This window comes from Pseudomonas sp. GL_091, from assembly GCF_057837725.1.
In genome coordinates this window covers 7,049,785-7,138,821 of sequence record NZ_CM174451.1, presented here as the reverse complement: position 1 = coordinate 7,138,821, position 89,037 = coordinate 7,049,785, and the positions used below count along the sequence as shown (strand labels likewise).

General features: G+C 59.4%; 76 protein-coding genes and 2 pseudogenes (1 of these 78 only partly in view). 44 read left to right on the top strand and 34 right to left on the bottom strand.

Annotated features, from left to right (window positions below; genetic code table 11):
* Positions 1 to 566 precede the first annotated feature (566 nt).
* From rpmH to glmS, 21 genes are all read left to right on the top strand, one after another.
* On the top strand, positions 567 to 701 hold the full coding sequence (rpmH, locus tag AC3ITY_RS32615) for a 50S ribosomal protein L34 (RefSeq protein WP_003213577.1): 135 nt from the start codon (positions 567 to 569) through the stop codon (positions 699 to 701).
* 16 nt (positions 702 to 717) lie between these two features.
* Positions 718 to 1,119, top strand: a complete 402-nt coding sequence (gene rnpA / locus AC3ITY_RS32610; protein WP_489311055.1) for a ribonuclease P protein component — start codon at positions 718 to 720, stop codon at positions 1,117 to 1,119.
* Entirely contained in the window at positions 1,112 to 1,357 is a 246-nt protein-coding gene (gene yidD / locus AC3ITY_RS32605) for a membrane protein insertion efficiency factor YidD (RefSeq protein ID WP_010207715.1), read from the top strand. Before rnpA ends, yidD begins: the two co-directional genes overlap by 8 nt.
* A gap of 2 nt (positions 1,358 to 1,359) precedes the next feature.
* A complete protein-coding gene (gene yidC, locus AC3ITY_RS32600; protein ID WP_489306965.1) occupies positions 1,360 to 3,039 on the top strand; it encodes a membrane protein insertase YidC in 1,680 nt (559 codons plus the stop codon).
* Between the two features lie 79 nt (positions 3,040 to 3,118).
* Positions 3,119 to 4,489 carry a tRNA uridine-5-carboxymethylaminomethyl(34) synthesis GTPase MnmE gene (gene mnmE / locus AC3ITY_RS32595; RefSeq protein WP_223455166.1) on the top strand — a complete coding sequence of 457 codons (1,371 nt, stop codon included), beginning with the start codon at positions 3,119 to 3,121 and terminating at the stop codon, positions 4,487 to 4,489.
* Between the two features lie 550 nt (positions 4,490 to 5,039).
* Positions 5,040 to 6,938, top strand: coding sequence for a tRNA uridine-5-carboxymethylaminomethyl(34) synthesis enzyme MnmG (gene mnmG, locus AC3ITY_RS32590; protein ID WP_150753777.1), 1,899 nt, complete (start codon positions 5,040 to 5,042; stop codon positions 6,936 to 6,938).
* Positions 6,935 to 7,579: a 16S rRNA (guanine(527)-N(7))-methyltransferase RsmG gene (gene rsmG / locus AC3ITY_RS32585; protein ID WP_007969895.1), complete on the top strand. Its 645-nt coding sequence runs from the start codon at positions 6,935 to 6,937 to the stop codon at positions 7,577 to 7,579. The genes mnmG and rsmG overlap by 4 nt, the downstream gene beginning before the upstream one ends.
* Before the next feature lie 18 nt (positions 7,580 to 7,597).
* On the top strand, positions 7,598 to 8,395 hold the full coding sequence (locus AC3ITY_RS32580; protein ID WP_489306964.1) for a ParA family protein: 798 nt from the start codon (positions 7,598 to 7,600) through the stop codon (positions 8,393 to 8,395).
* A 9-nt stretch (positions 8,396 to 8,404) separates the two neighbouring features.
* The gene (locus AC3ITY_RS32575) at positions 8,405 to 9,277 is read left to right on the top strand and encodes a ParB/RepB/Spo0J family partition protein (RefSeq protein ID WP_347909843.1); all 873 of its coding nucleotides are present in this window, start codon (positions 8,405 to 8,407) and stop codon (positions 9,275 to 9,277) included.
* 148 nt (positions 9,278 to 9,425) lie between these two features.
* Complete coding sequence (locus AC3ITY_RS32570; protein WP_008045685.1) at positions 9,426 to 9,833, top strand: F0F1 ATP synthase subunit I; 408 nt, start codon at positions 9,426 to 9,428, stop codon at positions 9,831 to 9,833.
* 16 nt (positions 9,834 to 9,849) lie between these two features.
* A complete protein-coding gene (gene atpB / locus AC3ITY_RS32565) occupies positions 9,850 to 10,719 on the top strand; it encodes a F0F1 ATP synthase subunit A (RefSeq protein ID WP_046038787.1) in 870 nt (289 codons plus the stop codon).
* A gap of 134 nt (positions 10,720 to 10,853) precedes the next feature.
* Positions 10,854 to 11,111 carry a F0F1 ATP synthase subunit C gene (gene atpE / locus AC3ITY_RS32560; RefSeq protein ID WP_003097235.1) on the top strand — a complete coding sequence of 86 codons (258 nt, stop codon included), beginning with the start codon at positions 10,854 to 10,856 and terminating at the stop codon, positions 11,109 to 11,111.
* Positions 11,112 to 11,169: 58 nt separating this feature from the next.
* Positions 11,170 to 11,640: a F0F1 ATP synthase subunit B gene (locus tag AC3ITY_RS32555; protein ID WP_007934339.1), complete on the top strand. Its 471-nt coding sequence runs from the start codon at positions 11,170 to 11,172 to the stop codon at positions 11,638 to 11,640.
* A 12-nt stretch (positions 11,641 to 11,652) separates the two neighbouring features.
* On the top strand, positions 11,653 to 12,189 hold the full coding sequence (locus tag AC3ITY_RS32550) for a F0F1 ATP synthase subunit delta (RefSeq protein ID WP_008045680.1): 537 nt from the start codon (positions 11,653 to 11,655) through the stop codon (positions 12,187 to 12,189).
* Positions 12,190 to 12,210: 21 nt separating this feature from the next.
* A complete protein-coding gene (gene atpA, locus AC3ITY_RS32545; RefSeq protein WP_008045678.1) occupies positions 12,211 to 13,755 on the top strand; it encodes a F0F1 ATP synthase subunit alpha in 1,545 nt (514 codons plus the stop codon).
* A gap of 50 nt (positions 13,756 to 13,805) precedes the next feature.
* Positions 13,806 to 14,666, top strand: coding sequence for a F0F1 ATP synthase subunit gamma (gene atpG / locus AC3ITY_RS32540; RefSeq protein ID WP_008045673.1), 861 nt, complete (start codon positions 13,806 to 13,808; stop codon positions 14,664 to 14,666).
* Between the two features lie 27 nt (positions 14,667 to 14,693).
* Positions 14,694 to 16,073 carry a F0F1 ATP synthase subunit beta gene (atpD, locus tag AC3ITY_RS32535; RefSeq protein WP_095057928.1) on the top strand — a complete coding sequence of 460 codons (1,380 nt, stop codon included), beginning with the start codon at positions 14,694 to 14,696 and terminating at the stop codon, positions 16,071 to 16,073.
* 45 nt (positions 16,074 to 16,118) lie between these two features.
* Positions 16,119 to 16,544, top strand: a complete 426-nt coding sequence (locus tag AC3ITY_RS32530; RefSeq protein ID WP_007969909.1) for a F0F1 ATP synthase subunit epsilon — start codon at positions 16,119 to 16,121, stop codon at positions 16,542 to 16,544.
* A 113-nt stretch (positions 16,545 to 16,657) separates the two neighbouring features.
* A complete protein-coding gene (gene glmU, locus AC3ITY_RS32525; protein WP_223455174.1) occupies positions 16,658 to 18,025 on the top strand; it encodes a bifunctional UDP-N-acetylglucosamine diphosphorylase/glucosamine-1-phosphate N-acetyltransferase GlmU in 1,368 nt (455 codons plus the stop codon).
* Between the two features lie 215 nt (positions 18,026 to 18,240).
* Positions 18,241 to 19,017 carry a DeoR family transcriptional regulator gene (locus AC3ITY_RS32520; RefSeq protein ID WP_150728262.1) on the top strand — a complete coding sequence of 259 codons (777 nt, stop codon included), beginning with the start codon at positions 18,241 to 18,243 and terminating at the stop codon, positions 19,015 to 19,017.
* A 1-nt stretch (position 19,018) separates the two neighbouring features.
* Positions 19,019 to 20,851 (top strand): glutamine--fructose-6-phosphate transaminase (isomerizing), encoded by a 1,833-nt coding sequence (gene glmS, locus AC3ITY_RS32515; RefSeq protein WP_489306962.1) that lies wholly within the window; start codon positions 19,019 to 19,021, stop codon positions 20,849 to 20,851.
* Between the two features lie 46 nt (positions 20,852 to 20,897).
* Here the strand turns inward: glmS and AC3ITY_RS32510 are convergent, their stop codons facing one another.
* Genes AC3ITY_RS32510 through AC3ITY_RS32495 form a run of 4 tightly spaced genes read right to left on the bottom strand, consistent with a single transcriptional unit; the run spans position 20,898 to position 25,707 of the window.
* Positions 20,898 to 21,923: a DUF2955 domain-containing protein gene (locus tag AC3ITY_RS32510; protein ID WP_489306961.1), complete on the bottom strand. Its 1,026-nt coding sequence runs from the start codon at positions 21,921 to 21,923 to the stop codon at positions 20,898 to 20,900.
* Positions 21,913 to 23,031, bottom strand: a complete 1,119-nt coding sequence (locus tag AC3ITY_RS32505) for an HlyD family secretion protein (RefSeq protein ID WP_489306960.1) — start codon at positions 23,029 to 23,031, stop codon at positions 21,913 to 21,915. Before AC3ITY_RS32505 ends, AC3ITY_RS32510 begins: the two co-directional genes overlap by 11 nt.
* Entirely contained in the window at positions 23,024 to 24,535 is a 1,512-nt protein-coding gene (locus AC3ITY_RS32500) for an efflux transporter outer membrane subunit (protein WP_489306959.1), read from the bottom strand. The genes AC3ITY_RS32505 and AC3ITY_RS32500 overlap by 8 nt, the downstream gene beginning before the upstream one ends.
* Positions 24,536 to 24,549: 14 nt before the next feature.
* A complete protein-coding gene (locus AC3ITY_RS32495) occupies positions 24,550 to 25,707 on the bottom strand; it encodes an AI-2E family transporter (RefSeq protein ID WP_489306958.1) in 1,158 nt (385 codons plus the stop codon).
* Between the two features lie 585 nt (positions 25,708 to 26,292).
* Between AC3ITY_RS32495 and AC3ITY_RS32490 the strand changes: the two genes are divergently transcribed.
* From AC3ITY_RS32490 to AC3ITY_RS32470, 5 genes are all read left to right on the top strand, one after another.
* Positions 26,293 to 27,195, top strand: a complete 903-nt coding sequence (locus AC3ITY_RS32490) for a LysR family transcriptional regulator (protein WP_223455190.1) — start codon at positions 26,293 to 26,295, stop codon at positions 27,193 to 27,195.
* A gap of 119 nt (positions 27,196 to 27,314) precedes the next feature.
* On the top strand, positions 27,315 to 27,941 hold the full coding sequence (locus AC3ITY_RS32485) for a glutathione S-transferase family protein (RefSeq protein ID WP_489306957.1): 627 nt from the start codon (positions 27,315 to 27,317) through the stop codon (positions 27,939 to 27,941).
* 63 nt (positions 27,942 to 28,004) lie between these two features.
* Complete coding sequence (locus tag AC3ITY_RS32480; protein ID WP_489306956.1) at positions 28,005 to 30,035, top strand: pyridoxamine 5'-phosphate oxidase family protein; 2,031 nt, start codon at positions 28,005 to 28,007, stop codon at positions 30,033 to 30,035.
* A 110-nt stretch (positions 30,036 to 30,145) separates the two neighbouring features.
* Positions 30,146 to 31,342, top strand: a complete 1,197-nt coding sequence (locus tag AC3ITY_RS32475) for a DUF3142 domain-containing protein (RefSeq protein WP_489306955.1) — start codon at positions 30,146 to 30,148, stop codon at positions 31,340 to 31,342.
* Entirely contained in the window at positions 31,329 to 33,446 is a 2,118-nt protein-coding gene (locus AC3ITY_RS32470; protein ID WP_489306954.1) for a hypothetical protein, read from the top strand. Before AC3ITY_RS32475 ends, AC3ITY_RS32470 begins: the two co-directional genes overlap by 14 nt.
* Before the next feature lie 3 nt (positions 33,447 to 33,449).
* Here AC3ITY_RS32470 and AC3ITY_RS32465 read toward each other — a convergent pair whose 3' ends face one another.
* On the bottom strand, positions 33,450 to 34,079 hold the full coding sequence (locus AC3ITY_RS32465; protein ID WP_489306952.1) for a LysE family translocator: 630 nt from the start codon (positions 34,077 to 34,079) through the stop codon (positions 33,450 to 33,452).
* Between the two features lie 145 nt (positions 34,080 to 34,224).
* Between AC3ITY_RS32465 and AC3ITY_RS32460 the strand changes: the two genes are divergently transcribed.
* The gene (locus AC3ITY_RS32460) at positions 34,225 to 34,698 is read left to right on the top strand and encodes an Lrp/AsnC family transcriptional regulator (RefSeq protein ID WP_489306950.1); all 474 of its coding nucleotides are present in this window, start codon (positions 34,225 to 34,227) and stop codon (positions 34,696 to 34,698) included.
* A 136-nt stretch (positions 34,699 to 34,834) separates the two neighbouring features.
* Here the strand turns inward: AC3ITY_RS32460 and lpdA are convergent, their stop codons facing one another.
* Positions 34,835 to 36,235, bottom strand: a complete 1,401-nt coding sequence (gene lpdA / locus AC3ITY_RS32455; protein WP_489306948.1) for a dihydrolipoyl dehydrogenase — start codon at positions 36,233 to 36,235, stop codon at positions 34,835 to 34,837.
* Positions 36,236 to 36,450: 215 nt separating this feature from the next.
* Here lpdA and hflK (AC3ITY_RS32450) point away from each other — a divergent pair, with 215 nt between their 5' ends.
* The 5 genes from hflK (AC3ITY_RS32450) to cfaB all read left to right on the top strand — a co-directional run bounded on the left by hflK (AC3ITY_RS32450) (position 36,451) and on the right by cfaB (position 43,811).
* Entirely contained in the window at positions 36,451 to 38,409 is a 1,959-nt protein-coding gene (gene hflK / locus AC3ITY_RS32450) for a protease modulator HflK (protein WP_489306946.1), read from the top strand.
* Complete coding sequence (hflC, locus tag AC3ITY_RS32445) at positions 38,406 to 39,446, top strand: protease modulator HflC (protein WP_489306944.1); 1,041 nt, start codon at positions 38,406 to 38,408, stop codon at positions 39,444 to 39,446. The genes hflK (AC3ITY_RS32450) and hflC overlap by 4 nt, the downstream gene beginning before the upstream one ends.
* Complete coding sequence (gene hflK, locus AC3ITY_RS32440) at positions 39,443 to 40,501, top strand: protease modulator HflK (protein WP_489306942.1); 1,059 nt, start codon at positions 39,443 to 39,445, stop codon at positions 40,499 to 40,501. The genes hflC and hflK (AC3ITY_RS32440) overlap by 4 nt, the downstream gene beginning before the upstream one ends.
* Entirely contained in the window at positions 40,498 to 42,408 is a 1,911-nt protein-coding gene (locus tag AC3ITY_RS32435; protein ID WP_489306941.1) for a cation-translocating P-type ATPase, read from the top strand. Before hflK (AC3ITY_RS32440) ends, AC3ITY_RS32435 begins: the two co-directional genes overlap by 4 nt.
* Before the next feature lie 218 nt (positions 42,409 to 42,626).
* On the top strand, positions 42,627 to 43,811 hold the full coding sequence (gene cfaB, locus AC3ITY_RS32430; RefSeq protein WP_223455211.1) for a C17 cyclopropane fatty acid synthase CfaB: 1,185 nt from the start codon (positions 42,627 to 42,629) through the stop codon (positions 43,809 to 43,811).
* Here the strand turns inward: cfaB and cls are convergent.
* Positions 43,808 to 45,247: a cardiolipin synthase gene (gene cls, locus AC3ITY_RS32425; protein ID WP_489306940.1), complete on the bottom strand. Its 1,440-nt coding sequence runs from the start codon at positions 45,245 to 45,247 to the stop codon at positions 43,808 to 43,810. The two genes, cfaB and cls, sit on opposite strands and share 4 nt — an antisense overlap.
* Before the next feature lie 132 nt (positions 45,248 to 45,379).
* On the opposite strand from cls, the gene AC3ITY_RS32420 reads away from it, so the two are divergent.
* Complete coding sequence (locus AC3ITY_RS32420) at positions 45,380 to 45,901, top strand: DUF3617 domain-containing protein (RefSeq protein ID WP_007989673.1); 522 nt, start codon at positions 45,380 to 45,382, stop codon at positions 45,899 to 45,901.
* A 100-nt stretch (positions 45,902 to 46,001) separates the two neighbouring features.
* Here AC3ITY_RS32420 and AC3ITY_RS32415 read toward each other — a convergent pair whose 3' ends face one another.
* The 8 genes and pseudogenes from AC3ITY_RS32415 to AC3ITY_RS32380 form a co-directional block, all read right to left on the bottom strand.
* Complete coding sequence (locus AC3ITY_RS32415) at positions 46,002 to 46,880, bottom strand: His/Gly/Thr/Pro-type tRNA ligase C-terminal domain-containing protein (RefSeq protein ID WP_489306938.1); 879 nt, start codon at positions 46,878 to 46,880, stop codon at positions 46,002 to 46,004.
* A 31-nt stretch (positions 46,881 to 46,911) separates the two neighbouring features.
* Positions 46,912 to 47,225, bottom strand: a pseudogene (locus AC3ITY_RS32410) (amidohydrolase family protein); the annotation flags it as partial.
* 50 nt (positions 47,226 to 47,275) lie between these two features.
* Positions 47,276 to 47,836: a gamma carbonic anhydrase family protein gene (locus tag AC3ITY_RS32405; RefSeq protein WP_489306936.1), complete on the bottom strand. Its 561-nt coding sequence runs from the start codon at positions 47,834 to 47,836 to the stop codon at positions 47,276 to 47,278.
* Positions 47,833 to 48,708: a metal ABC transporter substrate-binding protein gene (locus AC3ITY_RS32400; protein ID WP_489306934.1), complete on the bottom strand. Its 876-nt coding sequence runs from the start codon at positions 48,706 to 48,708 to the stop codon at positions 47,833 to 47,835. The genes AC3ITY_RS32405 and AC3ITY_RS32400 overlap by 4 nt, the downstream gene beginning before the upstream one ends.
* An 11-nt stretch (positions 48,709 to 48,719) precedes the next feature.
* Positions 48,720 to 49,586, bottom strand: coding sequence for a metal ABC transporter permease (locus AC3ITY_RS32395; protein ID WP_489306932.1), 867 nt, complete (start codon positions 49,584 to 49,586; stop codon positions 48,720 to 48,722).
* Positions 49,586 to 50,254, bottom strand: coding sequence for a metal ABC transporter ATP-binding protein (locus AC3ITY_RS32390; protein ID WP_489306930.1), 669 nt, complete (start codon positions 50,252 to 50,254; stop codon positions 49,586 to 49,588). The genes AC3ITY_RS32395 and AC3ITY_RS32390 overlap by 1 nt, the downstream gene beginning before the upstream one ends.
* A complete protein-coding gene (gene folE2, locus AC3ITY_RS32385) occupies positions 50,251 to 51,147 on the bottom strand; it encodes a GTP cyclohydrolase FolE2 (RefSeq protein WP_489306928.1) in 897 nt (298 codons plus the stop codon). The genes AC3ITY_RS32390 and folE2 overlap by 4 nt, the downstream gene beginning before the upstream one ends.
* A 145-nt stretch (positions 51,148 to 51,292) precedes the next feature.
* Positions 51,293 to 51,670, bottom strand: coding sequence for a glutamine synthetase (locus tag AC3ITY_RS32380; RefSeq protein WP_489306926.1), 378 nt, complete (start codon positions 51,668 to 51,670; stop codon positions 51,293 to 51,295).
* 142 nt (positions 51,671 to 51,812) lie between these two features.
* Here AC3ITY_RS32380 and zigA point away from each other — a divergent pair, with 142 nt between their 5' ends.
* Positions 51,813 to 53,018, top strand: a complete 1,206-nt coding sequence (gene zigA, locus AC3ITY_RS32375) for a zinc metallochaperone GTPase ZigA (protein ID WP_489306924.1) — start codon at positions 51,813 to 51,815, stop codon at positions 53,016 to 53,018.
* A gap of 15 nt (positions 53,019 to 53,033) precedes the next feature.
* Here zigA and AC3ITY_RS32370 read toward each other — a convergent pair whose 3' ends face one another.
* Positions 53,034 to 53,390 (bottom strand): NADH:ubiquinone oxidoreductase, encoded by a 357-nt coding sequence (locus tag AC3ITY_RS32370; RefSeq protein WP_489306922.1) that lies wholly within the window; start codon positions 53,388 to 53,390, stop codon positions 53,034 to 53,036.
* Between the two features lie 27 nt (positions 53,391 to 53,417).
* Between AC3ITY_RS32370 and AC3ITY_RS32365 the strand changes: the two genes are divergently transcribed.
* The gene (locus tag AC3ITY_RS32365; protein ID WP_489306920.1) at positions 53,418 to 54,389 is read left to right on the top strand and encodes a CobW family GTP-binding protein; all 972 of its coding nucleotides are present in this window, start codon (positions 53,418 to 53,420) and stop codon (positions 54,387 to 54,389) included.
* A gap of 4 nt (positions 54,390 to 54,393) precedes the next feature.
* Here the strand turns inward: AC3ITY_RS32365 and AC3ITY_RS32360 are convergent, their stop codons facing one another.
* Positions 54,394 to 54,807, bottom strand: a complete 414-nt coding sequence (locus AC3ITY_RS32360; RefSeq protein WP_489306918.1) for a DUF3301 domain-containing protein — start codon at positions 54,805 to 54,807, stop codon at positions 54,394 to 54,396.
* Positions 54,808 to 54,926: 119 nt separating this feature from the next.
* Between AC3ITY_RS32360 and pdxY the strand changes: the two genes are divergently transcribed.
* Entirely contained in the window at positions 54,927 to 55,799 is an 873-nt protein-coding gene (gene pdxY, locus AC3ITY_RS32355; protein ID WP_489306916.1) for a pyridoxal kinase PdxY, read from the top strand.
* 112 nt (positions 55,800 to 55,911) lie between these two features.
* Here the strand turns inward: pdxY and AC3ITY_RS32350 are convergent, their stop codons facing one another.
* The gene (locus tag AC3ITY_RS32350) at positions 55,912 to 56,394 is read right to left on the bottom strand and encodes an acyl-CoA thioesterase (protein ID WP_489306914.1); all 483 of its coding nucleotides are present in this window, start codon (positions 56,392 to 56,394) and stop codon (positions 55,912 to 55,914) included.
* Between the two features lie 286 nt (positions 56,395 to 56,680).
* Between AC3ITY_RS32350 and AC3ITY_RS32345 the strand changes: the two genes are divergently transcribed.
* On the top strand, positions 56,681 to 58,444 hold the full coding sequence (locus AC3ITY_RS32345; protein WP_489306912.1) for a cation:proton antiporter: 1,764 nt from the start codon (positions 56,681 to 56,683) through the stop codon (positions 58,442 to 58,444).
* Positions 58,445 to 58,466: 22 nt separating this feature from the next.
* On the opposite strand, the gene AC3ITY_RS32340 is transcribed toward AC3ITY_RS32345, so the two are convergent.
* From AC3ITY_RS32340 to uvrD, 4 genes are all read right to left on the bottom strand, one after another.
* The gene (locus tag AC3ITY_RS32340; RefSeq protein WP_223455238.1) at positions 58,467 to 58,874 is read right to left on the bottom strand and encodes an SMI1/KNR4 family protein; all 408 of its coding nucleotides are present in this window, start codon (positions 58,872 to 58,874) and stop codon (positions 58,467 to 58,469) included.
* Positions 58,875 to 59,012: 138 nt separating this feature from the next.
* The gene (locus AC3ITY_RS32335; protein ID WP_489306910.1) at positions 59,013 to 59,891 is read right to left on the bottom strand and encodes a Tim44 domain-containing protein; all 879 of its coding nucleotides are present in this window, start codon (positions 59,889 to 59,891) and stop codon (positions 59,013 to 59,015) included.
* Positions 59,892 to 60,070: 179 nt separating this feature from the next.
* Positions 60,071 to 60,511, bottom strand: coding sequence for an EamA family transporter (locus tag AC3ITY_RS32330; protein ID WP_223465191.1), 441 nt, complete (start codon positions 60,509 to 60,511; stop codon positions 60,071 to 60,073).
* 157 nt (positions 60,512 to 60,668) lie between these two features.
* Positions 60,669 to 62,852, bottom strand: coding sequence for a DNA helicase II (uvrD, locus tag AC3ITY_RS32325; protein WP_489306908.1), 2,184 nt, complete (start codon positions 62,850 to 62,852; stop codon positions 60,669 to 60,671).
* Between the two features lie 256 nt (positions 62,853 to 63,108).
* Between uvrD and AC3ITY_RS32320 the strand changes: the two genes are divergently transcribed.
* Positions 63,109 to 65,979, top strand: a complete 2,871-nt coding sequence (locus AC3ITY_RS32320) for an EAL domain-containing protein (protein WP_489306907.1) — start codon at positions 63,109 to 63,111, stop codon at positions 65,977 to 65,979.
* A 65-nt stretch (positions 65,980 to 66,044) separates the two neighbouring features.
* Here the strand turns inward: AC3ITY_RS32320 and AC3ITY_RS32315 are convergent, their stop codons facing one another.
* Entirely contained in the window at positions 66,045 to 66,359 is a 315-nt protein-coding gene (locus AC3ITY_RS32315; RefSeq protein ID WP_489306905.1) for a hypothetical protein, read from the bottom strand.
* Positions 66,360 to 66,710: 351 nt separating this feature from the next.
* Between AC3ITY_RS32315 and hexR the strand changes: the two genes are divergently transcribed.
* Both hexR and AC3ITY_RS32305 read left to right on the top strand, forming a co-directional pair.
* Positions 66,711 to 67,577 (top strand): transcriptional regulator HexR, encoded by an 867-nt coding sequence (gene hexR, locus AC3ITY_RS32310; protein ID WP_007954250.1) that lies wholly within the window; start codon positions 66,711 to 66,713, stop codon positions 67,575 to 67,577.
* Positions 67,578 to 67,731: 154 nt separating this feature from the next.
* A complete protein-coding gene (locus tag AC3ITY_RS32305; RefSeq protein ID WP_046038865.1) occupies positions 67,732 to 67,941 on the top strand; it encodes a PA3496 family putative envelope integrity protein in 210 nt (69 codons plus the stop codon).
* Here AC3ITY_RS32305 and AC3ITY_RS32300 read toward each other — a convergent pair.
* Positions 67,883 to 68,845, bottom strand: coding sequence for a LysR family transcriptional regulator (locus tag AC3ITY_RS32300; RefSeq protein ID WP_046038866.1), 963 nt, complete (start codon positions 68,843 to 68,845; stop codon positions 67,883 to 67,885). The two genes, AC3ITY_RS32305 and AC3ITY_RS32300, sit on opposite strands and share 59 nt — an antisense overlap.
* Positions 68,846 to 69,036: 191 nt before the next feature.
* Between AC3ITY_RS32300 and AC3ITY_RS32295 the strand changes: the two genes are divergently transcribed.
* Positions 69,037 to 70,452, top strand: coding sequence for an acetyl-CoA carboxylase biotin carboxylase subunit (locus AC3ITY_RS32295; RefSeq protein ID WP_008045577.1), 1,416 nt, complete (start codon positions 69,037 to 69,039; stop codon positions 70,450 to 70,452).
* A gap of 11 nt (positions 70,453 to 70,463) precedes the next feature.
* Positions 70,464 to 72,272, top strand: coding sequence for a sodium-extruding oxaloacetate decarboxylase subunit alpha (oadA, locus tag AC3ITY_RS32290; protein ID WP_489306903.1), 1,809 nt, complete (start codon positions 70,464 to 70,466; stop codon positions 72,270 to 72,272).
* Positions 72,273 to 72,347: 75 nt separating this feature from the next.
* On the opposite strand, the pseudogene AC3ITY_RS32285 reads toward oadA, so the two are convergent.
* From AC3ITY_RS32285 to AC3ITY_RS32270, 4 genes and pseudogenes are all read right to left on the bottom strand, one after another.
* A pseudogene (locus tag AC3ITY_RS32285) lies at positions 72,348 to 73,346 on the bottom strand (autotransporter outer membrane beta-barrel domain-containing protein); the annotation flags it as partial.
* Positions 73,347 to 73,665: 319 nt separating this feature from the next.
* A complete protein-coding gene (locus AC3ITY_RS32280) occupies positions 73,666 to 74,337 on the bottom strand; it encodes a GNAT family N-acetyltransferase (RefSeq protein WP_489306902.1) in 672 nt (223 codons plus the stop codon).
* A 267-nt stretch (positions 74,338 to 74,604) separates the two neighbouring features.
* Positions 74,605 to 75,066, bottom strand: a complete 462-nt coding sequence (locus AC3ITY_RS32275) for a GNAT family N-acetyltransferase (RefSeq protein ID WP_489306901.1) — start codon at positions 75,064 to 75,066, stop codon at positions 74,605 to 74,607.
* A 10-nt stretch (positions 75,067 to 75,076) separates the two neighbouring features.
* The gene (locus tag AC3ITY_RS32270) at positions 75,077 to 75,700 is read right to left on the bottom strand and encodes an FMN-binding negative transcriptional regulator (protein ID WP_489306899.1); all 624 of its coding nucleotides are present in this window, start codon (positions 75,698 to 75,700) and stop codon (positions 75,077 to 75,079) included.
* Positions 75,701 to 75,792: 92 nt separating this feature from the next.
* On the opposite strand from AC3ITY_RS32270, the gene pdxR reads away from it, so the two are divergent.
* Positions 75,793 to 77,346 carry a MocR-like pyridoxine biosynthesis transcription factor PdxR gene (pdxR, locus tag AC3ITY_RS32265; protein WP_489306897.1) on the top strand — a complete coding sequence of 518 codons (1,554 nt, stop codon included), beginning with the start codon at positions 75,793 to 75,795 and terminating at the stop codon, positions 77,344 to 77,346.
* A 74-nt stretch (positions 77,347 to 77,420) separates the two neighbouring features.
* On the opposite strand, the gene AC3ITY_RS32260 is transcribed toward pdxR, so the two are convergent.
* The gene (locus AC3ITY_RS32260) at positions 77,421 to 82,043 is read right to left on the bottom strand and encodes a hypothetical protein (protein ID WP_489306895.1); all 4,623 of its coding nucleotides are present in this window, start codon (positions 82,041 to 82,043) and stop codon (positions 77,421 to 77,423) included.
* 467 nt (positions 82,044 to 82,510) lie between these two features.
* Here AC3ITY_RS32260 and AC3ITY_RS32255 point away from each other — a divergent pair, with 467 nt between their 5' ends.
* Positions 82,511 to 82,969, top strand: a complete 459-nt coding sequence (locus tag AC3ITY_RS32255; RefSeq protein ID WP_489306893.1) for a hypothetical protein — start codon at positions 82,511 to 82,513, stop codon at positions 82,967 to 82,969.
* Positions 82,970 to 83,019: 50 nt separating this feature from the next.
* On the opposite strand, the gene AC3ITY_RS32250 is transcribed toward AC3ITY_RS32255, so the two are convergent.
* From AC3ITY_RS32250 to AC3ITY_RS32230, 5 genes are all read right to left on the bottom strand, one after another.
* Complete coding sequence (locus tag AC3ITY_RS32250) at positions 83,020 to 84,120, bottom strand: polyamine ABC transporter substrate-binding protein (RefSeq protein ID WP_489306891.1); 1,101 nt, start codon at positions 84,118 to 84,120, stop codon at positions 83,020 to 83,022.
* A gap of 15 nt (positions 84,121 to 84,135) precedes the next feature.
* A complete protein-coding gene (locus AC3ITY_RS32245; RefSeq protein WP_489306890.1) occupies positions 84,136 to 85,164 on the bottom strand; it encodes a histone deacetylase family protein in 1,029 nt (342 codons plus the stop codon).
* Positions 85,165 to 85,311: 147 nt separating this feature from the next.
* The gene (locus AC3ITY_RS32240) at positions 85,312 to 86,310 is read right to left on the bottom strand and encodes an AraC family transcriptional regulator (protein WP_489306889.1); all 999 of its coding nucleotides are present in this window, start codon (positions 86,308 to 86,310) and stop codon (positions 85,312 to 85,314) included.
* Positions 86,311 to 86,491: 181 nt separating this feature from the next.
* Positions 86,492 to 87,496 (bottom strand): asparaginase, encoded by a 1,005-nt coding sequence (locus tag AC3ITY_RS32235; protein WP_489306888.1) that lies wholly within the window; start codon positions 87,494 to 87,496, stop codon positions 86,492 to 86,494.
* 100 nt (positions 87,497 to 87,596) lie between these two features.
* Positions 87,597 to 89,037: the 3' portion of an alanine/glycine:cation symporter family protein gene (locus AC3ITY_RS32230; protein WP_489306886.1), read on the bottom strand. Its footprint extends 11 nt past the window's final position; only the last 1,441 of its 1,452 coding nucleotides appear in the window; its start codon lies off the right edge, out of view; it ends in the stop codon at positions 87,597 to 87,599.

The following is an 89,037-nucleotide window of genomic DNA, read 5'->3' as shown; positions in this document are numbered from 1 at the left end:
GGATATCCCCTAAGTTGAAAGCCGGTGAGGCAAAAACAAGCGGCCATTGTAGCGAGCAGACGCCGACTTATCCACACGAAGGTGGTTCATCGACCAAGAAGAATCACCTTTTCATACGCCAAAAAGGCGACCAGCGGTCTGTGCATAAGCTCTGTGGATAACCTGGGTTAAGGTCGTTGCACAAGTGGGGGCGAAACTCGGTGGATAACCGGCCTGTGGATAAGGCGTGCTTTCACACACAGGTTATCCGACAGCGCAGCACAGGCTGAACACTGTTTTCCACTGTAGTTGTCATTCTCTGTACATCAGGTAAAACAAGGGCTGAATCGAGTTATCCACAGAAGGATGCGGGCCTAGCTTTTATAAGCTTTACAGAAAAGCTTTAAATACTTTCCTTTCTTATTTTTATATTTACGTAAGGTGCAAACGCCGAAAACCCTCTGGAGATCTATTTATAAGGAAACGTTGGTTGGAAATTGACCTGAAGGCTTGCTTTCTCTAGAATCCCCGGTCTCTTAAAACGGGGGCCATTCCGGCCCGTTGTGGACGAACCAGGTAACACGACAATGAAACGTACTTTCCAACCAAGCACTATCAAACGCGCTCGTACCCACGGTTTCCGTGCTCGCATGGCTACCAAGAACGGTCGTGCCGTCCTGTCGCGTCGTCGCGCCAAAGGTCGTGCGCGTCTGGCAGTTTGATAATCCGGCACTGGAGGTGAGTCAGGACTTCAGTCGGGAAAAGCGTCTGCTTACCCCCCGGCAATTCAAGGCAGTCTTTGACTCCCCTACCGGCAAGGTTCCGGGGAAAAATCTCCTGCTCCTTGCGCGCAACAACGATCTTGATCACCCCCGTCTCGGGTTGGTTATCGGGAAAAAGAGCGTAAAGCTCTCCGTCGAGCGCAATCGCCTCAAACGTCTGATGCGCGAATCGTTTCGCCTGCACCAGGATTCTCTGGTCGGCTGGGACATTGTTATCGTCGCGCGCAAAGGTTTGGGCGACGTAGAAAACCCCGAATTGATTCAGCATTTCGGCAAACTCTGGAAACGTCTGGCTCGCAGTTCGCCAGTACCAGCAGTCAAAACCGAAACTGTAGGGGTAGACAGTCCAGATGCGTAAACTGGCACTCGTTCCGATCCAGTTTTATCGCTATGCCATTAGTCCCCTGATGGCCAGTCACTGTCGTTTCTACCCCAGTTGTTCCTGCTACGCGTTAGAAGCCATCGAAAATCATGGCCTTCTTCGCGGTGGCTGGCTGACCTTTCGTCGTTTAGGTCGCTGTCATCCGTGGAATCCCGGTGGTTATGACCCGGTTCCACCTATCCCTACCTCCCGTTCTTCTTCGATGGCCGAGTAATCATGGATATCAAACGCACGATCCTGATCGTCGCCCTGGCAATCGTGTCCTACGTTATGGTTCTTAAATGGAACCAGGACTATGGCCAGGCTGCCCTGCCGACTCAGAATGTTGCCACCAATACGACTGCATCGGGCCTGCCGGATACGGTATCTGGCTCCAACGCTTCTGCCAGTGACGACATTCCACGTGCTACAAGCGACACCAGCGCACCTGCCGAAACGCCGGTGGCTGTGAGCAAGGACCTCATCCAGATCAAAACGGATGTACTGGACCTGGCCGTCGACCCACAAGGTGGCGATGTTGCCCAGCTGACCCTGCCGCTGTATCCGCGTCGTCAGGATCACCCGGAAATTCCGTTCCAGCTGTTCGATAACGGCGGCGAACGTACTTATCTGGCGCAAAGCGGTCTGATCGGCACCAACGGTCCGGATGCAAATCCGGCCGGTCGTCCGGTTTATTCCTCGGAGAAGAAGGTTTATCAGCTGGCTGACGGTCAGGACCAATTGGTCGTGGACCTGAAGTTCAGCAAGGACGGCGTCAACTACATCAAGCGTTTCACCCTGAAACGCGGCCTGTATGACGTAACCGTTTCCTACCTGATCGACAACCAGAGCGCCCAGCCCTGGACTGGTGCGATGTTCGCCCAGTTGAAGCGTGACGCCAGCGCCGATCCTTCGTCGACCACGGCTACCGGCACCGCGACTTATCTGGGCGCCGCCCTGTGGACAAGTTCGGAGCCGTACAAGAAAGTGTCCATGAAGGACATGGACAAGGCGCCGCTGAAAGAAACCGTCACTGGCGGTTGGGTTGCCTGGTTGCAACACTACTTCGTGACCGCATGGATTCCGGCCAAGGGCGAAAACAACGTCGTCCAGACCCGTAAAGACAGCAAAGGCAACTACATCATTGGCTACACCGGCCCATCGATGAGTGTTGCACCGGGTGCCAAGGCTGAGACCAGTGCTGTTCTGTATGCAGGTCCGAAAAGCCAGGCTGTGCTCAAAGAGTTGTCCCCAGGTCTGGAATTGACGGTCGACTACGGCATTCTGTGGTTCATCGCCCAACCGATCTTCTGGTTGCTGCAACATATCCACGCCATTGTGGGTAACTGGGGCTGGTCGATCATCTTCCTGACCATGCTGATCAAAGGGATCTTCTTCCCGCTGTCGGCTGCCAGCTACAAATCCATGGCGCGCATGCGTGCAGTGGCACCGAAACTGGCTGCGCTGAAAGAGCAACATGGCGATGACCGGCAGAAAATGTCGCAATCCATGATGGAGCTGTACAAGAAAGAGAAGATCAATCCGCTGGGTGGTTGCTTGCCAATCCTCGTGCAGATGCCGGTTTTCCTCTCGCTGTACTGGGTTCTGCTGGAAAGCGTCGAGATGCGTCAGGCACCGTTCATGCTGTGGATTACTGACCTGTCGATCAAGGATCCGTTCTTCATTCTGCCGATCATCATGGGTGCAACCATGTTCATCCAGCAGCAGCTGAACCCGACTCCTCCGGATCCGATGCAGGCCAAGGTGATGAAGCTGATGCCAATCATCTTCACCTTCTTCTTCCTGTGGTTCCCGGCGGGTCTGGTGCTGTACTGGGTAGTGAACAACTGCCTGTCGATCGCCCAACAGTGGTACATCACACGTAAGATCGAAGCGGCCGCTAAAGCAGCTGCCTGATTTACACTGTGGATAACCACTCAAAACGCCCCCTAGTGGGGCGTTTTGCTATCTGTCACTTTTGTCTGGATACCGGTTTATGAGCGTTCCTCGCGAAACCATCGCAGCCGTCGCCACCGCTCAAGGTCGCGGCGGTGTAGGCATCGTGCGTATTTCCGGGCCGTTGGCCAGCGTTGCGGCCAAGGCCTTCAGCGGTCGCGAGCTCAAGCCGCGATTTGCTCACTACGGTCCGTTTTTCAGTGAAAACGACGAGGTGCTGGACCAGGGCATTGCCTTGTATTTCCCCGGGCCGAACTCGTTCACTGGCGAAGATGTGCTGGAGCTGCAAGGCCATGGCGGTCCGATCGTTCTGGATATGTTGCTAAAGCGCTGCCTGGAACTGGGTTGCCGTCTCGCCCGGCCGGGGGAATTCAGTGAGCGCGCCTTCCTCAATGACAAACTGGACCTCGCCCAGGCCGAAGCCATTGCCGACCTGATTGAAGCCAGTTCTGCCCAGGCTGCCCGAAACGCATTGCGCTCCCTGCAGGGGGCTTTCTCGTCACGTGTGCATAACCTCACCGAACAACTGATCGGCCTGCGAATCTATGTCGAAGCGGCCATCGATTTTCCGGAAGAGGAAATTGACTTCCTCGCCGATGGCCACGTCCTGAGCATGCTCGACAAAGTGCGCGACGAGTTATCCACCGTCATGCGCGAAGCCGGGCAGGGCGCCTTGCTGCGAGACGGCATGACCGTGGTCATTGCCGGTCGTCCGAATGCCGGTAAATCCAGCCTGCTCAACGCCCTGGCCGGGCGTGAAGCGGCGATCGTGACCGAAATTGCCGGCACCACCCGTGACGTCCTTCGTGAACATATCCACATCGATGGAATGCCGCTGCACGTGGTGGATACCGCCGGTCTGCGCGATACCGATGACCATGTGGAAAAAATTGGCGTCGAGCGTGCTTTGAAAGCCATCGGCGAAGCGGATCGGGTATTGCTGGTGGTCGATGCCACGGCGCCTGAAGCCCTCGATCCTTTCGCACTCTGGCCAGAGTTTCTCGAAATCCGTCCCGATCCTGCGAAAGTCACCCTGATTCGCAACAAGGCCGACCTTACGGGCGAAGCCATTGCCCTGGAGGTCAGCAAGGACGGCCATGTCACCATCAGCCTGAGCGCCAAGTCCGGTGGTGTCGGGCTGGAGCTGCTGCGTGAACACCTCAAGGCCTGCATGGGCTATGAACAAACGTCCGAAAGCAGCTTCAGCGCTCGCCGGCGACACCTTGAGGCGCTACGTCATGCCAGTGCTGCCCTCGAGCATGGCCGTGCCCAATTGACCCTGGCCGGTGCTGGCGAGTTATTGGCCGAGGATTTGCGCCAGGCTCAGCAGTCGCTGGGTGAAATCACCGGTGCTTTCAGTTCCGATGACTTGCTGGGGCGGATTTTTTCCAGCTTCTGTATCGGTAAGTAGCCCTCCTGTTATTCACAGACAGGCCATCCGTGCCTGTCTGCTCTCTCCTTTTCTGAAAAAAACCTCCAGTGCCGAGCGGACTTCGTCTGCTTGAGCGGAATTCCTGTACCCGAATTTCGAGCAAACGGCATTTTTCTGTGGATTAAGCCCTGTGAATAACCGCAGCTAAGGGCAGTTGATAACAGGGCCTGAAAACTGAAGATAACCGCCTCTGTGGATAACCACCCCTTTCATCCACAGGCTTACACCGGTTATCCAAGGGCCTCATTGGCACATGACCACAGGGTTTTGAATCTCTGTACATATTGAAAACAAAGGGCTGTATCAATCTGTCCACAGAAAGTCGTGTGCATAGAAATAAACATAAAAACAAAGATTTAATAAATTTCTTTCTTTTTAATTTCTATAACTCCGACTTTTCCACAGCTGGTTAAATTTTGTGCAAAGGGTTCTTTAGGAAGGGCGAAGTCCCTATACTTGTCGACCAGGTCCAAAAACCTGAGCTCAAACTATTCCTGAATTACCTACTTAAGCAGGCACGAGGTGCGTGGTGGATTTCCCTTCCCGTTTTGAAGTGATCGTCATCGGCGGCGGTCATGCCGGTACCGAGGCAGCACTGGCCTCAGCACGTATGGGGGTTAAAACCCTGTTGCTGACGCATAACGTGGAAACCCTCGGTGCCATGAGTTGCAACCCTGCCATCGGCGGGATCGGCAAAAGCCACCTGGTCAAGGAAATCGACGCCCTTGGCGGTGCGATGGCCATGGCTACCGATAAAGGCGGTATCCAGTTTCGCGTGTTGAACAGCCGCAAAGGCCCGGCCGTGCGAGCAACCCGCGCACAGGCAGACCGGGTTCTGTACAAGGCCGCTGTCCGCGAAATCCTGGAGAACCAGCCGAACCTGTGGATATTTCAACAGGCCGCTGACGACCTGATCGTCGAGCAGGAACAAGTCCGTGGTGTTGTCACCCAAATGGGCCTGCGTTTCCTCGCCGATTCTGTGGTGTTGACCACCGGCACGTTCCTCGGTGGACTTATCCACATTGGTTTGCAGAATTTTTCCGGCGGTCGCGCCGGTGATCCACCATCGATCGCGCTGGCTCACCGTCTGCGTGAACTGCCATTGCGTGTGGGTCGTTTGAAAACCGGTACTCCGCCGCGTATCGACGGCCGGTCTGTGGATTTCTCGGTGATGTCCGAGCAACCGGGTGATACGCCGATCCCGGTAATGTCGTTCATGGGCAACAAGGAACAGCATCCACAGCAGGTCAGCTGCTGGATTACCCACACGAATGCGCGCACCCACGAAATCATTGCCGCGAACCTCGACCGTTCGCCGATGTATTCCGCTGCCGGTGAGATCGAAGGGATCGGCCCGCGTTATTGCCCGTCGATCGAAGACAAGATCCATCGCTTTGCCGACAAGGAAAGCCATCAGGTGTTCATCGAACCGGAAGGTTTGACCACCCATGAGCTTTATCCGAACGGGATATCCACAAGCTTGCCATTCGACGTGCAATTGCAGATCGTGCAATCGATCCGCGGCATGGAAAACGCGCACATCGTGCGGCCGGGCTACGCGATCGAGTACGACTACTTCGATCCACGCGATTTGAAATACAGCCTGGAAACCAAAGTCATCGGCGGCCTGTTCTTCGCCGGGCAGATCAACGGCACCACCGGTTACGAAGAAGCCGGTGCCCAGGGTTTGCTCGCCGGGACCAACGCTGCACTGCGTGCGCAAGGCAAAGACGCCTGGTGCCCGCGTCGCGACGAGGCCTATATCGGCGTGTTGGTCGACGACCTGATTACCCTCGGTACCCAAGAGCCGTACCGGATGTTCACGTCCCGTGCCGAATATCGCTTGATCCTGCGCGAAGACAACGCCGACCTGCGCTTGACCGAAAAAGGTCGCGAGCTGGGCCTGGTGGATGACGTGCGCTGGGCAGCTTTCTGCAAAAAACGCGAAAGCATCGAACTGGAAGAGCAGCGCCTGAAAAGCACCTGGGTACGCCCGGGCACCGAACAGGGCGATGCCATTGCCGAAAAATTCGGCACGCCACTGACCCACGAATACAACCTGCTCAATCTCTTGAGTCGTCCGGAAATCGACTACGCTGGTCTGATCGCCGTGACCGGTGGGGGGGCAGAAGATCCACAGGTCGCCGAGCAGGTCGAAATCAAGACCAAGTACGCCGGCTACATCGATCGTCAACAGGATGAAATCGCCCGCTTGCGCGCCAGCGAAGACACCAAATTGCCTGTGGATATCGATTACACGAATATTTCCGGTCTCTCCAAGGAGATCCAGAGCAAGCTCGGCGCGACCCGTCCAGAAACCTTGGGCCAGGCCTCGCGTATACCGGGCGTTACGCCGGCAGCCATTTCGCTGTTGATGATTCATTTGAAAAAACGCGGCGCGGGCCGTCAGTTGGAGCAAAGCGCTTGAGTTCGTTGGTCACTTCGCAACACGCAGAAGAGTTATCCACAGGTGCTCGCCAACTCGGTGTCACGCTGACAGAAACCCAGCACGCACAACTGCTGGGTTACCTGGCCCTGTTGATCAAATGGAACAAGGCTTACAACCTCACCGCCGTGCGTGATCCGGACGAAATGGTTTCCCGTCACTTGCTCGATAGCCTGAGTGTGATGTCGTTCATCGAAAACGGTCGCTGGCTCGATGTCGGCAGTGGCGGCGGCATGCCTGGCATTCCGCTGGCGATCCTGTTTCCCGAGTCCCAGGTGACCTGCCTGGACAGCAACGGCAAGAAAACCCGCTTCCTGACCCAGGTCAAACTCGAACTCAAACTGGATAACCTGCAAGTTATCCACAGTCGCGTCGAAGCGTTCCAGCCTGCCCAGCCGTTCAACGGGATCATTTCCCGGGCGTTCAGCAGCATGGAAAACTTCAGCAACTGGACTCGCCACCTCGGCGATAGCGAAACACGCTGGCTGGCAATGAAGGGCGTTCATCCGGCCGATGAGCTGGTAGCATTGCCGGCAGACTTCCACCTCGATAGCGAACACGCCCTGGCCGTACCTGGTTGCCAAGGCCAACGCCATCTGCTGATACTGCGCCGCACGGCATGATTGGGAACACAAGCAAGAATGGCTAAGGTATTCGCGATTGCGAACCAAAAAGGTGGCGTGGGCAAAACCACCACCTGCATCAACCTCGCAGCATCCCTGGTCGCGACCAAGCGACGGGTGCTGTTGATCGACCTCGATCCACAGGGCAACGCCACCATGGGTAGCGGTGTGGATAAACATGGCCTGGAAAACTCGGTCTACGACCTGCTGATCGGAGAATGTGATCTGGCCCAGGCCATGCACTTCTCCGAACACGGTGGTTACCAGCTGTTGCCGGCCAACCGCGACCTCACCGCGGCCGAAGTGGTGCTGCTGGAAATGCAGATGAAGGAAAGCCGCCTGCGCAGTGCGCTGGCGCCAATCCGGGAAAACTACGATTACATCCTGATCGACTGCCCGCCGTCACTGTCGATGCTGACATTGAACGCACTGGTTGCCGCCGACGGGGTCATTATCCCCATGCAGTGCGAGTACTTCGCACTCGAAGGCTTGAGCGACCTTGTGGATAACATCAAGCGTATCGCTGAACTGCTGAACCCGAACCTCAAGGTCGAAGGCCTGCTGCGTACGATGTACGACCCGCGCCTGAGCCTGATGAACGATGTCTCGGCGCAGCTCAAGGAACACTTCGGCGAGCAGCTCTACGACACCGTCATTCCGCGCAACATCCGTCTGGCCGAAGCGCCAAGCTACGGCATGCCGGCGCTGGCGTACGACAAAGCGTCGCGGGGCGCCATTGCCTATCTGGCATTGGCCGGCGAAATGGTTCGTCGTCAACGCAAAAACTCACGCATCGCCGCTGCTCAGGCAACTTAAGGAATCCCCATGGCCGTCAAGAAACGAGGTCTCGGACGTGGACTGGATGCTCTGTTGAGTGGTCCGACAGTCAGCTCGCTGGAAGAACAAGCGGCGCAAGCCGATCAGCGTGAGCTGCAGCACCTTCCCCTGGATCTGCTCCAGCGCGGCAAGTACCAGCCGCGTCGTGACATGGATCCGCAGGCGCTCGAAGAGCTGGCACAGTCGATCAGGGCCCAGGGCGTCATGCAGCCCATCGTGGTTCGCCCGATCGGCAGCGGCCGCTTTGAAATCATTGCCGGCGAACGCCGCTGGCGCGCCAGCCAGCAAGCCGGGCAGGAAACCATCCCGGCGATGGTTCGCGATGTACCCGATGAAACCGCAATCGCCATCGCGCTGATCGAGAACATCCAGCGCGAAGACCTGAACCCGATTGAAGAAGCGGTGGCCTTGCAGCGTTTGCAGCAGGAGTTCCAGCTGACCCAGCAACAGGTGGCCGAAGCTGTGGGCAAGTCGCGGGTGACCGTGGCCAACCTGTTGCGCCTGATTTCCTTGCCGGAAGTCATCAAGACCATGTTGTCCCACGGCGACCTGGAAATGGGTCATGCCCGTGCTTTGCTCGGTTTGCCGGAAATTCAACAGGTTGAAGGGGCGCGACATGTTGTCGCACGCGGGCTGACCGTGCGCCAAACCGAGGCACTGGTTCGCCAGTGGTTGAGTGGTAAACCGGAGCCTGTTGAAGCGGCAAAACCGGACCCGGATATCGCCCGTCTCGAACAGCGCCTGGCCGAGCGCCTAGGCTCTGCGGTGCAGATCCGCCACGGTAAGAAGGGGAAAGGGCAATTGGTGATTGGCTACAACTCACTAGATGAGCTTCAAGGCGTACTTGCACATATCCGCTGAAACATTTCCTCATGTAGCGCGCAGTCGGAAATCACTACCTGACAGTTGAATAGGGGCAGAACCGCCCCTATACTCTGCGCGCATTTTGTCGGCACAAATTATGCCAAGTTATTGAATTTCGGCAGCCGACCATTGGAGAGTAAAAGTGATGGAAACCCGCACGCCAAACCGCCTGCCCTTCCATCGCCTGGCAGTTTTTCCGGTGTTAATGGCTCAATTTGTCGTGTTGCTGATCGCCGCTTTGGCGCTCTGGTACCGATATGGAGTCGTTGCCGGGTACTCGGGACTCTGCGGAGGCCTGATAGCCTTGCTGCCCAATGTTTATTTCGCTCACAGGGCATTTCGGTTTTCCGGCGCCCGGGCAGCCCAGTCCATCGTCCGGTCTTTTTATGCCGGCGAGGCAGGCAAACTGATTTTGACGGCAGTGCTGTTTGCACTGGTGTTTGCAGGTGTGAAGCCACTGGCGCCGATTGCAGTATTCGGTGCCTTCGTGCTGACTCAGTCGGTCAGCTGGTTCGCTCCCCTGCTGATGAGAACAAGACTTTCGAGACCTTAGGGCGTTTGAGGCAACCATGGCAGAAACAACCGCTTCGGGCTATATCCAGCACCACTTGCAGAACCTGACCTTCGGTCAGCTCCCTACCGGCGGCTGGGGCTTTGCCCACACCGCAGCAGAAGCCAAGGAAATGGGCTTCTGGGCTTTCCACGTCGATACCCTCGGCTGGTCGGTCGCATTGGGTCTGATTTTCGTTCTCCTTTTCCGCATGGCGGCAAAGAAGGCGACTACCGGTGTTCCTGGTGCTTTGCAGAACTTCGTTGAAGTATTGGTCGAATTCGTCGATGGCAGCGTGAAAGACAGCTTCCATGGCCGTAGCCCGGTGGTTGCACCACTGGCACTGACCATCTTCGTCTGGGTGTTCATGATGAACGCCGTCGACCTGGTACCGGTCGACTGGATTCCTCAGCTGGCCATCCTGATCTCCGGCGACCACCACATCCCGTTCCGTGCCGTGTCGACCACCGACCCGAACGCTACTCTGGCCATGGCCTTCTCGGTGTTCGCGCTGATCATTTTCTACAGCATCAAGATCAAGGGCCTCGGCGGCTTCATCGGTGAGCTGACCCTGCACCCGTTCGGCAGCAAGAACATCTTCCTTCAGGCGCTGCTGATCCCGGTGAACTTCCTGCTGGAATTCGTGACTCTGATCGCCAAGCCGATCTCCCTGGCTCTGCGTCTGTTCGGCAACATGTACGCCGGCGAGCTGGTCTTCATTCTGATTGCTGTGATGTTCGGCAGCGGTCTGCTCTGGCTTAGTGGCCTGGGCGTTGTTCTGCAGTGGGCGTGGGCTGTGTTCCACATCCTGATCATCACCCTGCAGGCGTTCATCTTCATGATGCTGACCATCGTCTACCTGTCGATGGCGCACGAAGAAAACCATTAAGGCCAGTTTCGACTAGTCTGATGTCCCTCCCGGTCAAACGGGAGGGGGCTCCTCACGGGGCGTCTGAAACGATTTGTTTTACCGCTTTAAATTAAAAAAACCTAAACCATACGACGTAAAAGTCGGGAGGAAAGATGGAAACTGTAGTTGGTCTAACCGCTATCGCTGTTGCACTGTTGATCGGCCTGGGCGCACTGGGTACCGCAATTGGTTTCGGCCTGCTGGGCGGCAAGTTCCTGGAAGGCGCAGCGCGTCAGCCAGAAATGGTTCCAATGCTGCAAGTTAAAATGTTCATCGTTGCCGGTCTGCTCGACGCCGTAACCATGATCGGTGTTGGTATCGCTCTGTTCTTCACCTTTGCGAACCCGTTCGTTGGTCAAATCGCTGGCTAATTACTCGGATCTTCCGGGTAATTTGGTGTGATGGACAACGTAACTGCGAGGTGTTGGCGTGAACATTAATGCGACCCTGATTGGCCAGTCCGTTGCGTTCCTGATTTTTGTACTGTTCTGCATGAAGTTCGTATGGCCTCCGGTCATTGCGGCATTGCACGAACGTCAAAAGAAGATCGCTGATGGTCTGGACGCTGCCAGCCGAGCAGCTCGCGACCTGGAGTTGGCCCAAGAGAAAGCGGGTCAGCAACTGCGCGAAGCGAAAGCTCAGGCAGCTGAAATCATCGAGCAAGCCAAGAAACGCGGTAACCAGATTGTCGAAGAGGCTGTTGAAAAAGCCCGTGTCGACGCTGACCGTGTGAAGGTTCAGGCTCAGGCCGAGATCGAACAGGAACTGAACAGTGTCAAAGACGCGCTGCGTGCCCAAGTGGGCTTGCTGGCAGTCGGCGGCGCCGAGAAGATCCTGGGTGCCACAATCGATCAAAACGCGCACGCAGAGCTGGTTAACCAACTGGCTGCTGAAATCTAAGCGAGGGCGATCATGGCAGAACTGACCACGTTGGCCCGACCTTACGCTAAGGCGGCCTTCGAGCACGCTCAGGCCCACCAGCAACTGGCCAATTGGTCAGCCATGCTCGGCCTGGCTGCAGCGGTGTCGGAAGACGACACCATGCAGCGCGTGCTCAAGGCCCCGCGACTGACGAGCGCAGAAAAGGCCGCCACGTTCATTGACGTGTGCGGCGACAAGTTTGATGCCAAGGCACAGAACTTCATCCACGTCGTTGCCGAAAACGACCGTCTCCCGCTGTTGCCGGAGATCGCCGCTCTGTTCGACCTGTACAAGGCCGAACAAGAGAAGTCGGTAGACGTTGAAGTCACCAGTGCTTTCGCATTGAACCAAGAACAGCAAGACAAACTCGCCAAGGTTCTCAGTGCACGACTCAACCGGGAAGTGCGCCTGCAAGTTGCGGAGGACGCTGCCCTTATTGGTGGTGTCGTCATCCGCGCCGGCGACCTGGTTATCGATGGCTCGATTCGCGGCAAAATCGCGAAACTTGCCGAAGCATTGAAATCTTGAGTTTGAAGGGGCAGCAGAGCAATGCAGCAACTCAATCCTTCCGAAATAAGTGAAATTATCAAGGGCCGCATCGACAAGCTCGATGTGACCTCCCAAGCCCGTAACGAAGGCACTGTCGTCAGCGTATCTGACGGCATCGTGCGGATTCACGGTCTGGCCGACGTAATGTACGGCGAGATGATCGAGTTTCCGGGCGGCGTCTTCGGTATGGCCCTCAACCTGGAGCAAGACTCCGTAGGTGCCGTTGTATTGGGCGCTTACCAGTCTCTGGCTGAAGGCATGAGCGCCAAGTGCACCGGCCGCATCCTGGAAGTTCCGGTTGGTAAGGAACTGCTGGGTCGCGTTGTCGACGCACTGGGTAACCCAGTTGACGGCAAAGGTCCGTTGGGCAACACCGAGACCGACGCGGTCGAGAAAGTTGCTCCAGGCGTGATCTGGCGTAAGTCGGTAGACCAGCCTGTACAGACTGGCTACAAGGCTGTCGATGCCATGATCCCTGTCGGCCGTGGCCAGCGTGAGCTGATCATCGGTGACCGTCAGATCGGTAAAACCGCTCTGGCGATCGACGCGATCATCAACCAGAAGAACAGCGGCATTTACTGCGTCTACGTAGCGATCGGTCAGAAACAATCGACCATCGCCAACGTGGTTCGCAAGCTGGAAGAAAACGGCGCCCTGGCCAACACGATCATCGTGGCTGCCAGTGCTTCGGAATCTCCTGCGCTGCAATTCCTGGCACCGTACTCCGGTTGCACCATGGGTGAATTCTTCCGCGACCGCGGTGAAGACGCGCTGATCGTTTATGACGATCTGTCCAAGCAAGCAGTGGCTTATCGCCAGATTTCCCTGCTGCTGCGCCGTCCACCAGGCCGTGAAGCTTACCCAGGCGACGTGTTCTATCTCCACTCCCGTCTGCTGGAGCGCGCATCCCGCGTTTCGGAAGAATACGTAGAGAAGTTCACCAACGGCGCAGTGACCGGCAAAACCGGTTCCCTGACCGCACTGCCGATCATCGAAACCCAGGCTGGCGACGTTTCCGCGTTCGTTCCGACCAACGTGATCTCCATCACCGACGGTCAGATCTTCCTGGAATCGGCCATGTTCAACTCGGGCATCCGCCCTGCAGTGAACGCCGGTGTTTCGGTATCCCGTGTGGGTGGTGCCGCTCAGACCAAGATCATCAAGAAGCTGTCCGGTGGTATCCGTACCGCTCTGGCTCAGTACCGTGAACTGGCGGCATTCGCCCAGTTCGCTTCTGACCTGGACGAAGCGACCCGTAAGCAACTTGAGCATGGTCAGCGCGTTACCGAGCTGATGAAGCAGAAGCAATACGCACCAATGTCGATCGCTGACATGGCGCTGTCGCTGTATGCCGCTGAGCGTGGGTTCCTGACTGACGTTGAAATCGCCAAGATCGGCAGCTTCGAGCAAGCGCTGATTGCTTTCTTCAACCGCGATCACGCCGATTTGATGGCGAAGATCAACGTGAAAGGTGACTTCAATGACGAAATCGACGCTGGCATGAAAGCCGGTATCGAGAAGTTCAAGGCCACCCAAACCTGGTAAGCCGCAGCGGGAGCCGCAAGGCTCCCGCTTGCTAACCTGATAGGTGTTACATGGCAGGCGCAAAAGAGATTCGCAGTAAGATTGCGAGCATCAAAAGCACGCAAAAGATTACCAGCGCCATGGAAAAAGTGGCGGTCAGCAAAATGCGCAAGGCACAAATGCGCATGGCTGCTAGCCGTCCTTATGCGGAGCGTATCCGCCAGGTAATTGGGCATCTGGCCAACGCCAACCCGGAATACCGCCACCCGTTCATGATCGACCGCGAAATCAAGCGTGTTGGTTATGTCGTAGTGAGCAGTGACCGTGGTCTGTGCGGCGGCTTGAACACCAACCTGTTCAAGGCCCTGGTCAAGGACATGGCGGTAAACCGCGAAAACGGCGTCGAGATCGATCTGTGTGTCGTTGGTAGCAAGGGTGCGGCCTTTTTCCGCAACTTCGGCGGTAACGTCGTTGCAGCTATCAGCCACCTGGGTGAAGAGCCGTCGATCAATGATCTGATCGGCAGTGTCAAGGTGATGCTGGATGCCTACCTGGACGGCCGTATTGACCGCCTGTCCGTGGTGTCCAACAAGTTCATCAACACCATGACGCAACAGCCTACCGTGGAGCAGTTGATTCCACTGGTGGCAACCCCGGATCAAGACCTCAAGCACCACTGGGACTATCTCTACGAACCGGATGCCAAGGAGCTGCTGGACGGCTTGATGGTCCGTTACGTGGAGTCACAGGTCTACCAGGCGGTGGTCGAGAACAACGCGGCTGAACAAGCTGCGCGGATGATCGCGATGAAGAACGCTACCGACAACGCCGGTGATTTGATCAGCGATTTGCAGCTGGTCTACAACAAGGCGCGTCAGGCTGCGATCACCCAAGAGATCTCGGAAATCGTCGGCGGCGCTGCCGCGGTTTAACGGTTCAAATATTCAGAGGATCCAGCTATGAGTAGCGGACGTATCGTTCAAATCATCGGCGCCGTTATCGACGTGGAATTTCCACGCGACAGCGTACCGAGCATCTACAACGCGCTGACAGTTCAAAGCGCGGCCGGGACCACTCTGGAAGTTCAGCAGCAGCTGGGCGACGGCGTGGTTCGTACCATTGCGATGGGTTCCACCGAAGGCTTGAAGCGCGGTCTGGACGTTATCGACTCCGGCGCAGCCATCTCCGTACCGGTCGGTAAAGCGACTCTGGGCCGGATCATGGACGTTCTGGGCAACCCGATTGACGAAGCTGGTCCAATCGCTACTGAAGAGCGTTGGGGCATTCACCGTCCAGCGCCTTCGTTCGCTGAACAAGCAGGCGGCAACGACCTGCTGGAAACCGGCATCAAGGTTATCGACCTGGTTTGCCCGTTCGCCAAAGGCGGTAAAGTCGGTCTGTTCGGTGGTGCCGGTGTAGGCAAGACCGTAAACATGATGGAACTGATCCGTAACATCGCCATCGAGCACAGCGGTTATTCCGTGTTCGCCGGTGTGGGTGAGCGTACTCGTGAGGGTAACGACTTCTACCACGAGATGAAGGACTCCAACGTTCTGGACAAAGTGGCACTGGTTTACGGTCAGATGAACGAGCCGCCGGGAAACCGTCTGCGCGTAGCACTGACCGGCCTGACCATGGCCGAGAAGTTCCGTGACGAAGGTAACGACGTTCTGCTGTTCGTCGACAACATCTACCGTTACACCTTGGCCGGTACTGAAGTATCCGCACTGCTGGGCCGTATGCCTTCCGCAGTAGGTTACCAGCCGACCCTGGCTGAAGAGATGGGCGTTCTGCAAGAACGTATCACTTCGACCAAGGAAGGTTCGATCACTTCGATCCAAGCGGTATACGTACCTGCGGATGACTTGACCGACCCGTCGCCAGCGACCACCTTCGCCCACTTGGACGCTACCGTCGTTCTGTCCCGTGACATCGCTTCCCTGGGTATCTACCCAGCGGTCGATCCACTCGACTCGACTTCGCGCCAGCTGGACCCGAACGTAATCGGCCAGGACCACTACGACACCGCTCGCGGCGTTCAGTACGTTCTGCAACGTTACAAAGAACTGAAGGACATCATTGCGATCCTGGGTATGGACGAGCTGTCGGAAGCCGACAAGCAGTTGGTAAACCGTGCTCGTAAGATCCAGCGCTTCTTGTCGCAGCCGTTCTTCGTGGCTGAAGTCTTCACCGGTGCATCGGGTAAATATGTTTCCCTGAAAGACACCATTGCTGGCTTCAAAGGCATCCTCAACGGTGACTACGACCACCTGCCAGAACAAGCGTTCTACATGGTTGGCGGCATCGAAGAAGCGATCGAAAAAGCCAAGAAACTGTAATCCCGGCGCCCGGCAACGGGCGCTAATTTAGGTTGAGGCAATCAGATGGCTATGACAGTCCATTGCGATATCGTCAGCGCGGAAGGAGAAATCTTTTCCGGTCTGGTCGAGATGGTGATTGCGCACGGTGCACTGGGTGATCTTGGTATCGCCCTGGGTCACGCGCCGCTGATCACTAATCTGAAGCCAGGTCCGATCCGCCTGGTCAAGCAGGGCGGGGAAGAGGAGGTGTATTACATCTCCGGTGGTTTCCTCGAGGTTCAGCCGAACATGGTCAAGGTTCTTGCCGACACCGTGCAACGTGCTGCCGACCTGGATGAAGCCTCCGCTCAGGAAGCCGTCAAGGCTGCCGAGAAGGCCTTGCATGAACGAGGCGCGGAATTCGATTACGGTTCTGCTGCCGCACGTCTGGCCGAGGCTGCAGCTCAGCTGCGCACCGTCCAGCAGATCCGCAAGAAGTTCGGCCACTAAGGCTGCGCTTGTTGTGTGATTGATTAAAAAGGGTAGCCTCGGCTACCCTTTTTTCTTTTCCGATTTTTACAACCCGGTCGCAGCCGCTGACCACCCAGGATTGGTAGCCAGTCATGTCTCTTGAAATCGTTATTCTCGCTGCAGGCCAAGGCACGCGCATGCGTTCCGCTTTGCCGAAAGTTTTGCACCCGATTGCCGGCAACTCCATGCTCGGTCATGTTATCCACAGCGCCCGGCAACTTGATCCACAGCGCATCCACGTCGTGATCGGTCACGGTGCCGATGCCGTACGCGAACGTCTGGCGGCGGATGATCTGAATTTCGTTCTGCAGGATAAACAGTTGGGTACCGGTCACGCCGTTGCTCAAGCAGTGCCGTTCATTCAGTCCGACACCGTGCTGGTGCTCTACGGTGATGTGCCGTTGATCGAGGTCGAAACCCTGCAGCGCCTGCTCAAGCAGGTGGGTCCGCAGCAGTTGGGCTTGCTGACTGTCGAACTGGATGACCCGACCGGTTACGGCCGCATTGTTCGTGATGCTGCCGGCAAGGTTGCGGCCATCGTCGAACAGAAAGATGCCAATGAAGCCGAACGCAAAATCACCGAAGGTAATACCGGCATTCTGGCGCTGCCTTTTGCCCGTCTTGGCGAATGGATGAGCCGTCTCTCCAATAACAACGCCCAGGGCGAGTACTACCTGACCGACATCATTGCCATGGCAGTGAGCGATGGTCTGGTGGTGGCCACCGAGCAACCGCACGACGCCATGGAAGTGCAGGGTGCCAACGACCGCAAGCAGCTTTCCGAACTGGAACGGCATTATCAATTGCGCGCCGGTCGTCGTTTGATGGCTCAAGGTGTGACGCTGCGCGACCCGGCTCGTTTCGACGTGCGTGGAGACGTGACCGTAGGCCGCGATGTATTGATTGATATCAACGTGATCCTCGAAGGCAAGGTGGTAATCGAAGATGACGTGGTGATCGGCCCGAACTGCGTGATCAAGGACAGCACCCTGCGCAAAGGCGTGGTCATCAAGGCCAACAGCCATATCGAAGGTGCCATTCTGGGTGAAGGCAGCGATGCCGGCCCGTTCGCGCGTCTGCGTCCAGGTACCGTGCTGGAGGCCCGGGCGCATGTGGGTAACTTCGTCGAGTTGAAAAACGCGCACTTGGGCGAAGGCGCCAAGGCCGGTCACCTGGCTTATCTGGGCGATGCCGAAGTGGGCGCGCGTACCAACATCGGTGCCGGTACCATCACCTGCAACTATGACGGCGCCAATAAGTGGAAAACCGTGTTGGGCGAAGATGTGTTCATTGGTTCCAACAACTCGTTGGTAGCACCTGTGGATATCCTGGACGGTGCGACCACGGCGGCCGGCTCGACCATTACCTCGGCTGTGGATAAATCCCAGTTGGCCATCGGGCGTGCTCGTCAGAAGAACATCGACGGCTGGAAGCGGCCGGAGAAGATCAACAAGAGCTAAGTTATCCACAACTCCCTTGTAGGAGCGAGCTTGCTCGCGATGAATTCGAGAGCGGCGCATTTTTCCAGAAGGAATGCGTAATCGTTCACGCCCATCGCGAGCAAGCTCGCTCCTACAAGTTATCCACAGCTCTTTTTATCGCATGGTGCTTGACGAAGTTTCGCTGATAGGTTTTGATTGCTTCCGCCATCTTTCGAAACGAAACTTATCAACTCATGTCGAAGCGCAACACACCTCAGCGTCGTCACAACATACTCGCCTTGCTCAATGAGCAGGGCGAAGTCAGTGTGGACGAGTTGGCCAAGCGCTTCGAAACGTCGGAAGTTACGATTCGCAAGGATCTGGCGGCACTTGAAAGCAATGGCCTGTTGCTGCGTCGTTACGGCGGGGCGATCACCATGCCTCAGGAGTTGGTCGCGGACCTTGGTCAGCCGGTTTCCAAATACAAACAAGCCATCGCCCGTGCCGCCGTCGCGCGGATTCGCGAGCATGCGCGCATCATTATCGACAGTGGCAGTACCACCGCTTCCATGATCCCGGAACTCGGGCAGCAACCCGGTCTGGTGGTGATGACCAACTCGCTGCATGTCGCCAATGCCCTGAGTGAACTTGAGCACGAACCGGTGCTGTTGATGACCGGTGGTACCTGGGACCCGCATTCCGAGTCCTTTCAGGGGCAGGTTGCCGAGCAGGTACTACGCTCCTACGACTTCGACCAGCTGTTTATCGGCGCCGATGGCATCGATCTGGTTCGCGGTACAACCACCTTCAACGAACTGCTCGGGCTGAGCCGGGTCATGGCCGAAGTCGCCCGCGAAGTGGTCGTGATGGTGGAGGCCGACAAGATCGGCCGCAAGATTCCCAACCTGGAGCTGCCCTGGAGCAGTGTCCATACCCTTATTACCGATGAACGCCTGCCGCTTGAGGCTCGCGATCAGATTCAGGCCCGCGGCATCAATTTGATTTGCGCGGCTGTCAGTCAGGAGAAATAGCATGTGTGGAATTGTCGGCGCAGTCGCAGAACGTAACATCACCGCCATCCTCGTCGAAGGCCTGAAACGCCTCGAATACCGTGGGTATGACAGCGCCGGCGTGGCGGTCTACACCAACGATGAAAAACTCGAGCGCATGCGTCGTCCGGGCAAGGTCAGTGAGCTGGAGCAGGCATTGACCACCGAGCCGCTGGTCGGTCGTCTGGGCATCGCCCACACGCGCTGGGCCACCCATGGCGCACCGTGCGAGCGCAATGCTCACCCGCATTTCTCCGGTGACTTGGCAGTAGTGCACAACGGCATCATCGAAAACCACGAAGCCCTGCGTGAACAACTCAAGGCTTTGGGCTACGTGTTCACCTCGGACACCGACACCGAAGTCATCGCCCACCTGCTGAACCACAAACTCAAGGATCTGCGCGACCTGAGCGTAGCCCTCAAGGCGACCGTCAAAGAGTTGCACGGTGCTTACGGCCTGGCAGTGATCAGCTCGAAGCAACCTGATCGTCTGGTCGCAGCCCGCAGCGGCAGCCCGCTGGTGATCGGCCTGGGCCTGGGGGAAAACTTCCTGGCGTCCGACCAGTTGGCCCTGCGTCAGGTCACCGACCGCTTCATGTATCTGGAAGAAGGCGATATCGCCGAAATCCGCCGGGACAGCGTGCAGATCTGGGACGTTGACGGCAAGGCTGTCGAGCGCGAAGCCGTGCAGTATCGCGACGGTGCCGAAGCCGCTGAAAAGGGCGAGTTCCGCCACTTCATGCTCAAGGAAATCCACGAGCAACCATCCGTGGTGCAGCGCACCCTGGAAGGTCGCCTGAGCCAGAACCAGGTCTTGGTACAGGCATTCGGCCCACAGGCTGCCGAGCTGTTCGCCAAAGTACGCAATGTACAGATCGTCGCGTGCGGCACCAGTTACCACGCCGGCATGGTCGCGCGTTACTGGCTCGAAGAGCTGGCCGGTATTCCTTGCCAGGTCGAAGTCGCCAGCGAATTCCGTTACCGCAAGGTAGTGGTGCAGCCGGACACCCTGTTCGTGACCATTTCCCAGTCCGGTGAGACCGCCGACACCCTGGCCGCGCTGCGCAACGCCAAGGAACTGGGCTTCCTCGCCAGCCTGGCGATCTGCAACGTCGGTATCAGCTCGCTGGTGCGTGAATCCGATCTGACCCTGTTGACCCAGGCCGGTCGCGAAATCGGTGTGGCATCGACCAAAGCCTTCACCACGCAACTGGTTGGCCTGTTGTTGCTGACGCTTTCCCTGGGCCAGGTTCGTGGCACCTTGGCCGAAGGTGTCGAAGCAACACTGGTCGAAGAACTGCGTCGTTTGCCGACCCGTCTGGGCGAAGCGCTGGCCATGGACAGCACCGTGGAAAAAATCTCCGAGCTGTTCGCCGAGAAACACCACACGCTGTTCCTCGGCCGTGGCGCGCAGTTCCCGGTGGCGATGGAAGGCGCTCTCAAGCTCAAGGAAATCTCCTACATCCACGCTGAAGCCTATCCGGCCGGCGAGCTGAAACACGGCCCGTTGGCGCTTGTGGATAACGACATGCCAGTGGTGACCGTGGCGCCAAACAACGAACTGCTGGAGAAGCTGAAGTCCAACCTTCAGGAAGTGCGCGCCCGCGGTGGCCAGTTGATAGTCTTCGCTGACGAGAAGGCCGGCATGACCAACGGTGAAGGCACCCACGTGGTGCACATGCCGCACATCCACGACATCCTGTCGCCGATTCTCTACACCATCCCGCTGCAACTGCTGTCGTACTACGTCGCCGTGCTCAAGGGCACCGACGTTGACCAGCCGCGCAACCTGGCGAAGTCGGTCACCGTGGAATAAGTTATCCACAATGAAAAAACCCCCTTCTCAGGGGGTTTTTCTGTTTCTAGGCGGCCGTAATTCGACGCTGTCGCCGCGTGTCCAGCAGATGGACCATGACGCAGGCGTACAAGGTCACCAGAATGAACAGACCCATGCGGATGGCAAAGGCGGTGTAGACATCCTTGCCCGCGGCACTGTCCTGCACCGATTGGCCGAGCAGAATGATCAGGGTCGCCAGGCTGTTGAGCCAGAAACTCGGTGGTTGTCGGGTCCGGGCCAGGCCATAGAGCTTTCTGGCCGCCAGTAAACCGAACAGCAACATCCACAGAAAGAACATCCACAGGTTGACGAATAGGCTCAGCGCACACCAGAAAAGAATCGCCATCAGGCCACCGAGCAGGGTCGAGCCGAGCAATTCCTGGCCGGCGGTGCGGGCGCTGGTCGCGCAGCTTTGTTGGCCGAGGCTGACGGCTTTCATGATGATCGGCAGGTAACTGGCCGGGTCGATCATGGCCAGCAGGAAAGTCGGCAGCACCACCAGCGTGGCACGTAGCGCCAGCCAACCGCTTTCGGTTGGCGTAAGGCTCGGGCCGGGTTTGGCCGCGGGGGCGCTGGGAGGGTCGGGAAACAGCCAATGGCTGATGGTCAGCGTCGTGACGGCCAGGAACAGGCCCTTGACCAGGGCCACGATCACCTCAAGCGCCAGGTCGAATTCGGTGGTTCCCGCCGAACTGATCAAGGTCAGGCCCACCACCAGGAAAGTCGCCACCAGCGGGTTGCCGCCGCGCAGGCCATAACCGAAGGCCAGGAACAGGCACAGTCCGACCAGCAGCACACCACTGAACGGGTAGTAACGCAGCAGGGGAATGAGCAGCAGGCCGGTCCCGGTGGTCAGCATAAGGATCAGGATCAGGCCCAGGCTGGCTTTGAACGGCAACGGTCGGTTCATCGCTGCCAGCATCATCAGCGCCAGCATCGGCGAGAGGAACGGGATGGGCAGGGCCAGACCAAAGCTCGCCGCCAGGCACAGCGCCGTGCCGAAGCTCAGGCGCAGAGCGCGCTGAACCCGGGGCGGGCGCTCAATACGCATAGGACAACCAGCTCATCACGCGCAGGAACAGGCGACCCAGGATATTCAGCGGGTTACTTTCACTCGGGAACGCCATGACTTCGGCCTGCCCGCCGGACCGGATGCCTTGCGGGCCGGTCAACTCACCGGGTTCGAATTCGATGATGACCGGAAAACGCTGGGCAGGGCGCAACCAATCGCGGCTGTTCTCCACTTTCGGCAGGCTGCCCGGCTGGGTGGTCTGGCCGATGTCGACGCCATAGCCAACGCTGCGCACATGGCCTTTGAAAATCTCCCCCGGCAACGCGTCGAGGACGATCGACACCGGTGTACCTGGCTTGACGTCGCCCAGATTGTTTTCGGTCATGTCGGCGCTGATCCACACATCGTGGATGGCGATCAGGGTCATCACCGGAGCACCGGCGGCGGCGAACTGGCCGACATCGGTGCGTAGATCGGTGATCAGGCCGGCGGAGCGCGCGTGGACCTTGGTATTGCTCAAGTCCAGCTCGGCCTTTTCAAGGTTGCTCGCGGCGCTGAGCAACTGGGCGTTTTCGCCTTCGTTACCGCCCTGTTGTTCGCGTGCACGTTGCACTTCGGCCTTGGCCGCGGCGACCTGGCTGATGGATTCTTCCAGGGTGGCGCGGGATATTTCCAGGCGTCGCAGCGAGATGGTGCCCGGGTCTTCGCGGTACAGGCGTTCAAGCCGCTGGATGTCCTGGCGTGCCTTGAGTTCGTTGGCCTGGGATGCACGCAGGGACGCTTGCTTGGAGTCGACGCCGGCGGTGTTGGCGCCCACCTGGCGACGGGTCGATTCAAGGTCGGCGCGAGCGCGATCGACGGCAATCTGGTACTGCTCCGGGTTGACTTCAAACAGCAACTCGCCGGCCTTGACGTCCTGGTTGTTGCGTACATGCACCTTGGTCACCCGGCCGGATACCTCGGCGGCCACCGGCACAATGAAGGCCTGCACCCGTGCCTGTTGCGTGTAGGGGGTGTAACGGTCGGCCATCAGGTACCAGACCAGACTCAAGATGATCAGCAGCACCACCCAATTGATCGCTTTTTTCGTAGGGTCGGCGGCAGGTGCCGGGGCTTTCTCGTCGACCGGTTGTTGGCTGTCAGTCATGGGCACTTTCCTTCGGTTCGTCGAGCAGATCGCCCCAATCGGTCCGTTCTTGCATTTGTTTGCGGGTGGCCGGGTCGACCATCGGCTGGTCGCTGTACCAACCTCCGCCCAAAGCCTTGTAGAGGGCGATCAGGCTGTTGACGGCGGTGCCACGGTTGACCAGGTAGATATCCTGCTGGGCAAACAGGGCCCGCTGGGCATCCAGCACTCGCTGGAAATCCGAATAGCCTTCGCGGTATTGGGCGTTGGCCAGGGTCACCGAACGTTCGGCGGCCACCGAGGCTTCGCTGAGGATCTGGTCGCGCTCCAGCGCTTTGATCAAGCCGGTAGCGGCATCGTCGGCCTCACGCGCCGCCTGGCGTACGCTGTCTTGGTAGATAACGATCAATTGCTGCAAGCGCGCATCCTGCACGCGAACGTTGTTGGTGATCCGGCCGTGGTCGAAGATGTCCCAGCGCAGGCTGGGGCCGGCCACGAAGTCGAGGGTATTGGGCGCAGCGTTGAGCGAGTTGGCGGACCAGACGATGCTGCCCAGCAGGCTGATGGAGGGGTACAGGTCGGACTCGGCCACACCGATCAACGCCGATTGCGCCGCCACTTGCAGTTCGGCAGCACGGACATCGGGACGCCGCACCAGCAGGTTGGCCGGCACATCCTGCAAGACCGCGGTATCGAGCAGCGGCACTAAGCCGGTGTTGCGATTGAGGTCAGGGATCGAGCCGGGTGGCTGGCCGATCAGGGTAGACAGCGCATTGCGCAAGCTCGCCACCTGGCTCTCGAAATCCGGGATGGTACTCAGGGTGCCCAGGTACTGGGTCTTGGCTTGTTGCAGGTCGAGTTCTGCTTCGGCCCCGCTGTTGAACAGGCGCTCGGTGATCTCGTAACTGCGTTTTTGCAATTTGGCGTTACTGCGGGCGATGGCCAGGCGCGCCTCGGCGGTGCGCAAGGCGTAGTAGTTTTGCGCCAGTTGCGCGTGCAACAGCACCAAGGCATTTTCATAGTTGGCCTGGGCGGCAAACCAGGAGGCGTCGGCTGACTCGATGGCACGGCTGAAACGCCCCCAGAAATCCAGCTCCCAGCCGATATCGAAGCCGACGCTGTGTTGCCAGAAATGCGTGTCCTGGGGGTTGCTGCCGCCCGATTGTTTACGGTTCAGGTACAGGCTGTCGGCGCTGGCCTGCTGCAATTGCGGGTAGCGGCCGGCCAGTGCGATGCCCAATTGTGCGCGGGACTCCATGACCCGCAGGCCAGCGACGTGGAGGTCGGGGTTGTGGGCATCGGCTTCGGCCATCAAATGGTCCAGCACCGGGTCGTTGAACACGCGCCACCATTGGCGGCTGTCAGGTTGCGCGTGTTGTTGGCCGGCGATCTCCAGGGCCGGGGTGTTCCAGTGGTCGACCCAGGGCTGGGCCGGTGACTGGAAATCCGGGCCTAGTTGCACACAGCCCCCCAGAACGACGGTGCCACAGAGCAGAAGCCGGCTGATGCGAGCAGGGCGTGGCATCAAGCGCAAACTCCTCAAACAGGACGCTGGTCGTTCATTGCCTCTGTCTTCGGTGTCTCGTTCAACGCCTCGATCTCGGGTGTCTCGTTCATTGCCTCGACAGTCGGTTGGTCCTGGACCCATTGCCAGAACAGTTGGTAGCCCACCGCCAGCGCAACCGGCCCGATGAACAAACCGATGAAGCCGCCGCTTACCATGCCGCCGAGGGCGCCAATCAGAATCACCGGCATGGGTACATCGACGCCACGACCCAGCATCAACGGCTTGAGGACGTTGTCGGCCATCCCGGCGATCAGGCTGTAGATGCCAAACACGACGGTGCCCAAGGTGGTGCCGTCGGTGGCGAAGACATAGGCGATCACCGGGATGGTCACCAGAAGTACCGGCAATTGCATGATCCCCATCAGCAGCGCCACCATGGCCAGCAGCCCGGCACCGGGGACGCCCATGAGCACGAAGCCCACGCCAACCAGCAACATCTGAATGAACGCGATGCCCACCACGCCCTGGGCGACCGCGCGGATGGTTGCAGTGCAGAGTTCGGTAATGCGAGGGCCACGCTCTGGACCGGAAAGGCGCGAGGTGATGGCCATGGCGCTTCTTTCGCCGTTTTCGCCATAGGCCATGAGCACGCCGGCAATGATCAGGGCGCCGATGAACAACAGAAAGCCCACGCCAACGTCGGCCATTTTGCCCAACAAGGTCAGGCCGACGGACTTGATATAGGGCATCACCTTCATCACCACGCTGCTCATGTCGGTGGCGGCTTGCATCCAGTAGCCGTAGAGCGGCTTGCCAATGAGCGGCAGGGAGGCGATTTTTTCGCTGGGGAGCGGAATCTGCATCGTATCGGACTTGAGGATCGCCAGGGTGCCCTGGACCGATTCACTGATCGAAGTGCCCAGCAGGTAGATCGGCACCATCAGCAACGCCAGGGAGACCACCACGATCAGGGTGGCGGCACGACCGTCCTTGTTGACCAGCTTGCGCTTGATGAGTGCATGCAGTGGATACAGGGTGATGGCCAGAATCATTGCCCAGAGCATGAGGTTGAGGAAGGGGTGGAAGATCTGGAAGCAGAACAGTACCAGCACCGTAATCAGCCCGGCGCGAATCAGTACGTCGAGCAAACCACCGGACAGTGCTCTAGCGGAAATGTTAGTGCGCAACATTATCGAACTCCTTGCTGTGTCACACAGGTTGGCCAGCCAGTTCAAGTTCAACTCTTCCCTACTAAGTGAATCCTTGAAGCAAAATCCACGGACAGCCGTCCAAGCGTTAACAACCCAATAACGCCTTACTTCAAGTAGGGAAAATTTCAACGAGGTACCTACCAAATACTCAATAGGTAACAGGGTGGTTTGTAGTATAGGAGCAGTCGTATATTCCGCCTGTTTATGCAGGCTGGAATTCTGCCGCAGTTGATGGAGACCGCTGACGAGCCCTTGCCTGGAAACGGTTTGGAAGCTGAGCCAATGGCTCTTTTTCTCTACCGGGCATTAGTCGTTGCAGCGGGCTGATCCGGATAATTGCGAACAGTCGCACCCGTCGCAAGAAAATAATCCTCAATAATTATCAATAATCCCCGGTCCGTTTTTTGAGGTTTGTGACACGCTTGGTTTTTACGGCGCAGGCGCTAGAGTGCAGTAGCCCATTGATTTACTTGATGGTCGGACGCCCAACTATGTTGTTGAACACTTGCGCTTAACATTCCGGCCTTTGGTTGCGATTTATCTATCTGAAATGAGGACAGTCCCATGGACCGCTTCCAGGAAATGCAGGTCTTCGCTGCTGTCGCCAAGGAGCAGGGTTTTTCGGCGGCGGCGCGGCGTTTGGGTCTGTCGGCGGCCAGCGTGACCCGAGCGGTGGCGGCGCTGGAGAAGCGGATTGGCACACAATTGCTCACACGTACCACGCGCAGCGTGTACTTGAGCGAGGCCGGTCAGCGATATCTGGAGGACTGTCGGAGAATTCTCGCCGAGGTGCAGGAAGCCGAGGATTCGGCAGCGGGCAGCCATATCCATCCCCGTGGGCAACTGACCATCACCGCACCGGTCTTGTTTGGCGAGCTGTTTGTCACGCCGTTGATGGTGAATTATCTGACGCAATTCCCCGAGGTCTGCATCAACGCGCTGCTGGTGGACCGGGTGGTGAGCGTGGTCGAGGAGGGCGTCGATGTGGCGATTCGCATCGGCGAACTCCCCGACAGCAACCAGCATGCGATCCGCGTGGGTGAGGTGCGGCGGGTGATCTGCGCCTCGCCACAGTTACTGGCTAGCCATGGTCGGCCCAGGCATCCCCGGGAACTGGCCAGGGCGCCGATTATTGCGACCTCGGCTATCGGCCAACTCAGGAGTTGGCCATTCATTGAAGGCGGCGAAACCCTGAGTGTCCGGGCTGAACCACGACTGGTGGTGACGGCCAATCAGGCGGCCATCACAGCAGCCTGTCTGGGGTTGGGGTTCACGCGGGTGCTGTCTTATCAAGTGGCGAGCAAGGTGGCCGCCGGTGAGCTGGAAATCATTCTGGCCGACTTCGAACTGCCGCCGTTGCCCATCCATGTGGTCTATCAGGGCGGGCGTAAAGCGCCGGCCCGGGTGCGCAGTTTTGTCGATTTCGCGGTGAAGACCCTGCGCGAGCATCCGGCGCTCAAGCGTTGAATTATTTCACCTGCTGAAATAATGGATTGCGTTGGCTGGTGATTCTGTTGTTTTGGATGTGAGTAGAAGATACGACCCATCTCTCTCCTGAACAGCACCACTCACCCGAGGCGTCGACCATGCAAGCGATCAAACTCTACAACTTCCCACGTTCCGGCCACGCTCATCGTGTCGAGTTGATGCTGTCCCTGCTGAAACTGCCGACCGAGTTGATCTTCGTTGACCTCGCCAAGGGCGAACACAAGCAACCGGCGTTCCTCGCGCTCAATGCTTTCGGTCAGGTGCCGGTGATTGATGATCAGGGCGTGGTGTTGGCCGATTCCAACGCGATTCTGGTTTATCTGGCGCAAAAGTACGGCAACGGTCGCTGGCTGCCGGCTGATCCGGTAGGGGCCGCCAAGGTCCAGCGCTGGTTGTCGGTCGCTGCCGGTCCGATTGCCTTCGGCCCTGCCCGGGCAAGGTTGATCACCGTGTTTGGCGCGCCTTACAACGCTGCAGAAGTGATTGCCTATGCCCATACCGTGCTCAAAGTGATCGATCACGAACTGGCCGATACGCCGTATCTGGCTGGCACTGAACCGACGATTGCCGACGTCGCCGCCTACAGTTACATCGCCCATGCGCCCGAGGGCAATGTGTCGCTGGACGAGTACGCCAACATTCGCGCCTGGCTGATCCGTATCGAAGCCTTGCCGGGTTTTGTCGGCATGCCGCGCACCGTCGCCGGTCTGCAAAAAACCGCCTGATGCTGGCGGCCCGGTGTTGCCGGGTCGCACCGTTCTGCGCCAGTGGCGCAAGGGAGCAGCCGTATGGACCGTTCACCCTGGCATGCCGGCGAGAAACAACTGCAGGCGCATGTGGGCGTTGCCGAACGAATGGAGGCGTTCGGTCGTAAGGTGATTCGCAGCGAGATGCCGGACCAGCACCGCACGTTCTATCAGCAATTGCCATTCATGCTGTACGCAGCGGTGGATGCCGACGGTCACCCCTGGGCCAGTATCCTTGAAGGTCAGCCCGGTTTCGCTCACTCGCCAGAACCTGGCTTGCTGCAATTTCGCAGCCTGCCGGCCTTTGATGATCCCGCGCAGTTGAGCGACGGTTCGGCCATCGGCCTGTTGGGCATCGAGTTGCACACCCGCCGCCGCAACCGCATCAATGGGCATGTCCGCGCCATGTCCACGGACGGTTTCGCGGTGACGGTGGATCAGTCCTTCGGCAATTGCCCGCAGTACATTCAGTTGCGCCAGTTTCGCTCGGTGCCGCTGGCCGATCCCTCGACGCGTGCCGCCCAGCATTTCAGCGAACTGGATAACGCGGCCAAAGCCATGATCGCCGAGGCGGACACGTTCTTCGTTGCCAGTTATGTGGATGTCGACGGTGAGCGCTCGGTGGATGTTTCTCACCGCGGCGGTCAGGCCGGTTTCGTACAGGTGGAAGGCAATCGCCTGACCATTCCGGACTTTGCCGGCAACCTGCATTTCAACACCTTGGGCAACCTGCTGCTCAATCCCCGGGCCGGGTTGTTGTTCATCGATTTCAATACCGGTGATTTGCTGCAGCTCAGCGGGCGCACCGAAATCATCCTGGAAGGCCCTCAGGTCGAGGCGTTCCAGGGGGCCGAGCGCCTGTGGACAATCGATGTCGAGCAGGTGGTACGTCGCCCGGCCGCCCTGGCGTTGCGCTGGCGCTTCGACGGTGTTTCACCCACCAGTTTGCTCACCGGCACATGGGAGCAGGCCAAGGCGCGTTTGCAGGCCAAGGCCCTGGGCGATCAATGGCGGCCGTTGCGGGTGACGCGGATTGAAGCGCAAAGCCACAGCATTCGCTCGATTTACCTGGAGCCGGCCGATGGCGTCGGGTTGCCACTGTTCCAGGCCGGGCAGCATTTGCCCCTGCGCTTCAACATTGACGGCGATGTGCACATCCGCACGTACAGTTTATCGAGCGCGCCGTCCGATGATTTTTTCCGCATCAGCGTGAAGCGTGACGGGCGGGTGTCTACGCATTTGCATGAGCAGATTCGTGTTGGCGATGTATTGGAAGCGCGGGCGCCGCAAGGGCATTTCACCGTGGTGCCCCATGAGCGTCGGCCTTTGGTGTTGCTGGCGGCCGGGGTCGGCATCACGCCGCTGTTGTCGATGCTGCGGGAGGTGGTTTACCAGGGATTGCGCACCCGCCGTATCCGGCCGACATGGTTCATCCAGAGTTCGCGCACGCTGGCCGACCAGCCGTTTAGCCGTGAGCTGGATCGCTTGCTCGAGGATGCCGGGGACGCGGTGCGGGTGGTGCGTTTGCTTAGTCAACCGGAAGCCGAGGCGATACAAGGAGAGGACTTCGACCTCAGTGGACGGATCGATGTCGCGCTGCTCAAGGATCTGCTGACAGTCGAGGACTACGATCAGCTGGATTTTGTCGTCTGCGGTCCCGGGAGTTTTACCCAGGCGCTGTACGATGGCTTGCGCGAGTTGGACATTCACGATTCGCGGATTCACGCCGAAACCTTCGGCCCGTCCACCTTGCGCCGGCGACCGGACCCCGATGCGGTGGTCATCGAGCAACCGCCAGCCGCCACTACGTCCGTGCCCGTGGTGTTCCAGCGTTCGGCCAAGGAGGCGCGCTGGCAGCCAGACGGCGGCAGCTTGCTGGAGCTGGCGGAAAGCCGTGGCCTGCGTCCGGAATTCAGTTGTCGCGGCGGCTCCTGCGGCACCTGCAGCACACGCTTGGTCAGCGGTCAGGTGCATTATCCACTGCCGCCAGCGGAGGTGCCGGATGACGGCCAGGTGCTGATTTGTTGTGCGATTCCGGCGCAGGGGGCGCAGCCGTTGGTACTCGATATTTGAAGGAAGATTGTTGGTGAACATTGCCCGTCGGTCGATGGCTGGGTAGGGTAGTGAGCAGAACGAAAAAGGGCCACAGAGGCCCTTTCTGCATTTCAGGAACAGGCGTTTCAATGGTTTTTTTCACTCGCTCGATGGTCTTGCTGCTGGCGCTGGCGCTCACCACCGGTTGCGAAAGACAGGATGCACCGCCGCTGGATCAACAGCTTTACGTCTGGCAGCGGCAGTGGACGTTGGCCCACGACGCTGCCCTCAGGGACAGCCGCGCCGATTTTTCGACATTGCGGGTGCTGGCCTTGCAGGCTTTCCCCAACGCGGGCTGGAGTCGGGCCCGGATTGACCCGGCACTGCTCAAGCGTGATGGCCGGCCGGTGATTGCGGTGATTCGCCTGGATGGGCAGCTCAAGGCGCTGGATCAGGATGAGATCACAGCGCAAATCCGGCAGGTGATCAGCGATTGGCAGGGACAGGGGGTGAACCTCGCTGGCGTGGAAATCGACCACGACGCCGGAAACGCTCGGCTACCGGCCTACCGCCAATTTCTCGCGCATTTGCGTGAAGCGCTGCCGACGTCGCTGCCGTTGAGCATCACCACGTTGCCGTCCTGGCTCGACAGTCGCGAATTGCCGGCGTTGTTATCCACAGTCGACAGCAGCGTGCTGCAGGTGCACGCGGTGAGCGATCCGCGTCGCGGCTTGTTTGATGCCGATCAGGCCCGGCAATGGGCGAAGGCCTGGAGCCGCATCACGACAAAACCTTTCTATCTGGCGCTGCCGGCCTATGGCGTGGCGTTGCTGCCGTCGGCGGGCGGCGCGCCTGTTGTGGAAAGCGAAGTGACGCTGGAGCGTGAAGGCCAGCGCCGGGAGTTGCTCGCCGATCCGCAGTCGTTGCGCACCCTCGGTACCGAGCTGCGGGCCGATCCACCGACACATCTGGCGGGCCTGATCTGGTTTCGTTTGCCATTGGCCAACGACCGTCGGGCCTGGAGCTTGACCACCTTGCGCGCCGTGGCGCGTGGTGATGTCCTCGACAGTCAATTGAACCTGAAACTCTCGGCCGACAATGGCCTCTATGACATCGGCATCAGCAACCAGGGCAACCTCGATCGCCCCTGGCCCGAACGCCTGACGTTGGCGGTCAGTGGCTGTGAGGGGGCCGATGCCTTGGCCGGTTACGCGTTGCAACAGCGTCCGGATCTGCTTACCTTCACCCGCCTGCGCGATGGCCGAATACCGGCCGGCGGACAGCGTGCCATTGGTTGGGCTCGCTGCGCACACATTGATCAAGGAGGTTCGAATGTTCACCCGTAACTGGCCGCGTCATTTGCTTTGCCTGAGCCTCAGCCTGCCGCTGGGCTCGGCGCTGGCCTGCGGCCCGGACTTCCCCATGCGCCTGCTGGATAACCGTGGACAGTCGCTGGCGGAACTGCCGGAAGGCAACTTCAGCTTCGAAATCAGCCGCCTCGGCCACGCCATCAACGGCTTGAAGAACGTCACAGCTGGCGCCGACAACAGTGATGAACCTGACCTTGTAGCGCTGCGCGATCAAGCCGAGCAGGCGGGACTTTCCGCTGAGCAACAGGTGTTGGTGAAACACCTGCGCAGCCTGACGGATGCCCGTCAGGTTGAAACCGAAGGGGCGCAACTGCCGCCTGAGCTCAGGTTGTACCTGGCCGGCGCTGTGGCATTTGGCGCGGGTGATCCTGCCTTGGCCGCCGGGTATTTCAAGAAAGTGCTGGCCTTGCCCGCCGAGCAACGGGCCTCGCGCAGCACTTGGGCGGCTTACTCGCTGGGGCGCGCGTTGTTCGCCATGAGCGTCGAAGCCGATGCGGCTCCGGATCTGCTCGAACAATCCCGCAAGGCCTTCGAGCAAGCCCGGCAACTGAGCATCGACGGCTTCAGCGATCCACTGGAACTGGGTGTCGCCAGCCTCGGCGAAGAAGCCCGGGTGGTGCGCACCGCCGGCGACTGGAACCGCGCCATCGAGCTGTACGCCACGCAAAATCTGCACGGCTCCGCGGTGGGCTACGAATCGCTGAAGCTATTGATGGCGGACCTGATGACACTGCCGGAGGATCAAGTGGCCGAGTTGCTCAAGGGCCAGCCCGTGCAGCAATTGGTGACCGCATCGCTGATCAGCCGGTTGGGTTGGTCGTTCGGCGATCAACCGCCTAACGAACAAAAAATGATCAAGCTGCTGCAAAACAGTACCCGTGGCAGTCTCGAAAACGCCGACCGCCTGGCGGCGATGAATTATCAACAGGGCGATTACGCCAGTGCCAAGGCTTTCCTCGAACATGCCGGCGATGGCGGTTTGGCTTGGTGGCTGCGGGCAAAACTGGCGGTGCGCGAGGGCGATAAGAGTGCGGCCGCCGCAGCCTATGCCAAGGCGGCCCAGGCATTCCCGCAGAATGAGTCCTGGGGCGAGCGACGGACCCCGGACTACGATTACGAAACGCTTCAGCCCAAATGCCGGGTCGAGGGTGAAAGCGCGATCCTGGCCCTGCAACGCGGGGATTACCTGCAAGCCTTCGATCAGCTGTATCGCAGCCAAAGCATTTACTGGTTCGACGCCGCCACCGTTGCCGAGCGCGTGTTGACCCTCGAAGAACTCAAGCACTACGTCGACACGCAAGTGCCGGCACCGCCGCCACTCATCCAGCAGGACCGCGACAACTACGTGCCCTTGCCGGTGGCGGCGAGCCTGCGCAATCTGCTTGGGCGGCGTTTGTTGCGCGAGGGGCATTACGAGCAAGCGCCGGCGTACTTCGATAATGACGGCTTGCGGCACAAGGCGAGATTGTATGGCGAACAACGTCTGGCGGCTGATTCAGCCTGGTGGCCGACCCGTCGCGCCGCCGCCCTGTTCAATGCGGCGTGGACGGCACGCGAGTGGGGCATGGACATTCTTGGCTACGAAATGGCGCCGGATTACGCCACGCTCGGTGGTAACTACATGCTTGAAAACGCCGAGCTCAAGGTCGGTCCGCTGGTGGCCGAGGACGAAGTGAAGCGCCAGCAGGCCAGCGCTGCCCAGCCTGATCAGCGTTATCACTATCGTTTCGTGGCCACGGCGCTGGCGAGCAAGGCGGCGGATAACTTGCCTCACACCAGCCAGGCGTTTGCGGCGGTGCTGTGCGAGGCGTCGGGGTGGAACAGCAGCCTTGAGGAGCAAAGTGCGATTTATCAGCGTTATGTCAAAGAAGGGCCTTACGTGGAATGGGCCGCCGATTTCGGCCACCAGTGCCCGTACCCCGACTTCGAGAACGCCGACAAACGCTACGTGACCCAAGTCACCGACGCTGCGCGTTCGGCCTTGCGACCGTACAAGACGCCGTTACAGATCGGTAGCGTAGTGGTGTTCGCGGCAGCCGCGCTGTTGATGTTCAAACGTCGCCGCCGCAAGGCGCTGTGAGGTTCAAGCCTGTTGCACAAAGGTCAGCCGCACGGCGAAACCGATCAACAGGCTGCCGAACAACCATTGTTGCAGGCGCTGGGCTGAGGGGCTGCGTTGCAGCCAACGGCCGAGTGCCGCGCCGACCAGAGCGTAAGCGCTGTCGAACAGCAAACCGACGCCGACCAGCACCACGCCCAAGGTCGCAAATTGCCCGAGTACCGGCCCGGCCTGTGGGTTGATGAATTGCGGCAGCAGCACCGAGCAGAACAGCAGTGCCTTGGGGTTGAGCAGGTTGGTCAGCAGTCCGCGTCGGATGGCTGTACCCCAGCGCGTTTTTTCGCCAGTTGCTTCGGCGCTGGTGAGGCTCGGCAGCATCGTGGTTCGCAGGCACTGAATGCCGATCCACAGCAGATACGCGGCACCGGCCAGGCGCACCACGTCGAAGGTCCAGGGCGCCGCCTTGAACAGTGCCGCCAGCCCCAGCGCCGCCAATGCCACATGACAACCCCGGGCGATGCCCAGGCCCACGGCCGTGGCCAGCGCGGCGCCTTTGCCCTGGCGGGCACCGGTCTGCAACAGCAGGATCATGTCGGGCCCCGGCAACAGGTAGACCACTGCCAGTGCCATGAAAAACAGCAAGAGACCTTGCATGTTGCACCCCGTTCGTTGTCGATTTGGTCGTACCAGTCTAGGGCTGGAGGGCGGGGCAGGTGCTTGCGTTGTCGGCTTCTATCAAGACGTGTATTGGCATAACCTGCCACTTAATCAAGCTTGAACCATCAGGATCTGCCAAACCATGAAACTCGACGCCTACGACCGCAAGATTCTCGCCGCGCTGCAACGGGATGGCCGCCTGAGCAATGTGCAACTGGCAGACGAGATTGGCCTGTCGGCATCGCCATGCTTGCGCCGGGTGCGGATGCTTGAAGAGGCGGGGGTTATTCGCGGCTACCAGGCCAACCTGGACCGCGACGAAGTGGGGTTGGGGCTGACGGTGTTTGTCGGGGTCAAGGTCGAGCGTCATAACGATGAACAAGCCGAAGCCTTTCGCCAGGCGGTGACGGCATTACCCGAGGTGATTTCGGCGTTTCTGGTGTCAGGGGAGTCGGATTTTCTACTGCAGGTGGTGGTGCCGGACTTGCGCGCCTATGACCGGTTTCTCACCGGGCGTTTGCTGAAGCTGCCGGGGGTGAGCGACATTCGCAGCAACTTTGCGATTCATACGGTGAAGGCCCCGGGGGCGTTGCCGCTGGAGCATTTGCCGCTCTAGGCCGAGTCGTCTGCATCGCGAGCAGGCTCGCTCCCACATTGGTTTTGTGAACGCCACAGATCAACTGTGGGAGCGGCGATGCGGCGATCCGACTTGCTCGCGAAGGCGGTGGCCCCGTCACCTCCAGTCCTTTGCCTTACATCTGCGTCGCCATCCCCTCCACATTCATCGCCGCCTGACGCAAGGCCTCGGAGCGGGTCGGGTGTGGATGGCAGGTCAGGGCGATGTCTTCGGCCGAGGCGCTGAATTCCATGGCCACGCAATATTCGCCAATCATTTCACTGACGCTCGGGCCGACCAGATGCACGCCGAGGACTTCGTCCGTGCGCTCATCGGCCAGCACTTTGGCGAAGCCTTCGGTTTCGTGGTTGATCTTCGCCCGGCTGTTGGCGGTGAAGGGAAACTTGCCGACCTTGTACGCCCGGCCTTCAGCCTTGAGCTGCTCTTCGGTCTTGCCGACGCTGGCCAGTTCCGGTTTGGTGTAGACCACACTGGGGATCAGGTCGTAGTTGACCTCGCCGGCTTTGCCGACAATCTGCTCGACGCAGGCCATGGCTTCGTCCTCGGCCTTGTGGGCGAGCATGGGACCCGAGGTTACGTCACCAATCACCCAGACCCCGACAGCTTCGGTGCGATGCCCTTTGTTGGCGAGCATGCCGCGCTTGTCCGTGGCGAGGCCGACGTTCTCCAGGCCCAGGCCCTGTGTATAAGGTCGGCGCCCGATGGCCACCAATACGTAATCCGCTTCGAGCAGCTCGGCAGCACCGCCAGCGGCAGGCTCGATGCTGAGCTGAACGCCATTGGCGGAGCTGGTGGCGCTGGTCACTTTTGAACTCAATTTGAAACTCAAGCCTTGCTTGCTCAGGGAGCGCTGCAGGGTTTTGCCGGCTTCGATGTCCACGCCGGGGCAGATCCGGTCGAGAAACTCGACCACTGTCACCTGTGCCCCAAGGCGTCGCCAGACCGAACCCAGTTCCAGGCCGATCACCCCGGCGCCGATCACCACCAGATGCCTGGGCACCTCGCTCAGGGCCAGGGCACCGGTGGAGTCGAGGATGCGTTTGTTATCGATGTCCACACCAGGCAGGGGCATGGGCTCGGAACCGGTGGCAATGATGATGTCCCTGGCGATCAGTTCGGTCTTGCCACCGGCTCTATCGGTCGCCGTGACTTTGCCCGGTCCGTCGATGTGGCCCCAGCCTTTGATCCAGTCGACTTTGTTTTTGCGGAAAAGAAATTCGATGCCCTTGGTCAGCCCGGTAACGCTTTCATCCTTTTGTTTCATCATCTGGGTGAGGTTGAGGCTGGGTTTGACATCGATCCCCAGTTTGGCGAATTCCGCCCCCATGGCCGCGTCGTACAGTTCAGAGGCATGCAGCAACGCCTTGGATGGCATGCAGCCGACGTTCAGGCAGGTGCCGCCGAGTGTGGCGCGTCCTTCCACGCAGGCGGCTTTCAGACCCAGTTGCCCGGCGCGGATCGCCGCGTTGTAACCGCCGGGGCCACCGCCGAGTATCACGACGTCATAAATGCTCATGGATGTACTCCTGGATCGAAAGGGGGCAGGGATGGGTAAAAGTAGTTCCTGGATAAAATTACGAACGTAATATGTGCGTTCTGCAGCATTTCGGTCAAGGCTTCAGGTAAGCGACAGGTTGGGAATCTTTAGATAGCGCGCGTGAGTACGGAAATTTTACCATTTTCGTTATATCGTAACGAATGGTCCTGTAAGCGAAGACACTCTGGAGTGGTATGCAAGTCGATCTCGATGTTGATGAAGCGCCGTTAGCCGGGTTGCCGCGCTTTCAGCAGGCGTTCATTCAAGGGCGGCGTTTGCGCCAGTTCGCCATCGGCGCGGGCGTATTCGCGACGGTGGGTGTGCTGCTGGCGCTTTTTGCCGGGTTGTTTTCCTCGCAAACACTGTGGCCGGCGTTGCTGCTGAACCTGAGCGCGGCGTCTGTGGTGTTGATGGCCGGTTTGCAATCGGCCTGGTCGGTAACCCAGTGGCGTGCCCGCGCCATGAATCCCGTAGTGCCGGTGGTTGATGTCGACGAGTCTGCCGCGCCATCGGGGTGGTATGAGCGATTGCTGGACCGGATCAGCCGACAATCGCAGCATCTGCTCGGGCAAATCGGCGCGCCGACGCTGTGGCTTGGCGGCTGGGCATTGTTGGCGGTATTGAGCGTCGAACAAGCCTGGAACCTCACGTTGCCCCCGGCAGCGCTGGGCCTGTCGGCCACTGTCGGGGCGGCGTGCTTCCTACTGTTGGCGTTCGGCCTGTTGGTGATGGAACGCCATCTGGCCCAGGAAAACACTGCGCAATGGCCTGAAGCCGCAACATTGGCGCAATTGATCCGTGTGGCGATCATCAGCCTGGTGCTCAGTGCTTTTTGTCTATTGTTTGCCGATGAAACCTCGATATGGCCTGTACGCCTGGCGGTGTTGATCGGTCTGCTGCCGGGGCTGGTGGCGGCAGAACTGTTACTGCGCGCGCTGTTGTCATTGTTCAGCCCGCGCCGCGAACGCCTTGAGCCGGAGCTGTTGGCGCGCAGCTTTGTCGCTGACATGCTGCGCTGGCCGCCACAGCCATTGCTGGCGTTGCAGCACGAATTGCATAACCGCTTCGGCATCGATCTGCGGCAGATCTGGGCCTTCACTTACATGCGTCGGGCGTTCCTGCCGGTGCTGGCGGTGGTGTCGCTGGTTGGCTGGTCGCTGACCGGCATTCACGAAATTGCCCTGCAAGGGCGTGGCATCTACGAACGATTCGGTAAGCCAGTGGAGGTGTTCAGCCCAGGTTTGCATATGGGTTTGCCTTGGCCATTGGGCCGGGTGTTGAGCGTCGAGAATGGCGTGGTACACGAGTTGGCCACCAGTGTTGGCGAAACCACCGTCCCCGCTCAGGCCGACCCCGCCGAAGGCCCGGCCCCGGTAGTTGCCAATCGCTTGTGGGACGCCAGCCATGTGAACGACAAATCCCAGGTGATCGCCAGCAGCCGAGCCGACAAGCAGAGCTTTCAGATCGTCAACATGGACGTGCGCTTCGTCTATCGCATCGGTCTGAGCGATGAGGCGGCGTTGGCTGCGACCTATAACAGTGCCGATGTGCCGATGTTGATTCGCAGCACCGCCAGCCGAATCCTGGTTCACGATTTCGCCTCGCGCACCCTCGACGGTTTGCTTGGCGAAGACAGGGTAGGGCTGGCCGAAGAGATCGGCCGCGCGGTGCAGGTGGACCTGCAAAAACTCGACAGCGGCGTGGAAATTCTCGCCACGGTGGTCGAGGCGATTCACCCTCCGGCCGGTGCAGCCAATGCCTATCACGGCGTGCAAGCGGCGCAGATTGGCGCGCAAGCCTTGATCGCCCGAGAACGCGGCGCTGCTGCCGAGGCCACCAACCAGGCGCAGTTGCAGGCCAGCATCGCCCGTGATCAGGCGACGGCCAGCGCCCGTGAAATCAACGCTGGCGCCGAGGCCGCGGACCTGAAATTCAACGCCGAGCAAAAAGCCTATGCCAGCGCTGGCCAAGCCTTCGTGCTGGAGCAGTATTTCAGTCAGTTGTCCCAGGGTTTGGCCAACGCCAGATTGCTGGTGCTCGATCATCGTCTGGGCGGCAGCAGCAATGCGCCAACCATCGACCTCCGTACTTTCACGCTGCCGGTTGACCCTGCGCCGTCGCGTAAAACCGCTCAGCCAGGAGCTGCCAATTGAGCCAGTCCCATACGCACAATCACGATGACCACGGCGGACACGATCACGGCCATGGCGGGCATCATCACCACGGCCATCACCATCATCACGGCGATCCGCAGGAGGCCGGTCCATTCCCATGGCGTCGGATGGGGTGGGCGGCATTGCTGGTGGCGTTTGCGGTCGCCGCCGCAAGCCTGGTGCAGGTGCGTTCGGGTGAAGCCACTGTGATCACGCGCTTTGGCAACCCATCGCGAGTCTTGCTGGAACCGGGACTGGGTTGGCGCTGGCCGGCACCGTTCGAAGCGGCGATCCCGGTGGATCTGCGGCTGCGTACCACGTCCAGCGGTTTGCAGGATGTCGGCACCCGGGACGGTTTGCGCATCATCGTTCAGGCCTACGTGGCGTGGCAGGTGCAGGGCGATTCGGACAATGTGCAACGTTTCATGCGCGCAGTGCAGAACCAGCCCGATGAAGCCGCGCGGCAGATTCGCACCTTTGTCGGCTCCGCACTGGAGACCACCGCCAGCAGTTTTGATCTGGCGAATCTGGTCAATACCGATGCCAGCCAGGTGCGCATCGCCGATTTCGAAGCACAACTGCGCAAGCAAATCGATCAGCAGCTGCTCACCACTTATGGCGTGCGCGTGTTGCAGGTCGGTATCGAACGATTGACGCTGCCTTCGGTGACGCTCACTGCGACTGTCGACCGGATGCGCGCCGAGCGTGAAACCATCGCCACTGAGCGCACGGCCATCGGCAAGCGTGAAGCCGCGCAAATTCGTTCCGCCGCCGAGCGTGATGCGCGAATTGTGCAGGCCGATGCCACGGTGAAAGCGGCAGATATCGAAGCGCAATCGCGCGTCGAAGCGGCGCAGATTTACGGCCGCGCCTACGCGGAGTCGCCGCAGCTCTACAACCTGCTGCGCTCGCTCGACACCTTGGGCACGGTGGTAACGCCGGGAACCAAGCTGATTCTGCGCACCGATGCCGCACCGTTTCGGGTGTTGGTTGAAGGTCCGCCGAGCCTCGACAACAAGTCCGGATCGCAGCCATGAGTTTGGTTCCACGTGGAACAAATGAGTTGAGCAGCCCCTGGATTCAGGCCGGGCGCTTGGCGTTTCTCGCCCTGTACGCGGTGACAGTGTTGGCGGCGTTGGCGTGGGCGTTTTCCAATGTGCGGCAGATTGATCCGCAAAATCGCGCGGTGGTTTTGCATTTCGGTGCGCTGGATCGCATTCAGAATGCCGGGCTGTTATTGGCCTGGCCGCAACCGTTCGAGCAGGTGATTTTGTTGCCGGCGGCAGATCGGGTGATTGAGCGTCGAGTGGACAACCTGTTGCGCAGTGGTGCCGCGATACAGGCAGATCGCGTGGCCAGTTTTGCCACGCCCATCAGCGATGCCCTCGCTGGCTCAGGTTATCTGCTGACCGGTGATGCCGGGGTGGTGCAACTGGATGTCCGGGTTTTCTATAAAGTCACCGAACCTTACGCGTTCGTGCTTCAAGGCGAACATGTGTTGCCCGCACTGGATCGGTTAGTCACCCGCAGCGCTGTGGCGCTCACCGCCGCTCGTGATCTGGACACTATCCTGGTCGCCCGGCCAGAGCTGATCGGCGCTGACAGTCAGGCGGCTGAAAGACGCGAGCGCTTGCGAGGCGATCTGGTGCAGGGCATCAACCAGCGTCTTGCCGAGCTCTCCGCGACGGGGCAGGGACTGGGAATCGAAGTGGCGCGTGTAGATGTGCAATCGAGTCTGCCAAGCCCGGCGGTCAATGCCTTCAATGCAGTCCTGACAGCCAGTCAGCAGGCCGACAAAGCCGTGGCCAATGCGCGTACCGAAGCCGAAAAACTGACGCAAACCGCCAACGAGCAAGGCGACAGAACACTACAAGTTGCCCGTGCCCAAGCCAGTGAACGACTGGCCAAAGCATCCACCGACACGGCCACTGTGTTGAGCCTGGCCAAGGCGCAACAACAGGGCACTGACCCGCAAATGCTGCTGCGCATTTATCGCGAGCGGTTGCCGAAAATTCTCGGGCAGGCCGGTTCGGTCACGACGGTCAATCCCAAAGACGATTCCCGCCTGATCATTCAGGGAGCTGCACAATGACTGCGCAAACCGCCACCGCGCCGAGCATGTTGTCTTCGGCAGAACAACGTAGCGCCGCGCGCCAACTGACCCTGGCCATGCTCGCATTGGGCTTGCTGGCCTTGGGATTAATCTGGCGTTGGCTGGCGCCGGAGCAGACCGGCGTCAGTCAGCTGCTGCTGGGTTTTGCCTCGCTGCTGGTCGCCATACCGGTCATGCGTTCGGCCTGGTACAGCCTGCGATATCCAAGCCTGCACGGCATCACCGATCAATTGATTGCCCTGGCCATGCTGGGTGCCTGGGCCACCGGGGATCTGCTGACGGCGGCTCTGTTGCCGATCATCATGATCTTCGGTCACGTGCTGGAGGAGCGCAGCGTGATCGGTTCCCAGGAGGCGATTCACGCCCTCGGCAAACTGACCCGCAGCCATGCACGCAAGATTCAGGCGGACGGCTCGATCATCGAAGTCGACAACGGTACGCTCAAGGCCGGCGACCTGGTCGAGGTCCGCGCCGGGGACCGGGTGCCGGCGGATGGTCGGGTGTTATCCGGCCAGGCCAGTCTGGACACCGCCTCCATTACCGGCGAATCAGTACCGATGGAGGCGGGCGTCGGCATGTCGGTGTTTGGTGGCGCGATCAACCTCGACGGTCTGCTGCGAATCGAAGTGACCCGTACCGGCCAGGAGTCGACCCTCGGCAAAGTCATCGCCCTGATGCAAAACGCCGAGCGCTCGAAACCGCCGATCACTCGTTTGCTGGAGCGTTACGCCGGCAGCTATATGGTGCTGGTGTTGCTGTTGGCTGCCGTGACCTGGTTCATCACCAACAACGCTCAAGCGATGCTCGCGGTATTGGTGGCGGCCTGTCCTTGTGCGTTGGTGTTGTCGGCACCGGCCACGGCGATAGCCGGGGTGGCAGTGGCGGCGCGCCACGGTATTTTGATCCGCAGTTCCGCGTTCCTTGAAGAGTTGGCGGACCTCACCTCGCTGGTAGTCGACAAGACCGGGACGCTGACCTTCGGTACCTTGCGCCTGCAATCCATCGACAGTCCGCTGGAAGATCGCAGCCATGTCCTGAAGCTCGCCGCCAGCCTCGGCTCGGCCAGCAGTCACCCGGTCAGCCGTGCGCTCGCGGGGTTGGTGACCCAGGAGCATTTCCTGCTGCTTTCTGACATTCATGAGCGCCAGGGCCTGGGCGTGGTGGCGATGACCGAGCAGGGCGAAGCAGCGCTCGGCCGGCCGGAATTGTTCGCGCAACTGGGCATCAGCACAACGACGGTTCCCGATCACGACGGTCCGATTGCCGGGCTGGCGCTCAACGGTGAATTTCTCGCCTGGCTGTTGTTGGCCGACAGCGTCAAACCCGAGGCGCAATTTGCCTTGGGTGAGTTGCGCGATCTCGGACTGGGTCGCCAGTTGTTGCTCACCGGTGACCGCCACAGCGTCGCGCAAACGCTCGCCCGGGATGTCGGGATCAGTGACGTCGAAGCGCAAGCCCTGCCCGAAGACAAACTGAACCGCGTGCTCAAGGAAATCGACAGCGGCTTTCGGCCGATGGTGGTCGGCGATGGCATCAACGACTCTCTGGCCCTCAAGGCTGGCGTGGTGGGTGTGGCCATGGGCGCGGGCGGTGCGGACATCGCCCTGGCATCGGCTGACATTGTGCTGATCGGCAGTGACCTGCGCCGCCTCGGCACCTGCGTGCGCCTGAGTCGTCAGTGCCGCCAGACGTTGCAGGTCAATGTGATCATCGGATTGGGCTGGACCCTGGCGATCGTGGCCTTCGCCGCGTTCGGCTGGCTCGGCGCTGCCGGGGCGATGATTGCGGCGCTGCTGCATAACCTCAGCACCTTGTTGGTGTTGGGCAATGCCGGTCGTTTGCTGCGGTTCCAGGAGCCGTTGCTCAAGCTCAAGGACGAAACCTGAAGGCAATTGCTCTAAATCGGGTAATCACGGGGCTTAAACTTTTTAGAACTGTGCGCCCGGTTCGTAGTCATTGGAGATGAGGGCACATCATTTTGTGCGTTCGCGGCGGCAGGTGTAGGCGTCGCGAATCATTGAAATCGGCTATTAATTCGATAGCCAGCTATTTTTCAAAGATGGTCTACCCTCTGTTTAGACGTCTGAAACAAGGGGGCTTCTCCATGCTCGCGCATCTTCCACCGGCCTTACAGAATCTGCAATTACCGCTTCGCCTGAGACTCTGGGATGGCCATGAACTCAATCTGGGACCGGCGCCCAGCGTCACTATTGTGGTTAAGGACCCACAAATGGTCACCCAGTTTACCCATCCAAGCCTGGACGCCCTCGGTGCTGCTTTTGTCGAAGGCAAACTGGAACTCGAAGGCTCCATCAGCGAAGTGATCCGTGTCTGCGATGAATGGAGCCAGGCGTTGCTGGACGAAAACGACGACAATCAGCCCGTTCGTAGCGCCCACGACAAAGAGACAGACGCCAAGGCGATTTCCTACCACTACGACCTTTCCAACGCGTTCTATCAGCTGTGGCTCGACAGCGACATGGCGTATTCCTGCGCTTACTTCGAGACCGGCAGCGAAAGCCTCGAGCAGGCCCAGCAAGCCAAGTTCCGTCACCTGTGCCGCAAGCTGCGCCTGCAGCCCGGAGAATATTTGCTGGATGTGGGTTGCGGGTGGGGCGGATTGGCGCGTTTTGCGGCGCGGGAATTTGGCGCGAGAGTGTTCGGTATCACCCTCAGCAAGGAGCAGTTGGCCCTGGCCCGGGAACGCGTGAAAGCGGAGGGCCTGGAGGACCTGGTAGAACTGCAACTGCTCGACTATCGCGATCTGCCCCAGGATGGCCGTTTCGACAAGGTTGTCAGCGTCGGCATGTTTGAACACGTTGGCCACGCCAACCTGGCCGAATACTGCAATACCTTGTTCGGCGCGGTGAAAGAGGGTGGCCTGGTGATGAACCACGGGATCACCGCCAAATACACTGATGGCCGTCCGGTAGGACGTGGTGCCGGAGATTTCATCGGGAAATATGTGTTCCCCAATGGCGAGCTGCCGCACCTGTCGATGATCTCTGCCGAGATCAGTGAGGCGGGGCTTGAAATCGTCGACGTCGAGAGCTTGCGCCTGCACTACGCTCGTACGCTCGATCACTGGAGCGAACGCCTGGAAGACAACCTCGAAGCGGCCTCCAGACTCGTACCGGAACAAGTCCTGCGCATCTGGCGGCTGTACCTGGCCGGTTGCGCCTACGCGTTCGCCCGCGGCTGGATCAACCTGCACCAGATTCTCGCGGTGAAGGCCCACGCCGATGGCAGTCATGAACTGCCATGGACTCGTGACGACATCTACCTCTAGAGAATCGGCGAAATAAGCCGGGCGACCCGCATGCCGACCTGCTGCAGGCGGTGGGTCTCCCGGCCTTCTCCTTTGGCGATTTCGTGGGCATTGGCGAAATCATCGTTGAGCATCTGTTCCACCTCGGCGGCGAACGCGCGGTCGACGGTCAGCAACATCACTTCGAAATTCAGCCGGAACGAACGGTTGTCCAGGTTGGCGCTGCCGATGGCGCTGATTTCACGGTCGATCAACACCACTTTCTGGTGCAGGAATCCGGGTTGGTAACGGAATACCCGCACACCGGCGCGCACGGCTTCGAAGGCGTAGAGGCTGGAGGCGGCGTAGACGACTCGGTGGTCGGGCCGAGACGGCAGCAGCAGCCGCACATCCACACCGCGCAGGACCGCCAGGCGCAATGCTGCGAATACGGCTTCATCGGGGATGAAGTACGGGCTGGTGATCCAGACCCGCTCCGTCGCCGCATGGATTGCTTCGACAAAGAACAGAGAACAGGTTTCGCAGGCGTCTGCCGGCCCGCTGGCGAGCAACTGGCACAGCACGCCGTCTTCCGGATAAACCTCGGGCAGGATCAGTGGTGGCAGGGCATGAGCCACCCAGAACCAGTCTTCAGCGAAAGACTCCTGCATGCACGCCACCACTGGCCCGCGCACTTGCACGTGGGTATCGCGCCAGGGGGCCAGGGGCGGTTTCTCGCCCATGTATTCATCACCGACATTGTGCCCGCCAACGAAGCCGAGAATGCCGTCTACGACCACGATCTTGCGATGGTTGCGGAAGTTCACCTGAAAGCGATTGAACCAGCCACTACGGGGGCCAAATGCCTTGACCTCGACCCCGCCATCACGCAAGGCCTGCACATAGCCGTTGGGCAGGGAATGGCTGCCGATTCGGTCATACAACAGGTAGATCGCTACGCCTTCTGCGGCTTTCTTCAACAGCAAAGTTTGCAGGCGTTGGCCGAGACGGTCGTCATGGACGATGAAAAACTGGATCAGCACGGCTTCTTTCGCCTGGCTGATGGCATCGAAAATGGCCTCGAACGTCGACTGGCCGTTGATCAACAGTCGCGTCTGGTTATTGGCCAGACAGGGCATGTTTCCAAGCTTGGGCATCGCTCTGAGCGAGGCGTAGGTAGAAGAAGCGCGGGCGGTGAGGGCTTCTTCTACCCAGGGTCGCCAGTTGAGTTCGGAAACAGCCTTGCGCATTTCCTCGTTGGCCTGCCGCCGGGCTTTGATGTAGCCATCAAAGGTGCTGCGGCCGAACATCAGGTACGGGATCAGCGTGAGGTAAGGGATGAAAAACAGCGACAGGGCCCAGGCGATCGAGCCTTGGGCGGTCCGGACGGTCAACACGGCATGTATGGCCGCGATCATGCCCAGCGAGTGCAACAGGGCGATGGTATAACCGAAAATATGCGGTCCGAAGTAATCCATGGGGGCTGCCTTGCTCCTGAAGATTCAGTGCTTAACAGACCATGTTCCGTGCAGAATGTCGCTAATTAATTCGCCCATGAACCGAAGCCGGCGGCTGACGTCTAACGGCCACTACTGATCAGGAGTTACTCGATGAACGTTCGTCTGCTGGGTTTGGCCATGGCACTGGGTTTGGCACTTCCTGTGGCGGCTCACGCGCAAATGCTGCAACCAGGATTGTGGGAGCTGACCACGAGCAACATGAAGGTCGACGAGCAGAATATGCCGGACCTGCAATTGATCTTGGGCCAGCTCCAGAGCCAGATGACCCCTGAGCAGCGCGCCCAACTGGAAAAGCAGGGCATCACCATGGGCGGCAAAGGGATCCGGGCGTGCCTGACCCCTGAGCAGGTCAAGACCGACAACATTCCGCTGACCGATCCGCAGTCGGGCTGCAAACAGGAAATCACCGACCGCTCCGGCAATCAGTGGAAGTTCCGTTTCAGTTGCCCGAAAGCCCAGGGTGCTGGTGTGGCGACGTTCCTCAGTGATCGCGAGTTCACCACCAAGGTCAACGGGACGTTCAACGCCACCGGCATTCAGCAGAAGGGCAGCCTCGAATCCCGCGCCGTCTGGTTGGGGCAGGATTGCGGCACGGTAAAGCCAAGAGCTTAAAAAAGCTTCACGAGCATGGCTCGCTCCCACAGGAGATGTGTGATCGACACACAGTCAATGTGGGAGCGAGCCTGCTCGCGAATGCGTCCGCACGGCCTTCCTAAATCTCGAGCCGACTCAACCACTCACATGCTGCCTCGACAGGCATCTGGCCAAAATCCTCCCCCGTGCGACTGCGCACACTGACAAATCCCCCAGCCTGTTCTTTTTCGCCAACCACTACCAGGTACGGCACGGTCTGGCTGTGCTGGCGAATCTTGTAGTGGACTTTTTCGTTACGCAGGTCGGCCTTGGCGCGTACGCCTTTTTGGCGCAAGGATTCGGTCACCGCTTGGGCATAAGTCGCCTGGCGGTCATCCATGCTCACGACAACCACGTGGGGTGGAACGCGCCAGTGTTGCAGTTCCTGATGGCTGGACCAGCAGGTGCCGTAGATCCGTTGTTGCAACGTGCCGCTGATGTGATCGAGGGCAAACGCCTGCAAGACTTTGGTGGTGGGGACATGCGGTCCATGGCTCTGGTACTCGGTGTCCCCCAGACGGTACAGCGACACTGCTTCTCGCGCCGGCCGTCGACGGATCGAGTGATTGGTTGCTGCCAATGACTGCATGCGAGCTTCGATGAGGGGCAGGTCTGCCGGGGTCAGCGGTTGGTCGACTGCAAACTCGTAAAAGAAACCGTCACCCAATTCCTTTCCCGCACGCATTTGCGCATGAGGGTGGAGTTGCTTGACCGCCATGGCCAGCATCAATGCACAGGAGCGGCGCAGGATCTCCAGGCCGTCCGGCTCCCGGGGGGTGACTATGCTGACCCGGGCATCCGCCTCGATCAGGTATTCGCAGTCCACCAGTACACCATTGACTCGGCCCGCTACGGCCGCGCTGGCCAATTCGGGGCCGATGCTGGCAGCCACCTCGTGCACGGACAGTGGCTGGTCGTATTCACGCAATGAACCATCGGGCAGGGTGATCTGGATCATGGTCGGCGTACTCACGTGCTTCTAACGAGCGTTATCGCATAAACCGTAGGGGCAAACGCAACTGTCGTTAAGACGTTTGTCGTGCCAGGCAATTTGCCCAGACACGATCGTGGTGCTGACGCTGTGTTGAAAGCTACGGCGGGCGAAGGGTGTCCAGCCGCACTGCGACAGGATCGGTTGCGTGGCAACGGCAACGCTGCCGGGTTCGGGCTTGATCAGCACCAGATCTGCCCAATAGCCTTCTCGAAGATAACCGCGATCGGGAATGGCGAATAGATCGGCGACACGATGGCTGGTTTTGGCCACCAGTGTGGTGATCGGCAAAATCTGCTCCGCGACCAGTTCACGGCCTTCGTTCACCAAACGGGCATTGCGAATCAGCACGCTGCTCATGCTCAGAACTCGTTTTGCAGGGCTTTGTAGCCGCGCACCAGGTCGACGTTGGTGCGCGCCACGTCTTCGGAAAACTCCGAGGCGCTGACGCTCACCGGCGGGTATTGCGAGAGGTCGGTGTTGGTGCCGATCCGCGTGGTGGAGGGCACGTAGAAGGCTTCAGGCAGGTCACGACCGTCGACCACCGAGTTGTGCCGCACCACGCAACCGTCACCAACCACGCAGTTGAACAGCACGCTGTTGAAGCCGATGAGCACTCGATTGCCCACGGTGCAGGGGCCATGCACGATCGAGCGGTGGGCGATGGAAGTGAACTCGCCAATGGTCACCGCCGCACCGGATTTGGAATGGATCACCACGCCGTCCTGGATGTTCGAGTTGGCGCCGATGGTGATCGGCTGCATGTCGCCTGAGTCATCGACCTCGTCAGCGCGGATCACCGCGTAGGGCCCGACGAACACGTTCTCGCCGATCACCACTTTGCCGCAGATGATCGCCGTCTTGTCGACGTAGGCCGACTCGGCAATCAGCGGTAAATCTCCGGAAGGGTTCTTGCGGATCATGGCTTGCTCAACGCGTTGTACAGGGTGTTGAGGTTGTACTCGAACAACCCGGTGAAGGTGCTGGCCGGACCGTTCGCCGCCAGGGCATCGGAGTACAGCGTGCCGCCGATCTGCGCGCCGCTTTCATCCGCTATCTGCTTGAGCAAGCGGGCGTCCTTGATGTTTTCCATGAACACCGCCTTGACCTTGGCCTGACGAATCTGGGTGATCAGTGCGGCCACTTCGGCGGCTGAAGGTTCGCGCTCTGTGGACAGGCCTTGAGGCGCCATGAACTCGATGCCGTAGGCCTGGCCGAGATAACCGAAGGCGTCATGGGACGTCACGATCTTGCGGTTGCCCGGTGGCAGTGAACCGAGTTTGGCCTTGGCTGCGGCGAGCAGGGCATAGACCTGTTTCAGATACGCCTGGCTGTTGCGCTCATAGTCGGCGGTGTTCGCCGGGTCGGCGGCGATCAGCGCCTTGGTGATGTTGGCGATGTACAGTTCGGTGTTCGCCAGGTTATGCCAGGCATGCGGGTCGGGAACGGTTTCGCCGTCTTCATTCAGGCTGCGCGGGACGACGCCGTGGCTCGCGCTGATGACCGGCGCCCGGGTCTCTGTGCTCGTCACCAGGCGATCCAGCCAGGGCTCGAAACCCAGGCCATTCTTGATGATGAGCCTGGCTTTGAGCAGCGCTTTGGCATCGTCCGGTGTCGGCTCGTAGGTATGGGCATCCGCGTCCGGGCCGACCATGTTGATGATCTGGATATGCTCCTTGCCGACCTGTTGGGTCATGTCGGCAAGGATGCTGAAGCTGGTGACCACCTTAAGTTTTTCGGCGGCAGACAGTGACATCGACACCATCAAGCTGAACAGCACGAGTAAAGCACGCATCGGTTAACACCTCATTGGGATGTGAGCAAAGGCGGGCGGCGCAGCAAGCCGTGCACCGGTCCGAACACCACGGACAGCAGATACCCGCCGCCGGCCACCAGCACGATTGCCGGGCCACTGGGCAGCGAGAAATAGAACGAGATCAGTAAACCTAGCCACACCGAGAGGCTGCCGAGCAGGGCGGCGACGACGATCAGCACCGGCAGGCGGCGACTCCAGAAACGCGCCGCGGCGGCAGGCAACATCATCAGGCCGACCACCATCAACGCGCCGATCGCCTGGAAACCGATGACCAGATTCAACACCACCAGCGTCAGGAACAAGCCGTGGGCCAGTGGGCCTAGTCGGCTGACGGTTTGCAGAAAAAGCGGGTCAAGGGTGTCGAGCAGCAGTGGTTTGTAGATCAGTGCCATGGCAATCAGGCTCAGGCCCGAGACCCAAAGCATGCCGGTCAAGGTCGGGCCATCGACCGCCAGCGCCGAGCCAAACAACAGGTGCAACAGGTCCAGGCGTTTGCCGGCGATGCCGAGAATCAGCACGCCACCGGCGAGGGAAATCGGGTAAATCGCCGCGAGGCTGGCGTCCTCTCGCAGGCCGGTGCGTCGCGTAATCCAGGCCGCGAGGCCGGCCATACTCAGACCGGCGCCGAGGCCGCCGATGGTCAACGCCGGGAGGCTCAAGCCGACAAACCAGAAACCCAGAGCCGCACCGGGAAGAATGCCGTGGGCGACAGCGTCGCCGATCAGACTCATGCGCCTGAGGATCAGAAACACCCCAAGGGGCGCCGTACTGCACGCCAGGAGCAAACCGCCGAGCAGCGCCCGACGCATGAAGACGAACTCGTGGAACGGTTGCCAGAGATGCGCGGTAGCGATCATCAGGCCACCTGCGCTTGGGGTGGTTGGCGGATCAGTTCGGTGCTAGGGCCGAATGCGCATCCACTGTTTTTTATCAGCAGGGTGTGTGGGATGTGCTCGCGGACAGCGGCGAGGTCATGGCACACGACTACCTGCGTCCGGCCTTCGAGGTGCCATTCGTGTATGTGCTTCCAGAGCAATGTCTGGCCGAGTTCATCGAGGGCCGCGTGGGGTTCGTCGAGCAACAGCAAGGGGGCGTCGGTCAGGCTCAATCGGGCGAGCAGGGCGCGTTGCAATTCGCCACCGGAAAGGGCCATCAAGGGTCGATCTTCCAGGCCGTTCAGGCACCAGTTTTCGAGGACGGTGTTCAGTCGTTGGCTACGGATCGCCGGTGACTGTTTGTTGCCCCAGAAACCGGCGGCGACCAATGCCTGAAGGCTGATCGGAAATTGCCTGTCCAGATGTTGTTGCTGGGGCAGGAACGACACACCGCCCTTGAGGGGAACATCCAGTCGCACCTTTCCGGCCAACGGTTTTTGCAATCCGGCGATGACCTTCAACAGGCTGCTTTTCCCGGAGCCGTTCGCACCGATGATGGCGGTCAGGCTGCCCTTCGACAGTTCGAAGTCCAGCGCTGGTGTGAGTGGCTGCCCCGGTGCGCCCCAGCGCAAAGCGTGGCAAGCAATCATGCGGCCTCCCAGTTGAAACGGCTTTCGGCTACGGCGTCATGGGCGTGCAGGCTTTCGGCGTGGGTGACGCGAATGTGGAAGGCATTGATGCCTGTGGAGCGTTTCAGGGCCAGATTCAATCGGCGTGCGGCGTCCTCGCAGAACATCAGGTTCTGACCATTGGCCAGGGCGAAGGCTTGTTCGTCGGCGCGTTTTACCGCTGTTTGAACGGCGGTGCCGAGTGCGGCTTCGGCGTCGTTGATGACGGCGATCAGAGGCAACTCGTCCAAAAAATCAGCCAGCCGTACGCACAACTTTGCGCTGCTGCGTTGGCTGTGAGGTGTGGCGACGATGCCGTTCGTGGAGCCGAGCCACGCTAAAACGTCGGCGTGTTGCAGTGGCTTGTTGGCGAAATCATCGACGAACTGCTGCTGAATCAACTGTCGAGAAAGGGCTGCGGAACACGGGCAGGTTGAGGAATAAGGCACATCGATTTTTAGTTCCACGTGGAACATTGCGTTTTTCAATCGCGCTTCGATGCTGACTGGATAACTTTTCCAGCCTGCCAATGGACTGATCAGCGCCGGCCTTTTCAGCAACAAATCGGCGTGAAGGGTTAGGTGAGCGCTGCTGGATAACCCTTCGTGGCTCTCAAGAAAACGCTGCAAAACTCGCCGCAATAAAACCGGTGAAAGGTTTTCCTGCTCCAGCAATTCAAGCGCCAAATAAAGCCGTGACATGTGAATGCCGCGAGCGTTGCCATCGTCGAGGCTCACGCCGGCATCGGCCTTTGCATTCAGTCGTTGGCCATCAAACAAAACGGGAAGAGCAATGCCGCACATGCCCACCCACTCCAGTGGCAGGGCTTGGCGTGAGGCCTGCGCGGCGATATCCGGCAGAGTCAGCGCATTCATGAGCAGGTCCATCGTGGGAGTTGATTTGTCATGTTATAGTATAACAATACAATCGACGATGCCTTTTTCATGAGCGGACTTTCATCATGCGCAACCGCCACATGCTCAGCCTGATTTCACGCCATCAACAGAAAAACAAAGAGGCCTAACAGCCAGCGATCCGGCTGCAGGTGAACTTGGCGCTGCTGCCGCCGGAGCTGGAAAACCGGTTGATCGTGGTCCAGCCGACGCGCCGGTTGTAGCCAACCCAAGCCTCGCCATCGGAAGCGATACCAGTGAAAAACGTAAGTTGGCCGTAGCGGCTGTTGGTCTGTGCCCAATAGCGTTTTCCGGCCGTTTCGAAACCCCGCAGATAGATGGTGCTGCCGGCGGTGTTGACGCTGTAGGCGTTGCCATCCGCATCCACGCAGGCCAGCAGGTTGGCGCTGCGAGTGCACCTGGCCAGGCTCGGGACCTGTGCCATCGCGTCGGCAGCCACCAGCAGGGAAAGCATGATCAATGCAGGTTTAAGGGTGTTGCGCATGGGCGTTCTCACAAGGGGAGCGGCGTTCAGCATCCTGTCCTTTTCCCTACCGGGCAAGAGAGGATGGTTTATTTGTGTTGTTACAGTATAACATTGTGTAAGCCCGACACAGCGACCGGGCATCCCTGTGAGGAATATGCAGATGTCCAATCGACTTCCCGTGACCGTTCTCTCCGGCTTTCTTGGCGCCGGAAAAAGTACACTTCTTAATTACATACTACGTAATCGCGATGGCTTGCGGGTTGCAGTCATCGTCAACGATATGAGCGAAATCAACGTCGATGGCACCGAAGTCCAGCGCGATGTCAGCCTTAATCGCGCTGAAGAACGGTTGGTGGAGATGAGTAACGGGTGTATTTGCTGTACGTTACGTGAAGATTTGCTGGAGGAGGTGAGTCAACTCGCCAGGGAGGGTCGCTTCGACTATCTGCTGATCGAGTCCACCGGTATTTCCGAACCGCTGCCTGTGGCGGAAACCTTCACCTTCCGCGATGAAAACGGCCAGAGCCTCAACGACATTGCACGTCTCGACACCATGGTCACGGTGGTCGATGGCATGAACTTCCTGCTCGATTACCAGGCCGCCGAAAGCCTGGCTTCCCGAGGAGAAACCCTTGGGGAGGAAGACGAGCGTTCGATTACCGATCTGTTGATTGAGCAGGTCGAGTTCGCCGATGTGATTTTGCTCAGCAAGATCGACTTGATCAGCAGCCACCAACGCGAGGAACTGATCGCCATACTTGAACGGCTCAACGCCCGGGCGGAAATCATTCCGATGGCGATGGGCGAAATCCCCTTGAACAAGATTCTCAACACCGGTCGTTTTGACTTCGAAAAGGCTGCCCAGGCACCGGGATGGCTACAGGAACTGCGCGGCGAACACGTGCCGGAAACCGAAGAGTATGGCATTGCATCCAGTGCTTACCGGGCTCGCCGGCCGTTCCATCCGCAGCGTTTCTTCAACTTCATCGACGGTCCTTGGGACAACGGCAAACTGCTGCGCTCCAAGGGCTTTTTCTGGCTGGCGAGCAAGCACATGGACGCCGGCAGCTGGTCTCAGGCCGGTGGTTTGATGCGCTATGGTTTTGCCGGGCGCTGGTGGCGTTTCGTACCGAAAAACCAATGGCCGCAAGACGAAGAAAGTACTACCGGGATCATGAAAAACTGGACCGCCGACAGCGGGGACTGTCGCCAGGAACTGGTATTCATCGGCCAGAACATCGACTTCACGCAACTCACGGCCGAACTGGACGCATGCCTGCTGACCGATGAGGAAATGGCGCTGGGCGTAGAGGGCTGGGGTTTGCTGCCTGATCCATTCGGCCCCTGGTATGAAGAGGCCGCCTGATCCACTACTGGCGCTTCAAGGCTTGAGCCAGGCGCCCTGGCTCTGGGCCTCGCAGTACGGCTGCAAATACGCCGCGTCGGTGGCAATGCCGTAATAGTGAATATCCTGTCGGTAGGGCATATTGGCGACTTGGGCGTTGCTGCAAATACCAAATGCGCCGCCGGGGCATTGATCGACATACTGCACATCGACGTTCTGCCCCGCCAGGTTCGGTTGGCAGAATCCATCGGCGAAGAGTTTTGGCGGGATGTTGCGGTTCTGCTGGCAAACCTGGACATCAAGCCGCTCGCCCTGGCTGTGAACCACACAAGCCTGGGCCAGCGCCTCGCCTGAAACGAGTGCCAGGAGCAACGACAAGCCAATCAACCGCATCCACCACCTCCTCAGAAATCATCGACCATGCTGCAGAATATCCCCACTCATGTCATAGCCGGCCCGTTGGGCGCCGGCAAGACCAGCCTGATCAAGCACCTGCTGGCCCAGCGCCCGGCTGGCGAGCGGTGGGCGGTGTTGATCAACGAGTTTGGCCAGATCGGTCTCGACGCTGCGCTACTGACCCAGGACGCCGATGGTATCGCACTGGGGGAAGTGGCCGGGGGCTGCTTGTGTTGCGTCAACGGTGCGCCGTTTCAGATTGGTCTTGGGCGCTTGTTGCGCAAGGCGCAACCGGATCGGCTGTTCATCGAACCCTCAGGGCTGGGGCATCCGGCGCAGTTGCTCAGGCAATTGAGCGAAGCGCCGTGGCAAGGCGTGTTGGCTGTCCAGCCTTGTGTGCTGGTGTTGGATGCCCAGTCGCTCGCCGCTGGCAAACCGCTGCCGGATGTTCAGCAGCAAGCGCTGGGCCATGCGGGACTACTACTGTTGAACAAGTCAGAGGGGCTCGAAGAAGAAAGCCGCCAGCGAATCGCCGGGCAATTGCCGCCGCTCCCCCTGTGCTGGACGCAACAGGCGGTTTTACCCTTGAGCGAGTTGCCAGGGCTGAATGCCAAAGCGCGGGCAGGTGTGGATAACTTCGTCGTGCCCAAGGGATTGGCGCAGATGCCGACGGTCTGGAGCGATCCCGCGTTGCCCATTTGCTTGAGTCAGGAACAGGACGGTGGCTGGAGCATCGGTTGGCGTTGGCACCCAAGCCAGGTGTTTGATGCCGCTGTGGTAGGCCGGTGGCTTGAAAGCCTTGGCTGGAAGCGGGCGAAGCTGGTTATCCACAGTTCCCACGGCTGGATCTCGGCGAACGCGGTGGATAACTCGGTGCTGGACTGGCAGCCCATTGAATGGCGGCAGGATTCGCGTATCGAGCTGATTTTCAGTGAGGTGCAGAATGCAGAACGACTGCAGCGTGAGCTGGCAGCGTGCCGATCCGGATCGGGTTAATGGCTTAAGGCCGCCACTTGGTATGGTCCTGACGCCACTGGCTCAGCTCGATCACTTCCGCGCGAGGTTTCGCCACGTCGACCACTGGTTCGGTTTCGTCGAACGGGACCGGGTAGGGCGCCAGCTCAATCTGTGCACTGTGAGCGCCGAACTGGGTGATGGTGCCGTTGTGGCGGGTTTCGCCGGTCACGGTGAATTCGAAGTTATACACACGGGCCAGGCGTCGCCGACCACTGGCATCCCTGATGAACGCGATTCTTTTCAAGGCCACGTTGCCGTCGAGCAATTCGATCCCGAGTTTGCCGCAATGCTGCTTGACCCGCTCCAGCGCGCGCTCGCGCAAGCCGTGGTTGTGCCATAGCCATGCCCCGGCAGTGGCGAACAGCATCAGCACGAATATATTTCCAAGGGTCAGCATCAACAGGGTGCTCCAACAAGATAGTGTCAGCTTAACTGCGTCGCTGGTCTGTCGTACAGGCTGCGTTTAGTCGCATACTGCGCGGCTAGAATTTCAATCGTTTTACGGAAATCCACCGCATGAAACGTACACCGCATTTGCTCGCTATCCAGTCCCACGTGGTATTCGGTCACGCCGGCAACAGTGCCGCGGTTTTCCCGATGCAACGGGTCGGGGTGAATGTCTGGCCGCTCAATACCGTGCAGTTCTCCAATCACACCCAGTACGGCCAGTGGGCCGGTGAAGTGCTGGCGCCGCATCAGATCCCCGACCTGATCGAAGGTATCGCGGCGATTGGCGAGCTGGGCAACTGCGATGCGGTGCTTTCCGGTTACCTCGGCAGTGCGGCCCAGGGCCGGGCGATCCTGACGGGGGTGGCGCGGATCAAGTCTATGAATCCCAAGGCACTGTACCTGTGTGACCCGGTCATGGGGCATCCGGAGAAGGGCTGCAGTGTTCCGGCGGAGGTCAGTGATTTTCTGTTGGAGGAGGCCGCCGCCGTGGCGGACTTCATGTGCCCGAACCAGTTGGAGCTGGACAGCTTCTCCGGGCGCAAGCCGCAATCGCTGTTCGATTGCCTGGCAATGGCGCGTGCATTGTTGGTGCGCGGCCCGAAAGCAGTGCTGGTCAAGCATCTGGACTACCCAGGCAAATCGGCAGAGGCCTTCGAGATGCTGCTGGTGACGGCCGAAGGCAGCTGGCATTTGCAGCGCCCGTTGCTGGCGTTCCCGCGTCAGCCAGTGGGCGTGGGCGATCTGACGTCCGGCCTGTTCCTGGCGCGTGTGCTGTTGGGCGACAGCCTGGTGGCCGCTTTCGAGTTCACGGCGTCGGCGGTGCATGAAGTGCTGCTGGAAACCCAGGCCTGTGCCAGCTACGAGTTGGAACTGGTACGGGCTCAGGACCGGATTGCCCATCCGCGGGTGCGGTTCGAAGCTACACCAATCAGTCTCTGATTCAGCGCTGCCCCCATCGCGAGCAGGCTCGCTCCCACAAGGTTAATGCTGTACCTGTGGGAGCGAGCCTGCTCGCGATAGCGGTCCGAAGATCGCGCAAGAGCGACCGGCCTTAGGCGTCGCCCTTGATGTCCTGATAACGCTTTTCCAGCTCCTGACGAATCTGCCGGCGCTGCTGGGCCTGCATGTAACGGCGCTTGTCTTCGCTATTCTGCGGTTGCAACGGTGGTACGGAGACGGGTTTACGCTGGTCATCCACCGCGACCATGGTGAAGAAGCAGCTATTGGTGTGACGCACCGAGCGTTCGCGGATGTTCTCGGTCACCACTTTGATGCCGACCTCCATGGAGGTGTTGCCGGTGTAGTTGACCGAGGCGAGAAAGGTCACCAGTTCGCCGACATGGATCGGCTCACGGAAAATGACCTGATCCACCGACAGGGTCACCACATAGCGGCCGGCATAACGGCTGGCGCAGGCGTAGGCTACTTCGTCGAGGTATTTGAGCAGGGTGCCGCCATGGACATTGCCAGAGAAGTTGGCCATGTCGGGGGTCATCAATACCGTCATCGACAGCTGGGCGTTTCCGGGTTCCATAGCATTCTCACGGGTCAAGGCCAGGTTTGAGGGATGCACCTCTGCGGGTGCCTCGGCGGTTTTTTCAAACCAACAGTTATCGGGACGCCGGGTGCGGGGTCGCCGTCACGCCGGATCCATCTGTTTCCATATATTGCACCGCCTTTCTGCCAGAAGTCGCGGTGTTACCCTGCAAAAAGCCCAGCCTCAAGGGCATTTCCTACGTGCAATTCCGATTTTTGTTCTGCTTGATCAGGCTTTTCCTGCGTCCGGGGATAGAGCAATGCCATCCAGGGAGTCTCACGCCATGCATGCCATCAGTTTCATTCAGGATCTGGCAGTGATCATGTTGATCGCAGGTGTGGTCACCGTGGTTTTCCATCGCCTGAAACAACCGGTGGTGCTGGGATACATCGTCGCCGGATTCATCATTGGTCCGCACACCCCGCCGTTCGGCCTGATCCACGACGAAGAAACCATCAAGACCCTGGCCGAGCTCGGTGTGATATTCCTGATGTACTGCCTGGGCCTGGAATTCAGCCTGCGCAAGTTGTTCAAGGTCGGTGCCACGGCATTCATCGCGGCATTCCTGGAAATCGTGCTGATGATCTGGATCGGCTACGAGATTGGTCGCTGGTTCGACTGGAACACCATGGATTCACTGTTCCTCGGCGCGATCCTGGCGATTTCCTCGACCACCATCATCGTCAAGGCGCTCAACGATCTGAAGTTGAAGAACGAGCGATTTGCCCAGTTGATATTCGGAGTGCTGATCGTCGAAGACATTCTGGGCATCGGCATCATCGCGCTACTGTCCAGCATCGCGGTCAGCGGTACGGTCAGCTCCGGCGAAGTGTTTTCCACGGTCGGTAAACTGTCGCTGTTCATGATCGTCGCGTTGGTCATCGGCATCCTGATGGTGCCGCGGCTGCTGGCCTACGTCGCCAGATTCGAAAGCAACGAAATGCTGCTGATCACGGTGCTGGGCCTGTGTTTTGGCTTCTGCCTGCTGGTGGTCAAGCTTGAATACAGCATGGTCCTCGGGGCATTCCTGATCGGCGCGATCATGGCTGAATCCCGGCAACTGCTGAAAATTGAACAACTGATTGAACCGGTTCGCGATCTTTTCAGTGCGATTTTCTTTGTGGCCATCGGGCTGATGCTCGATCCGGCGATCCTGCTTCAGTACGCCTGGCCAATCGCCGTAATCACCGTAGCCGTGGTGCTCGGCAAGATGTTGTCCTGCGGCCTTGGTGCATTTATCGCCGGCAATGACGGACGTACCTCGCTGCGGGTCGGGATGGGTCTTTCACAGATTGGCGAATTCTCTTTCATCATCGCGGCACTGGGCATGACGTTGCAGGTCACCAGTAACTTTTTATACCCCGTGGCTGTGGCGGTTTCGGTGATCACGACCTTGCTGACGCCTTATCTGATTCGGGCGGCTGATCCATTGTCGATCAAGCTCGCCGGCGTCATGCCAGAACGCCTGGGACGGGTGTTGGGGATGTACGGCGAATGGCTGCGCAGCATCCAGCCTCAGGGTGAGGGCGCGTTACTGGCATCCATGATTCGCAGGATTTTGCTGCAGGTGGGAGTCAATCTGGCGCTCGTGATCGCGATCTTCTTCTCGGGTGCGTACTTCGCCGAACGCATGTCGGCTTACCTGCAAGGCTGGATCAGCGATCCGAGCTGGCAAAAGGCATTGATCTGGGGTGGGGCGCTTTTGTTGTCGCTGCCTTTTTTGATTGCGGCGTACCGCAAGCTAAAGGCACTGTCGATGTTGCTGGCGGAAATGGGCGTGAAGCCGGAGATGGCCGGGCGCCACACGCAGCGAGTGCGCCGGGTGATCGCCGAAGTGATCCCGATCCTGTCGCTACTGGTGATCTTTTTGCTGCTGGCAGCCTTGTCGGCCAGTATTCTGCCGACCAACAAGTTGCTGGTGCTGATCGCCGTGGTCGCGGCCGCCGTGGCGGCGCTGCTGTGGCGCTGGTTCATTCGTGTGCATACGCGGATGCAGGTGGCGTTGCTGGAAACCCTCGACAATCACAAGGAGTCGTCCGGGCATTGACCACCCAGCGGCGTTGACTGGATCAGCTTTCCAGCCAGACGTCCCGCGCCCAGTGCCATACCGACTCCCAGGTTTCTTCGGCGATCAGCTCCTCTTCGGCCTGCCAAAGCACCACGGTGCCGTCTTCTTCGACCAGATAGTAGTCGTCACCGACCTGGCAGATCGGGATCAGGCTGCGATCGACGCCGGCATCCCAGGCGTTGGCGGCAACGTCGGGCAGGTAGGTGTGGGATTGCGGGTCGGTCACGGTGACCGGTTCCAGGCTGCCGTAGACCACGTCGCTGACGGTCAGCAGAAACTCTCTGAAGACGAAGGGTATGTCGATGAACAGTTGTTCTTCGATTTCGACCAGCAGGTCTTCGTCGGGCAATTCCAAGGGGACCGGTACCGGTTCGTTGGCTTCACGCAGTTGTTCGATGATTTCTTCCACGTCCGGGATCCTCTTGCTTGTATGGCGCGGTTTATATGGGGCGGTTTATACAGTAGCTTGCTATAGATGCAACCGCGAAATAGAAAACCCCAGCCAGGGCTGGGGTTTTGTTTACAGCAGGTGAAGTTCTACGCGGGATCAGCCGTTCTGGCGGATACCTGCCACCAGCCAAGGCTGGTTTTCGCCCTGTGCACGTTCCATGTTCCAGCTTTCGCTGAAGACTTCGCCCTGGTCGAAACGCGAGGTTTTCGACACGCCAGTGAAAGTCAGGGTGGCGATGGTCTTGTCGGCGCGATCGTCCACACCGTCCAGCTGTACATTGAGGTTATCGATGTAGGTGGACTGGAAACCGTCGCCCAGGTCAGCACGCTCACGCTTGAGGAACTCCAGCATTTGCGGGGTCACGAACTCGGCGATCTTGTCCATTTCGTTGGCGTCCCAGTGCTGTTGCAGGGACTGGAAGTGATTGCGTGCCGCTTCGACGAAGTTTCCTTCGTTGAACCAGGCTGGCGCGTTGATCACTGGACGAGCGGCAACAGGCGCTGCCGAACCACCGAAGATCGAGCCGCCGGCAGGCTTTTGTTCGAACGCCTCACGTTGCATCGGCGCGTGGCCGGCCGGAGCGTAGTGCTCCTGCTGCTTGCGGCGACGGGCGGCGATAAAGCGGAAGACCAGGAACGCAATGACCGCCATGATCAGGATGTCGAAGATCTGCATACCCTGGAAGCCGCCGCCCATGAACATGGAGGCCAGCAGGCCACCGGCGGCGATACCGGCCAGAGGGCCGAGCCAGCGCGAAGCGCCACCGGCCTTGGCAGCGGCGCCAGCGGCACCGGCAGCACCCGCGGTCGCCGCAGCGCCGCCCATGCCTGGAGAAGAAGGAGCCATTTGGCTGGTCTGGTGAGTCGGCGCAGCGCCTGCGCTTTTGCCACCACCGAAGCGCTTGGCGGCATTGACGTCGAGACTCATCGTCAGGCCGATGCACAACGCCATGGCGATGCTAAGAAAACGTTTCATAAAGGGAATTCCCATTTGTGGAAGGCACGCGCGCCATGTTGCACAGCTGAAGTGTTACTGGCTAGCGGCAGAGTGTTTCGGGCTTTTGCCTGACAGGTCGTGTTCAGCTTCAGTCAGTGCAAGAAGGCCTTTTGACTTTGATCTGTCAGATGAGTGGACAGGGTTTGTAGGACGGTCACCTAGCGTCGCAGAGCCAGCATGACCACCCCGGCCGTGATCAGGCCGATTCCGCCCCATTGGCGCAGGTCGAGTTTTTCACCCAGCAGGACAACGCCAAGAACAGCCACCAGCACCACGCTGAGCTTGTCCACTGGGGCAACCAGTGACGCCGGACCGACCTTGAGTGCGCGGAAATAGCAGATCCACGATGCACCCGTGGCAAGGCCCGACAACAGCAGGAAAAGGTAGCTCTTCGCAGAGATCGATCCCAAAGACTGATATTGGCCCGTGGCGTACAAAATCAAGGCCAGGCTGACCAATACCACTATCGTACGTAGCAGGGTGGCGAAGTCGGAATTGATGTTTTCGATGCCGACTTTCGCGAAAATGGCGGTCATCGCCGCGAATGCCGCCGATAACAGGGCCCAGAATGTCCAGGAAGAAAAGAAACCTGAGCCCATGCTTTTTGCACCTTATTCAGATCAATTTCTGTAAGTCCACACGCAACCCTGTGGGAGCGGGCTTGCTCGCGAATGGGCGCACCGCGGTCATTCAGTCATACCGCGTTATCGTTTTTCGCGAGCAAGCCCGCTCCCACAAAGGTCCTGTATCGGGTGATCAGATCGCTTCCAGCTTGGCATACCCCAGCATCAGCCACTTGCTGCCTTCGCTGAAGTTCACCTGCACCCGGGCCTGAGCCCCGGCGCCTTCGAAGTTGAGGATCACGCCGTCACCGAAGATCGAGTGGCGCACAGTCTGGCCCAGGCTGAAGCCGGTTTCCGGAATCTCGCTGCCGCTGAACAGGTTGCTGCCACTCATCGACTGGTTGCCACCAAACGGACGGCTGACGCTGTTGGACAGCCGCACCTCCTGAATCAGGCCTTTCGGAACTTCGCGTACGAAGCGCGACACCTTGTTGTAGGTCTCGCTGCCATAAAGGCGTCGGGTTTCGGCATAGGTCATCACCAGGTTCTGCATGGCCCGGGTGATGCCGACGTAGGCCAGACGCCGCTCTTCCTCCAGGCGGCCGGGTTCTTCCAGGCTCATCTTGTGCGGGAACAGGCCTTCTTCCATGCCCACCAGGAACACATAAGGGAATTCCAGGCCCTTGGCGCTGTGCAGGGTCATCAGTTGGATGCTGTCTTCGTGCTCGTCGGCCTGGGTGTCGCCGGCCTCCAGCGACGCGTGACCGAGGAACGCGGCCAATGGCGTCAGCTCTTCGTCTTCTTCGCTGTTTTCAAAGTTGCGCGCGGCGCTGACCAGTTCCTCAAGGTTTTCTACCCGGGCCTGGCCTTTCTCGCCTTTTTCCGCTTCGTGATAGGCGATCAGCCCCGACTGCTCGATGACGGTCTGGGTCATCAGGTGCAGTGGCATTTCCATGCACTTGGCGGCGAGGTTCTCGATCAGCTCGATAAACGCGCCAAGGGCACCGGCCGCACGCCCGGTCAGGCCTTTGTTGGCCACCAGTTGGCGCATCGCTTCCCACATCGACACATCGCTGTGGCGCGCATGGTCACGGATCGCTTCGACGGTTTTCTCGCCGATGCCACGGGCCGGCACGTTGATCACCCGTTCCAGCGCGGCATCGTTACCGCGGCCTTCGAGCAACCGCAGGTAAGCCATGGCGTTCTTGATTTCGGCGCGTTCGAAGAAGCGCTGACCGCCATAGATGCGGTAGGGAATGCGCTCGCGCAGCAAGGCTTCTTCCAAAACCCGCGATTGGGCGTTGGAGCGGTACAGAATCGCGATATCGCTACGTGACAAGCCGGTTTTCAGCGCGCTCTCGATGGTTTCGACAACGTAGCGTGCTTCGTCGTGTTCGTTGAAGGCGGCGTACAGGTTGATCGCTTCGCCGTCGCCACCTTCAGTCCAAAGCTCTTTGCCCAGACGCCCGGTGTTGTTGGCGATCAAGGCGTTGGCAGCCTTCAGGATGCCGGCGGTGGAGCGATAGTTCTGCTCCAGGCGAATGGTTTCTGCGTCCGGGAAGTCTTCGGAATACTGGTAGATGTTCTCGATTTTCGCGCCGCGCCAGCCGTAGATCGACTGGTCATCGTCGCCTACGACCATCAGGCTGTCGCCACCCTTGGCCAGCAGGCGCAACCAGGCGTATTGCACGGCGTTGGTGTCCTGGAACTCGTCCACCAGAATGTGCCGGAAGCGCTTTTGATAGTGAGCGAGCAGGCCTGGGTGATCGCGCCACAGATCGAGGGCGCGCAGCAGCAATTCGGAGAAGTCGATGACGCCCGCACGCAGGCAGGCAGCCTCGTAGGCTTCATAGATGCCGCGCATGGTCGCCAGGAACAGGTCACCGCTGGCTTGAATGTGTTGCGGGCGCAGACCTTCGTCTTTCTGGCCGTTGATGAACCATTGGGCCTGACGGGCCGGCCAGCGCTGTTCGTCCAGGCCGAGTTCGCGGATCACCCGCTTGACCAGCCGCTGCTGGTCATCGCTGTCGAGAATCTGGAACGTCTGGCTTAAGCCCGCTTCCTGCCAATGTGCCCGCAACAAGCGGTGCGCCAGGCCGTGGAAGGTGCCAACCCACATGCCGGCCGGGTTGATCCCCATTAGCTGCTCGATGCGCTGGCGCATCTCGGCAGCGGCCTTGTTGGTGAAGGTCACCGACAGGATGGAGTGGGGCGAGGCGTTTTCGACCTGGATCAACCAGGCGATACGGTGCACCAGCACTCGGGTTTTACCGGAACCAGCACCGGCCAGGACCAACTGACGACCCACGGGGGCCGCTACGGCCTGGCGTTGGGCATCGTTGAGGGAGTTCAGCAGAAGGGAGAGATCATCGCGCATCGGGGCATTCTAGGGGGCCGCGACACACCGGGCAAACCCCGCTTCGCTTTAACCGATGAAAGTTATGCGAAAGACGACCGGTCAGTCATCGGCTGCGGACGTTGGCGGGGCGTGCCTCCCGCGTTTTCGGGGGCATCGGCGGCTGAAATGTTTGGCGATTTATTGATCAGCAGCAGTTTGGTCCGGGCAATTGCTTGTGTATGCTCCGAGCAGTTTCGGGCCCATGCTCATCATTATAAGAACAAGAACATCGCCTATGACCCTCAGCTTCGACCTGTCGGGCCCCACTGTGGAGCCCCGGGAGATCCGTAAACAGTACGCCATGGAAATGGCGGTCGAACGCACGCGCCTGTTGTATCAGGGCTCGCTACTGCCCACGTTGTTCATGCTGATCAATGGCCTGGTCTGTGCCGGTTTGCTCTGGAGCCCGCAGCGCTATTTCCTGGTCAGTGTATGGCTGGTGTGGTTATTGTCATTGGTGGCGTTGCGGGTGATTCAGGTCGCAGCCTTCGATTCGGCCATTCCCAACCGTCAGGCCCATCCCATTTGGCGACGGATGTTTTTGCTGGGTTCCGGCCTCACCGGTCTGACCCTGGCCGGTGCCGGCATCGCCCTGGTTCCCGCCGATAACTTCATTCAGCAAGCCTGGGTCTTCGGCCTCATCGGTGCCGCGGCACTTTCGGCCAGCGTGGCTTACGCGGTCAGTTTGCCGGCCTTTCTGTCGTTTACCTTGCCCTGCCTGTTGCCGGCCATCGCCTATATGTTTTGGGGGGCTGACGAACAGCAGCAAGGTTGGGGCTGGTTCGGGCTGATCCTGCTCGGTGCATTGAGCGTGGTTGCCTGGCAAGTCAATCGATTGATCGATCGGGGCTTGATGCGACGTTTTCAGAACCAGGCACTGATCGAGCATCTACAGCAGGCGCAAAGCTGCAGTGACCAGCTCAATCAGAAACTGGCCAAGGAGATAGAACAGCGTCGACGTGCCGAGGACGAGTTGCGAGAGATCCAGATCGACCTGGAAAACCGTGTCGCTCAGCGCAGCCTGGAACTGGACGCCGCCAACCAGGCACTGAGCAAGAGTGAGGCGCGTCTGGCGCTGGCATTGAAGGCCAGCGAGTTGGGGTTGTGGGACTGGAATCTGCAAACCGACGAAGTCCATCACACGCAGATTCAGGAACTGTTCGGCCTGGAGCCGGAGCAGGTCACGGCAATACTGCGCCACCTCAAGCCGCGCCTTCATCCCGAGGATCTTCCTGCGCTGAAAAGGGCGCTGGTCGAGCATTTGAAGGGCCGCACCGAGGACTATCAAATCGAGTATCGCGTACGGCATGGCGACGGCCACTGGGTCTGGATCGAAGACCGCGGGCGGGCGGTCGAGCGTGCCGAAAACGGCCGGGTGATTCGCATGGTCGGCACTCGCCGCGACATCAGCGCCAGCAAAGGCCTGGAAGAGCAGCGGCAACTGGCGGCGACCGTGTTCGAGGCGGCCAGCGAAGGGATCGTGATTTTCGATCCGAACTACGTCCTGATCGCGATCAATCAGGCCTTCAGTCGGGTGACCGGCTATGACATCGAGGACATGATCGGGCGCAATGTCATTGAGTTGCCTTGCAGTCGCGATGCGCGTCGGCATTACGCCGCAATACATCAGGCGCTGGAGCAGCAAGGCAGCTGGCAGGGCGAATTGGTGGAAACCCGCAAGAACGGCGAGATGTATCCGCAATGGCTGCAACTGAATACCGTGCGCGATCCCCGGGGAAATGTCAGCCATATTGTGGGCTTTTTCGCTGATCTCTCGGCCCGCCGAGAATCCGAAGAGCGCATGCGCTATCTGACTCATTACGATGAACTTACCGGTCTGGCCAACCGCTCGATGTTCCGCGAACGACTCAGCGAGGCTCATCAACGAGTGCGACAGGGCGGTTATCGCAGCCTGGCGTTGCTGCACATCAATCTCGATCGGTTCAAGCAACTCAACGACAGCCTGGGACATGAAGTCGCCGACCAGTTGTTGCAGAAGATGGCCCGACGACTGGTGAATGCATTGCCTGAAGCAGACACCATCGCGCGCCTTTCCGGTGATGAGTTTGCCGTGCTGTTCAACTCCTACGGCAACCTTTCGAGCCTGGCCCGGGTGGCGACTCGTCTGGCGAACAAGTTGCGCGTGCCGGTGACCATTGAGGGGCATGAACTGGTGGTCAGCGTGTCGATGGGCATCAGCTTGTTGCCGGACAGCGCCCGGGAAATATCTGCATTGGTCAATCAGTCGAACATGGCGATGCAGCACGCCAAACACCTGGGTGGCGATAATTTCCAGTTTTACACCGACAGCTTGCAAGCCAGCACGCTGGAGCGTTTACAGCTGGAAAACCACTTGCGCAAAGCCATCGAAGACAAACAGCTGAAGGTGTTTTACCAACCGAAACTGTGCCTGGCCACTGGCAGGTTGAATGCCGCCGAAGCCTTGGTGCGTTGGGATCATCCGACCATGGGCCGCGTGCCGCCGGGGGATTTCATCGGCCTGGCTGAAGAAACCGGATTGATCGGCCCGATCGGTGAGTTCGTGCTGCGTCAGGCCTGCTGGCAAGCCTGTGAGTGGCAGCGGCAGGGGCTCGAAGCGATTCGAGTGTCGGTCAATCTGTCGGTGCATCAATTGCGCCAGGGCAAACTGGTCAGTCTGGTGCGGCAGGTGCTGGAAGAGACCGGGCTGGCGCCGCAACTGCTGGAGCTGGAACTCACCGAAAGCCAGTTGCTGGACAGCGTCGAACACATCATCGCGACGTTCCAGCAGTTGCGTGATCTCGGGGTGAAACTGGCCATTGACGATTTTGGCACTGGTTACTCATCCCTGAGTTATCTCAAGCGCATCCCGGTGGATTACGTGAAGATTGATCAGGCGTTTATCCGTGGCTTGGGAGAGGGTACCGAGGATGCGGCGATCACACGGGCGATCATTGCCATGGCCCATGGTTTGTCATTGAAGGTAGTGGCTGAAGGTGTGGAGCGGGGAGAACAGCTTGAGTTCCTGAAAGCCGAGCGCTGCGATGAAGTGCAGGGCTATTTGATCAGCCGCCCGGTTGAGGCCGAGGCGTTGGCAGGTTTGCTGCACGCGCAAGCCGCAAGCTGACGAGGAGGCGTCCTGCCTGACGTGTCGGGCAGGACGCCTGAGATGCCGGAAGCTATTTATGTTACTTAGTTGGTAATCAATACTTCATCAATATGGTGCAGCAACTTGCCTTGGTAGAAGATGCTGACGCCGGTCACGTTCGAGTTGCCCATTGCTTTATATTCGACAAATTTGTCGGTTTCGACCGGCAGTGTATATTCATTGGAATCCTCCAGCTTTAGTTCCAGGCGCAGATCAAAGGATTTGTCTTGCAGTGCCGTCATCTCCAGTTTTGGGGTGATGCCAGTGTGGGCAACGGTTACGGTGCCAAAGGCGCGGAACGAAGGGGCGCCGGGCATGCGGTCAATTTGTGCGGTCCAGTCTTTTGTTTTAATAGTCATAATGTGTAGCTCCTTTAATTAAGTTTTTGCTTCCTGCGGTATTAATATATTCAATTGAAGTTGTTTTTGGTTGAGGTTTCTTTGGAGGTTTTGTAAGGCTGTGTGTTCTGTTGTTAATCAGTCGCAGCGAATCGTATTTAACTTTAATTTAATAACTTAAGGTGTTTCAGCCCTTTAAATCGGTGCACCCGACGGCGCACCTGGACATGTGCCATGAGTGCTACATGAAGCGCGGGCACCTGAAATCGAGGGATTCGGTAACGCATTGAGCAGGCAAAAAGCCAATTCATGTAGTATAACTACAAGCGTGCTACATCCCCGGCACCTGCCAATAACAAAGAGTCCAGCCCCTTGAATCTGCTGCAACACATCGCCCAGTCTCGCCACCTGTTACGCAAGTCGGAGCTCAAGGTCGCCGACCACGTGCTGCTTGATCCTGCGGCCGTGATGCACAGCTCCATGGCCGACCTGGCCCACAGCGTGGGCATCAGTGAACCGACCATCGTGCGTTTTTGCCGTGCCATCGGTTGTTCCGGCTTTCAGGACCTGAAGCTGAAGCTGGCCCAGAGCCTCGCGGCAGGTGCGAGTTTTGGCCAGTTTGCGATTCACGAAGACGATTCGGTCGCGGACTACAGTCTGAAAATCTTCGACACCACCCTGCATACGCTGATGGAGGTTCGCGAGAAACTCGATCCGCTGGAATTGCAGCGAGCGGTGACACTGATGTCCCAGGCCCAGCGTGTCGAGTTCTACGGCTTCGGCGCCTCGGGTGCGGTCGCGGCGGACGCCCAGCACAAGTTCTTCCGCTTGCTGCTCACCGCTGCGGCGTATTCCGACCCGCACATGCAGGCAATGTCGGCCGTGACGCTAAAGCCAACCGATGTGGCGATCTGCATTTCCCAGTCCGGGCGTTCCAAGGACCTGCTGATCACCGCCAACCTGGTGCGTGAAAGCGGTGCCTCGTTGATCACTTTGTGCCCGAGCCAGACGCCATTGGCCGAGCTGTCTACGGTCAATCTGGCGATCGATGTGCATGAAGACACTGAAATCTATACGCCGCTGACTTCGCGTATCGCCCACCTGGTGGTGATCGACGTGCTGGCGATGGGCGTGGCCATGGCGCGCGGCCCGAGCCTGGTCAACCACCTCAAGAGCGTCAAGCGCAGCCTGCGCAGCTTGCGGTTGTCGCCCAAGTCGGTGAAAGCGCTGGACGATTGATCTGAAGACCGACATGGACTCTGTGGCGAGGGGCGGTGCGGCGATCCGACAAGCCCCCTCGCCACAATTTCATCCCGCTGTAACCCTCCCGCCGCTAAACCGTCATCCCCCGCGCCTATCTTGAAACTCCCGTACTCGCCTTGGGAGACTCGAAATGGCCATGCCCTACGAAGAACGCAACAGCGCTGTCAAAACCCGTCGTCAGCAAGAAGATCAGCGCCGCATGGAATTCCGTCGCGCCATCGAAGATCGCTGCGAACGCCGTCAGCTTCTGGCCGAAATTGGCGATTTTCCAGAGTTGGAACTCAATTTCTGGCAGGCATCTCCCTCGGCGTCCCGTCGAAACGCTCAACCAGCGCGCTGATCTGAATCCGTTCGCTGCGGATAAACGCCAGGAAGGCATGAGCCACCGGTGACAGGCGTTTCGCCTTGGCCTGTACCAGGCACCAACTGCGAAACAGTGGCAGCTCTTCGACCGGTAGCTCGATCAGCCCACCGGTTGCCAGCTCAAGGCTCAGGGCGTGGCGCGTCAACAGCGCAACGCCCAGGCCTGCCAGCACACATTCACGCTGTGCTTCGGCAGACGAGACCTCCTGGGTCTGGTTGAAGTGCACGCGCTTCTCTTTGAAGTATTCTTCGCACGCCAGCCGCGTCCCGGAGCCCTGCTCACGCAGCAGCAGTGTGTAGGGCTCGAGATCCTGCAGGCGCAGCGGCCCCATATGACACAGCGGGTGATCCGGTGGCGCCACGGCGACGATCGGGTTGTTCAGGAACGGCAGGAATTCCAGGCCCATGTCCTGAGGCACCATGGACATGATCACCAGGTCATCGCGGTTGTCCGACAGACGCCGAATGACCTGGCCGCGATTGACCACCGTCAGTTGCAGGTTCACTTCCGGGTGCTGGCGTTTGAACGCGGCAAACAGATGCGGCACGAAGTATTTGGCGCTGGACTCAATCGCCAGTTTCAGTTGCCCCTGCAACGAGCCCTGCATGTCCGACAGCTGCATGTCGAGGTTTTCCAGGCGCCCGAAAATATCCCGACTGGCCCGCTGTAACGCTTCAGCCGCTTCGGTCATGTAGAGTTTTTTGCCGACGTAATCGAACAAAGGCTGGCCAATCAGCTCTTCAAGTTGACGAATCTGTAGGCTGACGGCAGGTTGTGTGAGCGACATTTCCTCGGCCGCGCGGCTGTAGGAGCGCAAATCACAGACCTCGTTGAAGATCTGCAATTGCCGCAAAGTCATACGCATCAATGACTTACGCATTATCTGGTCGCTCTCGTCGCTGGCTGGTGAATCAACTATAAGTCTTTGCTTATGCACGACCCAATTTTTATTCATTTTTGTTAATCCCTTGTGGGCGCTAGTGTGGACCTGCGACCAAATTGAAACATTTGGTCACGCGTCGACCTGGGTCTAGCAGGTCGTGGGTACCACCGGCTCAAGGGAAACTCCAAGTGATAACAAAGATCCTGATCGCCAACCGTGGTGAGATTGCCGTACGAATCGTACGTGCCTGCGCCGAAATGGGCATTCGCTCGGTCGCGATCTACTCCGATGCCGACCGTCATGCCTTGCACGTCAAGCGTGCGGACGAGGCCCACAGCATTGGTGCCGAACCGCTGGCCGGTTACCTGAACCCGCGCAAGCTGGTGAACCTGGCTGTGGAAACCGGTTGCGATGCACTGCACCCCGGCTATGGCTTCCTTTCGGAAAACGCCGAGCTGGCGGAGATCTGCGCCGAACGCGGGATCAAATTCATCGGCCCGTCGGCTGAAGTCATTCGCCGCATGGGCGACAAGACCGAAGCTCGCCGCAGCATGATCAAGGCCGGCGTACCGGTGACCCCGGGCACTGAAGGCAACGTGTCGGGCATCGAAGAAGCCCTGACCGAAGGCGATCGCATCGGCTACCCGGTGATGCTCAAGGCCACGTCCGGTGGTGGTGGTCGCGGTATTCGTCGCTGCAACAGCCGCGAAGAACTCGAACAGGCTTTCCCACGGGTCATTTCCGAAGCCACCAAGGCGTTCGGTTCGGCGGAAGTGTTCCTGGAAAAATGCATCGTCAATCCGAAACACATCGAAGCGCAGATTCTTGGCGACAGCTTCGGCAACGTGGTGCACCTGTTCGAGCGCGACTGCTCGATCCAGCGCCGCAACCAGAAGCTGATCGAGATCGCCCCGAGCCCGCAACTGACCCCGGAACAGCGCGCCTATATCGGCGACCTGTCGGTGCGCGCAGCCAAGGCCGTGGGTTACGAGAATGCCGGCACCGTGGAGTTCCTGCTCGCCGAGGGCGAGGTGTACTTCATGGAGATGAACACCCGGGTGCAGGTGGAACACACCATCACCGAAGAAATCACCGGCATCGACATTGTCCGTGAGCAGATTCGCATTGCCTCCGGCCTGCCGCTGTCGGTGAAACAGGAAGACATCCACCACCGTGGTTTCGCCCTGCAATTCCGGATCAACGCCGAAGACCCAAAAAACAACTTCCTGCCAAGCTTCGGCAAGATCACCCGTTACTACGCACCCGGCGGCCCCGGCGTACGTACCGACACGGCGATCTACACCGGTTACACCATCCCGCCATACTACGACTCCATGTGCCTGAAACTGGTGGTGTGGGCGCTGACCTGGGAAGAGGCGATGGACCGTGGCTTGCGCGCCCTGGACGACATGCGCCTGCAAGGGGTCAAGACCACCGCCGCGTACTACCAGGAAATCCTGCGCAATCCGGAATTCCGTAGCGGCCAGTTCAACACCAGCTTCGTTGAAAGCCACCCTGAACTGACCAACTACTCGATCAAGCGCAAACCCGAAGAGCTGGCCCTGGCCATCGCCGCCGCCATCGCCGCCCACGCAGGCCTGTGAGGAATAGAACAATGAGCAAACAAATCCACGTTACCGACACGATCCTGCGCGACGCCCACCAATCGCTGCTCGCCACCCGCATGCGCACCGAAGACATGCTGCCGATCTGCGACAAGCTCGACAAAGTCGGCTACTGGTCGCTGGAGTGCTGGGGCGGCGCGACGTTCGACGCCTGCGTACGTTTCCTGAAAGAAGATCCGTGGGAGCGTCTGCGCCAGTTGCGCGCCGCGCTGCCTAATACCCGCCTGCAAATGCTGTTGCGCGGCCAGAACCTGCTGGGCTACCGCCACTACAGCGACGACGTGGTCAAAGCCTTCGTCGCCAAGGCCGCGGTCAACGGCATCGACGTGTTCCGCATCTTCGACGCCATGAACGACGTGCGTAACCTGCGCGTGGCCATCGAGGCGGTGAAAGCCTCCGGCAAACACGCCCAGGGCACCATCGCCTACACCACCAGCCCGGTGCACACCATCGAGGCCTTCGTGAACCAGGCCAAGCAAATGGAAGCCATGGGTTGCGACTCGGTGGCGATCAAGGACATGGCCGGCTTGCTGACCCCATACGCCACCGGCGAACTGGTCAAGGCGCTGAAAGCCGAGCAATCGCTGCCCGTGTTCATTCACTCCCACGACACCGCTGGCCTGGCCGCGATGTGCCAAATGAAGGCCATCGAAAACGGCGCCGATCACATCGACACCGCGATCTCCAGCTTTGCCTGGGGCACCAGCCACCCGGGTACCGAGTCGATGGTCGCCGCCCTTAAAGGCAGCGAGTTCGACACCGGCCTGAACCTGGAACTGCTGCAGGAGATCGGCCTGTACTTCTACGCCGTGCGCAAGAAGTACCACCAGTTCGAAAGCGAATTCACCGCCGTTGACACCCGTGTTCAAGTCAACCAGGTGCCGGGGGGGATGATTTCCAACCTGGCCAACCAGTTGAAAGAGCAGGGCGCACTCAATCGCATGAGCGAAGTGCTGGCCGAAATTCCGCGGGTTCGTGAAGACCTCGGCTTCCCGCCGCTGGTAACCCCGACTTCGCAGATCGTCGGCACCCAGGCGTTCTTCAACGTGCTGGCCGGCGAGCGCTACAAGACCATCACCAACGAAGTGAAGCTGTACCTGCAAGGTGGCTACGGCAAGGCGCCGGGCACCGTGAACGAACAACTGCGTCGCCAGGCCATCGGCAGCGAAGAAGTGATCGACGTTCGCCCAGCCGATCTGCTCAAGCCGGAAATGGCCAAGCTGCGTGCCGATATCGGTGCACTGGCCAAGTCTGAAGAAGACGTGCTGACCTTCGCCATGTTCCCGGACATCGGTCGCAAGTTCCTCGAGGAGCGTGCTGCGGGCACCCTGACACCTGAAGTGCTGTTGCCGATTCCTGAAGCCGGCGGCGTCGCCTCTGTTGGTGGGGAAGGCGTGCCGACCGAGTTCGTCATCGACGTTCACGGCGAAACCTACCGCGTCGACATCACCGGCGTCGGCGTCAAGGCCGAAGGCAAGCGTCACTTCTACCTGTCCATCGATGGTATGCCGGAAGAAGTGGTGTTCGAACCGCTCAACGAATTCGTCGGCGGCGGCAGCAGCAAGCGCAAGCAAGCCACTGCACCGGGCCACGTCAGCACCACCATGCCGGGCAACATCGTCGACGTGCTGGTCAAGGAGGGCGACACCGTCAAGGCAGGCCAGGCCGTGTTGATCACCGAAGCGATGAAGATGGAAACCGAAGTCCAGGCAGCCATCGCCGGTAAAGTCACCGCCATTCACGTGGCCAAGGGCGACCGGGTGAACCCGGGCGAGATCCTGATCGAGATCGAAGGCTGAGTTAACAGCCGCGATACAACGCTTTATACCTCGGGGGAGCATGTGCTCCCCTTTTTTTCGTCCAGCGTTTGATGGTTAGAAGGTCATCCGCCACTGCGCTGTCGCGCCATGGTTTCGGCTGTCGGTGCCCATCTCGCCATTTATGCCGACGCCCAGCGTGTGCTGCGCCGAAAGCCCTAGTTCCAGACCCGCATCCAGCATCAGACTGTCGCGATCCAGCGGCGCACCGGAAACGGTGTCTTTACGGCCGCCGGTGATCAGCCGTTGGCGGGTTTCTGTGGCGATCTCGCCGTAGGTATGTTTCCAGCTGGCACTGAACCGTGGCGTCAGTTGCATGCCGTTATCCAGCGTATTGATCTTCGCCAGTCGCAGGCCAAAAGTGCTGTTGAAATTGTTCTGCTCCTGGCTCTCGACCTTTAACGCCGCAGCGCCTCCTTTTTCCGTGAAGCCATCGCGCTGATAACGTTGGTAGCCAAGGCCTGCGAATGGCTCGATGTTGATGTTGGCGCGGCCGAGGTTGTATCCGACTTCGGCAAACGCCTGCTGGGTGTTGGCGTCGTACCTGCCTTTGGGGCGGTCACTGAAACCATTGAAAGCCACTTGGCGATGAGTGCTGCCGTCGTGGCTGCTATAGCTGGCGCCAAGACGCAAAGACATGGCGCCGCTCTGGCGCAGGGCATAAGCCCCCAGATGCCAGCTTTCGAGATCGCCATCGAGATCAACGCTGTCCAGGCGAGTCTGTGATTTACCAGCCATCATGCCGATGCGCCATTCTTCGTCAACTGCCCAATCCGCTCCCAGGACCAGACCTTGGGTCGAGTACTTCAAGGCATCGAAGTCGCGATCCAGTGTTCCGCCATACCCCAATGCCTGTAGCCAGACTCGGCTATCGCTATTGTCGACCGCTGCCGGGCGCGAAGCTCTCTTTTGACTGCTGAAACCTGAGGCACTGCCTGACTGGCGCATCGCCGAGAGCATCGCGGCGCTCACGAAGCTGTCACTGTTCAATGTCGCTTTGGCCAGGTTGGCGGTAGTGCCTGCGGCCAGTTGCTCGATGGCGTCAGACGCGTTCTCTGGACTGGGTTGCTCCGGATGTTGGGCGGATGCAACGTCAGCGCAACCCAGGACAAGTGCGATCGCCAAGGCGAGTTGTTGAGGTCGGTATTTGTGTTGAACAGGCATCGAGTCTGGCCTCTTTGTCAGAAGACCAAACTCTAAAAGGAAGGCTATCGGTACCGATGTCAGGCGGTTCCGGCGGTGGTGCGGGGAGTCTCAGATTGTCATGTAGTAAATGGCTGACAGTTCGACGGAGACAGTTTTTGCCCCTTCGAACTGACGTCTTTTCTTACAAGAAGTCGGGACATGGCCGGCTATCGCGATGCCTGGAAGCACTTTACGCGCGACACTCCACCAACCCTTTAACCTGCCCCGAAGCTGTCTGGTTCTCATCACTCAGCCACTTCTCGAACCCGGTGCCAATCGCCGGCCATTCCGAGTCCAGAATCGAGTACCACGCGGTGTCCCGATTTTGCCCTTTGACCACCATGTGCTGACGGAAAACACCCTCAAAACTGAAGCCCAGGCGCTCGGCCGCGTATTTGGAGCGGGCGTTGGCGTTGTTGCATTTCCATTCCAGGCGACGGTAGCCCAGGGCAAAGGATTCCTTGGCCAGCAGGTAAACCGCCTCGGTGCTTTTCGGCGAGCGCTGCATCGGGGCGCCGAAGGTGACGTGGCCGATTTCGATGCGACCCTGGGCCGGGACGATGGACATCAGGCTGAGAATGCCCTGGACCTCGCCGCTGGCGCGGTCGATCACGCTGAAGAAATACGGGTCGCTGCTGACCGCGTGGTTGTTCAGCCAGTCGTTGAAGACGCTGCGCTCCGGGAAGGGGCCGTAAGGCAGGTAGTCCCAGAGTTTCGGGTCGGCGCCGGGGCCTTGCAGGGCGTTGAACAGGTCGTCGCCGTGGCGCGCCGGGTCGAGTTTTTCCAGGCGGATGTAACGCCCTTCGATCAGTTGAGTCGTGGGGGCCGGGACGCCTTTCCAGTCGGTGAGTGAAATCGACATGTTGTTCTCCTTGAACCTAGGGGGCTTTCTCAATTAGTTTTCACGCCGCGCCGGGCCTGCTGTTGTGCAGGGCAAGGCGCGAGAAGCGTGGTTTGGTCATTCCAAATAAGCTTCGAGCAACGCAGCCCTGCACAACAGCAGGCCCGGCCCTTCGGGTTGTGCCTTAAAACGGGCCAGGCTGCGTTGCAGGCCTTGGAAAGGGAACAACCATTTCCAGCGGCCTGCGCCTTGCCTGGCCCGCTTTAAGGCGACAACGCGACGGGAAAACTAATTGAGAACGCCCCCTATGGCTTTGCGAAACTGGATGAAACCGGGGCGTTCGGCGATGCGCTCGTAGAGCTGGATCGCGGTGGCGTTGGTTTCGTGGGTCAGCCAGTGGACCTTGTTGCAGCCGTCGGCCCTGGCCGTGGTGTAGACGAACTCGATCAACTGGCGGCCGACGCCGGTGCCGCGGGATTCCGGGGCCACCAGCAAGTCTTGCAGGTAGCAGGAGTTTTCGATGGCCCAGTTAGAACGATGGTAGATGAAATGCACCATGCCCACCGCTTTGCCATCGGCCCAGGCGAGGGCGGCGTGGGTTGGCTCGTTCGGATCGAGCATGCGCTGCCAGGTGCTTTGGGTGACGGCTTGCGGTAGTTCGGTTTTGTAGAAGCGCAGGTAGGCCTGCCACAGCGGTAGCCATGCGGCGTGGTCGTCGGCGCTGACTTGGCGAATGTCGATTTGACTCATGGTGACTTCCTTAGCGCATCAATTGGGCGAGGGTTTGGTCGTTGACGTCGGGGCTGGCGGCCAGGCCTTTGCGCACGCCGGCGATGTCGGCGGGGCTGCGGTTCTGGCTGAGCTTGCGCTTGCCTTCCAGACGATCGATGGGAATGGCGAAACCGACAATGGCCTTGAGCATGCCGTCGATGTAATCGGCGGGGGCATCGGCCACTGACCACGGTTGGGCGCGGCCAGCTTCATGACGATCAGTGAGGGTGCTGACGATGTCGAGCAGCCGCCCGCCATCGCTGAAGGTTTCGGCTCGGCCATAGGCGTGTACGGCGACGTAGTTCCAGGTTGGTACGACTTTGCCGTGTTCGGCCTTGCTCGGGTAGAAGCCAGGGCTGACGTAGGCGTCGGCACCGGCAAAAATCAGCAGTGCTTCGGCGCCGTCGCGCAGGTCTTTCCACTGTGGATTGGCTTTGGCCAGATGCCCGTACAACGTGCCGTTTGAGCCTTGTTCGCAATGCAGCAGCACCGGTACATGGCTGGCTTGCAGGCCGTTTTCACCGTTGGTCACCAATATGGCGAGACGGGTGGCGAGGATCAGTTCATGCAGTTGGGACAACTCGTCGATGGCAAAAGCACGTGGCGTGTACATGGAGATATTTTCCTTGGCGAATGTCTGCATCCTAGGCAGGCTATTGGTCTGTTGTAAGAGCCATTAATGACCAATTTCATGGGTCCATTACGATGACTAGCGAACCACTGTCCCTGACCTTCAACCCGGCAGGTATCGAACTTGATCGTCGCCAGGGGCTGAGTCGTCAGCTCTACCAGGCATTGCGTACGCGTGTGTTGGACGGGCGACTGGCCAGCGGTACGCGTCTGCCTGCCAGTCGTGATCTGGCAGCCGCGCTGGCGATTTCCCGTAACAGCGTGGTGCGCGCCTACGATCAGCTGTACGCCGAAGGGTATATCGAAGGGCGGGTAGGCGACGGGACTTATGTCGCGCAATTGCCCCAGGCAACCATACCGGCGAAAAAACTATCCACAAAAGTATCCACAGGGTTTTCAACAGGGTTACCCACAGCCTTATCCACAAATTGGCTCGATTTACCTGTGGATTCATCCAGCAAAGTTATCCACAACAACCCGTTGACTCGGGTCAAAAACAACCATTTGGCCAGTCCGCCGAGCGGTCCGCCCCGGGCATTTCGGGTCGGTGTTCCGGCGTTCGATCTGTTTCCATTCGAGGTCTGGGCCAAGCTGAATGCGGCTTTCTGGCGCAAGCCGGATTTTCAACAGCTGTGCTACGGCGACCCGGCAGGCGATGCACGCTTGCGCGGGATGATCGCCGCGTATTTACGCAGTTCCCGTGGCATGCAGTGCACAGCTGAACAAATTCTGATCACCAGTGGCGCGCAGCAGGGAATCAGCCTTTGTGCACAGTTGCTGGTGGAGCCCGGTGACGGGGTGGCGATTGAAAATCCGGGGTATCGGGCGGCAGGTCATGCCTTTGCCGTGGCGGGCGCGCGGCTGCACGGGGTGGCGGTGGACAGCGAGGGCATCAATTGCAGCGAACTGTCAGCACTCGATGATTGTCGGCTGACCTACGTCACGCCGTCACACCAGTATCCCACCGGCGTGGTCATGAGCCTGGCGCGACGCCTGGAGCTGCTGGCCTGGGCCGAGCGCACTCAGGGCTGGATCGTCGAGGATGATTACGATGGCGAGTACCGCTACAGCGGCGCGCCACTGGCGCCTTTGGCAGCGCTCGATCGTCACGGACGGGTGTTGTATGTCGGCACGTTCGGCAAGGTCGCGTTTCCGGCGTTGCGTCTTGGTTATCTGGTGCTGCCGCCGGGGCTGGTGCAGGCCTTTGCGCAGCGACGTGCGGTGGACGTGCGGCACTCCGAGGTCAGCACCCAGGCGGTGATGGCCGAGTTCATGGCGGCCGGGCATTTCCAGCGTCACATCCGGCGTATGCGACGTGCGGCGCTGAGTCGGCGCGATACCTTGCTCAATGGTTGGCCGTTGGATATTCCAGGCATCGGCAAGCTGCCCACCGTCGCCGCGGGATTGCACATGACGGTGCCGGTCGACAGCGTGGCCCGTGAACGCGAGCTGATTGAGTTGGCGAGCAGTGTCGATGTCGAGGTCAACGGCTTGAGCAGTTACTGGCTGCCGGAGTCCGCAACCCCGATGGATCAACGCGCCGGTCTGGTACTGGGTTTTGCCGCAGTGCCCGAAAAGGCAATCGAGGCGGCGCTGCAACGGTTACGGGCAGTGTGGCGTATTGGCTGAAGCGCGCGGATTGGCAGTCCGCGCTTACGGGCTTCCCGGTGTTGTTCCAGAAGGCCAATTTGGCGCTCCCGGGTTTACGAGAAGAACAGCGTGCGTGCCAGTTGCGGGCTGATCTGGCTGCGATAGATAGCAATCACTTGCGGGTTGGTGGTGGCCGAGCGCAGGTCGAATGCGCCCGCCAGTAGTCGTTGATCCCGCAGTTTCAGATGTGCAGCGGTGAAGGCGTCGACCGGCGCATCCTGGCTGGCATAGTGGAAATGCGCATACCACAGCACTTGCTGGTTTCGGCGCTCGCGAATTTCATATTCCTGCATGTAATCCTTGCGCGGGCCCTTGAGCCGGCGTCGATCACCGCTGCGCACAATGTCGATTTCATTTTTGCTGAGCAACCACTGGACGCGGGCGGCCGTGGAGGGTTGCTGTTTGGTCATATCGATGCGTATCCGTTGACCCTCGGCGTACAGTCGATCACGCGCCTCGTTCAACTCAGCGCTCAGTTCCGTCGCGGTAACTGTGGGTCCATCGATGCTGTTAGAGTTGATCAGGGATTGCCCAAGGGTCCTGGCACTCTGGTCGAAATGGTCGGCTTTTTGCTGGAACAGTTCCTCGATTTCCACCGGGATGCGGCCGGGCTTTTTTGCGCTCGCTTCGGTTTGCTGGATAAAGCTTTCCAGGCCATCGAGCAGTGTCCGACCATGGGCAATTTGCGTGTCGAGTGCCGGTGCTGGAACCGTCGGACGGCGACGTCTGGCCGGAACCCGTTCAAGCCAGACCCCGGGTGTTTTTTCGTGAAATGTGGCGATGACTTTGCCGGTCATGGGTGCGCGCACTTCAAGCAGAACCGGCTCTCCCGGTGCAGCGGAACGTACTTCGCCCACGACTGTGCCATTGAAGCGTGTTTTCACCACTCGTTTGCGCGATGCCGGTACAGGCCTGGAAGGTCCTGGGCGGAGTTCTTTGGGTGGTTCCTCTCGTAGCAACTGTGCCAGGTAACCCTCGGTGTCCTGCTGGAATTCGTTGACCCGTTTGCGCAAGTGCTTGAGCGGTTGTTCCTGTACTGCATCCTTGTGGTTGACGGCGAAATCCTCGAAGGATTGTTCAATGGCCACGAACTGTTCGAGCATGCCACTGAGTGCTTCGATGCGTTCACCTGCCCCCCAGGCGCTTTCTTGCAGCATCAGCTCTTGCGAGGTCTGGATAACCAGATTGGTCGTGTCGAGCAGGCGTGCGAATTCGCTTCGTGCTTCATTCAGGGCAACGCTGTCACCCTCATTGAGGCAAACCTCGCGGGCCAGGGAAACCTGGAGCGCCTTGAGATCGTTCAGGCTGTAAGCCGGCAGTTTGGCTTTGTAGGTGCTGACCATCTCCGCAGCACTTCTACCCAGTCGACTCAACTCCTGGAAACGTGAATGAGCAAACTCGATTTTGCCGATCATGCCCTCGGTCAGGCCGATCATTTTTTGATAGGTCGTACGGTCGCCAGCCCCGCCTGCCGTTTCTTCAGCTTCCAGCAGCGTCAGGGTCTCCTGCAGGGTTTGGGTGAAGGCTGGACTTTTTTGATCGAGCCATGTCTGGTTGAAAAACAGCTGGGTGCCGAGCATCTCGACCATGTCGGTGCGGAAACTGGAAACCGTTTCGAGCAGGTTCAATGATTTCAATTGTTCAATGGGAGCCGCGTATTGGCTGGTGCGCTGGTCGAGTTTATCGAGGAACTGCTGTTGAATGGCAGGCCGTGTCTCGTCGCTGGCGACTTTCATTTTGTTGAATGCATCCGTCAGCTCTGTGCGTGCGCTTTCACGTTGGTTATTGAATTCGGCCAACTGCTGTTTGAGCTCGGTGACGCGCTGTCGATTTTGTTGTTTCAACGCCTTGCGTCGACTCGACAAACCACCGCCCCGCAGACGCAGGCGCGTATCGACAAACCAATCACCCCGTTGATTGCTGATCAATGCAGGGCCGCTGCGTAGGGGCTGTTGCCGTGAGTCGATAATCGATACCTCACCGGTTTCCTCAACGGCCACTTCGAACCAGCGCTCACCGACCGGGGCGTAGTACCGGGTCCCGTGGCGATAGAGGTGGCGGTAGACACCGTTGTTGCTGTCGGGTGGGGTGAGTGGTTCGGGTCTGGTGATGTTGAAGCGGTCCAGGGTTTTCGCCAGGCTCAGGGCGGCACCTGTCAGCACGGATATTCGATGCTGTGAAGAGGCAGGCTCGCCGACGGTATCGGGCAACTGAACAACCACAACAGGGGGGGATGCCGGTTTTTCCTCAACTTCGGTCGCTACCGTTGGCGAGGGCCTTTCCTCGATTCTGCGGGCAGTCGCATGGCGCGTGCTGGCGTGATGGGCGAGCACCATGGCCAGGGTCAGCAACAGGTCGGTCATTGCGGTTTTCTGTTGTTGTCGGTCACCGGTCTCGTCGGCGTCCACGGTTTGTTGCAGGTCATCCAGTACCTGCCAGATCCAGGCGGCCGTTCCGACGGTGTGGCCAAGAAAGGGCAGCGCCGCGTTTAGAATCATCCACGCCGCTTGCTTGAAGGTTGCCCAGCGATTCTGTGCATTTGACACCGATTGCTGTTGCGCCAGCTCGACCAGCGCGTTGACGTTGGCCTTGAACAAGTTGGCCAGATAATCAGCGGCGACGACCCCGGTACCCAGGGAAAGCGTACCGCCCATTTGCAGCGGGGTCAGTGGGTCAGCCAGGAGTTGCGAGAGGGACCAGACCGAAGGCCGGTCGCCGGTGAACACGTAGTTCGCGTAATTGACGCGCACTCTGTCCGGCAACCAGGCGAGCACCGATTGACGCAATTTCGGCGTGTGTTTGATGGCATAGACCAGGTTGGCCGTTGTCTGGTACTGGCTTAATGGCTGATCGAGCAGGGGTCGGCAGAGCAGGCAGGGGCCTTTGTCCATCTGCCGTGGGCCGATCACGAACATGTTGGCCACTTCGTCCGCAGTGGCACTCAGGCGCCAGCCGGGATTGAACGCCAGCGGGCGAATGACAATTTCCTGGCCATCCACCCAGCGGTTGGCTTCAAGCACCTGAACCACGGCCGCGACATAGCGGTAACCCCGTTCATCAATCCCGCCCTGTGCGCGAATTTTTTGCTGCAATGCCAGAAGCGGTAACTCGATTCGCAAGTGGCTGGTGAACAGATTCTGGCGCCGCAGGCTCTCAAGGGGATCTTCGAGCAGTTTGCTTTTGATCAGCGTCGGATAGGTCTTGCCGATGTCGACGCTGGTGATCAGCGCCTCCAGGTAACTCACCGTCAACCATGCCGGCAGTGCTGTGGCGCTGGTGCTGCGCACGGTTTTGTCGCCCAGCGGCAGGGCAATCAGGTTTTGCAGTGCCAGGTCGACCAGGCTCAGCGTGGTGCGCTCGGGCTCGACCAGCGGCACGAAGGCGCCCCAGACCACCACGCTATCGACCACGATCTCGATGTCCGCCATATTCAGTTGTGCGGCATCGGCGTGCTCTTTGAGCATGGCATCGCGCAGTTGATCCAGGGCGAACTCGCGGATTGGCTTGATCCCGTCCTGAAACGACTGACCGGCGTTCTGATTCTGTACTTGTGCCAGATCCATCAGGTGACGGCTGTAAGCGGTGAGATCGCTGGCCGAAGCGCTGGCCATCCAGTCCGGCAATGCTTGTTCGACCCGACCGAATCGAGAGGGTTTTTGCTTGTCCTTTGGGTCGAGTTCGTTCGTTGAACGGCTGATGTGCGGTGCCAGGTCGGGATTCACCGCGCCGGTATCGTTCGCCAGGGCGCCAATCGAGTCCGCTTGCAGGGCAATCAGGTTGCACGCCAGATGGTCGAAGTAATTGCCCTCGGGCTCGATCAGGCGCCATTGCAAGGTGTTGCCGGTTGCCTGCCCATCTGAATACGTCAGCAAGGATTCTCCCAGTTCCTGTAACGAGTCGTAGGCCTGAAAACCGCGGGTAATGGTGTGAGTAATGATGAGGCTGCGGGTGCCTTGGGTTCCGATCAGTACCGCCATGTCGAGGATGTTGAGGTGAGTCGAGACGCCCTCGCTCAAGCCGTCGAGGTCGATCAGGCATGCCCGCGAATGATAGGGGTCGTGAGGCTCGCGCGTGCTTTTGTCCGGGTAAGCGAACAGATTGCGGGCCATGGCGTAACGGTCGGTGTCCCAGTTCGAGTTCGAGTTCGAGTTCGAGTTCGAGTTCGATTCGATGTTCCACAGTTCGCGTAGCGAGTTGGACAGGCTTTTCCACCGTGGCGCGGACGCTTGGGTGTACTGGTTCCAGTAGTCGACCTGTTGCTCTTGAAACGCAACAAACAGCAGCGGCGCCAGCTCGTTGAGCAGTCGCCCGATGGCATCGATTCTGACGGGCAGTTGCGCCGGAGTGGATTTCAGCGGTTGCAGCGTGAGGTAGTGCTCGCCATCGAGGTAGACCACGGGGGTGGCCGCTACACCATGGCGTACCAGCGCATCGGTCAACGATTCAAAGCGGCGTGGTCCTGGGACGACACGCTGTTCGTGAAAGGTCCAGGTTGGGGTCACTACCATGGCCAGGCGCGGGTCAATGTGCAGGTCCGGGTACAGCGCTTTCAGGGCGGGTTGCAAGGCATGGGTGGCAACCTCCCTGATCGAGGGGCCAGCCACCAATTGGGTAAGCAAGGCATCTTGATCGGCTGAGAGATCGGGTACGGAAGGGGGGGTGGAAGTTTCGGGCATGGGTCACATCCTTTGTGGGGGCTGGCACCGTTGAACGTTCGGTGTGCGATCCTCGCAAGGTAGTGACGGGCAGGACGGTGTTGGCGGTAAATAAGTATTGCGGGCAAAAAAAGACCTGCGCAAACGCAGGTCTTGATAACAACGGGATCCGCGGATCGCCGGGTCGACCAGTTCCGTGGCGTCCTTGTTCGAGTTCAGGCAACCCACTACGTCGTAGCCAGAGTACATAGTTAAACGTCAAAATTGTAGTTGTAACAAAGTTATATGAAACACTTTCAGGATTGACCGGGCGCGTCAACGCGCATAAATAATTAGTGCGTAACGGAGAAAGTGCTTGCGCTAGCGAAATCGATAATTGTTGTCGCATCTGCTTATTGCCGTTTTGTAAGTTTATTTATCATTCGACCCTATGAAATCATGATCTGAATTCGGGTGTTTTTTGCTTGAGCTAATCAAGGAATATTTCTATGAAACATTTACATGCAAAGTGCCTGAAAGCAGCGCTGGAAGCAACGAGGTGCCAGGACCTGCGGCAGGTAACAGGCGACTACTTTAATGCAACGATTGATGGTGCCGCCTTTAACGCCGACGACGTTCAAGGTTTTATCAGTTTTGGTGTAAAGATTGTGGTGGGAGTCATTAATGAGGGAAATAATCGGCGATATATATCCGTGGCGGCCGATGAAGATCTTGGTGACGGAGAGCATGATGTCAGTCTCGATGGAAAAGTCACCATCGGCTATATGATAGAAAACGTCGGGGAACCGAATCTGGAATATCCTGCGGAGTCTGGTCGAGCCCATATTTGTTGTGAAGGTAACCGACAGGAGTTCTCTGGTTCTTTCAATGTAACATTGATTGAAGAATCACCTTACAAAGAAATTGAAGCAACTTTCAAGGTGACAAATTTGCATCGCTTGGCCTGAGTTCTAACAATAATACCTCCTGCCAGCAACGGCAGGAGGTTTTTCTGATCTCAAGTCCCGGACTTGATCTTGGTCCAGGCCCGGGTCCGCGCACGTTCGGCATCGCGCGGCAGCGGTTGCAGGGTGTAGAGCGTGCCCATCGCCGCGTCGGTCGGGTACAGGTTGGGATTGTTGCGAATCGCCGGGTCGACCAGTTCCGTAGCGTCCTTGTTCGGGTTCGGATACCCCACGAAGTCACTGACCGGTGCAATCACTTGCGGCTGCAGCAAGTAGTTGATGAAGGTGTAGGCGTCTTCGGGGTTTTTCGCCCCCTTCGGAATCGCCAGCATATCGAACCATATCGGCGCGCCTTCTTTCGGCAGGCGCATGTCGACGACCACACCGTTCTTGGCTTCCTTGGCGCGGTTGGCGGCTTGCGAGAAGCTGCCGGAATAGCCGACTGCGACACAGATGTCACCGTTGGCAATGTCGGCCATGTACTTGGACGAGTGGAAGTAGGTGATGTACGGACGGATCTTCATCAGCAGTGCTTCAGCCTTGTCGTAGTCCGCAGGCTTCTTGCTGTTGGGGTCCAGGCCGAGGTGTTGCAGGGCCAGCGGCAAAATCTCGGACGGCGAGTCGAGCAGGGCGACACCGCACTGCTTGAGCTTGCTGATGTTCTCTTCCTTGAAGATCAGGTCCCAGCTGTCTACCGGCGCGTCGGTGCCGAGGGCTGCCTTGACTTTGTCCGGGTTGAAGCCGATCAGGATGGTCCCGTACATGTAAGGCACGGCGAACTTGTTGCCTGGATCGTTGGCCTCGATCAGCTTCATCAGCTTGGGATCGAGGTGGTTCCAGTTCGGCAGCTTGCTGCGATCCAAGGGCTGGAATACCCCGGCTTCGATTTGCTTGGCGAGGAACACGTTGGACGGCACCACCACGTCGTAGCCGGAGTTGCCGGTCAGCAGCTTGGCTTCCAGTGCCTCGTTGGTGTCGAAAATGTCGTAGACCAGTTTGGTCTGGGCGTTCTGGGCCTTGAAGTCTTCCAGGGCCTTGGGCGTGATGTAGTCGAACCAGTTGTAGACGCGCAACGTTCGCTCTTCAGCGTGTGCGGTGCCGCTGAGCAGCGTGGCGCACAGGGCTGGAAAAATAAAACGCTTAAGACTTTTCATTCTTCTACTTCCTCATTAAGCGTTTTCAAAACCTTCGAGAACGTTCACGGCATTGATGCCGATTTCTTCCACGGCATAGCCGCCTTCCATGACAAACAGCGTGGGTTTGCCGAGCGCTGCGATGCGCTTGCCCATGGCCAGATAATCCGGGCTGTCGAGTTTGAATTGCGAGATCGGATCGTCCTTGAAGGTATCGACGCCCAGGGACACCACGACGATGTCAGCGCCGTAGCTTTCGATCTCTTTACAGGCCTGTTCCAGCCCTGCGCTCCAGGTGTCCCAGCCTGAACCGGCGGCCAACGGATAGTTGAAGTTGAACCCTTCGCCGGCGCCTTCGCCGCGTTCATCTTCATAGCCGAGGAAGAACGGGAACTCGGCTTCCGGGTGACCGTGGATCGAGGTGAACAGCACGTCGCTGCGTTCATAGAAAATCGACTGGGTGCCGTTGCCGTGGTGGTAGTCGACGTCGAGGATTGCGACCTTCTTGTGGCCTTGATCGAGGAACGCCTGGGCGGCGATGGCAGCGTTGTTGAGGTAGCAATAACCACCCATCAAATCGCTGGCGGCGTGGTGTCCCGGTGGACGGCACAGGGCGAAAGCAGAACGGGCGCCGCGCTGGATTTCCGCTTGGGCGGTGAGGGCAACTTGTGCTGCGCTGTACGCCGCTTGCCAGGTGCCGGCGGTGATCGGGGCGCCGCCATCGAAGCTGTAGTAACCGAGTTCACCATGCAAGCTGGAGGGTTTGATGCGGCGCAGGGTGCGGGCTGGCCAAGTGTAGGGCAGCAAGTCACCGTCGGTGTTGTACTCGGTCCAGCGTGCCCAGGCGTCCTTGAAGAAGTCGAGGTAGTCGCGGCTGTGAATGCGCTCGATCGGCCCGAGGCCGAAATCCTTTGGCGCTTCGACAGGGCCTAGATTTTGATTTTGCACCCGTGCCAGCACGTGGTCGGCACGCGAAGGCATTTCGAAGCAGGGCTTGAGTTGCCCGTCTATCAATTCGCAACGGCCGTGGTGCAGGTGGTGATCATCCGAGTAGATCGTCAGCATTTCTTGTTCTCCGCAGGCTGGTTCGGTTGCACACAGTCTTGCGGCGCAGACGATTTTGGAGAACGGCAGGAAAGGCCAAAAGGGGATCGATACGGCCAAAACATTTGACCGAAATTCGCCCCTAGCTCATACCGCCGCTCCCACAGGTTATCCGTGTGGCCGGAACTGGCTAGGCGCCACACCACTCCAGCGCACAAACGCATGGCGAAAACTCGCTGTCTCGCTGAAGCCCAACGCTTCGGCAATCTGATAGATCGGCAATTGATCCTCGCACAGCATTTGCTTGGCCTGCTCGAAGCGCAGTTCGTCGAGCAGCTCCTGGTAGCTGCAACCCATGTCCTTGAGATGCCGGCGCAAGGTCCGCGCCGAACAGTTCATTTGCTCGGCCAGCCCCTCCAACCCCGGCGCGGCATTCAGTTGCGCGCTGAGCAATTGGCGGATCCGTCCCAGCCAGGCCTGGCGCCCGGTGAACTCGATGTTCTGCTTGCGGCAGCGTTCAGCCATGGCTTGATGGGTGATGACATCGGCCAGCGGCAATGGCTGGTCGAGCCAGCGCTTGTCGAAGGCGAAGGCGTTGTTCCTCGCGCCGAAGTGCACTGGGCAGTTGAAGTGTTCGGCATAGGTCGCTTCGTAGTCGGGCGCGGCATGTTCGAAGCGTGCGCCGAGCAAGGGCAGGGAATGGCCGAGCAGGTCGTCGCAGGTGACTTTCAGCGACACCAGGCAGAACTCGGCATTGAACACCGCCATGGCCGGGCTCTCGCGGTAATCGGCGGCGGCGAACCAGATGCGCTCGCCATCGTCTTCCAGGCTCAGTTCGAAAAGTGTTCCCAGCAGCGCCGGATAGCGCATCGCCAGACGCAAAGCGTCACCGAAGGTGGCACTGGTGAGCAGGGCGTAACCGAGCATGCCGTAGCAGGAAACGTGCATCCGCCGGCCCAGTTCCAGGCCGATGTCACGCTTGAGGGCAACGGCGTTGGCGCAGACCTGCATTTCCTGGTTGGTGGTGATGCGCGTGTCGGCACGGTTCAGATCCGCCGCGCTGATGCCGCTTCCGGCCAGCAGCGCTTCGCTGGACAAGCCTTGTGCCTTGAAGGCATCGAGTATCAGGGAGACCGCGTTGAGCGTGGTGAGGTGGGAGTGGAGCATGAGGACTTCCAGCCTTGGGATGGCTGGAACGCAGCAAGTTGTATGCCGGGACAGGTGGGGCTGGCATCGATCCTGTGGGAGCGGGCTTGCCCGCGATTGCGGTGTGTCATTCACGAGAATGTCGGATGTGCCGCCGTCATCGCGGGCAAGCCCGCACCCACAGGTTTTGTTTTGTGTCAGGTCAGCTCAGTTCACCGCAAAGATCGAGTTCGACAAGCCGACGGACTTCGTCCGCCTCAAGCCCCGCACCCAACAACCCATGCAACTTGCCGAACGCCGCTTCACGGGTCATGCCGCCACCGGACAACACGCCCACACCGCGCAAGCGACTGCCGGCTTCATAGACGTCCAGTTCAACCCCGCCTTCGTGACATTGCGTGACGGCTACCACCACCACGCCGTTGTCCCGCGCACGCCCGAGGCTGGCGAGAAACCCGGGGTTGTCGCTCGGGCCGGTGCCGCTGCCGTAGCACTCCAGCACCAGGCCCTGAATGCCGCTGTTGAGCAAACCATCCAGCACCTCGGCGCGGATGCCGGGAAACAGTGGCAGCACCGCGACGTTCGCCAATTGTTTGGGCTGGTTGTAATTCAGCTGCGACGGAACCGAAGTCGCCTTCACACCTCCGCCCTGACGCTCCAGTCGCTTGAACGGATGACGGCCGAAACTGCGTACCTTGGCGCAACGGGTCGGGTCGAGAAGTTCGCCATGGAAATACAGATGCACGCCCGGCGCCAGGCCATGGCCCAGTGCAACCAGCGCACCGCCGAGGTTTTCCCAAGCGTCGCTATCGGTGACACCGGCCGGCAGCATGGAGCCGGTGAAGCACACACGGGCATGCAGGCCGAGCAACTGGAAACTCATGGCCGCCGCGCTGTAGGCCAGGGTGTCGGTGCCGTGCAGGATCAGCACGCTGTCGCAGCCCTGAACATCCACCGCATCGACCACCGCTTCACGCAATTGCTGCCAGTACGTCGGGGTCATGTTGGCGCTGTCGATCAGCGGCGACATCTCGCGAAAGCGCCACTGCGGCACCACCAGCTCAGGCTGGCTGTGCAGGTAGTCATGCATCCGCGCTTCGAAACCGGACGCCGGGGCCAGGCCGTTGGCACTGGCCTGCATGCCGATGGTGCCGCCGGTATAGAGCACCATGACGTGCTGGGCGGCAGGATAGGTCGGGGCATTCATGGGAGGTTCTCCAAAAACGATGACAGCTTGTTTCCGAGCATGACGCCGGTCGCAAGCTGTGTCACGTCGGGCGCAGGGGATGCGCCCGGTTTTTTACCGATCAGCGGTGCGCTGCGGCCACGCCTGCCGGAGCAGCTTCAGACTTGGCTACTGGTGCTGGCGGGTTCGCCGGCCAGGCTTTCAGGTCCAGATCCAGATCCGGGAATTTGCTCGAATCGAATACCGGCGTGGTGATCCCGGCGGCGCGCTGGTCATCGTAGTCACGCAGGATGCGCATGCCGACCTTGAATAGCAGGAACAGCGCGATCAGGTTGACGAACGCGAGCATGGTCATGGTGATGTCGGCGAAGGCAAATACGGTGCCGAGGTTTTCGATGGCGCCCCAGAAAATCAGCACCAGTACCAGCGCGCGATAGCCCATCAGCGCCTTGCGGTTTTCACCGATCAAAAAGCGCAGGTTGTTCTCGCCCAGGTAGTAGTTGTAGAGGATCGAGGTGAACACGAACAACGCCAGGGCGACAGAGATGAACATCCGGCCCCAGTCACCGACCACGGCAGCCAGCGAGTTCTGGGTCAGGGCAATGCCGTCGCCTTCGAAGCCCGGGGTGTAGAAGCCGGAGAGCAGGATCAGCAGCGCGGTGCAGGTGCAGATCACGAAGGTATCGAGGAACACGCTGAACGCCTGAACCACACCTTGTGCCACCGGGTGCTCGACCGCCGCAACTGCCGCCACGTTCGGCGCACTGCCCAGGCCTGCTTCGTTGGCGAACACGCCGCGTTTTACACCCATGACAATAGCGCTGCCGATCAGGCCGCCGAAGGCCTGGTCCAGACCGAAGGCGCTCTTGACGATGGTCATCAGCATGCCTGGCACCTGGTCGAACTGCAGCACGATCACGTAGAGGGTCACGCCGATGTACACCAGGGTTTTCACCGGCACCAACAGGTCGGCGACCTTGGCGATGCGCTTGATCCCGCCGATGAACACCAGGCCCAGCAGCACGGCCAGACCGATGCCGGTGTAAGTGGTGTCGAGGCCGAACGCGTTGTTCAACGAGTGCGTCACGGCGTGGGCTTGCAGGCCGTTGAAGGCGAACCCGAAAGTCACCAGCAACAGGAACGCCATCAGCATGCCCAACCAGCGTTTTTGCAAACCATGCTGGATGTAATAGGACGGGCCGCCACGGAACTGGCCTTCGGAATCGCAGCGCTTGTAGAGCTGGCCGAGGGAGCATTCGAAGAAGCTGCTGGACATGCCGACCAGCGCGGTCACCCACATCCAGAACACGGCACCGGGGCCACCGAGGGTCACGGCAATGCCGACCCCGGCAATGTTGCCCGCACCGACGCGGCCGGCGAGGCTGAGCATCAGGGCCTGGAACGAACTGAGTTGCCCGGCGCTGCTTTTGAGGCTGTCGCGGAACACCGCGAACATGTGGAAGAAGTGACGCAATTGAACGAAACGCGAGCGGATCGTGAAGTAGCTACCGAGCCCGACAATGAGCACGATCAGTACTTTCCCTGAGAGGAAGTCGTTAATG

Excerpts from the sequence above, each read along its gene's own strand:
- rpmH (WP_003213577.1), top strand. The coding sequence starts at position 567 with ATGAAACGTACTTTCCAACCAAGCACTATCAAACGCGCTCGTACCCAC.
- yidD (WP_010207715.1), top strand. The coding sequence starts at position 1,112 with ATGCGTAAACTGGCACTCGTTCCGATCCAGTTTTATCGCTATGCCATT.
- yidC (WP_489306965.1), top strand. The coding sequence starts at position 1,360 with ATGGATATCAAACGCACGATCCTGATCGTCGCCCTGGCAATCGTGTCC.
- mnmE (WP_223455166.1), top strand. The coding sequence starts at position 3,119 with ATGAGCGTTCCTCGCGAAACCATCGCAGCCGTCGCCACCGCTCAAGGT.
- AC3ITY_RS32580 (WP_489306964.1), top strand. The coding sequence starts at position 7,598 with ATGGCTAAGGTATTCGCGATTGCGAACCAAAAAGGTGGCGTGGGCAAA.
- AC3ITY_RS32575 (WP_347909843.1), top strand. The coding sequence starts at position 8,405 with ATGGCCGTCAAGAAACGAGGTCTCGGACGTGGACTGGATGCTCTGTTG.
- AC3ITY_RS32570 (WP_008045685.1), top strand. The coding sequence starts at position 9,426 with ATGGAAACCCGCACGCCAAACCGCCTGCCCTTCCATCGCCTGGCAGTT.
- atpB (WP_046038787.1), top strand. The coding sequence starts at position 9,850 with ATGGCAGAAACAACCGCTTCGGGCTATATCCAGCACCACTTGCAGAAC.
- atpE (WP_003097235.1), top strand. The coding sequence starts at position 10,854 with ATGGAAACTGTAGTTGGTCTAACCGCTATCGCTGTTGCACTGTTGATC.
- AC3ITY_RS32550 (WP_008045680.1), top strand. The coding sequence starts at position 11,653 with ATGGCAGAACTGACCACGTTGGCCCGACCTTACGCTAAGGCGGCCTTC.
- atpA (WP_008045678.1), top strand. The coding sequence starts at position 12,211 with ATGCAGCAACTCAATCCTTCCGAAATAAGTGAAATTATCAAGGGCCGC.
- atpG (WP_008045673.1), top strand. The coding sequence starts at position 13,806 with ATGGCAGGCGCAAAAGAGATTCGCAGTAAGATTGCGAGCATCAAAAGC.
- atpD (WP_095057928.1), top strand. The coding sequence starts at position 14,694 with ATGAGTAGCGGACGTATCGTTCAAATCATCGGCGCCGTTATCGACGTG.
- AC3ITY_RS32530 (WP_007969909.1), top strand. The coding sequence starts at position 16,119 with ATGGCTATGACAGTCCATTGCGATATCGTCAGCGCGGAAGGAGAAATC.
- glmU (WP_223455174.1), top strand. The coding sequence starts at position 16,658 with ATGTCTCTTGAAATCGTTATTCTCGCTGCAGGCCAAGGCACGCGCATG.
- AC3ITY_RS32520 (WP_150728262.1), top strand. The coding sequence starts at position 18,241 with ATGTCGAAGCGCAACACACCTCAGCGTCGTCACAACATACTCGCCTTG.
- glmS (WP_489306962.1), top strand. The coding sequence starts at position 19,019 with ATGTGTGGAATTGTCGGCGCAGTCGCAGAACGTAACATCACCGCCATC.
- AC3ITY_RS32510 (WP_489306961.1), bottom strand. The coding sequence starts at position 21,923 with ATGCGTATTGAGCGCCCGCCCCGGGTTCAGCGCGCTCTGCGCCTGAGC.
- AC3ITY_RS32505 (WP_489306960.1), bottom strand. The coding sequence starts at position 23,031 with ATGACTGACAGCCAACAACCGGTCGACGAGAAAGCCCCGGCACCTGCC.
- AC3ITY_RS32500 (WP_489306959.1), bottom strand. The coding sequence starts at position 24,535 with ATGCCACGCCCTGCTCGCATCAGCCGGCTTCTGCTCTGTGGCACCGTC.
- AC3ITY_RS32495 (WP_489306958.1), bottom strand. The coding sequence starts at position 25,707 with ATGTTGCGCACTAACATTTCCGCTAGAGCACTGTCCGGTGGTTTGCTC.
- AC3ITY_RS32490 (WP_223455190.1), top strand. The coding sequence starts at position 26,293 with ATGGACCGCTTCCAGGAAATGCAGGTCTTCGCTGCTGTCGCCAAGGAG.
- AC3ITY_RS32485 (WP_489306957.1), top strand. The coding sequence starts at position 27,315 with ATGCAAGCGATCAAACTCTACAACTTCCCACGTTCCGGCCACGCTCAT.
- AC3ITY_RS32480 (WP_489306956.1), top strand. The coding sequence starts at position 28,005 with ATGGACCGTTCACCCTGGCATGCCGGCGAGAAACAACTGCAGGCGCAT.
- AC3ITY_RS32475 (WP_489306955.1), top strand. The coding sequence starts at position 30,146 with ATGGTTTTTTTCACTCGCTCGATGGTCTTGCTGCTGGCGCTGGCGCTC.
- AC3ITY_RS32470 (WP_489306954.1), top strand. The coding sequence starts at position 31,329 with ATGTTCACCCGTAACTGGCCGCGTCATTTGCTTTGCCTGAGCCTCAGC.
- AC3ITY_RS32465 (WP_489306952.1), bottom strand. The coding sequence starts at position 34,079 with ATGCAAGGTCTCTTGCTGTTTTTCATGGCACTGGCAGTGGTCTACCTG.
- AC3ITY_RS32460 (WP_489306950.1), top strand. The coding sequence starts at position 34,225 with ATGAAACTCGACGCCTACGACCGCAAGATTCTCGCCGCGCTGCAACGG.
- lpdA (WP_489306948.1), bottom strand. The coding sequence starts at position 36,235 with ATGAGCATTTATGACGTCGTGATACTCGGCGGTGGCCCCGGCGGTTAC.
- hflK (WP_489306946.1), top strand. The coding sequence starts at position 36,451 with ATGCAAGTCGATCTCGATGTTGATGAAGCGCCGTTAGCCGGGTTGCCG.
- hflK (WP_489306942.1), top strand. The coding sequence starts at position 39,443 with ATGAGTTTGGTTCCACGTGGAACAAATGAGTTGAGCAGCCCCTGGATT.
- AC3ITY_RS32435 (WP_489306941.1), top strand. The coding sequence starts at position 40,498 with ATGACTGCGCAAACCGCCACCGCGCCGAGCATGTTGTCTTCGGCAGAA.
- cfaB (WP_223455211.1), top strand. The coding sequence starts at position 42,627 with ATGCTCGCGCATCTTCCACCGGCCTTACAGAATCTGCAATTACCGCTT.
- cls (WP_489306940.1), bottom strand. The coding sequence starts at position 45,247 with ATGGATTACTTCGGACCGCATATTTTCGGTTATACCATCGCCCTGTTG.
- AC3ITY_RS32420 (WP_007989673.1), top strand. The coding sequence starts at position 45,380 with ATGAACGTTCGTCTGCTGGGTTTGGCCATGGCACTGGGTTTGGCACTT.
- AC3ITY_RS32415 (WP_489306938.1), bottom strand. The coding sequence starts at position 46,880 with ATGATCCAGATCACCCTGCCCGATGGTTCATTGCGTGAATACGACCAG.
- AC3ITY_RS32405 (WP_489306936.1), bottom strand. The coding sequence starts at position 47,836 with ATGATCCGCAAGAACCCTTCCGGAGATTTACCGCTGATTGCCGAGTCG.
- AC3ITY_RS32400 (WP_489306934.1), bottom strand. The coding sequence starts at position 48,708 with ATGCGTGCTTTACTCGTGCTGTTCAGCTTGATGGTGTCGATGTCACTG.
- AC3ITY_RS32395 (WP_489306932.1), bottom strand. The coding sequence starts at position 49,586 with ATGATCGCTACCGCGCATCTCTGGCAACCGTTCCACGAGTTCGTCTTC.
- AC3ITY_RS32390 (WP_489306930.1), bottom strand. The coding sequence starts at position 50,254 with ATGATTGCTTGCCACGCTTTGCGCTGGGGCGCACCGGGGCAGCCACTC.
- folE2 (WP_489306928.1), bottom strand. The coding sequence starts at position 51,147 with ATGAATGCGCTGACTCTGCCGGATATCGCCGCGCAGGCCTCACGCCAA.
- AC3ITY_RS32380 (WP_489306926.1), bottom strand. The coding sequence starts at position 51,670 with ATGCGCAACACCCTTAAACCTGCATTGATCATGCTTTCCCTGCTGGTG.
- zigA (WP_489306924.1), top strand. The coding sequence starts at position 51,813 with ATGTCCAATCGACTTCCCGTGACCGTTCTCTCCGGCTTTCTTGGCGCC.
- AC3ITY_RS32370 (WP_489306922.1), bottom strand. The coding sequence starts at position 53,390 with ATGCGGTTGATTGGCTTGTCGTTGCTCCTGGCACTCGTTTCAGGCGAG.
- AC3ITY_RS32365 (WP_489306920.1), top strand. The coding sequence starts at position 53,418 with ATGCTGCAGAATATCCCCACTCATGTCATAGCCGGCCCGTTGGGCGCC.
- AC3ITY_RS32360 (WP_489306918.1), bottom strand. The coding sequence starts at position 54,807 with ATGCTGACCCTTGGAAATATATTCGTGCTGATGCTGTTCGCCACTGCC.
- pdxY (WP_489306916.1), top strand. The coding sequence starts at position 54,927 with ATGAAACGTACACCGCATTTGCTCGCTATCCAGTCCCACGTGGTATTC.
- AC3ITY_RS32350 (WP_489306914.1), bottom strand. The coding sequence starts at position 56,394 with ATGGAACCCGGAAACGCCCAGCTGTCGATGACGGTATTGATGACCCCC.
- AC3ITY_RS32345 (WP_489306912.1), top strand. The coding sequence starts at position 56,681 with ATGCATGCCATCAGTTTCATTCAGGATCTGGCAGTGATCATGTTGATC.
- AC3ITY_RS32335 (WP_489306910.1), bottom strand. The coding sequence starts at position 59,891 with ATGAAACGTTTTCTTAGCATCGCCATGGCGTTGTGCATCGGCCTGACG.
- AC3ITY_RS32330 (WP_223465191.1), bottom strand. The coding sequence starts at position 60,511 with ATGGGCTCAGGTTTCTTTTCTTCCTGGACATTCTGGGCCCTGTTATCG.
- uvrD (WP_489306908.1), bottom strand. The coding sequence starts at position 62,852 with ATGCGCGATGATCTCTCCCTTCTGCTGAACTCCCTCAACGATGCCCAA.
- AC3ITY_RS32320 (WP_489306907.1), top strand. The coding sequence starts at position 63,109 with ATGACCCTCAGCTTCGACCTGTCGGGCCCCACTGTGGAGCCCCGGGAG.
- AC3ITY_RS32315 (WP_489306905.1), bottom strand. The coding sequence starts at position 66,359 with ATGACTATTAAAACAAAAGACTGGACCGCACAAATTGACCGCATGCCC.
- AC3ITY_RS32305 (WP_046038865.1), top strand. The coding sequence starts at position 67,732 with ATGGCCATGCCCTACGAAGAACGCAACAGCGCTGTCAAAACCCGTCGT.
- AC3ITY_RS32300 (WP_046038866.1), bottom strand. The coding sequence starts at position 68,845 with ATGCGTAAGTCATTGATGCGTATGACTTTGCGGCAATTGCAGATCTTC.
- oadA (WP_489306903.1), top strand. The coding sequence starts at position 70,464 with ATGAGCAAACAAATCCACGTTACCGACACGATCCTGCGCGACGCCCAC.
- AC3ITY_RS32280 (WP_489306902.1), bottom strand. The coding sequence starts at position 74,337 with ATGTCGATTTCACTCACCGACTGGAAAGGCGTCCCGGCCCCCACGACT.
- AC3ITY_RS32275 (WP_489306901.1), bottom strand. The coding sequence starts at position 75,066 with ATGAGTCAAATCGACATTCGCCAAGTCAGCGCCGACGACCACGCCGCA.
- AC3ITY_RS32270 (WP_489306899.1), bottom strand. The coding sequence starts at position 75,700 with ATGTACACGCCACGTGCTTTTGCCATCGACGAGTTGTCCCAACTGCAT.
- pdxR (WP_489306897.1), top strand. The coding sequence starts at position 75,793 with ATGACTAGCGAACCACTGTCCCTGACCTTCAACCCGGCAGGTATCGAA.
- AC3ITY_RS32260 (WP_489306895.1), bottom strand. The coding sequence starts at position 82,043 with ATGCCCGAAACTTCCACCCCCCCTTCCGTACCCGATCTCTCAGCCGAT.
- AC3ITY_RS32255 (WP_489306893.1), top strand. The coding sequence starts at position 82,511 with ATGAAACATTTACATGCAAAGTGCCTGAAAGCAGCGCTGGAAGCAACG.
- AC3ITY_RS32250 (WP_489306891.1), bottom strand. The coding sequence starts at position 84,120 with ATGAAAAGTCTTAAGCGTTTTATTTTTCCAGCCCTGTGCGCCACGCTG.
- AC3ITY_RS32245 (WP_489306890.1), bottom strand. The coding sequence starts at position 85,164 with ATGCTGACGATCTACTCGGATGATCACCACCTGCACCACGGCCGTTGC.
- AC3ITY_RS32240 (WP_489306889.1), bottom strand. The coding sequence starts at position 86,310 with ATGCTCCACTCCCACCTCACCACGCTCAACGCGGTCTCCCTGATACTC.
- AC3ITY_RS32235 (WP_489306888.1), bottom strand. The coding sequence starts at position 87,496 with ATGAATGCCCCGACCTATCCTGCCGCCCAGCACGTCATGGTGCTCTAT.